The following is a 112,779-nucleotide window of genomic DNA, read 5'->3' as shown; positions in this document are numbered from 1 at the left end:
CGAGGGCTACATCCGCCGGCAGCCGCGCCCCTCGAACGGCAAGTACGGCATCGTCGAGGACTACGGCGGCCACGGCATCGGCTCGCAGATGCACATGGACCCGCACCTGCTGAACTACGTCGACCGCAAGCGCGGTCGCGGCCCGAAGCTGGTGCCCGGCTTCTGCATCGCGATCGAGCCGATGGTCAACCTCGGCACCGCCAAGACGCACGTGCTCGAGGACGACTGGACGGTCAAGTCGAACGACGGCGGCTGGTCCTCGCACTGGGAGCACTCGGTGGCGCTGACCGAAGAGGGCCCGCTGGTGCTGACCGCGGTGGACGGCGGCAAGGCGAAGCTGGCCGAGCTGGGCATCCAGGCCGCGCCCGACCCGCTCGCGGGCGCCTGATCCGGCGGCCTGGCCCGCCGTCCGGCCGCGGCGACGGGCCGATGGCGGCGCGGTGGCGTAAGGATCTCCCCGGGTGGGCAATAATCGTGGATTCGTCTTTTCGGTGACGCTGACGTAGACTGACGCGTCGGCTCTCGTGCATCCGTGTGCCCGCTTCTCGGAGTGGCCCACGCAGGAGAGTTGATCAAGGTAGCCGATTCGAAAGGCGAAGCGTGGCCAAGAAGCAAGGTGCCATCGAGATCGAGGGCACCGTGATCGAGTCTCTGCCGAACGCGATGTTCAAGGTGGAGCTCCAGAACGGTCACAAGGTCCTCGCGCACATCAGCGGCAAGATGCGGATGCACTACATCCGTATTCTCCCGGATGACCGGGTCGTGGTGGAGCTCTCTCCGTACGACCTGACGCGTGGCCGGATCGTCTACCGCTACAAGTAGATCTTGTCGCCGCCCCGCTCCCGTGGGGTGACGGCACTGACCCGGAGAACCTCACACCCATGAAGGTCAAGCCGAGCGTCAAGAAGATCTGCGACAAGTGCAAGGTGATCCGCCGTCACGGCCGGGTCATGGTCATCTGCGACAACCTGCGCCACAAGCAGCGCCAGGGCTGACGCACGCCGACCAACCTGCATTTCGCAGTTTTTCGCGCGACGCACGTAAAAACGTACATACGCAGACACCCGACCCCCGCATTTCTCGCGTGGGGACGACACCCCCGGCTCGGAGGCCGGGGCCCGGCTCGTAATTCAGCAGAGTCTTACGGGAACGGTGCTGCGGAAGACCTCCGAATAGCCATCAGGAGCCACATCAATGGCACGCCTCGCAGGCGTTGATCTCCCGCGTGAAAAGCGCGTGGAGGTCGCCCTCACCTACGTCTTCGGCATTGGGCGCACGCTGTCGCAGCAGACCCTCGCCGCCACCGGCGTGAACCCGGACACCCGGGTCCGCGACCTGGCCGAGGAAGACCTGATCAAGATCCGCGAGTACGTGGACAACAACCTCAAGACCGAGGGTGACCTCCGTCGCGAGATTCAGGCCGACATCCGCCGCAAGGTCGAGATCGGTTGCTACCAGGGTCTGCGTCACCGTCGTGGCCTTCCGGTCCACGGTCAGCGCACCAGCACGAACGCCCGTACCCGCAAGGGCCCGCGTCGCGCGATTGCCGGCAAGAAGAAGCCGGGCAAGAAGTAGTCCTCAGCAGGACGCACTGTGGCCTCCGGGGGACTTCCCCCTAGGCCCCCCAAGCGGTCTTCGCTGTAGGACCGACCACCTCCACGGGAGTTATGAATGCCTCCGAAGGGCCGTACGGCCGGCGCCAAGAAGGTGCGCCGCAAGGAGAAGAAGAACGTCGCCCACGGGCACGCTCACATCAAGAGCACGTTCAACAACACCATCGTGTCGATCACCGACCCGACCGGCAACGTGATTTCCTGGGCTTCGGCCGGTCACGTGGGCTTCAAGGGTTCGCGTAAGTCGACTCCGTTCGCCGCGCAGATGGCCGCCGAGTCGGCTGCCCGTCGCGCGCAGGAGCACGGCATGCGCAAGGTCGACGTTTTCGTCAAGGGCCCCGGCTCCGGCCGTGAGACCGCGATCCGCTCGCTCCAGGCCACCGGCCTGGAGGTGGGTTCGATCCAGGACGTCACCCCCACTCCGCACAACGGATGCCGGCCTCCCAAGCGTCGCCGCGTCTGACCCGCTGAAGTAGGAGACAAAACAATATGGCGCGTTACACCGGGGCCGACTGCAAGCGTTGCCGTCGGGAGAAGCAGAAGCTCTTCCTCAAGGGGAGCAAGTGCGAGAGCGCAAAGTGCCCGATCGAGATTCGTCCTTACCCCCCGGGTGAGCACGGTCGCGGGCGCACCAAGGACAGCGAATACCTGCTCCAGCTTCGTGAGAAGCAGAAGTGCAGCCGTATTTACGGTGTCCTTGAGAAGCAGTTCGTGAACTACTACAAGGAAGCGAACCAGAAGACCGGCAAGACCGGTGAGAACCTTCTGCGCATCCTTGAGACCCGCCTCGACAACGTGGTCTACCGGGCCGGCTTTGCCAAGTCCCGCGATCACGCCCGTCAGCTGGTGCGTCACGGACACATCACAGTGAACGGCCACAAGACCGACATTCCGTCGGCTCGGGTGTCCGCGAACGACATCATCGAGGTCCGTGAGGGCTCCCGGAACCTGACCCCGTTCGCGGTGGCGCAGGCCGAGGCCGGCGAGAGGACCGTTCCGGCGTGGCTGGAAGCGATCCCGTCGAACCTCCGGATCCTCGTGCACAGCATGCCCGAGCGCCAGGTGATCGACACCCAGGTGCAGGAGCAGCTGATCGTTGAGCTCTACTCCAAGTAAGTAGGGCGACGGGCTCGGGCGGTACAGGCTCTTCGGAGCGGTACCGCCCGTACCCTTGTGTACAGAGGGCGTCAAATAGCGGGCGCCCACGACTGAAGGATGCACACATGCTTATCGCTCAGCGTCCGTCGCTGACCGAAGAGGTCGTCGACGAGTACCGTTCGCGGTTCGTGATCGAGCCCCTGGAGCCGGGCTTCGGTTACACCCTCGGCAACTCCCTGCGTCGCACGCTCCTCTCCTCGATTCCGGGTGCGGCGGTCACGTCCATCCGCATCGACGGCGTCCTGCACGAGTTCACCACCGTGCCGGGTGTCAAGGAGGACGTCACCGACCTCATCCTCAACATCAAGCAGCTGGTCGTGTCCAGCGAGCACGACGAGCCCGTGGTCATGTACCTGCGCAAGCAGGGCCCCGGTCTGGTCACCGCCGCGGACATCGCCCCGCCGGCCGGTGTCGAGGTCCACAACCCCGACCTGGTCCTCGCCACGCTCAACGGCAAGGGCAAGCTGGAGATGGAGCTGACCGTCGAGCGCGGTCGCGGCTACGTCTCCGCCGTCCAGAACAAGCAGGTGGGCCAGGAGATCGGCCGCATTCCGGTCGACTCCATCTACTCGCCGGTGCTCAAGGTCACGTACAAGGTCGAGGCGACCCGTGTCGAGCAGCGCACCGACTTCGACAAGCTGATCGTCGACGTCGAGACCAAGCAGGCCATGCGTCCGCGTGACGCCATGGCGTCGGCAGGTAAGACCCTGGTCGAGCTGTTCGGCCTGGCGCGCGAGCTCAACATCGACGCCGAGGGCATCGACATGGGCCCGTCGCCGACGGACGCCGCGCTCGCGGCCGACCTGGCGCTGCCGATCGAGGAGCTGGAGCTGACGGTCCGCTCCTACAACTGCCTCAAGCGCGAGGGCATCCACTCGGTGGGCGAGCTGGTGGCCCGCTCCGAGGCGGACCTGCTCGACATCCGCAACTTCGGTGCGAAGTCGATCGACGAGGTCAAGGCGAAGCTGGCCGGCATGGGCCTGGCGCTCAAGGACAGCCCGCCCGGATTCGACCCGACCGCCGCCGCGGACGCCTTCGGCGCCGATGACGACGCGGACGCCGGTTTCGTGGAGACCGAGCAGTACTGAGTTTTGCGGCTGGGCCCGGGGTGCGTCCCCGGGCCCGGTCGTGTGAAATCTTCCGTGGGGCGCCCGCCTCGTGGGAACTGACACCGGTACCTGATACGGCCGGTGCAGCAATGAAGGAGAAACACCATGCCGAAGCCCGCCAAGGGTGCCCGTCTGGGCGGCAGCGCTGCGCACGAGCGTCTGATGCTGCGCAACCTGGCCACCGCGCTCTTCGAGCACGGCCGCATCACGACGACCGAGGCCAAGGCCCGTCGTCTGCGTCCGTACGCCGAGCGTCTGGTGACCAAGGCGAAGAAGGGCGACCTTCACAACCGCCGCCAGGTCATGCAGCTGATCTCGGACAAGAGCGTCGTGCACACGCTCTTCACCGAGGTTGCCCCGCGGTTCGAGAACCGCCCGGGTGGCTACACCCGCATCACCAAGATCGGTAACCGCCGTGGCGACAACGCTCCCATGGCCGTCATCGAGCTGGTGGAGGCCCTGACCGTGGCCCAGCAGGCCACCGGTGAGGCCGAGGCCGCCACCAAGCGTGCGGTCAAGGAAGACGCGCTGAAGAAGGACGAGGCCGCCGAGGCCAAGTCCGACGAGGCGCCGGCCGAGGAGTCCAAGGACGCCTGAGGCCGCTGAGTCTGCGGACGGGTCCGTTCCCTTCGGGGAGCGGGCCCGTTCCGTTTGCCCGCTCTGAGAGGATCGACGCGTGAGCGATGAGGTGGAGCCCGGGTACGTCCGGGTGCGGCTGGATCTTTCGTACGACGGAAAGGACTTCTCCGGCTGGGCGAAGCAGCGCGAAAGGCGCACCGTCCAGGGGGAGTTGGAGACCGCGCTGCGGACGGTGACCCGTTCGGACGAGACGTTCGAGCTGACCGTCGCCGGGCGGACCGACGCCGGGGTGCACGCGCGCGGGCAGGTGGCCCATGTGGATCTGCCGGATGCGGTCTGGGCCGAGCACGGCGAGCGGCTGCTGCGCCGGCTGGCCGGGCGGCTGCCGAAGGACATACGGGTGTGGCGGGCCGCCGAGGCGCCGTACGGCTTCAACGCGCGGTTCTCGGCGATCTGGCGGCGGTACGCGTACCGGGTGACCGATCACCCCGGGGGCGTCGATCCGCTGCTGCGCGGCCATGTGCTGTGGCACGACTGGGAGTTGGACGTCGAGGCGATGAACGCGGCCTCGCAGGCGCTGCTGGGCGAGCACGACTTCGCGGCGTACTGCAAGCGGCGGGAGGGCGCGACGACGATCCGTACGCTCCAGGAGCTGAGCTGGGTGCGGGACGCGGCCGGGGTGCTGACCGGGACGGTGCGGGCCGACGCGTTCTGCCACAACATGGTGCGTTCGCTGGTGGGCGCGCTGCTGTTCGTCGGGGACGGGCACCGGCCGGTGGAGTGGCCGGGGAAGGTGCTGGCCGCGGGGGTGCGGGACTCGGCGGTGCACGTGGTGCGGCCCCACGGGCTGACGCTGGAGGAGGTCGGCTATCCGGCCGACGAGCAGCTGATGGCCCGCAACCGCGAGGCGCGCAACAAGCGGACGCTGCCGGGGGCCGGCTGCTGCTGAGGCGGCCGGGGGCGGCGGGGGCCGCCGGTGCGGTGCCGCCCCCCGCCCGGCCGGCTCAGGACTGGCCGGCCTGCGCCTCCGCGGCCTTCTCCGCCTGGTCCTTGCCGCGCTGGATGATCCGGGCGAACGCGTAGGACTCGCCGTCCCTGCCGATCTTTATCACCGGGGCCGAGGCGTTCGTGACGCGCTTGCCGTCGAGGTAGCCGGCGATCGTGAAGTAGGCGTAGCGGCCGGTGGCGTTGGTCGTCATCCGGCAGGCCGTGCCGCGGCAGAAGGTCTCGTCGACGCTGCCGCCGGAGAGCGGGGCGAGGTTGTTGGGCGCCTTGTCCTTGACGTGGTCGGCGGCTGCGGCGGAGTCGAAGACGGCGACGCCGACGGTGACCGCGACACCGCTCTTGGCGTACGTGGCGCGCAGCAGCGAGGTGCAGCCGCTGTGCTTGAGCAGGGAGCCGAGGGCGCCCTGGGCCGCTTCGGTGCAGTCCTTGGACGCGGCGGTCGCGGTGCGCGGGTAGGTGTGCTCGCCGATCACCATCTTCTTGTCGGGGAAGAGGGTGGCGGGTGTGAAGGGCGCCTTGTCCTTCTGCGGGTCGGTGATGTAGTCCCGCGGGTTCGGCGGCGGCGGGACCGAGACGTCGGAGAAGGACGGGTGCGGCGCGTCCGGTTCGACGGCCGAGCCGGACGCGGAGCCGTGCGCCGTCGGTTTGCCGTCGGAGCCGCCGCTGTTGCTGCTGACCACCGCGGTGGCGACGATGCCCGCCACGACGACGGTGGCCAGGGCGCCGCCGCCGATCAGCAGCCAGCGCTTCCGCTTGGCGCCCGCTTCGCTCTCCTCGGCCAGCGCTTCCCAGTCCGGGGTGGAACCGGATCCCCCGGGGCCGTCGAACGGCCCCCCATGCCCAAAGCTCATGCCGCGCATCTTAGAGGAGCCGGTCCGGGGTGGCGCCTGCCCGGAGGGGCTCCCCGGGCCCGCTCGTACAAACCCGCTTGGGGAATCCGGTGGTGTCCGGTGACAATCCGCTTCATGGGACATGTGGAGGCCGGGCATCTGGAGTACTACCTGCCGGACGGGAGGGTCCTGCTGGGGGACGTCTCCTTCCGGGTGGGGGAAGGCGCATCGGTCGCGTTGGTGGGGGCCAACGGTGCGGGCAAGACGACGCTGCTGCGGCTGATCGCGGGGGAGCTGACGCCGCACGGCGGTGCGGTCACTGTCAGTGGCGGGCTCGGCGTGATGCCGCAGTTCGTCGGCTCGGTGCGGGACGAGCGCACGGTGCGTGACCTGCTGGTGTCGGTGGCCCAGCCACGGCTGCGCCGGGCGGCTGCCGCGGTGGACGAGGCCGAGCACGCGATCATGACGGTGGACGACGAGGCCGCGCAGATGCGGTACGCGCAGGCGCTCAGCGACTGGGCGGAGGCGCAGGGCTACGAGGCCGAGACGGCCTGGGACATCTGCACCATGGCGGCGCTGGGGATGCCGTACGAGAAGGCGCAGTGGCGGCTGGTGCGCACGCTCTCCGGTGGCGAGCAGAAGCGTCTGGTGCTGGAGTCGCTGCTGCGCGGCAACGACGAGGTGCTGCTGCTGGACGAGCCGGACAACTATCTGGACGTGCCGGGCAAGCGCTGGCTGGAGGAGCGGCTGCGCGAGACGAAGAAGACGGTGCTGTTCGTCAGCCACGACCGGGAGCTGCTGGCACGGGCCGCCGACAAGATCGTCAGCGTCGAGCCGGGGCCCGCGGGGTCGGACGTCTGGGTGCACGGCGGCGGCTTCGCCACGTACCACGAGGCGCGCAAGGAGCGGTTCGCGCGCTTCGAGGAGCTGCGGCGGCGCTGGGACGAGAAGCACGAGCAGCTCAAGAAGCTGGTGCGCAATCTGCGGCAGGCCGCGGAGAACAGCCACGAGCTGGCCTCGCGCTATCACGCGGCGCAGACCAGGCTGCGCAAGTTCGAGGAGCTGGGCCCGCCGCCGGAGCCGCCGCGTGAGCAGGACATCACGATGCGGCTGACGGGCGGCCGGACGGGTGTGCGCGCGATCACCTGCGAGGGCCTGGAGCTGACCGGCCTGATGCGCCCCTTCGACCTGGAGGTCTTCTACGGCGAGCGGGTCGCGGTGCTGGGGTCCAACGGCTCGGGCAAGTCGCACTTCCTGCGGCTGCTGGCCGGGGACGCGGAGAGTCCGGTCGCGCACACCGGCGCCTGGAAGCTGGGCGCGCGGGTGGTTCCCGGGCACTTCGCGCAGACGCACGCCCATCCGGAGCTGCAGGGCCGCACCCTGCTGGACATCCTGTGGACCGAGCACGCCAAGGACCGCGGCAAGGCGATGAGCGCGCTGCGCAGGTACGAGCTGGAGCGCCAGGCGGAGCAGCGCTTCGAGCGGCTCTCGGGCGGCCAGCAGGCCCGTTTCCAGATCCTGCTGCTGGCGCTTGCGGGCGCGACCGTGCTGCTGCTGGACGAGCCGACGGACAACCTCGACCTGGAGAGCGCGGAGGCGTTGCAGGAGGGTCTTGAGGCGTACGACGGGACGGTGCTCGCGGTGACGCACGACCGGTGGTTCGCGCGGTCCTTCGACCGGTATCTGGTCTTCGGGTCGGACGGCCTGGTGCGGGAGACGGCGGAGCCGGTGTGGGACGAGCGCCGGGTGGAGCGGGCGCGGTAGGGCGGGTCGGCGGAGCGCCGGTCCCGGCCCGGCGCTCCGGCGCGTTTTGACCCGGCTGGGTGCAGGCCGGTATTCTGCTGGTTCGTTATGCGTATTGGCTTGCTCTATCTCACGTGAGGGGCCCTTACGCCGGCCACCGGGCCGATGAACCAGCGGCGGACGATCGGGTTGCGTCACCCGTAGCGCTGCCAGTGCTGGTGCGATCGACCAGGTGTCCAGTACAGGACCCCGTCCTCCGGACCCTCGCGGGTACGGGGTGACCCCATCACTGAAGAAGCGAAGGCTACGACCGTGCGTACGTTCAGCCCCAAGCCCGGCGATGTCCAGCGCCAGTGGCACATCATTGACGCGCAGGACGTTGTCCTGGGCCGTCTGGCCACCCAGGCCGCGTCCCTCCTGAGGGGCAAGCACAAGCCGGTGTACGCGCCGCACGTTGACATGGGTGACTTCGTCATCATCGTCAACGCCGACAAGGTGCACCTGTCCGGTAACAAGCGGAGCCAGAAGATGGCCTACCGCCACTCGGGTTTCCCGGGTGGTCTGCGGTCCGTCCGCTACGACGAGCTGCTCGACAAGAACCCCGAGAAGGCCGTCGAGAAGGCCATCAAGGGCATGCTCCCCAAGAACACCCTCGGCCGTCAGATGCTCTCGAAGCTGAAGGTCTACGCGGGCGCCGAGCACCCGCACGCTGCGCAGCAGCCGGTCCCGTTCGAGATCACCCAGGTCGCGCAGTAAGTCCGGCCACCCCCTAAGACGAAAAGAATCTGAGGAGCATCGTGGCCGAGACCACTCCCGAGACCCCCGTCATCGAGAACGACGAGGCGGCCGTCGAGGAATACACCACCGAGACCGAGGTCGTGGAGGGCGAGTACACCTCCGAGTCCCTCGCCTCCCGCTTCGGCGACCCGCAGCCGGCTGCCGGCCTGGGCCGTCGCAAGAACGCCATCGCCCGCGTCCGGATCGTTCCGGGCACCGGCCAGTGGAAGATCAACGGTCGCACCCTTGAGGGTTACTTCCCCAACAAGGTGCACCAGCAGGAAGTCAACGAGCCCTTCAAGGTGCTCGAGCTGGACAACCGCTACGACGTGGTTGCCCGCATCTCCGGCGGCGGCATCTCCGGCCAGGCCGGTGCGCTGCGTCTGGGCGTCGCCCGTGCGCTGAACGAGGCGGACGTCGAGAACAACCGCGGCACGCTGAAGAAGGCCGGCTTCCTCAAGCGCGACGACCGTGCGGTCGAGCGCAAGAAGGCCGGTCTGAAGAAGGCTCGCAAGGCGCCGCAGTACAGCAAGCGCTAAGCGCGCTCGCTGCGACATGCAGCACTTGGCGAACGCCCCGGTGGCACTTTCCGTGCTGCCGGGGCGTTCGGCTATCCGGGGCCAGGGACGTATATCTGGACGCCGGGGGCGTATACCTGGATTCCACACGCTGGACCAAGCTCAGACACTCGGAGGACACCAGTGGGACGACTCTTCGGAACGGACGGGGTGCGCGGTGTCGCCAATGCGGATCTGACGGCGGAGCTGGCGCTCGGTCTGTCGGTCGCTGCGGCGCACGTACTCGCAGAGGCGGGCACTTTCGAGGGGCATCGGCCGGTGGCCGTGGTCGGGCGAGATCCGCGGGCGTCCGGTGAGTTCCTGGAGTCCGCCGTGGTGGCGGGCCTGGCCAGCGCGGGTGTGGACGTGCTGCGGGTGGGCGTGCTGCCGACCCCGGCGGTCGCGTATCTGACCGGGTCGCTCGGCGCGGACCTCGGTGTGATGCTCTCCGCCAGCCACAACCCGATGCCCGACAACGGCATCAAGTTCTTCGCCCGCGGCGGCCACAAGCTCGCCGACGAGCTGGAGGACCGCATCGAGCAGACCTACCGGGGCCACAGCGCGGGCGAGCCCTGGGAGCGTCCGACGGGAGCGGGTGTCGGCCGGGTCACCGTCTACGACGAGGGCTTCGACAACTACGTCGCCCATTTGGTGGGTGTCCTCCCCAACCGCCTTGACGGTCTGAAGATCGTCATCGACGGTGCGCACGGCGCGGCGGCGCGGGTCTCGCCCGAGGCGTTCGCGCGGGCCGGCGCGGACGTCGTCACCATCGGCACCGACCCGGACGGCCTGAACATCAACGACGGCTGCGGCTCCACCCATCTGGGTCTGCTGCGCGCCGCGGTCGTCGAGCACGGCGCCGACCTGGGTGTGGCGCACGACGGCGACGCGGACCGCTGTCTGGCCGTGGACCGGGCGGGCAACGAGATCGACGGCGACCAGATCCTGGCCGTTCTGGCGCTCGGCATGCGGGAGTCGGGTGCGCTGCGCAAGAACACCGTCGTCGCCACGGTCATGTCCAACCTGGGCTTCAAGCTGGCGATGGAGCGCGAGGGCATCGACTTCGTGGCGACCGCGGTCGGCGACCGGTACGTCCTGGAGGCGATGAAGGCGAACGGCTTCGCGCTGGGCGGCGAGCAGTCCGGGCACGTCATCGTGCTGGATCACGCCACCACCGGGGACGGCACGCTGACCGGTCTGATGCTGGCGGCCAGGGTCGCGGCGACCGGACGGCCGCTCGACGAGCTGGCCGGGGTCATGGAGCGGCTGCCGCAGGTGCTGATCAACGTCCCCGACGTCGACAAGTCCCGGGTCACCACCTCGCCCTCGCTGACCGCGGCGGTCGCCGAGGCGGAGCGTGAGCTGGGCGCGACCGGGCGGGTGCTGCTGCGGCCTTCCGGTACGGAGCCGCTGGTCCGGGTGATGGTCGAGGCCGCCGACATCGAGCAGGCCCGCGCGGTCGCCGAGCGGCTGGCGGACGCGGTGAAGTCGGCGCTGGGCTGACCGGACGCGAGGCGTGTGCCGAAGGGCCTTCCTTCCCCGGCCGGGGAAGGAAGGCCCTTTGCGCTGCCGCGAGTTGACTGCCTGTCAGGTCGCCGGGCCGTAGTTGGTGCAGGAGGGCTTGAAGCCGGGGTCGGCGGGGCCGAGCGCGTTCATGACGTTCTGGAGGGTGGGGCCGTCGAGGAAGAGGCCGACGTGGCCGACCTTGTCGTCGGGGCACTGGTCCTGGAGGAGGACGTTGGTCACGCCTTCGCCGTGCAGGAAGGCGTTGGTGTAGGGCGTGACGACCTTGTCGTGCCGGGTCTGGATGACGGTGTACCGGACACCCGGCACCGTGTCGCCGTCCTTCCACAGGGCGTTCTGGAAGTCCGATCCGGCTTCCTGCTGTTTGAGGGCGGTCAGCCCCGCGAGGTCGAGGAAGCTGTTGGCGAAGCCGAGGGCGTTCATCGAATTGCCGAGGTCGACCAGGCCGTCGAGGGTGGTGCCGTGGTTGCTCGGTGCGATGCCGACCAGGGCGTGGACCTTCCGGGCGCCGCCGAGACGCTTCAGGTACTGGTTCGGCATCATGCCGCCCTGGGAGTGGCCGACCAGGTCGACCTTCTCGGCGCCGGTGGCGGCGAGCACCTTGTCGACGAAGGTGCCGAGTGACGTGGCCGATGCGCCGATGTCCGTGAGCCCGCCGACCCGGCCCAACGACAGCTGGTTCATGCCGTAGTTGAGGGTGTAGACGCAGTAGCCCTCGTTGGCGAGCATCGGGGCGAGCGCGACCCAGTTGGCCCCGGAGTTGGCGAAGGTTCCGTGGGTGAGGACCACCGGCCGGGGGTGGCGCGCGGTGGGCTTGCACGTCCAGTTGTTGGCGCCGGCGACGGTGTCCGGGCTGGCGATGAAGTTGTGTACGGCGGTGCCGAGGTCGCCCACGGGGTACGGCGGCCCGTCAGCGGTGGCGGGCCGTGCCTGCGGGGCCGCGGGGGCGGGTGTGGCCTGGGCGGGTGCCGTGGCGGTGAGGGCGGCGGCGCCCAGGCACAGGGCGGTGCCGGCGGCGCAGAGCCATCGGCGCAGTGGCCGGCGGGGTGTGGGGGGACGTTTCATGGGGCCTCCAGGTGGGGGTGGGCAGGCCGGAACCTGACGCGTCGGGGAGCCCGACGGACTGCCAACGAGGGGACGCGCCGGAGGGCATGCCGGAGGGGGTGGGGGCAGGCCGGATGGCGGTAGGGGGTGCGAGGGGGCCGTGCGCGTGCGGTGCGGGCGGGCCGTCGGGCCCGCGTGGCTCACACGGTCGGGTGTGCGGGGCCCGGTGCGGTGGTCGCCGCCGGGTGCCGACGGCCCGTGGGATCGCCAACTGCCGGGCCGCCGAAGGGAGATGAACGCGCCATAAAACCTGCCTCGCCGTCGACGCGGTGCGATAAGGCTCGTGTTCCGACCGTGTTACCTGACGGTAAGGGCGGCCCGTACCGGTGACAAGACGCGTGCGTCAGGAGAATCACCGGGGGCGGGAGAGCCAACGGAGTGCCGTCAGGCGGCGCTGCGTTGGCGCTGCCTGCGCTGCTGCCGGGACCACAGCAGCTTCTGCGCGAGCAGTGTGACGACGCCGGCCAGCAGGATGCCGCCGAGGTTGAGCAGCAGCTGTTCGGTGGAGCCGCGGGCCTGGCCGAACCTGCCGTAGCTGAAGGCGACCGCGGCGTTGGCGGCGGCCGGGACGGTGGTCACCGAGATCGCCACGCCGACCAGCGCGCCGGACTTCGCCGAGGTCAGCGACAGCACCCCGGCGATACCTGCCAGCACGGCGACGACGAAGGAGAACCAGTCGGGCCGGTAGATGAAGGCGGTGTTCGGGCGCGCGGCGTCCAGCGCCCCGATGTCGAAGAGGTGCACCGCGTCCATGAAGAAGCTGAAGCCGATGGTCACCGCCATCGCCACCGCGAAGCCGACGAGCAGCGCCAGCAGGGAGCGCCAGGCCAGCCGCGGCGCCCGCCGGACCAGCGCGGTGCAGATCCCGGCCACCGGGCCGAACTCAGGGCCCACCGCCATCGCGCCGACGATGAGGATCGCGTTGTCCAGCACCACGCCGCAGGCCGCGATCATCGTGGCGAGGGTGAGGAAGGCGAGGTAGGTGACGGAGAGCGTGGACTCCTCGTGGGTGGCGTCGGTCAGCGACTCCCACAGCACCGCGTCGGCGCCCTCGCCCGGCGCCTCCCGCTCGGCACGGTCGGCGCGCGTGGACAGCGACAGGCCGATGTCCTCGACCGCGATCGAGCCGTCCTCGTCGATACGGAGGGCGCGCAGCTCCTCCAGCAGCGTGTCGGCGGCCTCCCTGGCCACGTCGCACAGCACCACATCGCCCCGCGGGTCGCGGGCGGCGCCGGGCAGCACGGCGAGATGGGCGGTGCCGACGGTCGCCTCCAGCAGCCGCAGGACGTCGTCGGTGCGGTCCGCTGGGACCATCAGGCGCAGGTGCAGCATGGGTTCTCCGGGGCCGGGCGGATCGGGCGGGCCGTTTCAGAGCTTGCGCAGCGAGAGCCGCTGCACCTTGTGGTCGGGGCCCTTGCGCAGCACGAGGTTGGCACGGCCGCGGGTGGGGGCGACATTCTGCTGGAGATTGGGCTTGTTGACGGTGCGCCAGATCATCCGGGCGTAGTCCAGGGCCTCGTCCTCGGAGACCTGGGTGTACTTGCGGAAGTACGAGAACGGGTTCTGGAAGGCGGTCTCGCGCAGCTTGCGGAACCGGCCGAGGTACCACTTCTCGATGTCCTCGGTCCGCGCGTCGACGTAGACGGAGAAGTCGAAGAAGTCGGCGAGCCCGAGGCGGGTGCGGCCGTCCTTGCCCGGCAGCGCGGGCTGGAGGACGTTGAGGCCCTCCACGATGAGGATGTCGGGGCGGTGCACGGTCAGCCGCTCGCCGGGCACGATGTCGTAGATCAGGTGCGAGTAGACGGGCGCGGTGACCTCGGACCTGCCGGACTTCACGTCGGCGACGAAGCGGGTCAGCGCCCTGCGGTCGTACGACTCGGGGAAGCCCTTACGGGACATCAGGCCGCGGCGGTGCAGCTCGGCGTTGGGGAAGAGGAACCCGTCGGTGGTGACCAGCTCGACGCGCGGGTGCTCGGGCCAGCGCGCCAGCAGCGCCTGGAGCAGCCGGGCGGTGGTCGACTTGCCGACCGCGACGCTGCCTGCCACCCCTATGACGAACGGGGTGCCCGGCTGCGCGCCGTGGCCGCCGCCGGCGTCGCCGAGGAAGGTGTTCAGCGCCCCGCGCAGATTGCTGGTGGCGCCGACGTAGAGGTTGAGGAGCCGGGAGAGCGGGAGATAGACGTCCCGTACCTCGTCCAGGTCGATCACATCGCCGAGGCCGCGCAACCGTTCGACCTCCTCGGCGGTCAAAGGCAGCGGGGTCTTCTCCCGCAGGGCGCTCCATTCCGTACGCGTCAGATCGACGTACGGGGAGCGCTCGGCGCGGCGTCGTTGCTGCGGATCGGTCGTCTCAGGCACGCGCCCATTGTGCGCAGCCGCGGCGGGCGGTTCACCTCGGGGTGGCACTGCGGGAGCGCGGCGCCGTTCGGAGGCGGGCGTACGTGCCGCACCAGGCGGGCGGAGCGGGGGAGGTGCCGGAAGGGTGTCTGTACCCGGCGGGTTTCCGCGGTTACGGTCAGTGGTGGATGAGGGTCGCGTGCGGCCCGAGGGAAGTACGGGGGTGGGCGTGCACACGCGCCTGTTCGGACGGCCGGGGTGGCGGTCCGTGAGGAAGGACCGGGGCCGAGGGGCCGCCGGGGGAGTGGGGGACGACATGGCGATGGACGGATTCGCGGCGCAGGTGCACGCCGAGCTGGCGGACGCCTACCCGGACATGGACCTGGCCGAGGACCTCGCCGAACTCGTCGAGAACGACGAGCGGGGCGGCGAGACGGACTCGGAGGAGGAGGCGGAGTTCCTGGACGCGGTGCAGGACGCGGTGGACCGGCTGGCCCGGGGCTGGTGAGGCGTACCCCGGGCCGGCGGCGCCCCGTTCCCCGCTGCGTCGCGGTCCGGGGGGCGCCGGGCGGGGGCGCGTAGGCTGCGGGCATGTGCGGAATCGTGGGTTATGTGGGCGGGCAGCCCGCTCTTGATGTCGTCCTCGCCGGGCTCAAGCGGCTGGAGTACCGCGGCTATGACTCGGCGGGTGTCGCCGTGCTGGCCGACGGGCAGCTCGCCGCGGCCAAGAAGGCGGGCAAACTCGCCAACCTGGAGAAGGAGTTGGCGAGCCGTCCGCTGCCGACGGGCACGACGGGCATCGGCCACACCCGGTGGGCGACGCACGGCGGTCCCACCGACGACAACGCCCATCCGCATCTGGACAACGCCGGGCGGGTGTCCGTCGTCCACAACGGCATCATCGAGAACTTCGCCGCGCTGCGCGCCGAACTGACCGGCCGCGGCCACGAGTTGACGTCCGAGACGGACACCGAAGCGGTCGCCCATCTGCTGGCCGAGGCGTACTCGTCCTGCGGCGACCTGCCCGAGGCGATGCGGCAGGTGTGCCGCCGCCTGGAGGGCGCGTTCACGCTGGTCGCGGTGCACGCGGACGCACCCGACCTGGTCGTCGGCGCGCGCCGCAACTCCCCGCTGGTGGTGGGCATCGGCGAGGACGAGGCGTTCCTGGCGTCGGACGTGGCGGCGTTCATCGCGCACACCCGCGAGGCCGTCGAGCTGGGCCAGGACCAGGTCGTGGAGCTGCGCAGGGACGGCGTGACGGTCACCGACTTCGACGGCGCGCCCGCGCAGGTGCGGGCGTACCACGTCGACTGGGACGCGTCGGCAGCCGAGAAGGACGGCTACGACTACTTCATGCTCAAGGAGATCGCCGAGCAGCCGAAGGCCGTCGCCGACACCCTGCTCGGCCGGATCGACGCCGCCGGTGTGCTCGCGCTCGACGAGGTGCGGATCCCGCCGGAGGTGCTGCGCGAGGTCGACAAGGTCGTCATCGTGGCCTGCGGTACGGCGTACCACGCGGGGATGATCGCCAAGTACGCGATCGAGCACTGGACGCGGATCCCCTGCGAGACCGAGCTGGCCAGCGAATTCCGCTACCGCGACCCGATCATGGACCCGCGGACCCTGGTCATCGCCATCAGCCAGTCCGGCGAGACGATGGACACCCTGATGGCGCTGCGGCACGCCCGTGAGCAGGGCGCCAAGGTCCTCGCCATCTGCAACACCAACGGATCCACGATTCCGCGCGAGTCGGACGCCGTCCTGTACACGCACGCCGGGCCCGAGGTGGCGGTGGCGTCGACGAAGGCGTTCCTGACGCAGCTGGTGGCCTGCTACCTGGTGGCGCTGTACCTGGGCCAGGTGCGCGGCACCAAGTGGGGCGACGAGATCCGGGCCGTGGTGCGCGAACTGGCCGAGATCGGCACCCAGGTCGAGCAGGTGCTGGGCACGATGGAGCCGGTGCGCGAACTGGCCCGCGGGCTCGCCGACAAGAACACCGTGCTCTTCCTGGGCCGGCACGTCGGCTACCCGGTCGCCCTGGAGGGCGCGCTCAAGCTCAAGGAACTCGCGTACATGCACGCGGAGGGCTTCGCGGCGGGCGAGCTGAAGCACGGGCCGATCGCGCTGATCGAGCAGGACGTGCCGGTCGTCGTCGTGGTCCCGTCGCCGCGCGGCCGTTCGGTGCTGCACGACAAGATCGTCTCCAACATCCAGGAGATCAGGGCCCGCGGGGCGCGCACCATCGTGATCGCCGAGGAGGGCGACGAGACGGTCGTGCCGTACGCCGACCACCTCGTGCGGATCCCGCAGACGCCGACGCTGCTCCAGCCGCTGGTGTCCGCCGTCCCGCTCCAGGTCTTCGCCTGCGAACTGGCCACCGCCCGGGGCAACGAGGTCGACCAGCCGCGCAACCTCGCCAAGTCGGTGACGGTGGAATGAGCGGCCTCACCCACCCCTCGACGGGACACGGAGCGGGCCGGTGATCATCGGAGTCGGCATCGACGTCGCCGAGATCGACCGGTTCGGCGCGGCACTGGAGCGCACGCCCGAGCTGGCACAGCGGCTCTTCATCGACGAGGAGCTGCTGCTGCCCAGCGGCGAACGCCGCGGCACCGCCTCGCTCGCCGCCCGCTTCGCCGCCAAGGAAGCCGTCGCCAAGGCACTCGGCGCCCCCGGCGGCCTCCACTGGACCGACGCCGAGGTGTACGTCGAGGACAGCGGCCAACCCCGGCTCCGCGTCCACGGCACGGTCGAGGCCCGCGCCACCGAACTCGGCGTCCGCTCCTGGCACATCTCACTCAGCCATGACGCGGGGGTTGCTTCGGCTGTGGTGGTTGCGGAGGGGTGAGGGACGGGCCGCGACGGCCTGCCGTGGCGCGGGGCCACGCCGCCCCCCCCCGATGTGACACTGACCCCATGAGGACTGCGTACAGCGTCGCGGACGTGCGGGCGGCGGAGCGGGAGTTGATGGCGCGGCTTCCTGAAGGGGCCTTGATGCGGCGGGCGGCGGCCGGGCTTGCCGTTGCCTGTGCGGAGTTGCTCGGGAAGGTGTACGGCGCCCGGGTGGTGCTGCTGGTGGGCAGTGGTGACAACGGTGGGGACGCGCTGTACGCGGGTGCCGGGCTGGCCCGTCGGGGGGCGGGGGTGACCGCCGTTCTGCTGTCGCCCGGCCGCGCGCATCCGGGGGGGCTGGCCGCGCTGCGGGCGGCCGGTGGCCGGGTCGCGGACGAGGCGCGGGCCGCTCTGGAGCGGGCCGATCTGGTGGTGGACGGCATCGTGGGGATCGGCGGTCGCGGCGGGCTGCGCCCGGAGGCCGACCGGCTGGTGCGGGCGGCTGCCGAGACGGCGACGGTGCTGGCGGTCGATCTGCCGAGCGGGGTGGACGCGGACACCGGTGAGGTGCCGGGCGACGCGGTGCGCGCCGACGCGACGGTGACGTTCGGGGCGTACAAGCCGGGGCTGCTGATCGACCCGGCGCGGGAGCGGGCCGGGGCGCTGCGGCTGGTGGACATCGGGCTCCGCCTGCCGGGGGAGCCGGTGGCCGAGGCGTTGCAGCACGCGGATGTCGCGGAGCTGCTGCCGCGGCCCGCGGCGGAGAGCGACAAGTACCGGCGCGGCGTGGTCGGTGTGGTGGCCGGTTCCGCGCGGTATCCGGGTGCCGCGGTGCTGGCGGTGGCGGGTGCGCTGCGCGGCGGCGCGGGGGCCGTGCGGTACGTCGGTCCGGCGGCCGACGCGGTGCTCGCGCACTTCCCTGAGACGCTGGTGCACGCGGGCCCGCCGCACCGGGCGGGCCGGGTGCAGTCGTGGGTGATCGGGCCCGGCATCGGCGAGGAGGCCGAGGCCCTGGACGACGTCCTGGCGGCGGACGTGCCGGTACTGGTGGACGCCGACGGGCTGCGCTTCCTGACGCCGGAGCGGGTGCGCGCCAGGACGGCCGGCACCCTGCTGACCCCGCACGCCGGTGAGGCCGCCGCGTTGCTCGGCAGGGACCGCGCGGAGATCGAGGCGGGCCGGCTGCGCGCGGTGCGCGAACTGGCGGCGGGATACGGGGCGACGGTGCTGCTCAAGGGCTCGACGACGCTGGTCGCCGACGCCACCGGGCCGGTGCGGGTCAATCCGACGGGGACCGGGTGGCTGGCGACGGCCGGGAGCGGCGACGTGCTGTCCGGGCTGTCCGGATCGCTGCTGGCCGCCGGTCTTCCGGCCCGGGACGCGGCGTCCGCCGGCGCCTATCTGCACGGTCTGGCGGCCCGGCGGGCGGCCGGAGTGCGGGGTGCCCCGGTCACGGCCTCCCAGGTGGCCGACCACTTGGGCGTGGCCTGGCGCGACGTGCAGGAGTGACCGCGACGTGCAGGAGTGACGGGGAAGGGCTGGACAAGAAAGGGCCGGTACGGCGGGTGTGGCGTACCGGCCGGGCACGTCTGTTGGCCGTGTGAAGGGCGGGGTGGATGCGGCGCGCGTGGCTGGGTTCACCGCCCGTACCCGGGGTCTGCGGGGCATCGCCTGAGACACTGAGGGGGATGAACGAGACAGCAATGCGGGCCAGCGCCGCCATCGACCTCGCCGCCGTGCGGTCGAATGTGCGCGCGCTGCGGGGCCGCGCACCCGGGGCAGAGCTGATGGCCGTGGTCAAGGCCGACGGTTACGGACACGGCGCGGTGCCCTGTGCGCGCGCCGCCCGCGCGGCCGGCGCGAGCTGGCTGGGCACCGCGCTGCCCGAGGAGGCGTTCGCGCTGCGCGCTGCGGGCGACACCGGGCGGCTGCTGTGCTGGCTGTGGACACCGGGCGGCCCGTGGCGCACGGCCGTCGAGCAGGACATCGACGTCTCCGTCAGCGCGCTGTGGGCGCTGCGCGAGGTGACGGTGGCGGCCCGGGACGCGGGCCGCAGAGCCCGGGTGCAGCTCAAGGCCGACACCGGCCTGGGCCGCAACGGCTGCCAGCCGGACGACTGGCCGGAGCTGACCGCAGCCGCCCGCGACGCGGAGAGCGCCGGGCTGATCTCCGTGACCGGCGTCTGGTCCCACTTCGCCTGCGCGGACGAGCCGGGCCACCCGTCCATCGCCGCCCAACTCACCGCCTTCCACGCGGCGTTGGCGGTCGCCGAAGCCGCCGGGCTGCGCCCCGAGGTCCGGCACATCGCCAACACCCCCGCGCTGCTCACCCTCCCCGAGGCGCACTTCGACCTGGTGCGTACCGGCATCGGCGTCTACGGCATCTCGCCGGCCCCCGAGATCGGCACCGCGCGGGATCTCGGGCTGCGGCCCGCGATGACGCTGGAGGCGTCCCTGGCGTCGGTCAAGCGCGTCCCGCAAGGCCACGGCGTCTCGTACGGCCACCACTACACGACGTCGGGTGAGACCACCCTCGCGCTGGTGCCGCTCGGCTACGCCGACGGCATCCCGCGGCACGCGTCGGGCAGCGGCCCGGTGCTGGTCGCCGGGGCCTGGCGGCGGGTCGCCGGACGGATCGCCATGGACCAGTTCGTGGTCGATCTGGGCGAGGACACCGCCCTGCCGGGGGACCGCGCGGTGCTGTTCGGCCCTGGGGACGGCGGCGAGCCGACCGCGGAGGACTGGGCGCAGGCGACCGGAACCATCGGCTACGAAATCGTCACGCGGATCGGAAACCGGGTGCCGCGCGTCCATCGGGACAGTGCGCCGGAGGCCGGTGTACCCGCGGCGGCCGGCAGCCGGGACATGGGGGGCACGGGATGAGCGAGGGCACCGACGCGGCGGCGCAGGCGATCGAGGCGGCATCCGAGACCGCGGGCAACTGGGCGAAGGCCGGGCGGCACGCGGGCATCGCGGGCGCGGCGATCGGCGTGGTCGCCGCGGGCGCGGCGGCCGGTGTGGCGATCGAGCGGATGACGGTGGGCCGGGGGATGCGCCGCCGGGCCCGGCTGGCGCTGGACTCCGCGGGCCCGTACGGCACCCTGCGCGGCACTCCCGGCACGGCGTACGCCGAGGACGGCACCGAGCTGGCCTACGAGGTCGACGAGGTGGACGACGCACCGGCGGCGAAGCCGGGCCGGGGCGCGAAGGGCAAGGGCGCGGCGGGCAAGGACGGCGCCGCCGGTCGTGGGCCCGGCGCCGCCGCCGCGGCGCAGACGGCGGCGCAGGCCGCGCTCCGCAAGCGGCTCGGCGCGGCACTGCGGCGCCGCTCGCCCGCCCCCACGGTCGTTTTCAGCCATGGTTACTGCCTGAGCCAGGACTCCTGGCACTTCCAGCGGGCCGCGCTGCGCGGCGCCGTCCGCACCGTGCACTGGGACCAGCGCAGCCACGGCCGCTCGGCCCGCGGCAGGGCGCAGGCCGACGGCAGCGAGCCGGTCACCATCGACCTGCTGGGCCGCGACCTCAAGGCGGTCCTGGACGCGACGGTGCCCGAGGGGCCGATCGTGCTGGTCGGGCACTCCATGGGCGGGATGACGGTGATGGCGCTGGCCGACCAGTTCCCGGAGTTCGTGGCCGAGCGGGTGGTCGCGGTGGCCCTGATCGGTACGTCGGCGGGCAAGCTCAGCGAGGTCGCCTTCGGGCTGCCGTCGCTCGGCGTCAAGGCGTTCCACCGGCTCGCACCGGGTCTTCTGAAGGTGCTGGGCGCGCAGAGCGACATGGTCGAGCGGGGGCGGCGGGCCACCGCCGACCTGTTCGCCGGGATCGTCAAGCGCTACTCGTTCGGGACGCCGCAGGACGTCGACCCGGGGGTCGCGCGCTTCGCCGAGCGGCTGATCGAGGCGACCCCGATCGACGTGGTCGCCGAGTTCTTCCCGGCCTTCGCGACGCACGACAAGGCCGCCTCGCTGGTGGCGTACGACACCGTGCCCGCGCTGGTGCTCGCCGGTGAGCAGGACCTGATCACCCCCGCCGACCACAGCGAGGCCATCGCCGAGCTGCTGCCCGCCGCCGAGCTGGTACGGGTGTCGGGCGCCGGGCACCTGGTGATGCTGGAGCGGCCCGAGCTGGTCACCGAACAGCTGGTGTCCCTCGTCGAACGGGCGGCGGCGGCCCCACGGCGTTCCCGCTCGGCGCGGGCCTGACACCCGAGGCCGTCCGTCCGGGGTGACGACCTGGGGAGTAAACCCCGCACCCCGCCCTGCCCGTACCATTTCCGGCATGAGCACCACCGCCATCCAGACCCACGTCACCGTCAAGTCCCCCGACCAGATGCAGGAGTTGGGCCGCAGGCTGGCCGCCCTGCTGCGCCCCGGCGACCTGGTGCTGCTCACCGGAGAGCTGGGCGCGGGCAAGACGACGCTGACCCGCGGCCTGGGCGAGGGCCTGGGCGTACGCGGCGCCGTCACCTCGCCGACCTTCGTCATCGCCCGTGTGCACCCCCCGCTGTCCGGCGGCCCCGCGCTGGTGCACGTCGACGCCTACCGCCTCGGCGGCGGTCTCGACGAGATGGAGGACCTGGACCTCGATGTGTCGCTGCCGGATTCGGTGGTGGTCGTGGAGTGGGGCGACGGCAAGGTCGAGGAGCTGTCCGACGACCGGCTGCACGTCGTGATCGAGCGCGCGGTCGGTACGGACGCCCCCGACCCCCTGGACACGGCCCTGGGGAGCGACGTGGACGACGTGCGCGAGGTGACCGTCACCGGCATCGGCGCGCGCTGGGCGGACGCCGGTGTGCCGGAGCTGACCGCGGGCTGACCGGCCCTACCTCCGCTTTTCCTCTGGTTTGCCAGGCCCCGAGTGCCCGGGGCCCGGTCCCGTGCACCCGTAGTTTCCGACAAGCCGTCGGTAACATGTTGCGCGTGCGGCACCGGGCGTGGTGACATGGTGGCAGAGGAAGTTAGGTCTGCCTAACTTCGGACCTCGTTCTGTCGCTTGCCCCAGGAGCCCGGGAGGCGTCCATGTCTGCCCACCAGCCCTCACCCACGCCTGACGGGCGCGGGGGCACCCCCCTCGCGGCGGCCAGGCGCGATGAGCGCGACGCACGTGAACAGCCGCCCACCATGCACCAGCTGCTCGCCGCCTGCGCCGCGGCCAGCGCCGTATCCACACCGCCCGAAGCCCCGGACGAGGCACGCGCCGCCGGAGCGGCCCGTGCGGCGAAGGGGGAGGACGGCGCCGCGGACCCCGCGTCCACCGAGCGCCGCGACGCGGCGTAACCCGAAAGGGGCGTACGCGGGGGAGGGGCGGCCCGGTGGCGGGAAAGCGACCTGGCGACCCCGGTGACGCCGCCGCGCGCGTCAGGCGACGACGACGACCTTCGTGCCGGTCAGCCCGAACTTCCACAGCGCGGCACCGTCGTCGCGCGCCTCCCGGATCCCGCCGGTCTTCTGCGAGGCACCCGGGTCAGGCGTCGAGCCGTCGACGGCCGCACTGAAGCCGATCACCACGCCGTTGACGCTGGTGAACAGCACCACGTGCTCGATCGCGATGCCGTCCGAGCCCGTGACGCTCACCGAACGCGAGGTGACGGCGTACGTCCCCATCGGCGGGCTGACGCTGCTCGGCGCGACCTTGTACGTGCGGGTGGCCTTGCCGTCCGCGCCGACCAGCCAGACCCGCTTGTCGCCGAGCGAGTAGACGACCCGGCGGCCCTTGCCCGACGCCGCGGGGACGGCGGCAGGTGCCGGATGCGTTTCCTTCTTGCCGTGCCCGTCCTGCCCTGAGGGCTTCTTGGCGGCGGAGTGCCCGCCGTCCTTGCGGGCCTGCGTCAGGTCGTCAGGCGCGGACGCCGACGCCTGGTAGCCGAGTACGCCGACCGCGACCAGGGCCGCCGCGGTGAGAGCGGTGACGATCGTGCTGCTCTTAGCGGGCACCGCTGTGCCACCTTTCCGTACACTCCCCGACGGCGGGGAAGCCCCGATTCCGGCGGCCCGAACGCCGCTGCTACGGGCCGACCGTAGCACCGGAACGGGCACCGCCCGCCGCGCCGTAGTCTTGAGGGCGTGCTGCTGCTAGCTCTTGACACCGCCACCCCCGCCGTCACCGTCGCGCTGCACGACGGATCCCGGGTCATCGCCGAGTCCCGCCAGGTGGACGCCCGACGCCACGGCGAGCTGCTGCTGCCCGCCGTCGACCGGGTACTGGCCGAGGCCGGCACGAAGCTCGACGCGGTCACCGGCCTCGTGGTCGGCGTCGGCCCCGGCCCCTACACCGGCCTGCGGGTCGGCCTGGTCACCGCCGCGACCTTCGGCGCCGCGCTGGACATCCCCGTGCACGGCCTGTGCTCGCTGGACGGCCTCGCCTACGCCGCCGGCCTCGACGAGCCCTTCGTGGTGGCGACCGACGCCCGCCGCAAGGAGGTCTACTGGGCCCGCTACGCCGACGCCAGAACCCGGCTGACCGAACCCGCAGTGGACCGCCCGGCCGACCTCGCCGAGCAGATGGCCGGCGTCCCGGCCGTCGGCGCCGGCGCGCTGCTCTACGACACGGTGTTCACCGGCGTACGGCGCGAGGGGCCCGAGCACCAGTCCGCCGCCGCGCTCGCCGCGCTGGCGGCCGAGAAGCTGGCGGCGGGCGCGGAGTTCCTGCCGGACCGGCCGCTCTACCTGCGCCGCCCCGACGCCCAGGTGCCGGCCAACTACAAGGTGGTCACCCCCCAGTGACCCGCACCGCCTCCGGAGCGCCGGCCGGCGCACCCGCAGCGAACGCCCCGGTGCTGCGCGAGATGCGCTGGTGGGACCTGGACGCGGTGCTCGCGCTGGAACACGAGCTGTTCCCCGAGGACGCCTGGTCGGCCGGGATGTTCTGGTCCGAGCTGGCACGCGCGCGCGGCGCCGGAGCCAACCGCCGCTACCTGGTCGCCGAGGCCGGCGGCCGGCTGGTCGGCTACGGCGGTCTCGCCGCCGTGGACGGCACCGGCGACATCCAGACCATCGCCACCGCACGCGACCAGTGGGGCAGCGGACTCGGCGCCCGGCTGCTGACCGCGCTGCTGTCGGCCGCCACCGCCTTCGAGTGCCACGAGGTGCTGCTGGAGGTCCGCGTCGACAACGTCCGCGCGCAGCGCCTCTACGAACGCTTCGGCTTCGCGCCGATCGGCTTCCGGCGCGGCTACTACCAGCCGGGCAACATCGACGCCCTGGTCATGCGCAGGACCGCGACCGACCCGGACACCGAGGACCCCGAAACCGGCCCCGGCGCCGCGTCCGCCCCCGACACCCCCCCGTCACAAGGAAACTGAACGATCATGGCTGACTCACGCGGCGGACCGCTGGTCCTCGGCATCGAGACCTCCTGCGACGAGACCGGTGTCGGCATCGTCCGCGGGCACACCCTGCTCGCCGACGCCGTCGCCTCCAGCGTCGACGAGCACGCCCGCTTCGGCGGCGTGGTGCCCGAAGTCGCCTCCCGCGCCCACCTGGAGGCGATGGTCCCCACCATCCAGCGCGCCCTGAAGGACGCCGGGGTCACCGCGAGCGACCTCGACGGCATCGCGGTCACCGCGGGCCCGGGGCTGGCCGGCGCGCTGCTGGTCGGCGTCTCGGCGGCCAAGGCGTACGCCTACGCGCTCGGCAAGCCGCTCTACGGCGTCAACCACCTCGCCTCGCACATCTGCGTCGACCAGCTGGAGCACGGCGCGCTGCCGGAGCCGACGATGGCGCTGCTGGTCAGCGGCGGCCACTCGTCCCTCCTGCTGGCGCCCGACATCACCGCCGACGTCAGGCCGCTGGGCGCGACCATCGATGACGCGGCGGGCGAGGCGTTCGACAAGGTGGCGCGGGTGCTGAACCTCGGCTTCCCGGGCGGCCCGGTCATCGACCGCTACGCACGCGAGGGCGACCCCGAGGCGATCCGCTTCCCGCGCGGGCTGACCGGACCCCGCGACCCGCTCTACGACTTCTCCTTCTCCGGCCTCAAGACGGCGGTCGCCCGCTGGATCGAGGCCAAGCGGGCGGCCGGCGAGCAGGTCCCGGTCGCGGACGTCTCGGCGTCCTTCCAGGAAGCCGTGGTGGACGTACTGACCCGCAAGGCCGTACGCGCCTGCAAGGACAACGGCGTCGACCACCTGATGATCGGCGGCGGGGTCGCGGCCAACTCCCGGCTGCGGGCGATGGCCGCGCGCCGCTGCGAGGACGCGGGCATCACCCTGCGGGTGCCGCGGCCGAAGCTGTGCACCGACAACGGCGCGATGGTCGCCGCCCTGGGCGCCGAGATGGTGGCCCGCAACCGCGCGGCATCGGACTGGGACCTGTCCGCCGACTCGTCCCTCCCGGTGACCGAACCGCACGTCCCCGGCGAGGACGGCCCGCACACCCACGGTCACTCCCACGACCACGATCACGTCCACGAGATCAGCAAGGACAACCTCTACTCCTGACGGACCGCCGGCAGCGGGGACGTCATACCCTGGCAACGGCAGCACAGGGGCGGGGAGCGGGAGGGGACGAACTGTGGACTGGTTCTGGTGGGTGTTCATCTTCTTCATGGCGGGCGGCTTCGCGAAGGTCGCCGACGCCGCCCGTACGGCGCTGCGCACCCGCCACGAGCGCAAGATGGAGCGCCTGGAGACGGTGCGTCAGGAGCGCCAGGAACTGGCCGCAGCCCAGGAGCCGCCCAAGCCGGTGTGCGGCTGCACCCACCACCTCGCCAAGCACGACAAGCAGGGCAAGTGCCACGAGGTGGTGGAGGTGCCGATCGCCTGGGACGCCGACCGCAAGCCGGTCAGGTACGAAGCGGGCCAGTGCACCTGCCAGCAGTACGTCGGCCCGCAGCCGCTCGCCCGGATCTACGCCGAGGACCTCACCGACCTCACGTGACCGCGTCCCCGGCCGGCCGGCCGAGCAGCATCGACGGTGCCCCGGCGACCCGGGTCAGGAAGATCGTGGCGGAGTTGCCGCCGCCGGGCAGCTTCAGCTTCTTGCGCAGCTCCTCCGGCTCGACCGCGGAGCCCCGCTTCTTGATCACCGCGATGCCCACGCCGCGCTCCCGCAGCAGCGCCCTGAGCCGCTTGACGTGGAACGGCAGGACGTCGGTGATCTCGTAGGCGGTCGCGTACGAGGTCGGGCGCAGCGCGTCGGCGGTGACGTACGCGATGGTCGGGTCGATCAGCCGGCCGTCGACCTGCCGGGCGACGTCCGCGACGAGGTGGGCGCGGATCACGGCGCCGTCCGGCTCGTACAGGTAGCGGCCCACGGGTCCTGGCTCCGGGTCGGGCAGACCGGCGCCGAGCAGCGAGTGGCCGGCCGGCAGCAGCGTGGCGCGGCGGGCGCCCGGCTCCGTGCCGAACCACACCACCGCCTCCTTCACGTCGCCCCCGTCGGAGATCCACTCCGTCTCGGCGTCATCGGGCAGCGCGTCGTGCGGCACCCCCGGCGCGATCTTCAGCGCGGCGAACGGGGCGGTACGGGCCGCCGCGACGGCCCAGGACAGCGGCGGCGAGTACGCCTCGGGGTCGAAGATCCGGCCGCCCCGCACCTTTTGACGCCGCGCCGGGTCGACGAACACCGCGTCGTACCCGGCGGTTTCCACCTCCGTGACGTCCGCGCAGCGCACCTCGATCAGCTCGGCGAGGCCCAGCGCGTCGGCGTTGGCGCGGGCCGCCGCGCAGGCCAGCGGGTCGCGGTCGACGGCCAGCACGCGGATCCCGGCCCGCGCCAGTGCGATGGCGTCGCCGCCGATCCCGGAGCACAGGTCGGCCAGTGTGCGCACGCCCAGCGCGGCGAGGCGGGCGGCGCGGTGGGCGGCGACGGTGGCGCGGGTGGACTGCTCGACGCCGTTCTGCGTGAAGTACATCCGGCTCGCGTCCGCCCCGAACTTGGCGGCGGCGCGCTGCCGCAGCCGGGCCTGCCCCAGGGCGGCGGACACCAGGTCCGCGGGGTGGTCGCGGCGCAGCCGGGTCGCGGTGGCCAGTTCGTCGGCCGGGTCGTGGTCGTGCAGTGCGGCCAGCAGCGCCTGTCCCTCGGGGGTGAGCAGCGCGGAGAAGGAGTCGAGGTCGGTCACCCGCCCATCATCGCGTGCCGGTGCGGGGGCCGGTGTCACGGCCCGGTGGGGGTGCCGTCCCGGCTCCGGGGGCGGTGGGCCGGTCGGTGGACCTTGCCGCGTGGCGGGCGGCGTGGCGGCGGGCGGCGCTGCCAGTATCCGGCGTTATGCATCTTGTCAGATTTTTCCAGCACAAAAGCGGGCACAGACCCGCCCGGAGCGGGACGGCATCCCGCGGGGCGCGCGGCCTGGCGGCGCTGAGCGTCCTCGGACTGCTGGCCGCCGGCTGCGGCACGGAGCGCTCCGGTGACCAGCAGGACAACGAACCCGCCGCACGCCGGGCCGCCCTGGCCCCGGAGGCCCGCGCGCTGCTGACCCAAGCGCGGCACGCGGAGCGGGCACAGGCCCGCAAGGTGGCGGCGGCCAAACGCTGGGGGCTGGACGCGGTGCCGCTGGAGCCCCCCGAACCGCCGGCCGTCAAACCGGAGCTGACCACCGAGCCGTGGTTCTCACAGGGCGGCGGCAAGGAACTGCCGCAGGCCGTCTCCCGGGTGCCCACCGACCAGAAGGTCGTCTTCCTCACCCTCGACGACGGCTACGAGAAGGATCCGGACTTCCTCCGGATGATGGACGAGCTGAAGGTCCCCTACAGCGCGTTCCTCAGCGACTACCTCGCCAAGGACGGGGCCGGCTACGCCTACTTCCGCACGGCGCAGCAGCTGGGCAACGGCGTGCACAACCACACGCTGCACCACCGCTACCTGCCCGGCCTGAGCGCCGATGACCAGCGCACCGAGATCTGCGGCCAGCAGGACAACCTCACCCGCGAACTCGGCCACACGCCCCGGCTGTTCCGCCCGCCGTACGGCGACTTCACGCTCGACACCCTCAAGGCCGCGGCCTCCTGCGGCGTGCAGGCGTTCCCGCTGTGGGCCACGGAGGCGTTCCCCGACCACTTCGACTACAGCGGCGACGACCGGAAACTCCACCCGGGCGACATCATCCTGAGCCACTTCCGGGGCCGCGAGGACTGGTCGGCGACCATGCCCGACCTGGTCCGCGAGGTGCTGAACACGGCGACCCGGCAGGGGTACGCGGTGGCGCGTCTTGAGGACTACATGTAGCCCCGGCGCGGGGGCGGCCGGCGCGGGCCGCCCCCAGGCCGTTACTCGTCGCCCGGCGGACCCGCCGCGCGCCGCCCCCTGCCGCGGCGCCGTGAGCCCCGGGCGAAGGCGCCCACCGGTTCGCGGCGCTTCTGCGCGCTGTCGCTGATCCGGATCAGCAGCGCCACCATCACCCAGTTCGCGACCAGCGACGAGCCGCCCTTGGCGAGGAACGGCAGGGCCTTGCCGGTGAGCGGGATCAGCCCGGTGACGCCGCCGCAGACGACGAAGACCTGGAGCAGCAGCGCGCCGGAGAGGCCGACGGCGAGCAGTTTGCCGAAGGGGTCGCGGGCGGTCAGACCCACCCGCATCCCGCGCTGGGCGAGCAGCGTGTAGAGCAGCAGGACGACCATCACCCCGGCCAGGCCCAGTTCCTCGCCGACGGTGGTGAGGATGAAGTCGCTGTTGCCCGCGAAGCCGATCAGCTCCGGGTGCCCCTGGCCCAGGCCGCTGCCGCCGATGCCGCCGCTGCCGAAGCTGAACAGCGCCTGCGCCGACTGGTCGGAGATCAGCCCCGGCGGTCGCTTGCCCTCGGGGAGGAAGATGTCCATGGGGTGCAGCCAGGCCATCACACGGCCCTTGACGTGCGGTTCGGCCGAGCCGACGACGGCGGCGCCGACGACGGCCATCAGCAGGCCGCACACCACCCAGCCGGTCCGCTGGGTGGCCATGTACAGCATGATCACGAAGACGCCGAAGAAGATCAGCGAGGTGCCCAGGTCCCGTTCGAAGACCAGCACCAGCAGGCTGACGACCCAGATCGTGAAGATCGGCCCGAGCTGCCTGCCGGGCGGCAGCTGGACACCCATCACCCGGCGTCCGGTCAGGGCGAGCGCGTCGCGGTTGACCGTCAGATAGCCCGCGAAGAACACCGCGATCATCAGCTTCACGAACTCGCCCGGCTGGAGCGACAGCGGCCCGAGCAGGATCCAGCGCTTGGCGCCGAACTGGTCGGCGCCGAAGAAGGCCGGCGCCATCAGCAGCACGAGTCCGACGGCCATCGTCAGGTAGACGTAGCGCTGGAGGAAGCGGTGATCGCGCAGCACTATCAGGATGCCGACGCAGACCGCCGTCCCTATCAGGGTCCACACCAGCTGGCCGCTGCCCGCCGGCTGCATGTGCAGCGAGGGCCTGGCCTCGTAGGTGAGGTCGAGACGGTGCAGCAGGACCAGGCCGAGGCCGGTCAGCAGGGTGGCCAGCGGCAGGATCAGCGGGTCGGCGCGGGCCGCGAAGCGCCGTACGACCAGGTGCGGCACCAGGGCGACGCCGATCATGGCGGCGGCGAAGCCGGCCAGCCCGTCGGGCAGTTCCCCCTTGATCGACAGACCGGCGTACGCATAGCCGAAGACGGTGATCGCCACGGCGAACGCGAGCAGCCCGGCCTCCGTCCTGCGGCGGTCGGGTGCCTGGGCGAGCGCGGCGAAGGTCATGGTGCGCTCGGCCTCGTTCTCCTCTCCGCCCGTCGCCCGGGGCACACTCGTGGGTTCTCGCACCTGTTTCCTCCGCCATGGTTCGTCGGAGCCGCGGTCCCCGGACGGGACGGGCCTGGCTGTCGGCTCGGCAGTCGAAGAGGTAGACGAGACGGACCTGGGCAGGGTTGCGGTGTCCGGTCCAGGTGTGTCCGGTTCGGCACCGGAACCGCCTGGTGGGCGGCGACCCGCGCAAAGGCTCGACTGGCACTCCGCTTGACCGAGTGCTAACTGCGTCATAGTGTCGGCGTTGGCACTCTCCGCAGGGGAGTGCTAAACACGGCGATGGGCTGGTCCGGCACCCGCGACGACGGATCCTCCTGGTCGCCACCTCAGACAGTTAACCCCGTGAGATCTCCGAAGGGGGAGGTCGGATCGTGACGACCGCCAGCACCAAGGTTGCCATCAAGCCGCTCGAGGACCGCATTGTGGTCCAGCCGCTCGACGCCGAGCAGACCACGGCCTCTGGCCTGGTCATTCCGGACACTGCCAAGGAGAAGCCCCAGGAGGGCGTCGTCCTGGCCGTCGGTCCGGGCCGCTTCGAGGACGGCAACCGTCTTCCGCTCGACGTTTCCGTCGGCGACGTCGTGCTCTACAGCAAGTACGGCGGCACCGAGGTGAAGTACAACAACGAGGACTACCTCGTCCTCTCGGCTCGCGACGTTCTCGCGATCGTCGAGAAGTAAGTCACCCAGCATTGCTGTGATCTGCGCCCCTGGTTCCCGTGTCTAAACAACCGGGGCAGGGGCGCAGTTCGTTGAGAGTACGACTAAGGACACGTAACTCATGGCGAAGATTCTGAAGTTCGACGAGGACGCCCGTCGCGCCCTCGAGCGCGGCGTCAACAAGCTTGCCGACACGGTGAAGGTGACGATCGGCCCCAAGGGCCGCAACGTCGTCATCGACAAGAAGTTCGGCGCGCCGACCATCACCAACGACGGCGTCACCATCGCCCGTGAGGTGGAGGTCGACGACCCCTACGAGAACCTGGGCGCCCAGCTCGTGAAGGAGGTGGCGACCAAGACCAACGACATCGCGGGTGACGGCACCACCACCGCCACCGTGCTGGCCCAGGCGCTGGTCCGCGAGGGCCTGCGCAACGTCGCCGCTGGCGCCTCCCCCGCCGCGCTGAAGAAGGGCATCGACGCCGCGGTCAAGGCCGTGTCCGACGACCTTCTCGCGACCGCAAGCCCGATCGAGGACAAGGCCGACATCGCGGCCGTCGCCGGTCTGTCCGCCCAGGACAAGCAGGTCGGCGAGCTGATCGCCGAGGCGATGGACAAGGTCGGCAAGGACGGTGTCATCACCGTCGAGGAGTCCAACACCTTCGGTCTGGAGCTGGACTTCACCGAGGGCATGGCCTTCGACAAGGGTTACCTCTCGCCCTACATGGTCACCGACCAGGAGCGTATGGAGGCCGTCCTTGAGGACCCGTACATCCTGATCCACCAGGGCAAGATCGGCTCGATCCAGGACCTGCTGCCGCTGCTGGAGAAGGTCATCCAGGCCGGCTCGTCCAAGCCGCTGCTGATCATCGCCGAGGACGTCGAGGGCGAGGCGCTCTCCACCCTCGTCGTCAACAAGATCCGCGGCACCTTCAACGCCGTGGCCGTCAAGGCCCCGGGCTTCGGCGACCGCCGCAAGGCGATGCTCGGCGACATGGCCACCCTCACCGGTGCCACCGTCATCGCCGAAGAGGTCGGCCTCAAGCTCGACCAGGCCGGTCTCGACGTGCTGGGCACCGCCCGTCGCGTGACCGTCACCAAGGACGACACCACCATCGTCGACGGTGGCGGCAACTCCGACGACGTCGCGGGCCGCGTCAACCAGATCAAGGCCGAGATCGAGTCCACCGACTCGGACTGGGACCGCGAGAAGCTCCAGGAGCGCCTCGCCAAGCTCGCCGGTGGCGTCTGCGTCATCCGCGTGGGTGCGGCCACCGAGGTCGAGCTCAAGGAGAAGAAGCACCGTCTGGAGGACGCCATCTCCGCGACCCGCGCCGCGGTCGAGGAGGGCATCGTCTCCGGTGGTGGCTCCGCCCTGGTGCACGCCGCCAAGGTGCTGGACGACTCCCTCGGCAAGGAGGGCGACGAGGCCACCGGTGTCGCCGTCGTCCGTCGCGCCGTCGTCGAGCCGCTGCGCTGGATCGCGGAGAACGCGGGCCTCGAGGGCTACGTCATCACCGCGAAGGTCGCCGAGCAGGACAAGGGCCAGGGCTTCAACGCCGCCACCGGCGAGTACGGCGACCTGGTCAAGGCCGGCGTCATCGACCCGGTGAAGGTCACCCGCTCCGCGCTGGAGAACGCCGCTTCGATCGCTTCGCTGCTGCTCACGACCGAGACCCTGGTCGTCGAGAAGCCCGCGGAGGAAGAGGCCGAGGCCGGTCACAGCCACGGCCACGGTCACTCCCACTAGTCGGCAGCGCCGATCCGGTAGTGCCTGACCGAGGCCCGGTCCCCTTCGCGGGGGCCGGGCCTCGTCGTGTGCGGCCCCCGGCTCAGGCGGAATGGCCGAGATCCGCCGCCCGTACGGGGTCGGCGAACGGCAGTCCCCTGGTGTAGCGCTCCAGCTCGTCCAGCGCGTGGTCGGCCAGCCGGTGCAGTTCACCGCCGAGCGACCCGGCGACGTGCGGGGTCAGCAGCACGTTCGGCAGGTCGTACAACGGCGATGCGGGGTGCGGGAGTTCGGGTTCGGTGACGTCCAGGACCGCGCTGATCCGGCCGCCGCGCAGCTCGGCGACGAGCGCGTCCTCGTCGACGAGGGAGCCGCGCGCGGTGTTGACCAGCGTCGCGCCGTCCGGCAGCAGGGCGAGTTGCGCGGCGCCGAGCAGATGCCGGGTGGCGGGCAGCGCGGGCGCGTGCACGGAGACGACGCCGCTGGCCGCGCACAGCTCGTCGAGCGGCACCGCGCGGGCCCCGAGCCGCTCCGCGTCCGCCGCGTCCACGTACGGATCGTGCAGCAGAACCCGCAGGTCGAACGGGCGCAGCAGCTCGATGACCCGGCGTCCCGTGCGGGAGGCGCCGATGACGCCGACGGTGCGGCGGTAGTTGCCTGCGGCGGCCAGCTCGCGGTGCCAGTCGTGCGCGGTGCGCAGGCTCCGGTAGCGCCGCGCCGCGTGCAGCACCCGCTTGTTGGCGAGGAGGATCGCGGCGAGGGTGTACTCCGCGACCGGCAGCGCGTTGGCCCCGGCCGCCGACGAGACGGCGATGCCGCGCTCCCAACAGGCCGGTGTGATGTGCTCCTTGACGGAACCCGCGGCGTGCACGACGGCCCGCAGCCGGGGCGCGCGCTCCAGTACCCGCCTGGTCAGCGGCGGCGCGTCCCAGCAGGTCAGCAGCACCTCGGCGGTGGCCAGCGCGGCGGCGACCGCGGGCCCGGGAGCGGTCAGATCGTGCGCGACGAGCCGGGGATCGGTACGGGCGAGCGCCGCCAGCCGAGTGTGGTGACGGGGTGCCAGCAGCCGTTCGGCCATGCCGGGGCCCATGGACAGCAGCAGCGCGGGCCGGGTGCCGGGCGTGGCCGCCTGACCCGGGCCGTGGCCGGGGGTGGGAGACATGGCAGGGACGCTCCTTCACGGTGGCCCGGCGGCGCGGTCCGCGCGAACGCGGGCCCCTTCGCGGGCACTTGACGGCATGATCCTTCGTTCGTACGGGGAAGGAGTCAAGCACCGGCCCGCGCTCCGGCGTGCGCCCCCCACCCCGTTCGTGAGAGAGGTCGCCATGGCTTCGCTGCCCTTCCCGCTACCCGCCGATGACCGCGGGCTCAGCCCGTACACCGGCTGGACCCGCGCCCACTGGGAAGCGACCGCCGACGGTCTGCTCCGGGCGGCGCTCGCCCATGCCACACCACGCCACGGGCTGCTGCTCCTGCCCGGCGGCCGGCCCAGCTTCTCCGGCACCCGCTCGGACGGGCTCGAAGGGTTCGCCCGCACCTTCCTGCTCGCCGCCCTGCGGGTGGCAGGCGCGAACGGCGACGATCCGCACGGCTTCCTCGACCGCTACGCACAGGGCCTGGCCGCCGGCACCGAATCCCCGGTCCCCGACGGGCAGTTGACGGACGAGCACCCCGAATCCTGGCCGAGCCTCGACGCCGTGAACCAGGCCCACGTCGAGGCCGCCTCCATCGCCCTGGGGCTTCGGCTGACCCGCCGCTGGCTGTGGGACGGGCTCGACGAGAAGGTGCGCGAGCGGGTCGCCGACTGGCTGCGGCCCGCGCTCGGCCCCTCGCCGATGGACAACAACTGGTGGCTCTTCGGCCTGACCGTCGGCGGCTTCCTGGCCGATGCCGGCATCGAGACCGACCGCTCCCGCACCGCCATCGACCGGGCACTGGCCAGGATCGACGAGTGGTACGTCGGCGACGGCTGGTACAGCGACGGCCCCAACCGCTCCTTCGACCACTACAACGGCTGGGCCCTGCACTTCTACCCCATGCTGCACGCCCACCTCGCCGGCGACCGCGCCCTGCTCGCCTCGCACGGCGCGCGGCTGCACGACCATCTCGCGCACGCCGCCCGCCTCTTCGACGCCAACGGCGCGCCCCTGCCCTTCGGACGCTCCCTCACCTACCGGTTCGCCGCGACCGCCGCCCCCTGGATCGGCGCGCTCACCGGCCACACGCCCCTCACCCCCGGCACCACCCGCCGCCTCGCCTCCGGAGCGCTGCGCCACTTCGTCGACCGGGGCGCCGTCGGCGACGAAGGGCTGCTGCCGCTCGGCTGGTACGGCCCGTACCCGCCGCTCATCCAGATGTACTCGGGCCCCGCATCGCCGTACTGGGCGTCCAAGGGCTTCGTCGGCCTGCTGCTGCCGTCCGACCACCCGGCCTGGACCGCGCCCGAGGAGGCGCTGCCCGCCGAGACCTCCGACGTCGCACTGCCGCTCGGCCCGACCGGCCTGCTCGTCCACTCCACCGCGGCGGACGGCCTGGTGCGTCTGCACAACCACGGCAGCAGCGCCCTGCACCCCAGCTTCGCCCCGTACTACGCGCGCTTCGCCTACTCCACCCGCACCGGCCCCGCGCACCCCGGATCCACCGACGGCACGGACCTCGACGGCACGTCAGGCGGCGACCCGGCGCAGCTCACCGACAACCACTTCGCGCTGCTCGCCGACGGCCTGCCCACCCAGCGCGGCCCGGTGACCCCGTCAGGGCAAGGACCCGGCTGGGCCGCCTCCGCGCACACCCCGCACGGAGCCGACGGCGAACCGCTGCCCGGCGTCCGGATCCACTCCGCCACCCTCGTGCACGACCGCGCCGAACTCCGCGCCCATCTGGTGACCGGCGCCGCGCCCGGCACCCGGGTCTGCCAGACCGGCTGGGCCGTCACCGCCGAAGGCCCGGCCGCCCAGCTCCACCCCGTCCGCGGCTACGAAGGACCGCCCCGGGAGATCCCCGCGGGCAGCACCCTCATCGGCCCCGCCGCCCGCACCACCGTCCTGGAAGGCACCGTCACCGACGACCCCCAGGGCACCCTCTTCCTCGCCCTGGCCTCCCTGACGGACGTCCCCGACCCGGCACCCGCCGACACCCTGGCCACCGTCCGCGTCACCCCCGGCCTGCTGCACGTGACCTGGGCGGACGGGGAGGTCACCGAGATGCCGTTCCCCACCAGCTGAGCGATGGCGGCGGGGGGGGGGGGGGGGGGGCCCCCCCCCCCCCCCCCCCCCCCCCAACCGGGGCCCCCCCCGCCCCCCCCCCCCCCCCCCCCCCCCCCCCCCCCCCCCCGCCGGCCCCCCCCGGCCGGGGCCACGGTACGTGGGGGGCGGGGTGGTTCCCCTCTTGCCGGTCCCCCCCCCCCTCCGGGGGGGGGGGGGGGGGGGGGTCGGCCCCCCCCCCCGCCGCCCCCAACTGCCCTAACGGGGCCCGTACTTCCGCCCCGTACGCGACGTGACGCCGCCCAGCAGCCCGCGCGGCGCCAGCTTCACCGCACCCATCAGCGCCTTGTACCGCGGGTCGGGGATGGACAGCGACTTGCCGCGGGTGAGGTCCTTCATCGCCGCGTCCACCAGCTTGTCCGCGTCCAGCCACAGCCAGCCGGGGATGTTGTCCGTGCCCATCCCCGCCCGCTGGTGGAACTCGGTCCGTACGAACCCCGGGCACAGCGCCATCAGACGCACCCCGCTCCCGGCCAGATCGCGCGCCGCGCCCTGCGTGAACTGCACGACCCACGCCTTGCTCGCCCCGTACGTCCCGCGCGGCACGAACGCCGCGACCGAGGCGACGTTGACGACCGCGCCGCGCCGCCGGTCGCGCATGCCGCGCACCGCGGCGGTGGTCAGCCGCAGCACCGCCTCGCAGTGCACCTTCAGCATCGTCAGCTCGTCGGCCATCGGCACTTCCAGGTACTCGCCCTTGTTGCCGAAGCCCGCGTTGTTGACCAGCAGGTCCACCGGGTGCTGACGGTCGTCCAGCCGGGCCTCGACGGCGGCGATGCCTTCCTCGGTGGCCAGATCGGCGCTGAGCACCTTCGCCTCGATGCCGTGCAGGTCGTGCAGCTCGGTCGCCTGCTCGTGCAGCCGCTTCTCGTCGCGCGCCACCAGGACGAGGTTGTGGCCGTTGCCCGCGAGCCGCCGGGCGAACGCCGCCCCGATGCCCGCGGTCGCTCCCGTGATCAATGCAGTCGTCATACGGGCACGCTATCCGCCGCGGGCCTGACATGAACCCACCCATCCCCGCCGCCCGGTCACCCGAGGACGCCGCACCCGCCCCTCAACTCGCCTTCCGCTGCCGCTCGATGTACGCCAGCGCCCGCCCCCGTGCCTCCGGATGCAGCGCGTCCCCGGCGGCCAGCAGCCGCGGCAGCAGCTCCCGGCGTGTGGTCACCGCCCGGAACACCAGCCCCACGGTGATGTCGTGATCCGGCCGGAACACCAGCCCGACACCGTCGCCCGCCTGGATCTCACCCGGCTCGATCACCCGCAGATACGCGCCGGGCAGCCCCGCCTGCGTGAACCGCTTGATCCAGCCACTGCGGCCCATCCGCCCCTGGAACGTCCGGCACGGAACGCGCGGCGACGTCACCTCCAGCAGCACCCGCCGGCCGATCCGCCAGCGCTCGCCGATCCGGGCGCCGGTGACCTCCACACCCGAGGTGGTGAGGTTCTCGCCGAAGGCGCCGTTGGCCAGCTCCCGGTCGAGTTCGCGCTGCCAGACGTCCAGATCTTCGCGGGCGTAGGCGTACACGGCCTGGTCGTCGCCGCCGTGATGGCGGATGTCGACCACCGAGTCGCCCGTGAGCCCGCTGCCGGCCAGGCCCTTGGGTCCGGGCGCGGCCACCGTCACCGGGCCGTCCACCGGCCTCTTGTCGAAGCCGGTGCGCCCGCCGTCGGCGTCGGTGTGCGCGGAAGGGGCCGGGCGCCCCACGTTCACGGTCAACAGCTGCCTACGGTGCTGAGGCTCCATACCGCCAACGTAAGCGAGCGGGCCGGAAGTCTCTCGCGGTGAAGAGACCGACGGCGGCTCTCCTCAAAGCCGTGTCCGGAATTTATAGTTCCCCTCCAAGTCGTGCTTATGCTTGAAGAATGATCGAGGCTCGTCATCTCCGTGTGCTCCGCGCGGTCGCCCACACCGGCTCCTTCTCCGCCGCCGCCCGCGAACTCGGCTGCACCCAGCCGGCCGTCAGCCAGCAGATGAAGGCCCTGGAACAGTCCGCGGGCACCCCGCTGCTGGTCCGCGCGGGCCGCGAGATGCGGCTGACCCAAGCGGGCGAGGCGCTGGTACGGCACGCCGTCGGCATCCTGGCCGGGCTCACCGCCGCCGAGGAGGAGATCGCCGCCATCGCCGGGCTGCGGGCCGGCCGGGTGCGGCTGGTGTCGTTCCCGTCGGGCAGTTCGACGCTGGTGCCCGCCGCGCTGGGGGCGATGCGCGCGGCCCATCCCCGTACCCGCGTCTCCCTGGTGGAGGCCGAACCGCCGCGCTCCATCGAGATGCTCCGCAACGGCGACTGCGAAATCGCGCTGGCCTTCCGCTATCCGGAGGTACGCGGCGCCGACCCCGAGGCCGGGGCGGAGTGGGACGACCTGGTGGTCAGGCCGATCCTCGCCGACCGGCTGATCGGACTGGTACCGACGGGCCACCGGCTGGCTGCGGCAGGTGCGGCGAGCTTCGCCGACCTGGCCGACGAACCGTGGATCGCGGGCTGCCCCCGGTGCCGCAGGCACCTGGTGGAGGTCTGCGAGAGCGCCGGCTTCACCCCGCGCATCGATTTCGCCACCGACGACTACCCCGCCGTGATCGGCCTGGTCGGCGCGGGCCTCGGGGTGGCGGCGCTGCCCGAACTCGCCGTGGAGTCGGTACGCCCCAAGGGGGCCAGAGCGGTGCGCCTGGAGCCTCCCGTGCACCGCGAGATCGTCGCGCTCACGCTGCCCGACCTGGCCAGGGTGCCCGCGGTCGACGCCATGCTCGACCAACTGGTGCGCGCCGCCGGACGGTGACCCGGACGTCGTCCGCCCGCCCGCGAAGGCCGCAGCCACACTCCGCCCGTGCGTGCGGGACAGGTGCGCGGGCCGAGGTGCAGGAACGTTTCTCCTGAGTGGTTGCGCTCCCTGGGTGTCAGTCGACGCCGGGACCTGCGGGGCCGGCCAGTGTGGTCGCGGGGATCAGCCGGTGGCGGGCCCGGCCCATCAGCTCCTCGCGCTCGTCCTCGGTCAGGCCGCCCCAGACCCCGTAGGGCTCGCGGACGGCCAGGGCATGCGCCGCACATTCGGCCCGCACGGGGCAGCGCATGCAGACCTCCTTCGCCGATGTCTCACGCGCGCTGCGGGCCGCTCCGCGCTCGCCCTCGGGGTGGAAGAACAGTGAACTGTCCACGCCGCGGCAGGCGGCCAGCAGTTGCCAGTCCCAGAGGTCTGCGTTCGGGCCCGGGAGGCGGGAGAAATCTGCCATTGCTTGTCCCCTCGAAGCGATGCTGTATCGGGCTCGGTGCTCAAGAACGTACATCTACTGTGTAAGTAGATGTAAATATGACTCATTGCGAATCTAGCCTCACCTGGCAGGAAAATGGAAGAAAGAGAGCCAAATAGGGCATAGGGTGCGCGCGAGGTGGCGGCCGTCCGCTGTTCCGTCTGCGTATCCGGGTCCTTACGCAGCGTGCCGAAGTCGGTCGTCGAACCCGTAACTCTTTCGAGTGACCGTCGTTGAGTGTGCGGAGGCGGTTGACAGAGGTAGACCTCGGGCAGGTGTCCGAGGCCGTCAATCGCACAGGTGACGATACGTACCAGCCTGGAGGCTCAAGGTGACGCGCATCAGCTGCGGAGGACGGTCATGACTTCCGTCCTCGTCTGCGACGACTCCCCGCTTGCCCGAGAAGCGCTCCGCCGGGCGGTTGCGACCGTCCCCGGCGTCGAGCGTGTGACGACGGCTGCCAACGGCGAGGAAGTCCTCCGCCGCTGGGGTGCCGATCGCTCGGATCTGATTTTGATGGATGTACGGATGCCCGGACTCGGCGGCGTCGAGACCGTGCGGCGGCTGCTGTCCGCCGACCCCGGCGCCCGGATCATCATGCTCACGGTGGCCGAGGATCTGGACGGCGTCGCGCTCGCGGTCGCCGCCGGTGCCCGTGGCTATCTGCACAAGGACGCCTCGCGCGCCGAGCTGCGGGCGACGGTGACCCAGGCGCTCGCCGATCCGACGTGGCGGCTCGCCCCGCGCCGGCTGCGGTCCGCCGAGATGGGCGCCGCACCGACGCTCACCGCCCGCGAGATCCAGGTGCTGGAGGGGATGAGCCACGGCCGCTCGAACGCCGAGATCGGCCGCGAACTGTTTCTGTCCGAGGACACGGTCAAGACGCACGCCAGGCGTCTCTTCAAGAAACTCGGCGCATCCGACCGGGCGCACGCGGTGGCGTTGGGCTTCCGCTGGGGGCTCGTCCGCTGACCTGCTGGGCGACGGGGTTATGGCGGGCGCCGCTGGTTCGGGTGGCGGCCGTCGTAGCCCCGTTGTACGACGCTCGGCGCCGAAACGTCACGGGATGCCGCATCCTTGACGTGTGACTCCTCCCCGGCGGAGGCCGGGGCTTCTCACTCGGCCAGAAGAGACCTCATGACGGACAAGCCCTACCCGGTGCCTCACGGCACGGATACACGCTACCGGCGAGGACTCGGGGTCGGCATGGGCACAACCCGATCGGGGGAGGCGTGGGACGTGCGTGCTAACGCAGCGGCTCGTAACGGTTCAGTGCACAACGACGAGGGCGGTGCCGAACCCGGTGCCGCACCAAGGCACCATGGACCGATGCGCGATGACGGCAAGCAGGAGATCGGCGATCTCGTCGCACGCGCAGTCGAGGGCGATCAGCGGGCCACACACGACCTGCTGGCCCATGTGCACCCCCTCGCGCTGCGGTACTGCCGCACCCGGCTCTCCCGGCTTCCCGGTGACGCCCGGCACTTCGTGGAGGACCTGGCGCAGGAGGTCTGCGTCGCGGTGCTCTGCGCGCTGCCGCGCTACCGCGACACCGGAAAGCCCTTCGAGGCGTTCGTCTTCGCGATCGCCGGGCACAAGGTCGCCGACCTCCAGCGGGCGGCGATGCGCGGGCCCGGCAGCACGGCCGTGCCGTCCGACGAGATGCCCGAGCAGCCCGACGATTCGCTCGGCCCCGAGGAGCGGGCGCTGCTGAGCAGCGACGCCGCGTGGGCGAAGAAGCTGCTGGCCAACCTTCCGGAGAATCAGCGCGAGCTGGTGCTGCTGCGGGTCGCCGTCGGGCTGACGGCCGAGGAGACCGGGCAGATGCTCGGGATGTCACCGGGTGCGGTGCGGGTCGCCCAGCACCGTGCGCTGAGTCGGTTGCGGGCGCTCGCCGAGCAGTAGCCCGGCGACGGGAAACCCCCTGTGAACTGGCTGGATATGGCCGTAGGAAGCTACGGGTGATGAGCCCCTCATCGCTCGTGGAATGAGACACCTCCGCGGGCCGTTAGCATGGAGATCCGCGCTGAGGCAAGAGCATTGGGGAAGGTGTCATGAGTGACAACGTCGACGGTATGCCCGCCAAATTCGCCATGCTTGGGCTGACATACGACGACGTTCTGCTGCTGCCCGGCGCTTCGGAGGTGCTGCCGAACGCGGTCAGCACCGCCTCCCGGGTATCGCGGAACGTACGGGTGAACATCCCGCTGCTCTCGGCGGCGATGGACAAGGTCACCGAGGCGCGGATGGCGATCGCCATGGCGCGTCAGGGTGGTGCGGGTGTGCTGCACCGCAACCTCTCCATCGAGGACCAGGCCAACCAGGTCGACCTGGTCAAGCGCTCCGAGTCCGGCATGGTCACCGACCCGATCACGGTCCGTCCCGACGCCACCCTCGCCGAGGCCGACGCGCTCTGTGCGAAGTTCCGTATCTCCGGTGTGCCGGTCACCGACGCCGCGGGCAAGCTGCTCGGCATCGTGACCAACCGCGACATGGCCTTCGAGATGGACCGCAGCCGTCAGGTCCGCGAGGTCATGACGCCGATGCCGCTGGTCACGGGCAAGGTCGGGATCTCCGGCGAGGACGCCATCGAGCTGCTGCGCCGCCACAAGATCGAGAAGCTGCCGCTGGTCGACGACTCCGGTGTGCTCAAGGGTCTGATCACCGTCAAGGACTTCGTCAAGGCCGAGAAGTACCCGAACGCGGCCAAGGACGCCGAGGGCCGGCTGGTCGTCGGTGCCGCGGTGGGTGTCGGCGACGCGGCGTACGACCGGGCGCAGGCGCTGGTCGAGGCCGGTGCGGACTTCCTCGTCGTGGACAGCGCGCACGGCCACAGCCGCGGCATCCTCGACATGATCGCCAAGGTCAAGTCCAACATCGGCGTGGACGTCGTCGGCGGCAACGTCGCCACCCGTGACGGCGCCCAGGCCATGATCGACGCGGGTGTCGACGGCATCAAGGTCGGCGTCGGGCCCGGCTCGATCTGCACCACCCGCGTCGTCGCCGGTGTCGGCGTGCCGCAGGTCACCGCGATCTACGAGGCCGCACAGGCCGCGCACGCGGCGGGGGTGCCGCTGATCGGCGACGGTGGCCTGCAGTTCTCCGGCGACATCGCCAAGGCCATCGCGGCCGGTGCGGACACCGTCATGCTGGGCTCGCTGCTGGCCGGCTGCGAGGAGTCGCCCGGCGAGATGGTCTTCATCAACGGCAAGCAGTTCAAGTCGTACCGCGGCATGGGCTCGCTGGGCGCGATGCAGTCCCGTGGACAGGGCAAGTCCTTCTCCAAGGACCGCTACTTCCAGGACAACGTCCTCTCCGAGGACAAGCTGGTGCCCGAGGGCATCGAGGGCCAGGTGCCCTACCGCGGCCCGCTCTCCTCGGTCGCCCACCAGCTCGTCGGCGGCCTGCGCGCCTCCATGGGCTACGTCGGCTCCGCCGACATCCCGGAGCTGAAGGACAAGGGCCGGTTCGTCCGGATCACGTCCGCGGGCCTCAAGGAGAGCCACCCGCACGACATCCAGATGACGACCGAAGCGCCGAACTACTCCCGGCGCTAGCACGCGCGACGGAGCCCGCGGCCGGACCCCGGCCGCGGGTTCCGTCGTGTCGGGGATACTGGAACGGCAGACGTAGAGGGAAAGGCCACACCAACGTGACTGAGATCGAGATCGGGCGCGGCAAGCGCGGCCGTAGGGCATACGCCTTCGACGACATCGCCGTCGTACCGAGTCGCCGTACGCGCGACCCGAAGGAGGTCTCGATCGCCTGGCAGATCGATGCCTACCGCTTCGACCTGCCGTTCCTGGCGGCACCGATGGACTCGGTGGTCTCCCCGCAGACCGCCATCCGCATCGGCGAGCTGGGCGGCCTCGGCGTCCTGAACCTGGAAGGGCTCTGGACGCGCTACGAGGACCCCGAGCCGCTGCTCGCCGAGATCGCCGAGCTGGACAGCGACGCGGCCACCAAGCGGCTCCAGGAGATCTACGCGGCGCCGATCAAGGAAGAGCTGATCGGCCAGCGGATCAAGGAGGTGCGCGACTCGGGTGTCGTCACCGCCGCCGCGCTCTCGCCGCAGCGCACCGCGCAGTTCTCCAAGGCCGTGGTGGACGCCGGCGTGGACATCTTCGTGATCCGCGGGACGACGGTCTCGGCCGAGCACGTGTCGTCCGCCGCCGAGCCGCTGAACCTCAAGCAGTTCATCTACGAGCTGGACGTCCCGGTCATCGTCGGCGGCTGCGCCACGTACACCGCCGCGCTGCACCTGATGCGGACCGGTGCTGCCGGTGTGCTGGTCGGCTTCGGCGGCGGCGCCGCGCACACCACCCGTAACGTCCTGGGCATCCAGGTCCCGATGGCGACGGCGGTGGCCGATGTCGCGGCTGCGCGCCGGGACTACATGGACGAGTCCGGCGGTCGTTACGTCCACGTCATCGCCGACGGCGGCGTGGGCTGGTCCGGCGACCTGCCGAAGGCCATCGCCTGCGGTGCGGACGCCGTGATGATGGGCTCCCCGCTGGCCCGCGCGACCGATGCGCCCGGCCGCGGTCACCACTGGGGTATGGAGGCCGTGCACGAGGACGTGCCGCGCGGCAAGCGGATGGACCTCGGTGCGGTCGGCACGACGGAGGAGGTGCTGCTCGGCCCGTCGAACACCCCGGACGGTTCGATGAACTTCTTCGGTGCGCTGCGCCGGGCGATGGCCACCACCGGCTACTCCGAGCTGAAGGAGTTCCAGCGGGTCGAGGTGACGGTGGCGCCGACGGCGCGGCGCTAGCGTCTCCCACGTTGCCGTCCGTCCCGGCGTGCCTCGTCTGTTGTGCTGAACCCGCCTGCGGCGGGAGCGGGGTGGGTGGTGGGGCGGGCGCCCGGTGGGGATTTCGGGTGCGGTGCCGGGCCTCCGGGACTGCGTCCCTGCGGCCCGGCCCCTCCCGGGGAGTGGGCGTCCGTCCCTGAGTGGGGGTGGAGACAAGCAGAGACCGGTCCGCCGACGTGTGTCGGCGGGCCGGTCTTTTTGCGTGTGGTTATCGCCGGGGTGTGGTTACAGGCGGTGTGCGGTGCCGGTGGGGGTGGCGCCGCGGGTGTCCAGGAGGAGTTGGGCCTTGACCGAGAGGCCCTGGAGGTCGTAGGTGCGGTGGGGCTGGAGGAGGACCGTGAGGTCGGCGCCGGTGGCGGCTTCGTAGAGGGAGTCGGCGCGGGGGACGGGGCGGTCGAGGACCGTCCAGTGGGGGACGTAGGGGTCGTGGTACGTGATGTGGGCGCCGAGTTCCATGAGGCGGGCGGCGATTTCGCGGGCGGGGGAGCCCTCCTGGTCGCCGATGTCCGGCTTGTAGGTGACGCCGAGCAGCAGGACCCGGGCGCCGCGGGCGGACTTGCCGTGCTCGTTGAGGAGCGTGGCGCAGCGCTGGATGATGTAGCGCGGCATGCGGGTGTTGACCTCTTGGGCGAGTTCGACCATGCGGAGCGGGTAGCCGAGCGAACGCCCTTTGTAGGCGAGGTAGTTGGGGTCGACGGGGGCCGCGTGGCCGCCGACTCCGGGCCCTGGGCGGAAGGACTGGAAGCCGAACGGTTTGGTCTCGGCGCAGCGGATGACGTCCCAGAGGTCGACGCCGATGTCGTGGCAGAAGACCGCCATCTCGTTCATCAGGGCGATGTTGATGTGGCGGTAGTTGGTCTCCAGGAGCTTGGCGGTCTCCGCCTCGCGGGGGCCGCGGGCGCGTACGACCTTGTCGGTGAGGCGGCCGTAGAAGGCGGCGGCGGCTTCCGTGCAGGCGGGGGTGAGGCCGCCGATGACCTTGGGGGTGTTGCCGTAGCGGTGGCCGCGGTTGCCCGGGTCGTGCCTGCTGGGGGAGCAGGCGAGGTGGAAGTCGCGGCCCGCGGTGAGTCCTGAGCCCTCTTCGAGGAGCGGGCGCAGGAATTCTTCGGTGGTGCCGGGGTACCCGGCGGATTCGAGGACGACCGTGGTGTGCGGGCGCAGTTGGGCGGCGAGCGCGCGGGCCGCGTCGGCGATGCCGGTCAGGTCCAGTGCGCGGTCCTCGCCGAGCGGGGTGGGCGCGCAGATGACGGCGGTGCGGACCTTGCCGAGCGCGGCGGGGTCGGTGGTGGTGCGGAAGCCCGCCGCGAGGAGCCGGCGCATCTCGGTCGCCGAGAGCGGCCCGTCGGCGCCTGAGGGCGCGGCGGCGTGTGGTGCGGGGTCGTAGCCGACGGTTTTGATGCCGGCCGCGGTGGCGGCCTGGGCGAGGGGGAGGCCGAGGTGACCTAGTCCGATGACGGCGAGGTCTGCGGGCATGCTGCGGCCGTCCTTCCCGGGTTTCTGATTGACGCATAAGTAGACTAAGCCGACATTTCCCGCAGAATGGGAATTGGTCGATCAAGGTCGCGGGGTGTTGCCGCATCGGGCAGAGGGGGTGGATACGGCCACGTAGCGCGGACAGACTCGACAGACGGGGGTGTGGCCCCGATCACAGCGGGAGGCAGTGGTGAAGACAGCGACACTGGGACCGGCGCAGCGTGCCGAGGCGCTCGCCCGAATGGCGGAGCGGGAGCTGGACATTCTGGTGGTCGGCGGCGGCGTCGTCGGCGCCGGTACCGCACTGGACGCGGCGACCCGCGGACTGAGCACCGGACTCGTCGAGGCCCGCGACTGGGCATCGGGCACGTCGAGCCGGTCGAGCAAGCTCATCCACGGCGGGCTGCGGTATCTGGAGATGCTGGACTTCGCGCTGGTGCGGGAGGCGCTCAAGGAGCGCGGGCTGCTGCTGGAGCGGCTCGCGCCGCATCTCGTGAAGCCGGTGCCCTTCCTCTACCCGTTGCAGCACAAGGGCTGGGAGCGCTGGTACGCCGGTTCGGGTGTCGCGCTCTACGACGGCATGTCGATCTCGTCGGGGCACGGCCGAGGGCTGCCCGTCCACCGGCATCTGTCGCACAAGCGGGCACTGCGGGTGGCGCCCTGCCTGAAGAAGGACGCGCTGGTCGGGGCGTTGCAGTACTACGACGCGCAGATGGACGACGCGCGCTACGTCGCGACGATGGTGCGGACCGCCGCCGCGTACGGCGCGCAGGTCGCCAACCGGGCGCGGGTGGTGGGCTTTCTGCGCGAGGGCGAGCGGGTGGTCGGCGCGCGGGTGGAGGACGTCGAGGCGGGCGGGACGTACGAGGTGCGGGCCCGGCAGATCGTCAACGCGACCGGGGTGTGGACCGATGACACCCAGGCGCTGATCGGTGAGCGCGGGCAGTTCCACGTCCGTGCGTCGAAGGGGATCCACCTCGTCGTCCCCAAGGACCGGATCCATTCGACGACCGGGCTGATCCTGCGGACCGAGAAGAGCGTGCTGTTCGTCATCCCCTGGGGGCGGCACTGGATCATCGGCACCACGGACACCGACTGGGATCTGGACAAGACCCATCCGGCGGCGTCCAGCGCCGACATCGACTACCTGCTTGAGCACGTGAACTCGGTGCTCGCGACCCCGCTGACCAGGGACGACGTGGAGGGTGTCTACGCCGGGCTGCGGCCGTTGCTGGCGGGCGAGTCGGATGCCACGAGCAAGCTGTCGCGGGAGCACACGGTGGCGCACCCGGTGCCGGGTCTCGTGGTCGTCGCGGGCGGCAAGTACACGACGTACCGGGTGATGGCCAAGGACGCGGTGGACGAGGCGGTGCACGGTCTGGACCAGCGGGTCGCGGAGTGCGTGACGGAGGACGTGCCGCTGGTCGGTGCCGAGGGCTACAAGGCGCTGTGGAACGCGCGGGCCAGGATCGCGGCCCGCACCGGGCTGCACGTCGCCCGCATCGAGCATCTGCTGAACCGTTACGGCTCCCTCGCCGACGAGCTGCTGGAGCTGGTGGTGGCCGATCCCTCGCTGGGCGAGCCGCTGACCGGCGCCGACGACTACCTGCGGGCCGAGGCGGTGTACGCGTGCACGCACGAGGGCGCCCGGCACCTGGACGACGTGCTGACCCGGCGCACCCGCATCTCGATCGAGACCTTCGACCGCGGCACCCGCTGCGCCCGTGAGGTGGCCGAACTGATGGCGCCCGCGCTGGGCTGGGACGCGGCGCAGATCGACAAGGAGGTCGCGCACTATCAGAAGAGGGTCGAGGCGGAGCGCGAATCGCAGCGGCAGCCGGACGACTTGACGGCGGACGCGGCCCGGCTGGGCGCGCCCGACATCGTGCCGCTGTAGTCCGCGGTCAGGATCAGGGGCGACCGTCGCCTGCCGCGGCGGTCGCCCTTGCCGTGCCCCGCGCCGCGCCCTGCGTCCCAGGGCGGAACGATCCGCTCGTGTGGTCGAGGAGCCGGCGGGCGGTCACCCGTGCGAGCGGTGTCAGGGCGCCGCGCGGCCGTCGCGTCGTCATCGGGACTCCCGTTCGCCGGGGCCATGATGACGGGCGTACGGGGCGCGGCACGTCACAGCCCCGGGCCTTCCGCACGGCCGCGGATGAGGGAGAATGAAGGCTCTGCCAGGGTGGGTTGTCCGAGTTGGGTCAGTTTGGCGATCGATGCCATATCGAAGCCGCCAACTCGGCTGGATTGCAGAGGGGATTCAGTGGGCGACGAGGTCGAGATGGACGGCAAGGAGGGCAGGCTGCTCGCCGGCCGTTACCGGCTCGCCGGAGTCCTCGGCCGCGGTGGCATGGGCACGGTCTGGCGGGCGCGCGACGAGGTGCTGGGCCGGACGGTCGCGGTCAAGGAGCTGCGTTTCCCCGGCGGCGTGGAAGAGGACGAGAAGCGCCGGCTGATCACCCGCACCCTGCGCGAGGCCAAGGCGATCGCCCGGATCCGCAACAACGGCGCGGTGACGGTGTACGACGTGGTCGACGAGGACGACCGGCCGTGGATCGTGATGGAGCTGGTCGAGGGGCGTTCGCTGGCCGAACTGGTGCGCGACGACGGGCCGCTCACCCCGCGTCGGGCCGCCGAGGTCGGCCTGGCCGTCCTGGACGTGCTGCGCGCCGCCCACCGCGAGGGCATCCTGCATCGCGACGTGAAGCCCTCCAACGTCCTGATGTCCGACGACGGGCGGGTCGTGCTGACCGACTTCGGCATCGCCCAGGTCGAGGGCGACCCGTCGGTGACCTCCACCGGCATGCTCGTCGGCGCGCCCTCCTACATCTCCCCCGAGCGCGCCCGCGGCCAGAAGCCGGGCCCGCCCGCCGACCTGTGGTCCCTGGGCGGCCTGCTGTACGCCTGCGTCGAGGGTGTGCCCCCGTACGACAAGGGGTCGGCGATCGCCACCCTGACCGCGGTGATGACCGAGCCGGTCGAGAAGCCGAAGAGCGCCGGCGCCCTGGAAGAGGTCATCTACGGCCTGCTGGTCAAGGACCCGGCGGGGCGGCTGGACGACGCCGGGGCGCGTGCCCTGCTGACGGACGTCATCCACGCGCCGGATGAAGCCGAGGCGCAGGCGCCGATGGACGCGACCCGGGCGATGGCGCTGCCGACGGTCCCCGAGGAGCGGACGCCGCCTCGGCCCGCGGCGAAGCCCAAGCCGAAGGCCGTGCCCAAGCGCCCGCAGCGCAAGCCGAAGCCGGCCGGGCCTGCGGCGGGCGGTGGCGCGTCCGGCGGTGCGCCGGGGGACAAGGCCGAGGCGCCGCCGAAGCCCGGTGGTGCGCCGGTGGCCGGTGTGCCCGCGAAGGCGTCGTCCGGCGGCCGTCCTGGGTTCGACTCGGACGCGGCCAAGGAGCGGATGCGCGGGGCGCTCCAGTCGGTGCGCAACGCCGCCGCCACGGCAGCCGCCGCGGCCCGCCCGGAGTCCAGACCCGGCGAGGGCGACCGTCCGTCGCCGCCCCGGGCCTCGGTCACCGACGTCGTACCGCGCCGCACCCTGATCACGCTGGCCGTCGTGGTGGTCGTCGTCGTGGTGGCCTGCGTGCTGGCCTTCGCGCTCAGCGGTGATGACGGCGACAACGGCGCCGCCGCGGGCAAGGACATCAAGGCGACCGCCGACCAGAGCCGTCCCGCCAAGGGCGCGGACAAGGGCGAGGGCGACGACAAGGACGAGAACGGCGAGGACGGTGACGCGCCCCCGCCCTCGGACAAGCCGGCGCACAAGCCGTCCAAGAAGCCCGACGAAGGCACCTCGTACACGCACGACCAGGGGTTCTCGCTGCGGCTTCCGGAGGGCTGGAAGTACCGCTCGACGGACAAGGCGGGCGCCCGCTTCACGGGTCCTGACGATCAGAAGCTGCTCGTGGGGTGGACGACGTCGCCGAAGGACGACCCGGTCGCCGACTGGAAGAAGCAGGAGGGCGGCATGCGCCGCCCGCACTACCACCGGATCGCCATCAAGTCCGTGAAGTTCCATGACTGGCCCACCGCCGACTGGGAGTTCACCTACGAGGACGGCGGCAAGAAGTTCCGTTCCGTGGACCGCGGCACCGTCGTCGACGACGACCTCGGGTACGGCCTGATGTACACCGCGCCGGCCGACAAGTGGAGCGGTGAGGGCAGCCGCTCGGCGTGGAAGCTGCTCACCGAGAGCTTCCGGCCGGAGGAGCCCTGATCCACCGGGATTTCGGCTGAGGTGAGGGGCCGGCCGTCCCGGCCGGTCCCGGGTTCGGGTCGAAAGCGCACTCGGCTCCGTGTCCTGGCGCCCGGCCGCGTATCGTGAGAGTTCCGCAGGCGCGGGCCGCCGCAAGTGTGCACAGGCGGGCCGGAGATGGCCGCGGTCGGCAGATGCTGCGGGGTGGGGAGGCGTCGTGGACGCGTACGCGGGGAGAGTGCTCGCCGAGCGGTACCGTCTTCCGCTGCGGCCCGCGGGGGACGAGGACTTCGCCGAGACCCGGGCCTTCGACACGTACAGCGCGCAGGAAGTGCTGCTCCGTCAGGTGCCGTTGCCCGAGGTGGTGGAGGCGGAGTTCGCCGACGCGGAGCCGGGCGCGGGTGGCCGGCCGCCGGGTGGCGCAGGGGCGCGGCCGGGCCGGCGGCCGGGGACGGCCGACCGCAGTCCGCACGATCCGGTGGCGCGGCGCGCGCTGGAGGCCGCAGCCGCCGCGGCGCAGCTGCCCGACCATCCGCTGCTCGACCAGGTCTTCGACGTGTTCGTCCAGGACGGCAGCCTGTGGATCGCGGGTGAACTGGTCGCCGCACGCCCGCTGTCCGCGCTGCTCGCCGAAGGGCCGCTGACCGTGCAGCGCGCCGCGGAGATCGCCGCCGATGTGCTCACCGCGCTCCGCGCCCTGCACGCGCACGGCTGGACCCACCGCAATCTCACCGCGCGTACGGTCCTGGTCTGCCACGACGGCCGCGCGATGCTGACCGGCCTGGCGGTGGGCGCGGCCCAGGAGGCGCTGTGCGGGAGCGATCCGGTGCCGCGGGACGGGGCCGGGCCTGCGCAGGCCGAGCCCCGGGTGCAGATGCGGAAGCAGGCGGCGACGGCCCACGGCGCCGTGGAAGGGGCGCGGGCGGTACCTGCCGGGGTGCTGGCCGCCGGGGCGGGCGAGGGGCCGGGCACCGGCGCGTACCCCGCCCGGGTGGGAGGGGACGGCGCGGGTGCGGCGCCCGGTGCGGGGGCTTCGGGCGGGCTGCCCGCACCCCGCAGCGCCGAGCCCCATGGCGTACCGGACCCGTCCATACCCCGGGTGCCCGCCCCCGCGGGCCCGCCGCAGGACGCGGCCCCGGGCGGGCGTCCCGGTGCGGCGCTCGCCGCCGAACGGGCCCGGCAGGCGCGGCTCCAGGTCATCGGCCCGGTCACCGAGCGCTGGGCGCCGGAGCTGGCGGACCCGCAGGTGTCGCCGCGTGCCGCCGCCGATCTCTGGGCGGTCGGCGCGCTGCTGTTCCGCTGTGTGCAGGGCCGGCCGCCGTTCCCCGAGGAGAGCAGCGTCGAGCTGGCGCGGCTGGTCCGTGCGCAGCTTCCGGCGGCGGCCGACGGGTGCGGGCGGCTGCGGCCGGTCGTCGAGGCGCTGCTGAGCCGGGATCCGGCGGCCAGGCCCGGCTTCGACGAGCTGCGGGTCCTGCTGTGGTCGGTGATCCGTACGGCGCCCGAGCCGGATCTGGGCGGTGTGCTGGTGACGGTGCCGGCGCCGGGCGCGGGCGGTGATCCGCGGCGGCTGCCGATCGTGCGGCGGCGCGGTGAACTGGTCCGCACCGGGCGGTCCCGGCGCGGCGCGGTACGCCGTGCGCGCGCCGATCGGGCCGCCGCCGGTACGGCGCGGCGGTCGCCCGATGCCGTCGCGCCCCGGCCCGCGAAGCGCCCGAAGCGGCAGCGGGCGGCGCCCGTCGCGGGTGCGGCAGCCCCGGGCCGGCCGGGCAAGCCGCCGAAGCCGCAGCGGCGCAGCCCGCGGCATCTCGGCAGGCTGCTGCTCGCGCTGATCCTGCTGCTGGTGGTGGGTGCCGTCGTCTACGCGATGGTGTTCCTGCCGAAGGCCGGCTCGCGGGCTTCGGGTCCTGGTGGCGCCATGCAGGCGACGGCCGCGTCCGGTACGCCGTCCGGTGGTCCCGCGCCGTCGCAGGACGGGCAGCACGGCGGCGGCGCGTCGGGTACCGGCAGCCCGCAGACCACGGCGCCCGCCGGGCTCGCCGACGGGTTCGAGGTGCGCAAGGACCCCGAGGGCTTCCAGGTCGGCGTCCGCGACGGCTGGCAGCGCAGGGCGGCGAACGACCGGGGCCAGGTCCGCTACGTCGGCGGCGGCTACGAGCTGGTGATCGTGCCTGGCCGGGACACGACGGCGAAGTTCGGCGCCGACCCGATGGCGTACCAGCAGGACAAGGAGCCGGAGCTGGCGCCGTACCGCGGGTCCGGCTGGGCGACGGCGTCCGGTCTGCGGCGGACGGACGTGGGGCGGACGGCGATGGCCGAGGGCACCTTCACCTGGAAGGACAGCAGCGGCCGTGAGGTGTACGTGCGCAACCTCGCGATGATCCATGACGGCCGCTACCACCTCGTCCAGGTCATCGGCCCGCACGACGACCGCCGCGAGGTGGACCGCTACTACGACCAGGCGACCGGCAGCTACCGTCCGGCCTGATCGCTCAACTCCCGGTCCGCGGGCGGGGGAAGGCGTCCGAAGGCCCGTCCGCGAACCGTTCGCGCAGCTCCTGTTTGAGCACCTTGCGCAGGGTCGCGCCGCGCGGCAGGGCGGGCAGCACCTCCAGCTGTTCGGGCAGCTTGTGCGGCGCCAGGCCGGTGCCCCGCAGGTACGCGGTGACCTCGGCGAGCGTCAACTCCCTTGCTTCCGGCGGTTGTTCGACGACCGCGCAGACCCGTTCGCCGCGCGCCCGGTCCGGCAGTCCGATGACGGCGGCTTCGGCGACGTCCGGGTGCAGGTGGAGCAGGTCCTCGATCTCGCGGGCCGAGATGTTCTCGCCCTTGCGGATGATGATGTCCTTGAGGCGGCCGGTGACGACGAGGTGGCCGGTGGGGGTGAGGTGGCCGAGGTCGCCGGTGGGGAGGAAGCCGTCGGTGTCGAAGGGCGGCGGTTCGTCCAGGTAGCCGCGGCAGACGGCCGGGCCGCGCAGCAGGATCTCGCCGCTGTCCGGGGCGATGCGGATCTCCATCCCCGGGGGCGGGCGCCCTTCGGTGGTCGCGAGGTGTTCCGGGTGCTCCAGCGGGTCGCCCATGGTGACCATCGGTGCCTCGGTCATCGCGTAGCCGTGGGCGAGCCGGCAGCCGAGTTCGGTGACCACGTCGTGGTGGAGTCCCGGCGGTCGGGGCGCGCCGCCGCCCGCCATCAACCGCAGGGACGGCAACAGGCGGCGGCCGGGCGGCAGTTGGCGCTGTTCGGCGAGGAAGAGGGTGTAGAAGGCGGTGGAGCCGCCGGCGACGGTGACGCGGTGGCGCCGGTAGGCGGCGAGCGAGCCGGGCAGCGCGAAGTGCTCCAGGAGGACGGCGGGGATGCCGTGCAGCAGGAGCATGACGGTGTAGTCGGGCCCGGCGACATGGGCGTAGGGGAAGGCCATCGAGCCGGTGTCGGACGGGCCGATGCGCAGCGCCGTGGCCAGGCAGCGGCCCGCGGTGCGCAGGCTGTGGTCGGTGTGCAGGACGCCTTTGGGTGCGGCGGTGGTGCCGGATGTCCAGTAGATCCAGCGGACCGCGTGGGCGTCTTGGGGCGGCGGGGGCAGCACGGCGGGGTCGGCGTCGGGCAGCGTGTCGTAGGTCTCGATGACGGTGAGCGGGTCCGGCAGCCCCGCGGCCAGGCGGCGGGCCATCGCGGTGTGGTCGAAGCCGCGCCAGGTGCCGGGGCTCAGGTAGAACGGGGCCCGGGTGCGGCGCAGTACGTGTCCGGTCTCGTGGTCGCGGTAGAGCGGTACGACGGGGCTCTGGACCGCGCCGATCCGGGCCAGTGCCAGGCTGACCAGCACGGTTTCGATGCGCGTCGGCAGTTGCCAGACGACCCGGGTGCCGGGGCGTACACCCCGTTCGTACAGTCCGGCGGCGAGGCGTTCAGCGCGCCGGTGCAGGGCCCCGAAGGTGATCCGGCGCTCGTGCCGCGCCCTCTCGTGGCCCTGGATGAGCGCGGGGGCGTCCGGGGTGCGCGCGGCGCGCCAGGCGGCCAGGTCCCACAGGGTGCTGCCGGTCATGGAGGCCCCTCCCGGTGACTGACGGCTCGTCAGATCTGGCCCGAGGGTAGGGGCCTGCGCCTTGTCGGTCCAGAGGGTGCGGGGCTAGCCTCTTTCTGACGGGTCATCAGATAACGGTGAGGGGAATCCGGTGGAGCTACCGCGCATCATCAGCGTCGACGACCATGTGATCGAGCCCGCGCACCTCTTCGAGACCTGGCTTCCGGCGAAGTACCGCGACCGGGGGCCGAAGCCGCTGACGGCCGGGATCGGTGAACTGGCCTACGTCGGTGGCAAGTACAAGTTCACCACCGACCCGGAAGGCCAGCTGACGGACTGGTGGAGTTACGAGGGCGACGTCTTCCCGTACAAGCGCATCATCGCCGCCGTCGGCTTCTCGCGGGACGAGATGACGCTGGACGGGATCACCCGCGAGCAGATGCGGCGCGGCTGCTGGGATCCTCAGGCGCGCCTTGCCGACATGGACCTCAACCACGTCGAGGCGTCACTGTGCTTCCCGACCTTCCCGCGGTTCTGCGGCCAGACCTTCGCCGAGGCGCAGGACAAGGAAGTCGGCCTCGCGTGCGTGCGGGCGTACAACGACTGGATGGTGGAGGAGTGGTGCGGGGACAGCGGCGGGCGGCTGATCCCGCTCTGCCTCATCCCGCTGTGGGACGTGGACCTGGCCGTCGCGGAGATCCGCCGCAACGCCGCCCGCGGCGTGCGCGCCGTCACCTTCTCCGAGATCCCCACCTACCTCGGACTGCCGTCCATCCACAGCGGCTACTGGGATCCGTTCTTCGCGGCCTGCGAGGAGACCGGCACCGTCGTCAACATGCACATCGGGTCCAGCTCGCAGATGCCGGCCGCGTCGCCGGACGCGCCGCCCGCCGTGCAGGCCTCGCTCAGCTTCAACAACGCGATGGCCTCGATGATGGACTTCCTCTTCAGCGGCGTCCTGGTGAAGTTCCCCCGCCTCAAACTCGCCTACAGCGAGGGCCAGATGGGCTGGATCCCGTACGCCCTGGAGCGCGCCGACGACGTCTGGGAGGAGCACCGCGCCTGGGGCGGCGTCCGTGACCTCATCCCCGAGCCGCCGTCGGTGTACTACTACCGGCAGATCTTCTGCTGCTTCTTCCGCGACAAGCACGGCATCGACTCGCTGGACGTCGTCGGCCGGGACAACGCCACCTTCGAGACCGACTACCCGCACGTCGACTCCACCTGGCCGCGCACCAAGGAAGTCGCGCTCGACCACGTCAAGGGCCTGGACGACGAGACCGTGTACAAGCTGATGCGCGGCAACGCCATCCGGATGCTCGACCTCGACCTGGACCGGTAGTGGACCTCTCCTACACGCCGGACGAGGAGGACTTCCGCGCCCGGCTGCGCCGCTGGCTCGGCGAGGCGCTGCCCACGCTGCCGCCCCGCCCCGCAGCCGACGACTGGCCGGGCCGCCGGGCCTACGACACCGCCTGGCAGCGGATGCTGTACGACGCCGGATACGCCGGGCTGCACTGGCCGCGGGACGCCGGCGGGCAGGGCGCGACGCCGACCCAGCACCTGATCTTCCTGGAGGAGACGGAGCGGGCCGGCGCGCCCTACGTCGGCGCGAACTTCGTCGGACTGCTGCACGCCGGGCCGACCGTCGCCGCCGAAGGCACCGCGGGCCAGCGCGCCCGCTGGCTCCCGCCGATCCTGCGCGGGGACGAGATCTGGTGCCAGGGCTTCAGCGAGCCGGACGCCGGATCCGACCTCGCGGCGCTGCGCACCAGAGCGGTCCGCGACGGCGACGACTACGTCGTGACCGGCGCCAAGATCTGGACCTCGCACGCCGAGGTCGCCGACTGGTGCGAACTCCTGGTCCGCACCGACCCCGACGCGCCCAAGCACCGCGGCATCAGCTGGCTCGCCCTTCCCATGGACGCACCGGGTGTCACCGTACGGCCGCTGCGCACCCTCGCCGGCACCGCCGAGTTCGCCGAGATGTTCCTCGACGAGGTGCGGGTGCCGGTGGGCAACCGGATCGGGGCGGAGAACGACGGCTGGCGGGTCACCATGGTCACGCTGTCCTTCGAGCGCGGCACCGCCTTCGTCGGCGAGGTGGTGGCCTGCCGGCGGGTGCTGGCCGCGCTGGCCCGTACCGCCAGGGACAACGGACGCTGGGACGACGCGGTGCTGCGGCGCAGGCTCGGCCGGCTCGCCGCCGAGTTCACCGCGCTGTGGCGGCTCACGCAGTGGAACGTCAGCGAGGCACAGCGCACCGGAGGCGTGCCGGGCACCGGCGGCTCGGTCTTCAAGCTCCGCTACTCGCACGCCCGGCAGGAGCTGTACGACGCGGCGGCAGAGGTGCTGGGCGCCGGCGCGCTGGACGCGGACCACGAGTGGGTCGCGGCCCGGCTCTCCTCGCTCTCGTACACGATCGCGGCCGGCACCTCGCAGATCCAGCGGAACATCGTCGCCGAGCGGATACTCGGCTTGCCGAAGGGGCGGTGACGTGGACTTCCAACTCACCGATGATCAACGTGTGTTGCGGGCCGCCGCGCGGGAGCTGCTGGCCGGACGGTTCGGCGGGGAGCGGCTGCGGGCAGCAGTCGGCGACCCGGCGCTCGACCGCGCGCTCTGGCGCGAACTGGGCGCGGCCGGCTTCTTCGCGCTGCGGCTGCCGGAGGCCGCGGGCGGGGTGGGCCTGGGGCTGCCCGAAGCGGTCCTGGTCTGCGAGGAGGCCGGCCGGGCGCTGCTCCCGGGGCCGCTGGTGGCCTGCCATCTGCTGGCCGGCGTGGTGGACGGGGTGGCGGACGGCGAGCGGATCGTCGCACTGGCCGACGCCGCGCAGGGCCCCGGCTGGTGGGAACACCCGGCCGACTGCGACGAGTTGATCCTGCTGGACGAGCCGCCGGGACAGCCCGGCGGCGCCTACCGCATCCCGGCGCCGGAGGCCCGCGCGGCAGCGCAGCGGCCACCGTCATCCGTCGACCCGCTCACCCCGCTCGCCCGGATCCCCGGCCCGTCGGACGCCTCGCGCACCCCCCTGGGCACGGCCGTCGACGTACCGCGGCTGCGCAGGGAAGCCACCCTGCTGACCGCCGCGCAGCAGCTCGGCAGCGCGGCCCGCACGGTCGACGACGCGGTGGCCCACGCCCGTACCCGCGAGCAGTTCGGCGCGCCCATCGGCTCGTTCCAGGCGGTCAAGCACCTCTGCGCCGGGATGCTGGTACGGGCCGAGATCGCACGGAGCGCGGTGTACGCGGCGGCGGTCACCCAGAGCGAGCAGGAGGTGGCCGGTGCGAAGCTGCTCGCCGACGAGGCAGCGGTGCGTAACGCCCGCGACTGCGTGCAAGTGCACGGCGGCATGGGATTCACCTGGGAAGCGGACGTGCACCTGCACCTCAAGCGCGGGTGGCTGCGCGCGGAGACCTGGGGGCCGGCGCACGTGATGGAGGAACGCCTGGCCGCTTCGCTGTCGGCCGGATGAACTGCGCCTGACGCGGCCGACGATGTCAGGTTCTTGCAGTCGATGCGCGAAATGTCGGGACCGGGCAGCCAGATTCGGTCACGGAGCGTCGATATCGGTGGGTGACCAGCGTGTGACTCGTCACGCGCGGGAGTCGACGGCCCGCTCGGGTACGCTCACTTGGATGCGAGTGGTTCTGTGGCGCAACGATCACGGTGCCGTCGGAAAGGCGGCTCCGGGGTACGGACTGCGCACCCCTCGCCCCGGTCGGGGGCCGCGGATTCCCCCGTGTTCGACTCCCCGCAAAGTGCGTCGCACAGTATGCAACACGCATACTCCCTTGCGCTGGAATATGCCCGAAGCGCTTGTTGGGGTGACAGAACGTCAACCATGCTGTGCCTTGACGGGGTCACGCACCGTGACTTCGTGGAGGCGCAAGGCGAAGTTTCCGCCGGTTCGGATGGTGTGAGCGGTGCAGGTGCTTCAGGTGCAGTTGGACGTACGGCCGGACCCCGCGGAGGTGGGGCGGGCCAGGCGGTGGGCCAGGTCGCGGCTGGCCGGGTCGGGGATAGGTGTCGACGAGCCGTTGACCGAGACCCTGATCCTGCTGATCTCGGAACTGGTGACCAACGCCGTGGTCCATACCGGCACCGCGGCCGAGCTGCGGATGTGCTTCTCCGGCTCGGGCGCCGTGGTGGGAACGGTACGGGTGGAGGTGGTCGACTCCAGCGCCCGCCCGCCCTCACCGCGCCATGCCGACGGCGACGACACCCACGGCCGCGGCCTGGAGCTCGTCGACGGCCTGGCCGACCGCTGGGGCTGGCAGCCGGAGGGCACCGGGAAACGGATCTGGTGCGAGGTGGACCGCGGCCAGTCCCTGATGGTCACCACGGGCGGCGAACGGGGCGCGTACGAACAGCGCGGCCCGCGGCCGGCACGGCTGGCGAACTAGGCGGCACCCGGGGCACCGGGGAAACGGTCACTCCCGCCCACCGCGGCCGGTCCTGCCTCCCTGGCCGCACCTCCATCTCTCGCCCCGACCGCGTGACAGTTCCTGCACCACCGACGACGCACGTCTGTTCACCGGACCAACATCGGTGAAAGGGCGTGCCTTTGTCGTTCGACCTGGGGCGTGGCACGAGGTCAGCCGAGATAGGGCCGCTCACGATGTTCCAGAAAGTGGCGGAGCCGGAGCCGCTGCGTGTGGTGCATCGGCAGGTGGCCGATCTCCTCGGTCCGGACGAACCGCAGCTCCGTGGACTCGTCCGAGATCGTCAGTCGGCCGCCGACGACGCGGGCCGTGAAGCAGACGTTGAACTGCCTGCGCACCTCGCCGTCCGAGTACGCGATGACGTGGCGAGGGTCGGTGTACGTGCCCACGAGCCCGGTGATCTCGACGTCCAGGCCCGTTTCCTCCTTCACCTCACGGACCGCGGTCCCCGGGAGTGAATCCGTCATCTCCATGCCGCCGCCGGGCAGTGCCCAGAGGCTGTTGTCCCGTCGGCGCTGAAGGAGGATGCGGCCCGCCTCGTCGGTGATCACGGCGGACGCGGCGACGACCAGGCTGTTCGGGGCGGGTGCCGCTGGGTCGTCGTAGTACTCGGTCCGTGTCATGAGCACCCTTCTCGTACCGGCTTTTCCGTGCCACAGAACGAGACCATTCCAGCTCAAGATCCACTTGCTGCCAGGGGAGTTGGTGCCGTGTTCCGTGCGCGCTCGTACAGATCCCGAGCGGCGTGATTCTTGAGGTGCGGGCGGATCCGTTTGAACATGCTCGAAATTCTTTGGTCGGCCCGTCCTGACTGGACCATGGGGTAGTCATCCAGCGCGAGATGCCACGTTCGGCAGGCTTCCTCCAAGTGGCCGATTTCGAGCTGCCGTTCAGCGAGTGTGGCCCGGTGCCGGACGCGAGCGCGTCGGTAGACGTCGTACCTCAATTGGTCGGATTGCTCCATCGCGGAAATGGACCCGGTGACGTCTCCGAGTTCGTAACGAACCTGGCTCACATGGTAGTTGAGGGAAGACGGGTCGTAAGAGCCGAACGGTTTTGAACGTGACTCGGCTTTTTCCATGGCCGCTTCGGCTTCTCGCAGATATGTCAGTGCGCCGCTGCGGTCGCCGAGTTGAGCCGAGGCGTGGGCTTGTTGACCGGCGAGGAATGCCCGCATGCGGGGCCCGGCGGCGGGAGATGCGGCGGCAGCGGCGTCAGCGAGCCGCTTGGACTCTCTCCCGTGCCCCAGGTCGACTGCCTGCACGCTCATGCCCCGCAGGGTTGTGCAATAGGTCAGATGGTCCTCGGAGGCTCCTGCCAATTGCAGGGCCTTGACGTAATACTGCTGTGCGACGCCGTGCAGCCCTTCATCCACTGCCATGTATCCAGTGAGGTAACAGAGGTCGGATGCGGCTGACATCATGTTTTTCCGCACCGACTCAGACGCTTCGGACCGCAGGTACGGGGCGACCGTGTTGACCAAGAACGCGGCTGCCATGGGGCGTGCATGCCGGCCACCGAATTGGTCGTCCAGGTCTGAGATGCGCTCAGTCATGGCGACGACCATATTGACTTCAGCGGCACCGATTCGGCCGGTCGTTCCACCTTGCGCGGCTTCCATCCGGCCGATGACGTCAGGCCATCCGGGAACTGTCAGGGCGACAGAGAACAGAGCGGCGTTTACGACGCTTCGACGCGAGGGATCCATGTCGATCCTGCCGAGGTCGAGCAATCCCTCCACGGTACTCGGTTGAGCGCTTGATTCTTTGTGCGGCGGGAACCCGGTCTCGCAAAGCGTGACCGGCCGATGCAGTCGGCGCGAGAGTGCTTCGGTGATCACCGGCCGGGCTTCTTCTTTGGGCAGGTGGCCCTTGAGCCATTGATGCACCGAGGGCTCTCGGTACCGCAGGGGTGTGCCGCGTTCGGTGCCGATGCGGTTGATCTCTTGTGCGAACTGTCGCAGCGTCCAGCCGGTTTCACGGTAAAGCCGTTCCAAACCCGTGTTCGGCTCAGGCATCCTCACGTGCCCTCAACTCCTTGATCAGGGACTGCACTTAAAGGTCTTAAGTCCCACTGCGCAGGCAACGGTACCGCCGCCTGCGCCTTCAGAGTTGTCTGGAGCGGGACGAACCATCCCCGCCGACTACCTGTCGGACGGGCGACGTTGCACTGCCCAACTGCGGTGCAGGCGAGCGGTCGAACGGCTGGAGGGACACGGTGAAGACGCAAGATCTGGATTCAGCGAGTGAGGCAACCGCAGCGGAGCTTGCCGGGCACGAATCTCCCCTCGACTTCGACGGAGTGCGGTACTCGATCAGCCGTGCACGGGGGCAGAGCAGCGTGCCCTTCAACCATGGAGCGTTGATCACACTCGAATCCGAACTCTGCGGCTACATCGGTCGCTTGCTGCCGGCCGCGAGGGAGGCTGCTGGCAAGCTCCCCCGTGACAGCGCTGAATGGCACCGGCGGATTTCCCGACTGAACGGCATCGAGCTTCAGGTCGAACAAGGGTTGGGCGAGGGCGTGCTCTCTGCGCACGTACAGGTGCAGCAGCTCGCACGCGATTGCCGATGGCTCATCGACCACCAGGAGTGACAGCAATGACGTGTCGAGGCAAGGCAGTTCGTTTCCTCTCGTCGAAACCCGGCACGCCGCCCACCCCCACTCGGACACGCCTCACCGCCCGCATCGCCGCGTAACCCCTACCAACAGAGGAGCACAACACATGGAATTCGACACGATCGGACACGATTACTGGGCTACCAGCGAAAGGGAAGAAGCCGAAGAGAAGGCCACAGATTTCGTTAACGCGTTCCGGCGGCTGGGGATTGATTTCGATGGAATCGAGATCAAGGAGCCGTGCGGCGGCTGTCGGCGTCGTGAGCACAAGATCTTCATCGGGTCGATTTCCGTGGCCGAGGCGGGTGACTTCGCCGGGAAGGTCAATCGGGCGCTGGACCTGATCGACGGGCATCGCGCGCAACGGCCGGGCCCGGACTAGAGCGGTTTGCGGGCGTGGCTGTATTTCGTCGGCGGGGCGATTCGCCCGCGGCTACCCGATATATGAGGTGTCTGTGGTCTCTGCTGCCCCAAAGAATCTTGAGGCAGGAAAGGCGCTGGCCAGGGCCGCTATTCGTGTCGGCTCCGTCGATGTATACGAAATTTTGGTGCATGGGGCCCCGCGGTCCTGGACAGCGATGCGATTGGACCGCGCGGCCCTCAGGTCTGGAGCCTGTGCCGTCCTGGGCCGCCGCGCCAGGGCACCATTCGCCATAACTGAAGGGTTCCTCATCATCGTGCAACCGGCTCAAGAGTTCGGCGACAACCCTGTCGAAGTACGCGAAACCGGGCATTACACGGAGGAGTACGTCCCCAGCTTTGTCGAGAAATGGGATTCGCTCATAGATTGGGAGAAGAGGGCGGAGAGCGAAGGGAATTTCTTCATCGACCTGCTGCGCAAGTGGGGGGTGAGAAGTGTGCTCGATGTCGCGACGGGTACCGGATTTCACTCCGTACGGCTGCTGTCCGCCGGTTTTGAAACCGTCAGTGCGGACGGCAGTGCGGACATGCTGGCGAGGGCGTTCGAGAACGGAACGAAGCAGGGAGGGCACATCCTGCGCGTCGTGCAGGCGGACTGGCGGTGGCTCAACAGGGACGTCCACGGGGAATACGATGCCATCGTCTGCCTCGGCAACTCCTTCACGCATCTCTTCTCGGAACGTGACCGGCGCAAGGCGCTGGCCGAGTTCTACGCGATGCTCAAGCACGACGGAATTCTCGTACTGGATCAGCGTAATTACGATGCGATCCTGGACGACGGGTTCACGAGCAAGCACAGGTACTACTACTGCGGTGAGGATGTCATCGTGGAGCCGGAGTATGTCGACGAGGGCCTGTGCCGTATGCGGTACAGCTTCCCGGACAACTCCACGTACCACCTCAACATGTTCCCGCTGCGGAAGGACTACACCCGGCGGCTGATGTCCGACGTGGGTTTCCAACGCGTCGAGACCTATGGCGACTTCCAGCACACCTACCGGGGTGAGCAGCCGGACTTCTTCGTGCACGTGGCGGAGAAGGAGTACCGGATGGAGGGCGGGGGGCAGTACGAAGGCGCGGTCGGCACCGCCCGCAGTTACTACAACTCGCCCGACGCCGACACCTTCTATGCCGCGGTGTGGGGCGGCGAGGACATTCATATCGGCCTCTACGAAAGCCCCGTGGAGCCCATCGTGGACGCCAGCCGGCGCACCGTCGAGCGGATGGCGTCGAAGCTGGAGCTGACCCGGGATTCCGTGGTGCTCGATCTCGGTTCCGGGTTCGGCGGCTCGGCGCGGTACCTGGCGGAGACGTACGGCTGCCGGGTGCTCGCACTCAATCTCAGCGAGGTGGAGAACCAGCGCCACAAGGAGCTGAACTCGGCCCGCGCGCTCACCGACAGGATCGAGGTCGTGGACGGGTCCTTCGAGGACATCCCGTACCCGGACGACCACGTCGATGTCATCTGGTCCCAGGACGCCTTCCTGCACAGCGGGAACCGGGTCCGGGTCCTCGAGGAGATCGCGCGGGTGCTGCGGCCCGGCGGCCATCTCCTCTTCACCGACCCGATGGCGGCGGCGGACGGCGGCTCAACCGACATGTTGCAGCCGATCCTCGACCGCATCCATCTGGACGACATGGGCTCGCCCGGCTTCTACACACGCGAGCTGAACCGGCTCGGATTCACCGCCGTCGACGAGGGCTTCGAAGAGCACCGCGAGCAGCTGGTGAACCACTACACGCGGGTTCTTGAGGAGACCAGGCGCCAAGAGGCCGAAGGGCTGGCGAGAAGGATCAGCCACGACTACCTCGCCCAGATGAAGAAGGGGCTCGGCCACTGGATCGACGGTGGCCGCGGGAGTCACCTCACCTGGGGCATCTTCCACTTCAGGCGCGACGCCGACGGCTGAGCGGCCTTCCACCGGCCACCAGGCCATCGCCGACGCCGGGAACGGTGTCGGCGACGGGCCGCCGGTGAGGTCGCGCCGATCATGTACGGGGCACCCCGTCAGAGCACCGCCACCGGCGCCACCGGCGCCCCCGTGCCGCCCGTGAACGGCTCGGCGACCGCTGACAGGAAGAACGTGGCGCGGCCCAGTTCCGCGCAGGCGGTCGACAGGTCCTCCAGGTTCCAGTTCTGGCCCTGGAGCATGCCCATTTCGACCAGGTGCAGTGCGTGTACCGGCATCCACAGGCCCTCGATCTCCGGGGGGAAGATCTCGAAGGTCAGGGTGTCGTTGGCGACGGCCGCCACGTCGCGGGTGTGGAACCACTGCGGGGTGCGGACGGAGAGGCCGGGTGAGGGGAACGCGTATGCCTGGCGGTCGCCGGCGAGGTAGTGGCGCAGCTGGCCGGTGCGGATCAGGACGATGTCGCCGGGCCCGACCGTGGCGCCCGCCAACTCCTCGGCCATGTCGAGGTCTTCGGGGGTGACGGCGTAGCCGCCGGGCAGCTGGTCGGTGCCGTGGGCGCGGGCGACGTCCAGCAGGACTCCGCGGGAGGTGAGGGGGGTGGCCTTCTCGATGCCGAGGCGGGTGGCGCCGCCGTGTGCGGTGACGGTGTCGGTGGGGCGGTTGTTGTAGAGCCGGCCGGAGTGCGAGACGTGCGCGAGGCCGTCCCAGTGGGTGGCGGCCTGGAGGCTCATGGTGACCGCGTCGTCCGATGTGGCGACCGTGCCGGGGCCGAACAGCTGCTGGTTGATCGCGGTCATGGTGTGCAGCGGGTTGATCCTGCCGGGGATCGCGCCGGTCTGCACGCCGTCCTGCCGCAGCGGGAGGGCGAGCGGGATGCGCAGGCCGCGGCGGACGCAGCGGGCGGCGGTCCGTACCACCTCGTCGGTGATCAGGTTCAGGGTGCCGATCTCGTCGTCGGGCCCCCAGCGTCCCCAGTTGTTCACGCGTTCGGCGAGGTCGTGGAACTCCTGCGGCAGCGGCACGGGCCCTCCTCGGGGCGGGTTCGGCTCGGGGTCTTGTGTTCGGACCTGGACTGCTCAAAAATCTAACGGTCCGTCAGAAACTGCGGGAAGGGGCGCGGCATGGGGAACTTCTTGACCGGCAAGGTGATCGCCGTAACGGGCGCGGGGCGCGGCATCGGCCGGGCGGTCGCCCTCGCCTGCGCCGCGCACGGCGCGAAGGTGATCGTCAACGACTACGGGGTCTCCATCGAGGGCGGCGAACCGAGCAGCGAGGTCGCCGCGTCCGTGGTGAAGGAGATCGAGGCGGCAGGCGGCGAGGGGGTCGCGGTCGCCGACGACGTCTCCACGATGGCGGGCGGTCAGCGCATCGTGGACACCGCGCTCGCCCGCTACGGACGGATCGACGGGGTGGTGTGCGTGGCGGGCATCCTGCGCGAACGGATGCTCTTCAACATGTCGGAGGAGGAGTGGGATCCGGTCGTCGCCACCCACCTCAAGGGCACCTTCACGGTCTTCAAGGCGGCGAGCGCGGTGATGCGCAAGCAGGGCTCGGGCACCCTCATCGGCTTCACCAGCGGCAACCACCAGGGCAGCGTCGCGCAGGCCAACTACGCGTCGGCCAAGGGCGGCATCATCTCGCTGGTGCGCAGCGCGGCGCTCGGCCTGCACAAGTACGGGGTGACCGCCAACGCCGTCGCGCCGGTCGCGCGGACCCGGATGTCGGCGAACGTTCCGATGGAGCTGACGGAGATCGGCGAGCCCGAGGACGTCGCGGCGCTGGTCGTCTACCTGCTGAGCGAGAAGGCCCGCGAGGAGAAGATCACCGGGCAGGTCTACACGATCGCGGGCCCGAAGGTCGCGGTCTGGGCCCAGCCGCGCGAGCTGCGCGCCGCCTACAGCGAGGAGGGGTGGACGCCGGAGCGGATCGCCGCGTTCCTGCCGGGGACGGTCGGGACGGACCCGATGCCGATGCTGGCGCAGCTGGAGGCGATGGCCGCGGCAGCCGCGGCGGGCACGCGTCCCAACCGGTAGGAGCTGTCCGGTACGGCCGAATGTGGGGAGGCTGGGATGGACTTCGGGTTCGGGAGCGCGGACGACGGGTTCCGCGGTGAGGCCAGGCAGTGGCTCCAGGAGCGCCTGGCGGGCCCGTTCGCCGCGCTCGCCGGCCGCGGCGGGCCCGGCAGTGAGCACGAGGACGCCGCGGAACGCCGGGTGTGGGAGCGCGAGTTGGGCGCAGGCGGCTGGATCGGCATCGGCTGGGACCGTGCGCACGGCGGGTACGGGAACCGCGCGGCGAGCCTGACCCAGCAGGTGGTCTGGGCCGAGGAGTACGCCCGCGCCAGGGCGCCGGGCCGGGTCGGGCACATCGGTGAGAACCTGCTCGCGCCGACGCTGCTGGCCTTCGGGGACGCGGCGCAGCGGGACCGTTTCCTGCCCGCCGTCGCCCGCGGTGAGGAGCTGTGGTGCCAGGGCTACTCCGAGCCGGACGCCGGATCCGACCTGGCCGGGCTGCGTACGGCGGCGGTGCGGGACGGGGCGGCGTACCGGATCACCGGGCAGAAGATCTGGACGTCGCTGGCCGCCGACGCCGACTGGTGCTTCGTCCTCGCCCGCACCGACCCGCGCGAGCGCCGCCGCCGCGGGCTCTCCTTCCTGCTGGTGCCGATGGACCAGCCGGGACGGATCGAGGTGCGGCCGATCCGCCAGATGTCGGGCACGGCCGAGTTCAACGAGGTGTTCTTCGACGGTGCGGTCGCCGATGCCGGGCACGTGGTGGGCGGCGAGGGCGCCGGCTGGCGGGTCGCGACGGGCCTGCTGGCCCTGGAGCGCGGGGTGTCCACCCTCGTCCAGCAGATCGGTTTCGCCGCCGAGCTGGACGAGGTGATCGGCGAAGCGGTCCGCTGCGGCGCACTCGGCGATCCCGTCCTGCACGGGCAACTGGTACGCCAGTGGGCCGAGTTGCGGGTGATGCGGTGGAACGCGCTGCGGACCCTGGGCGCGGCGGGCGGCCCCGGGGCGCCCAGCGTGGCGAAGCTGCTGTGGGGCGGCTGGCACCAGCGGCTCGGCGAACTGGCCATGCGGGTACGCGGCGCCGCCGCGACGCTCGGCCCGGCCGACTGGAGCCCCGCCGCCCCCTACGCACTCGACCCGCTGCAACGGCTGTTCCTGTTCACCCGGGCCGACACCGTCTACGGCGGCTCGGACGAGATCCAGCGCAACATCATCGCCGGGCGCGTGCTCGGCCTCCCCCGACTGGAGAACTGATGAGAGGCGTCATCTTCGACGGCGAGAAGCCCCGGGTCGTGGACGACCTGGAGGTGCGCGACCCCGGTCCTGGCGAGGTGCTGGTCGCGATCGAGGCGGCCGGGCTGTGCCACAGCGACCTCTCGGTGGTGGACGGCACCATTCCGTTCCCGGTGCCCGTGGTGCTCGGGCACGAGGGCGCCGGGGTGGTGGAGGCGGTGGGCGCGGGGGTCGGCCACGTCGTGCCCGGTGACCGGGTGGCCCTGTCGACGCTGGCGAACTGCGGGACCTGCGCGGAGTGCGACCGGGGCAGGCCGACGATGTGCCGCAAGGCGATCGGGATGCCGGGTACGCCGTTTTGGCGGGGCGGTGAGGCGCTGTACCAGTTCGCCTCCAACTCGGCCTTCGCCGAGCGCACCGTCGTCAAGGCCGTGCAGGCGGTGAAGATCGACCCGGCCGTCCCCGCGGCTTCGGCCGCGCTCATCGGCTGCGGGGTGCTGACCGGCGTCGGGGCGGTGCTCAACCGCGCGAAGGTGGACCGCGGGGACTCGGTGGTGGTCATCGGGACCGGCGGCATCGGCCTGAACGTCCTCCAGGGGGCGCGGATCGCCGGGGCCTCGGTGATCGTCGCGGTGGACGCCAACCCGGCGAAGGAGGCGGCGGCACGGCAGTTCGGCGCGACGCACTTCATCGACGCGTCCGCCGTGCCGGACACGGTCAAGGCGGTGAAGGCGGTGCTGCCGACCGGCGCCGACCACGCCTTCGAGTGCGTGGGCAGCACCCGGCTGATCCGGCAGGCGGTGGACGTGCTGGACCGGCACGGCCAGGCGGTGCTGCTGGGCGTACCGCCGGCCACCGCCGAGGCGTCGTTCCTGGTGTCGTCGATGTATCTCGACAAGTCGATACTCGGCTGCCGCTACGGTTCCTCGCGGCCACAGCGTGACATCGCGCTCTACGCCCGGATGTACCGCGAAGGACGGCTGCTGCTCGACGAGTTGGTGACCTGCACCTACCCGGTGGAGGACTTCGCGAAGGCGGCGGACGACGCCCACCACGGACGGGTGGCGCGGGGCGTACTGGTCTTCTGAACGGCCTGCCCCCGGGTGGCCGCCCGGGGGCTCTCCGCTACCGGGCGCCGAAGCCGCCGAAGGCGCCGCGGTGGAAGAGGAGCGGTCCCGCGCCGGCCGCTGCGGGGTCCGTGCCGAGCGCGTCGACCCGGCCGACGACGATGAGGTGGTCGCCGCCGGTGTGCACCGCCTGGATGGTGCAGTCGATCCAGGCCGGTGTCTCGGCGAGACGCGGCGAGCCGGTCGCGGGGGCCGGTGTATGCCGGACACCGGCGAACTTGTCGGCGCCGCTGACCGCGAACTGCCTGCACAGCGGCCCCTGTTCCGCCCCCAGGATGTTGACGCAGAACACCCCGGCGCGGGCGATCCGCGGCCAGGTCGTGGACGTGCGGGCGACCATGAAGGTCACCAGCGGGGGATCGAGGGAGAGCGAGGCGAAGGACTGGCAGGCGAACCCGGCCGGTCCCGCGGCGCCCTCTGCGCTCTCCGTGCTTTCCGGTTCCGGCGCCGTGATGACCGTGACGCCGCTGGCGAAGTGCCCCAGGACGTCCCGGAATTCGGCCGGGTCCAGAGGGGCGCGTTCGTCGTCGCGTACCGCGCGCAGGGCGGGGCGCTGTGGTGCGGTGGCGGGTGCGGCGGCCGAGGTCGGCGCACCCGCCGAGCGCAGATACCGCACGGCCGTGGCCGCCATTCCTGCATGTCCCATCATGCCCTCATTGAAGCTGATGGTGCGTCAGATAGGAAGCGTCCGGAGTGCCCAACAGGCAAGAGAGAAGCCAGGGTTGACCCTCAAGGGTGGTTTGGGGGGACCTCAGGGGTGAGGCAGGGGCGGATTCGGGGCGATCGGTGCCGTACCCCTGGTTGGCTGCACTGCCGTACGGGTAGCCTCCACCCCGGCCGCGCCCGTAGCCGAGCAACGGGGGAGAGTTCCGGTTCATGGCCGATGTGACGCCGTCGTCATCCTCGTCTGCCGCGTCACCGACCTTCGACGAGGTCTTCTGCGGGCTGTTGCCCCGGCTCTACCGGCGGGCGGTGATGCTGGCCGGATCGCGACAGTCCGCGGAGGATGTGGTGCATGAGGCCTACCTCAAACTCGCCGTACGTCCGCAGCGCTTCCTCGCCCACCCGGAGCCGTACGCGTACGCCTTCACCGCCGTACTCAACGTCGCCAGGGACGCCTACCGCAAGGACAGCAGGCAGGTGCTGGTCGACGCGGTCGAGGGGTTCGACGACGCCGCGCCCGGTGACGGGGAGTCCGGCGGCGACTGGGACGGAGGTCTCGGCCGCCGGCACGCCGAGCTGGAAGCGGTGCGGATGCTGGGCACCCTCTCGCACCGGCAGGCGGGCATCGTCATCCTCGTCGACCTCGACGGCTACACCATCGACCAGGCCGCCAAGATCATGAAGGTGCACCGCGGCACCGCGGCCCGGCATCGCGCCCGCGCACTGGACAGGCTCCGCGCGCACCTCGTTGAATCGGAGCAGGGACGGGCGGGGAGGTGAACGGCACGGTGGGCACGGGCCGGCGGTACGGCGGTGACGCCGAGGACGGCGCCGGTCCTGACGTGGGCGCCGGGCGGGACGGCGGGGGTGCGGGCGGTGTCGGCGCCGCTGCTTCCGGAGGCGGCGGGGACGACATCGAAGCGCTGCTCAGGGAGCGGCTGCGGCAGGCCGACGAGCGGATCGAGATGCCGCCGGGACTGTGGTCCCGGATCCAGGAGACGACGCCCGAACAGCGGCGCCCCGAAGCCGTCGCGCTGCCGCGCCGCAGGCCGTACGCCGTCGCCTTCGCGGTCGCCGCCACGGTCGCCGCCGTGGCGCTCGGGGCGTGGTGGATGGTGCGCCCCGGTGGCGGCGCGCTTCCGCCGCCCGCGAAGAGCCCGTCCGTGCCGGTCACCGTCCACAACACCGAGACCGCGTGCCGCGAGACCCGCACCCTGGAGTGCGCCCTGCGGCTGGCGAAGGACCCGCACCGGCGCTACGCGGCGCGGGACAACTCCGCGGGCCGGGTCTGGCACGGCGACGTCCTGAAGGCCCACTGCGTGGTCACCGACGGCCGGCTGGTCCGCGACGAACAGGGCCTGACCTCCACCCGCTGGTACCTGGTCACGACCGGGGAAGGCGTGCGCGGCTGGCTGCCGGGGGTGCGGACGCGCAATACGCGAGAGGTGCCGGTGTGCCCGGCGGGAGAGGCGTGACCGGGGCGCACGCGGGCCCGAGCGCGGCCCGGGACGGCGGCGCACGGTGTGACGCGGGTCACTCTCGGTGAGGTCATACGGGGCAGATGGTTCAACCGTGTACAGAGTGCTGCAAGCGCACTACGCGGGGAGTTGATTGATGAACGTACGCGGCAGGTTCCCCTTCGCCGTCGGTGCCGGAATCCTCACGGCCGGCCTTCTGGGGGTCGCGGGCGCCGCCACCGCGGGCCCGTCCGGAGCGGACGGCCCGGTGGCGCGGGCGGCCGAGGAGGCACAGGCCGAGCCAGGGGCCGTCACCGGGCACGCGGTCGCCCCGGCCCGTTCGGCCGTACCGGCGTCGCCTCCCTGAGGGCGGGGCGGAAGCCGGGCGGTCCGAGAGACGCGAAGCGCCCTGTGGTGGCAGGGCGGTACGCCCCGCCACCGGCGGACCGCGGCGCGCTCACCGCCCCCGGTACACCGGGCTGCGGCGCGCCACGAAGGAGGCGACACCCTCCTGGGCGTCCGCCGTCGTCATGTTGAGTTCCTGGGCGGTGGCCTCGGCGGCGAACGCGGTGCTTCTATCGGCGTCGAGCGAGGCGTTGACCAGCTGTTTGGTGAGCGCGATGGCGCGGGTGGGGCCGGCCGCGAGGCGCTCGGCCCACTCCCGCGCGGTCTTCTCCAGCGCGTCGTCCGGTACGACCCGGTTGACCAGCCCCAGCCGTTCGGCGTCGGCGGCCGGCAGCGCGTCGCCGAAGAACATCAGCTCCTTGGCGCGCTGCGGCCCGACCAGCCTCGGCAGCAGGTAGGCGCCGCCGCCGTCCGGCACCAGGCCGCGGCGGACGAACACCTCGATGAACCGCGCCGATTCGGCGGCCAGCACCAGGTCGCAGGCGAACGCCAGATGCGCGCCGAGACCGGCCGCCGTGCCGTTCACCGCGGCGATCACCGGCTTCTCGCAGTCCAGTACCGCGCCGATGAAGCGCTGCGCGCCGCCCCGGATCAGCCGCGCCACATCGCCTGCCACCCGCTCACCGGGACGGGCGGCCGGCGCGCCCCGCAGGTCGGCGCCCGCGCAGAAGCCCCTGCCGGTCGCGGTGATCACCACGGCCCTCACGTCCGGGTCGGCCGAGGCGTCGGCGAGCCGGCCGATGAGGTGTTCGCGCTGGTCGTGGGTGAGGGCGTTCATGGCGTCCGGCCGGTTGAGGGTGAGCCACGAGACGCCGTTGTCAGTGGTGTGCAGTATCAAGGAATCAGCGGGTGCCGCGGCGGGAGTGTCCGGCGTGCGGGTGTCCGTGGCGCCCGGGGTGTCCGGGGGCTCGGGGGAAGCGGGGGTGTGGGTCATGGGGGTACGGCTCCAAAGGGCGGGTCCGGGGCGGTCAGTGGCAGACGGCCAGCGCGTCGAGCGCCACGGCGCCCTGGCCGCTCGGCAGCAGCACCAGCGGATTGATGTCCAACTCCGCGAGCCGCCCGTCCAGTTCGAGCGCCATCCGCTGCACCCGCAGCACGACCTCGATCAGGGCGTCGACATCCGAGGGCGGGGCTCCCCGTACGCCGTCCAGCAGGGCACGGCCGCGCAGTTCGCCGAGCATGGCGCGGGCCTGGTGCTCCCCGAAGGGCGGCACACCCACCGCGACGTCCCGGAGCACCTCCACGAGGACGCCGCCGAGCCCGACGGTCACGGTCGGCCCGAAGAGGCTGTCGTGCGTGACGCCGACGACCATCTCGACCCCGCGCTCGATCATCTGGCAGACCAGTACGCCGTCGAGGGGGACGTCTTCGTAGCGCGCGATGTCGGCCAGCTCGCGGTAGGCGTCGCGGACCTGGCTCGCGGAGGTCAGACCGACCTTGACGAGACCCAGCTCGGTCTTGTGCGCGAGCTGCGGCCCGGACGCCTTCATGACGACCGGGTAGCCGACCTGGCTCGCCGCGCGGACGGCCGCCGCGGCGCTGGTGACGAGCTGTTCGCGCGGGACGCGAATGCCGTAGGCGCGCAGCAGTTGCTTCGCCGCGTGCTCGCTGAGCTGCTCTCCCGGGCGCATCAGTGCCTGCGCCTTGCGCGCCGAAGGCGAGAGCGTGCGCGGGGCGTCGTCGAAGGGGGAGCGGTAGCCGGCCGTGAAGCGGTGGTGGTCGAGGTAGGCGCGGACGGCCGTGATGCAGTTGGCGAAGGTGCGGAAGGTCGCCACCCGCGAGGAGCCGAGCAGAGTGCTGCGGTAGGCGTCCTCGGTGCCGACCGGCGAGCCCCACACCACACACACCAGCTTGTCGGTCTCTTCCGCCGCGTCGACGAGATCCTGCGCGAGCTTGTCGCTCATCGGCGGGAAGGGCCCGGTGATCGGGCAGATCAGGACGCCGACGGACGGGTCGGCGAGGATCGCGTCGATGATCTTGCGGCCTCGCCAGTCGCCGACCGGGTGCCCGCCGTTGTCGATCGGGTTGGCGACGTGGAGGTACTCCGGTATCCACTGGTGCAGCTCGGCCTGCTTCGCGTCCGTCAGGGTGGGCAGCCGCAGCCCCGCGGCGGTCGCCAGGTCCGAGAAGTGGGCGCCGGTGCCCCCGGAGATCGAATAGACGGCGACCCCCTCCGCGGCCGGTGGCTTGGCGCGGGCCAACAGGGCGGCGGTGTCCTGGAGTTCGTCGAGACCGTCCACCCTGATGACGCCGAACTGCCGCATCGCGGCGTCCACCACCCCGTCCGCGCCGGTGAGTTTGCCGGTGTGCGAGGCGGCCGTGCGGGCGCCGGTCTCGGTGCGGCCGACCTTCACCGCGACGACGGGCACCTTCTGCCGGGCCGCGTGATCGGCGGCGAGCAGGAAGCTGCGGCCGTCCTTGAGCCCTTCCACATACGCGGCGATGGCGCCGACCTCGGGACGGGAGGCGAAGTAGGAGAGGAAGTCGGCGGTTTCCAGATCGGCCTCGTTGCCGGTCGGGGCCCAGTGGGAGAGGCGGATGCCGAGTTCCTGGAGGGTGAAGACGGGACGGCCCTGGTGGCCTGACTGGGTGATCAGGGCGATGGCGGGCCCTTCGAGGTCCTCGCGGAACTTCTCGAAGGCGTTGAGGTTGGTGTTCGGGCCGAGCAGCCGCAGGCCGGAGCGCCGCACGGCCTCGGCCAGCCGGTCCTGCGCGGCGGCGCCCTCCTCGCCGGTCTCGGCGAAGCCGGAGGCGAAGGCGACCGCGAACTTCACCTTCGCGTCCGCCAGTTGCTCGATGACCGGCACCGGATCGCCGACCAGCAGTACGGCGAGATCGACCGGCTCGGGGAGGTCGGCGACGGCCGCGTGGCAGGGCAGCCCGAAGACGCTCCGCCGCCCCGGGTTGACCGGGTGCAGCCGGGCGCCGACCCGCTCGGACCAGGCGATCAGCTGCCGGGTGATGCCGGTGTTGGGGCGGCCTTCGGTGTCGGACGCGCCGATGACGGCCACCGAAGCGGGCCGGAAGAAACGGTCGAGGTCCGGCACCGGGGCGTGCAGCGGGCGCCCGCTGACGTCCACGTCCGCCGTGCCGTCGGCGCGCTGCCCGCCGCCGTCGGCCGGATCGGCCACGCCGTGGACGGTGTGAGGTGGTTGCTCCCCGCAGGCCACGACGCGGGCCGGCCGGGAGTGAGTGCTGAGGGTGCCGTGAGTCGATCCAAGCATCGCAGAGGCCCGCTCCTGTGTGACGGCTCTCATTACCTGACGCACAGTCAGATTACTGAACTGACGTCATGTCAGGAATGGGGCTGCACGGTAAAGCTTCGCGGCGCGCACGGGGTCGCCTCCCTGGCACCCCGCCTCTTGCGTACCCCGCCGGGCATCCGCTGAACTGACCTGACGGAAAACTGATGAAGCGTCAGGAATGTTGGGGGCGCGGGCCCGGTGCGCAGGAAGGGGGGGCGGGCCCGGCCGTGCGCAACGGTTCCTGGCGCGGCGAGGGCGGACGGCGGGAGGGCATACGTGAGGCGGACCGGCGAGGCGGAAGACGCAGGGAAGCGGGGCGGCGAGGTGGAAGGTGCGGGGAAGCGGGGTGGCGAGGTGGAAGGCGTAGGGAAGCGGGGCGCGCCCCGGGGCGGTGGGGCGGTGGCGCGGTTCGACCTGCCGGAGGCCGACGCGTTCACCCGCACGTACTGGGACGCGGCCGGCGAGGGGCGGCTGCTGCTGCGCCGCTGCCGGGCCGATGGGTGCGGGGCGGCGCACCACTACCCGCGGGAGTTCTGCCCGTACTGCTGGAGCGAGGACGTCGCGTGGCAGCCGGCCTGCGGTCGCGCCACCCTCTACACCTGGTCCGTCGTCCACCGGAACGACCTGCCGCCGTTCGGCGGCCGGACCCCGTACGTCGCCGCGGTGGTCGACCTCGCCGAGGGCCCCAGGATGATGACCGAGGTCGTCGACTGCGCGGCGGACGACCTGCGGATCGGCATGCCGCTGACGGTCCACTTCCGCACGGAGGACGGGGGCGGGGACGGCCCAGCCACCGACCCCGGTGCGGAAGCCGGGGGCGGCGGCTGGGCCGTCCCGGTGTTCCGGCCCGCGGAGGGGGCGTAGGGCTGAGGGGGAGAGGGGGCGTAGGGAGAGGAGGCCGTCGTCCCGCTCCGGCCTGTGGATATCCGGTGGCAGGTGCCCGGATCATCGCGGATGCTGTGGCGATGCTGATCCGAGAAGCGACCGCGGCCGACTGGCCCGCCATCTGGGAGTTCTTCCGTACGATCGTCGCGGCCGGCGAGACCTACACCTATCCGCGCGACCTCGACGAGGAGGGTGGCCGCGAGATCTGGATGCTCCGCCCGCCGGGCCGTACGTTCGTCGCGGTGGACGAGGACGGGACGGTGCTCGGCTCGGCCAAGATGAACCCCAACCAACTGGGCGCCGGCTCGCACATCGCGGGCGCCAGTTTCATGGTGGACCCCCGCAGGGCGGGCCGCGGCGTCGGGCGGGCGCTGGGCGAACACGTCCTGGAGCGGGCCCGCGCCGAGGGGTACCGCGCGATGCAGTTCAACGCCGTCGTGGAGGTCAACACCGGAGCCGTGGCCCTCTGGAGGTCCCTGGGCTTCACGATCCTGGCCACCGTCCCGGAGGCGTTCCGGCACCCGGACAAGGGATTCGTGGGGCTGCACATCATGTACCGGGAGCTGTGACGTGGTGGCGGGGCGGGAGGGGCGGGAGGCGCTCGGCTTCCTCCCGCCGTCCCGCCCCGCTTCACGGTCCCGGCCACCCCGCCTCACGTCCCGGCCGCGCCCCCGTCACGGCCACAACAGCTCCTGCCGCCAACCCCCGCCCTCCCGCAGGTAGTTGAGCCGTACATGCCGCCGTCGCGCGTCGCCCTGGAAGAACTCGACCTCGTCGGGGCGCAGCAGGTACTCCGTCCACCCCGGTGCGGCGGCGTCCGGCTCGCGGTGCGCCCGTTCCCAGGCGGCGTCCGATGCGCGGGCCAGTTCCTCCGTCGAGCCGAGCGCCTCGCTCTGCCGTCCGACCAGCGCCGCGGCCAGCGCGCCAGGGGAACGCCGGTGCAGCGCCGCCTGACTCTCCTCGGCACCTGCCTCGCTCACCGTCCCGTGCACGCGCACCTGCCGCCCGACCGCCGGCCAGTAGAAGCCGAGGGCGGCCCTGGGGCGGACGGCCAGTTCGCGGCCCTTGCGGCTGCCGCGGTGCGAGCCGAAGTGCCAGCCGCGCTCGTCGGCGTCGTGCAGCATCACGGTGCGTACGGACGGGTTTCCGGCCGCGTCGGCGGTGGCCAGCGCCATGGTGTGCGGCTCGGGCTGGCCGGCTTCCGCGGCCTCCCGGAGCCACTGCCGGAAGAGCGGCAGCGGCGCGTCCGGCGCCCGGGACACGTCGAAAGCGGGCAGCTCGTGGTCCCAGACCCGCAGCCCCCGCAGCAGTGCGCGGAAGGCGTGGGACTCGGCGGTTTCCTGGTCATCTGCACGGTGATCGGCCATGCCGGGCAGCGTACGGCGGGTGCCCCGGGCCGCCGGTGCATGGGCAAGAGGACATCCCCCTGTCCGCATTCCTGGGCATCGTCGGGCAGCGGGGCCGCGTTCGAGGTCCGCGTTCCGAGGTCGCGTCCAGGTCCCGGCCCGGAAAATCACTGGCCCGCTGTCGGACGGCGGCGCTACTGTCCTGGCATGCACCTCTTCCAGATCTACGGCTGACACCGCAGCGGGCGCAACGTCCCGCCCCCGCCCGCACCCTGGCGCGCAGCGCGCCCGTGGCCGGCTTCGCCGTGCCCGCGCCGCCGCTGCCCGGGGCCGTCGGTCTGCCGTGTCCCCCTGCCGTATTTCTGACCCGAAGGAAGTCCCGTGCCTGAGCGCACCCCGCACCACCCCCGTACGTCTGCCGTCGGCCGCCCCGCTCACATCGCGATGGTCGGTACGCCGATGGTCAGCCACGTGCTGCCCAGCCTGGAGATCATCCGCGAGCTGGTGGCCCGCGGCCACCGCGTGACGTACGCCAACACCGACCACGCGGCCGAGCTGATCACGCCCACCGGCGCCGAGTTCGTCCGCTACACCTCCACCCTCCCGGTGATCGACAATTCCTGGCCGCAGGACCCGGTGGCGGCTGCCTCGCTCTTCCTCGACGACGCCATCGCGGTGCTCCCGCAACTGCACCGGGCGTACGACGAGGACCCGGCCGACCTCTACCTCTACGACATCGGCGCCTACGCGGCCCGCGCGCTGGCCGAGGCGCAGGGCCGAGACCTCGTCCAGCTCTCCCCGACCTTCGTGGGCTGGGAGGGAATGCAGGAGGAGGCCGGCGCGGCGTTCGCCGGGCTTCCGGGGGCCGATGTCTACCTGCGGCGGTTCGCCGAGTGGCTGGCCGGCTGCGGCGCGGCCACCACGGACGTGGGCACGTTCGCCGGCCGGCCCCGGCGGGCCCTGGCGATGATCCCGCGCGCCATGCAGCCGCACGCCGACCGGGTCGACGCGGACGTCGTGACCTTCGTCGGACCCTGCTTCGGCGACCGCACGGACCAGGGCGGCTGGACGCGTCCGGCCGGCGCGGAGAAGGTCCTGCTGATCTCGCTGGGCTCGGCCTACACCCGGCAGCCCGGGTTCTACCGGCAGTGCCTGGCGGCCTTCGGCGGTCTGCCCGGGTGGCATGTGGTGCTGCAGATCGGCACGTACACCGACCCGGCGGAGCTGGGCGCGATTCCCGGGAACGTCGAAGTGCGGTCCTGGGTACCGCAGGTGGCGATCCTGGAGCAGGCCGACGCCTTCGTGACGCATGCGGGGATGGGCAGTTGCAACGAGGGGCTGGCGAGCGGGGTGCCGATGATCGCGGTCCCGCAGGGCGCCGAGCAGTTCGTGAACGCCGACCGGCTCGTCGAGCTGGGAGTCGCCCGCCGCATCGACACCGCCGACGCGACGGGGGACGCGCTGCGTACGGGCCTGCTGGAGCTGCTGGCCGACCCGGACGTGGCCGCACGCTCGGCCCACCTGCGCGCGGATGCCCGCGCGGAGGGCGGCGCCCGGCGCGCGGCCGACCTCATCGAGGAGCGGCTGGGCTGAGGGCGGGCGACCCGTAAGGGGCCGCGGGACGACCCGCGGCCTCTGGGACACGGCGCTGGGACGGCCCTTACGGGATGCGGCCCTAGCCCGCCCCCAACACCACCGTCCCCGATGAGCAGAACCAGCCGCCGGTGCCCGACGCGACGGCGAGTTGCGGCAGCCGGCCGCCGGGTTTGTGCACCTGGCGGCCGGGTCCGGCCTCGCCGCGGAGCTGGCGCACGGCTTCGACCAGCAGGAACAGGCCGCGCATGCCGGGGTGGCAGGCGGCCAGGCCCCCGCCGTCGGTGTTGACGGGCAGCTCGCCGTCCCGCAGCAGCCGGCCCGTCCCGACGAACGCGCCGCCCTCGCCCTTGGCGCAGAAGCCCAGGTCCTCCAGGGTCACCAACGTCATGTAGGTGAAGGCGTCGTACAGTTCGGCGATGTCGATCTCCGACGGGCTGACCCCGGCGCGCGCGAAGGCGAGGCGTCCGGACTCCGCGGCCGGTGAGACGGTGAAGTCCGGCCACTCCGACATGGTGGTGTGCGAGAGGGCGGTGCCGGATCCGAGCACCCATACCGGGGGTTTGGCGAGGTCGGGCACCAGATCGTCGGCGACGAGCAGGACCGCGCAGCCGCCGTCGGACCGTATGCAGCAGTGCAGTTTGGTGAACGGGTCGGCGATCATCGGCCCGGAGAGCACCTCGTCGACGGTGACCGGGTCGCGGTACATCGCGTCCGGATTGCCGGCCGCGTTGGCCCGCGCCTGGACCGCGACCTGCGCCAACTGCTCCAGCGTGGTGCCGTATTGGTGCATGTGGCGGCGGGCGGCCATCGCGTATTTGGCGATCAGGGTGTGCCCGTAGGGGACTTCGAACTGGAGGGGGCCGCGGGAGCCGAAGGAGAGGTTGGCGGTGCGGCGCTTGGCCTTGAGGTCGGCGCGGGCGGTGGACCCGTAGACGAGGAGGACGGCGCGGGCGTGCCCGGCGGCGATCGCGTCGGCGGCGTGCGCGGCCATCACTTCCCAGGTGGCGCCGCCGACCGAGGTCGAGTCCACCCAGGTGGGGCGCAGGCCGAGGTAGTCGGCCACCTCGACGGGGGCGAGCGTGCCGAGGCCGGCCGAGGCGAAGCCGTCGATCACCGACCGGTCGAGTCCCGAATCCGCCAGTGCCCGGCGGGCGGCCTGGGCGTGCAGCGCGTACGGGGTGGCCTCGTTCACGCGCCCGCAGTCGGACAGGGCGACTCCGGCGACGGCGACCCTGCGCTTCCCGTAGGGGATCCCTGACGTCATGAATCTGACGGTACATCAGATATCGGGGTCGGGGCAGGGGGTCGGCGAGCGCCTCGGGGGAGGTGGCGTGATGAGCGGGCGAACCCTAGGAAAGTCGGGCCCGCATCTCTACTATGACGGCCCGTCAGTTCCGTGGACGGTTCCCGTCGGACCGGACGGGAGCGGTCCGCGGACGGGAGGAGTCCGCCGATGGATGCCGCGTTCACCGATGAGCAGGAAGCGATCCGCCGCACCCTGCGCGCACTGCTGGCCGCGCACTGCGGCCCTGACGAGGTCAAGGCCGCGGTCCGTACCCCGCACGGCTACGACGAGGAGCTGTGGCGGCGGCTCGCCGGACAGCTCGGACTCCCGGGCCTCGCGCTGCCCGCCGCGTACGGCGGAGCGGACTGCGGGCCCACCGAACTCGCCCTGGCCTGCGAGGAAACCGGCCGGGCGCTGCTGCCTTCGCCGCTGGTCGCGACCGCCGTGCTGGCCGCGCCGCTGATCCTCGCGCTGGGCAGCGAACGGCAGCGGGCCGATTTGCTGCCCAGGCTCGCCGCCGGTGAGCTGACCGGGACGCTGGCCGTACCGGACGGACGGCTGGCCACCGCGCTGGCGCTGACCGGCCCCAACGACGGCGGCTGGGCGGGCGGCGGCCGGGCGGGCGGCATCCAGGCGCGGCGGCGCGACGGGTGGTGGGTGCTGTACGGCGAGGCGGGGCAGGTCCTGGACGGCCACACGGCCGACGTCCTGCTGGTGGCCGCGCACACCGGCGGCTTCGCGCGCAGCCGCACCCGGCTCTTCCTCGTACGGGGTGACGCGGCGGGACTTTCGCGCACCCGGCAGACCGTGCTGGACGAGACCAGACCGCAAGCCCGGATCGAACTGCGCGAGGTGCAGGGGGAGTTGCTGGGGGAGGACGCGGAGCGCGGTCCTGGGGACGGGCTCGCGGCCGTGGGCAGGACCGCCGCCGCCGCGCTGGCGGCCGAGGCGGTGGGCGCGGCCGACGCGGCACTCACCCGCACCCTCGCCCACGTCCAGGACCGGGAGCAGTTCGGGCGGCCCATCGGCGCCTTCCAGGCGGTCCAGCACCGGCTCGCCGACCTGTACGTGGCGGTGCAGGCGGCGCGCTCGGCGGCCTACTACGCGGCCTGGGCTGCGGGCGCCGCCGGGGGCGCCGTCGAACCGGGCGCCGGGGCGCTGGCGCTGGCGCAGGCGCTGGAGGCGCTGCGGGCAGTGGCGGCCGACGCGGTGCAGCTGCACGGCGGCATCGGCTTCACCTGGGAGCACGAGGCGCATCTCTACTTCAAGCGCGCGGCCTGCGACGAACTGCTGCTGGGACCGGTGCACCGGCTGCGCGCGCGGGCCGCGGACGAGGCCGGGCTGTTCGTCACCGGAGCCCGCGACGGGGCACCGGGTGCGCGCGGCGGCGCCGGGGCGCGAGCGGCGGCCGGCGCGTGAGGGCGCGCGGCGCGCGGCTGGTGCAGTCGGTGTCGTCGACGCGTGCCTTCGCGCGGATCGCCCCGCACGTCGTCCCCGCGCTCGACCGCGCGGTCCACCGGCTGACCCGCGGCAAGGTCCTGCTCAGCGCGCGGATGCTGCCCGGGGCGATCCTGACCGCGACCGGTGCGCGCAGCGGCCTGCCCCGGCGCACGCCGCTGGCCTGCCTGCCCCAGGAGGACGGCGGCTGGCTGCTGATCGGCAGCAACTTCGGCAGGTCAGGGCACCCGGCGTGGACCGGGAACCTCATCAAGCACCCGGAGGCGGAGGTGAATTGGCGCGGGCGCGACATTCCGGTACGGGCCCGGCTGCTGGCGGGCGAGGAACGGGAGCGCGCCTGGTCCGCCGCGCTCGCGTGCTGGCCGCCGTACGCCGCGTACCAGTCGCGGGTGGACCGGGAGATCCGGCTCTTCCGGCTGGACCTGCGGTGACGCTGACAGGGGGCGACGCGGGGCCGGGAAGGGCGCGGAAGGGCCGGTGAAGCGGTGGCGTGGGCGGTGGCGGGCCCGCCGGGTCCTGAGCCGCGGAACGCGGCCGTCGTCGGGCGGGACGGACGCCTGCGGTGCCGGCCTGCCAAGGGCCGGGCGCCCGCGGCCGTCCGGCTGAGGGCGGCAGGCGGCCACCCTGGCGGGACGGTGGGGAACTCCCGCGGCACGGCCGGGGAGTGAGCGCCGCCGTGACTGCACGGCAGTGCGCTCGGCCGGGGGCCGCGCTCCCGGCGGCTGCGCCGGCGCCGGGGAGCGACGCCGCGTGCGGCAGCGGTGCGCGAGGGCCCGTCGGCGGGGGACGAACGGGGCCCGCGGCTACTTCGTCGGCTTCTTGCCGGTGATGCCGAGGTGCACGAGCAGCGCCAGATTCGGCTTCAGTTCGGCCTGCTTGACGCCCCAGCTCTGGAAGCCCTTCTGGTGCCCGGCGACCGCTGCCAGCATGGCGACGAGCGAACCGGCCATGGCTGCCGCGCTCACCTCCTTGTCGACCTTGTTCTTGGCCTGGAGCTCCTGGATGGACTCCGTGAGCGAGTTGGTGACGGCGTTCAGGATCTTCATGCGGATCTTGTAGAACCGCTTGTCGCCCTCGGCCGCTCCCAGGTCGATGACGCGGAGGATCGCGTCGTTCTTGCGCCAGAAAGAGAGGAATCCGTCGACGAGTTCCTCGGCCGCCTGCCAGCCGGATTTGCCCACCCAGGAGCGCCCGGCGACAAGGTCGGTGAGTTGTGCGCCTTCTTTGGCCATCTCCTCGGCGATTTCGAGGACGGCGCCCTCCACGTCGGGGAAGTACTGATAGAACGTAGCGGGTGAAGTACCCGCTTTTCGGGCCACGTCGATGACCTTGACGTCCCGGTACGGGGATGAACTGAGCATGTCGCTGAGGCAGTCGAGAAGCTTCTGCCGCGTGGCCTGCCCGCGGCGGCCGGCAACTCTGCCGTCGACGGTTCGCACTTGTCCTGTCATGCCGTCAGCTTACCGAGGGGTGATCGGAGCGCGATTTGGCTGCCTGCAAATGGGGACGGGGGAGTTCGCGCGCATCGGTCCCGGTTCCTTCGGACGTGGCGGCGGCGCGCAAGGTATCCAAGACGGCGCTTTCCGGGCGCATCCGGGGCGAGCGGGACGGGCGTCGCCGAGGTGGCGGGGGCTTCGCCGCGGTGAATGGCGCGGTATCGGTACGGGAAAAGGCCGATTGGTCCGAACCGGTGAATCGTCTTATCAACAGCCTGTGGAAAACTTCGGTGGACAACGCGGCGCAAGTGTCCGTCGGCGGCGGCCCGTTGAGCCGTACTGCGGCCCGCTGATACGTGCCGGATTTCACATTGATCCACCCGTTCGATTTCCTGCCGGGCGCGCTCGCGGATTCGCCACTAGCGTGGCCGCATGACTGCATTCGCGGACGGCGCACCCTGCTGGGTCGACGTACTGCTGCCCGATCTCGACGCGGGAAAGCGTTTCTACGGCGACCTCTTCGGCTGGACCTTCGACGAAGGCGCCGCCGAATTCGGCGGGTACACCCAGGCGTTCCGCGACGGCAGGAAAGCGGCCGGGCTGATGCCCCGCAGCGACGAGACGATGCCCACCGCATGGGGCATTTTCTTCGCGACCTCCGATATCGGGCGCACCGAAACCGCGGTCAGGGAAGCCGGCGGCCGGGTACTCCACGAGGCGGTGCCGGTCGGCGACCTGGGCTCGATGCTGATCGCCGCCGACCCCGCAGGGGCGGTCTTCGGCGCCTGGCAGGCCGGCGCGCACACGGGATTCGAGATCGCAGGGCAGCCCGGCAGTTACGTCTGGATGGGGCTGAACACCCGTGACCCGGCGGCCGCCGACGCCTTCTACGCGGAGGTCTTCGGCTTCGCCGGGGCCCGGGATGCCCCGATGGCCAGGCCGGGCTTCCTGCCGTGGCGACTGCCGGGCCAGGAACGGGAGATCGGCTGCCGGATCGCGATGGACGCGTCGGTGCCCGCCGACCTGCCGCCGCACTTCACGGTCTGCTTCCTCGTCGACGACATGGCCGAGGCGATCCGCACCGCGACGGGGCACGGCGGCGAGGTGGTGGCGCGGCCCGAGCGGTCTCCCGGCGGCCCGTTCGCGGTGTTCCGCGACAATCAAGGCGCCACCTTCGGTGTCATGGCCCCGAAATAGCCGTGGACACCGCAGAATTGGGGGAACGGCACGGGCGACGGCGGGGAGTGCATGACCAGCAGGCAACGGGGGCGCGTCGGCGCCGTACGGACAACGGGACGGCCGAAGGCGCGGGACGCGGCGCCCGGATCCGCGGCATCGCGCCGGAATCCCGGGGGCGCGCGGGAGCGGAGACCCGCCCCCCAGGATCCTGAGGGGCGCAGACGGGTGGGGCCGAGACGGGCGGGGCTGCCGATAGGGAGCGCCGGATCCTGGCCCGTACGGTAGCGGTGCCGTCCCGGCCCACGCGCGGGGCCGCCGGGCGGGCGGCGGGCGCACGGGCCGTGCAGGGGTGCGGCGGGTTCTTGCGCACGTCCCGCAACCGATCGGTAACCCCCGGGCAATCACCCGCCGATGGACGTATCCGCGCACGTCAGGCGAGGGTTGATAACCCCGGGTAACGGTTTCGCTGCGTACTGCTGAAGGCGGGCCGGGGTGCGGCGGCCGGGCCCCGGGTTCGCCACCGTCGGCTCGGCCAGGAAGAATCAGCTCGCGTACGGCCGTTTCGGCCAGATGAGACGCTGCTCGGGGCAGTGGCTCTCGGCGGCTCGGTGCTTTGGAGAGTCTCTTTTACGCCCCACGGGGAGGTGGCAGGCAAATGGTGGAGCAGCTGACGCAGCTGACGCAGCACGATCCCCGGCGGATCGGCCCGTTCGAGGTGCTCGGCCGTCTCGGGGCCGGCGGCATGGGACTGGTCTATCTGGCGCGCTCGGCGTCCGGCCGGCGCGTGGCGATCAAGACGGTGCGTACGGAACTCGCCGAGGACCAGCTGTTCCGGGTCCGTTTCACCCGCGAGGTCGAGGCGGCCCGCGCGGTGAGCGGCTTCTACACCGCGGCGGTGGTCGACGCCGACCCGCGTGCCGCGGTGCCCTGGCTCGCGACCGCCTATGTGCCGGCCCCCTCGCTGGAAGAAATAGTCAATGAATGCGGGCCGCTGCCGGCCCAGGCGGTGCGGTGGCTGGCGGCCGGGATCGCCGAGGCGCTGCAGTCCATCCACGGCGCGGGTCTGGTGCACCGTGACCTGAAGCCGTCGAACGTCCTGGTGGTCGAGGACGGCCCCCGGGTGATCGACTTCGGTATCGCGTCCGGGGTGTCCAACACCCGTCTGACGATGACCAATGTGGCCGTCGGCACGCCCGCGTACATGTCGCCCGAGCAGGCCCGTGACTCCCGCAGTGTCACGGGCGCAAGCGACGTCTTCTCGCTCGGCTCGACGCTGGTGTTCGCCGCCACCGGACACGCGCCCTTCCACGGCGCCAACCCCGTCGAGACGGTCTTCATGCTGCTGCGCGAGGGCCCCGACCTCGCCGGGCTGCCGGACGAGCTGCGGCCGTTGCTGGAGTCCTGCATGCAGATGGAGGCGGCCCACCGGCCGTCGCCCGCCGACCTCCAGTCGCAGCTCGCACCGCACCTCTTCGGCTCCGGCAGCGACGACAGCGGCACGGCGTCGGCCTGGCTGCCCTGCGGCGCCGTGGCGCTCATCGAGGGGCGGCGCGGCGGCCGTTCGTCCGTCCCCAGGAACAGCCAGCGCGCGGGCGCTGGCCGTTCCGCGGCGCGCCCCGCCGAGCCCAGGGCGGTGCCGCCGCGCCCCGCCAACGCGCCGCAGGCACAGCCCGGCTGGCCGGGACAGGTCGCCGCGGGCCCCGGTGCGCACCGCGGCGCCGACCCGCGCGGCGCCCCGCTGCCGCAGGGCTCGCTCGGACCGGAGGCGTCGGCCCGTGCGACGCCGGTCTCCGTCGCGCCGCCCGTGGGCGCACAGGCACCGGCCGCCGCGCTCTCCGCGCCGCCCGAGGCGGAGGGGGCCGGCGGCCCGGTACGGCTCGGCGGTTCGCCCGCTCCGATAGGGCCGGGCCCGCGGGCCGCCGACGGCCGCGACCCGCAGCCGCGCGGGCAGGCAGGCGCGGCGACGAACTGGGTACGACCACCCGGCGCCGCCGCGCCCGGTGTGCCGGGCCAGGGCGGCGAGCCCCAGGGCGCGGCCCGGCAGGACGCGCCGCCCGCGCCGAGTGAGCCGCCCGGCGCGGAGCCGGGGCGCTGGCGCCCGTGGCGGTTCCGGATGTCGAACGACGTGTGGGGCACCCCCGCCGTCGCAGGTGACCTGCTCTACGTCACCTCGTTCGAGGTGCACGCGCTCGATGTGGCAAGCGGGCGGCGGAAGTTCAAGACCCGCGACGTGGCGTGGGCACTGGCGGTGGCCGACGGCCGTATCCACGCGTCGGACGGGCCGAGCCTGTACGCGCTGGACGCGGACGACGGCACCGAACGCTGGCGGCTGCACACCGAGGGCTGGGTCTACGCCCTGTCGGCCGACCGCGGCACCGTCGTCACCAGCACCCGCGGCGGCACCGTCCAGGCGTGGGAGGCGGGCACCGGCGAACTGCTGTGGGAGACCGGCGGCGTCCAGACGGACTTCGAGACGGCCGACGCCGCCCCGGTGGTGCACGGCGGCACGGTGTACGTCTGGGCCGACGCCAGGCTCAAGGCCCTGGAGGCGCGGACCGGCGCCGAGCGCTGGTCGTACCCGGTGGGTGACGCGGCGGCCTGCGGCGGCGTCCCGATGCGGCTGACGGCGGCGCCGGACGGCACCGTCTACGTCGTCGCGGGGGCCAGGGTGCTGGCCATCGACGGCGCGCGCGGCGACGTGCGCTGGCACTTCGAGGCGCCCGCGGTCTTCCTGAGCCCGCCCGCCTTCGCGCCGGGGCCCGCCGTCACCGGAGGCGGCGTCTATCTGGCGGACTACCTCGGCACGGTCTACGCGCTGGACGCCGCCGACGGCCGCGACCGCTGGCGGATCGCCACCGAGGCGCGGCAGTCAGCCGAACCGGTGCTGGTCGCGCACGGCGCCGTCCACCTGGGCAGCGGCAAGGCGCTCTACACCCTGGACGCCGTGACCGGCACGCCGCGTTGGCGGTTCCAGGCGGGCGCCGAGGTGATCGGTTCGCCGGTCGTCGCCGAGGGCCGGGTGCACTTCGGCTCCGCCGACCACTGCCTGTACACGCTGGACGCGATGGGCGGTCAGCTGCGCTGGAAGCTGGCCACCGGCGGCGAGATCACCGGTTCTCCGGTGGCGGTGGGCGGCGTGGTGTACGCGTGCAGCAAGGACCGCTGCGTGTACGCGCTGGACGCGGCGCGGGGGACGGGCCTGGCGCGACGGACATGAGGCCCGGGGGACACCGTCCGCCGGGCTATTCCCGTTCGTCGCGGGGGTGTTGGGGCCCGGATCCGGATCCGTCGTCCGGCGGGGAGGCGGGGTGCTGCACGGTGTCGTCGAGCGCCCGGTCGTCACCGGCGCCGGCGGCGGGGTGCGCCCGTGGGTGCTGCACGGTGTCGTCGCTGTCCACCTGCGGTTGCTGAAGCGTCGGGTCGGGTTCCGCTCCGCCGTCTCCTTCGGGGGAGCGGTGTGCGCCGCTGTGGCGGGGCGGCGGGCCCTCGGGGCGCTGCCGCAGGTCCTTGGCCCACTGCACCGGTGGCGTGGGGTGCTGCTGCGCGGCCCGGACGTCCGGCTGTTTCTCCGGGGGCTGCCGGGTGTCCTGGGGCGGCGGTGCCGGGCCGGGCCAGGGGGCGGCCGACGCGCCCTGCCCCGCGGGGGCGCCGGGCGGTCCCGGCGCCCACTGCTGGGCCGGTGGCCGCCCCGGATCCCATGGCTCGGGCGGGTAGGGCTCCCGCATCCCCTGCCGCCCGTCGTCGTACCGGCCCTGGTCGTACCGCCCCGCGTCGTGCCCGTCGGCGTACCGTCCGCCGCGGTGCCGTCCACGGCCGTGGCGTGGTGCATCGCCGCGGTACCGCGGTGGTCGGCCGCGCATCACCAGCGCGCCGATCAGCAGCAGCGCGCCGCCGCCCAGCGCGTAGGCCACGCCGGTGCCCAGGCCGTTGTGGCCCGCGGTGAGACTGCCGGCCGCCTGTCCCTGGCGGATCATCCACAAGATGGTGAAGCCGCACACCACCACCGCCGCCGCGGCGACCACGGCCCGTGCGCGCAGTGCCACCCCGATCAGGGTCAGCAGGGCGGCGAATGCCATGGGGAGCAGCAGCGAGGCCGGCAGTGGCGCGGAGGCGGTGGTGAGGCCGCCGAAGAGGTCCTCGATGCGGACATCGCGTCCGAGACGGCCGTCGTACCAGGGACGGAAGGGGCTCCAGACGGCGGCCGTCGCTCCTACGAGGGCTATCAGGGATCCGATGACGTTGCGCACCACGGGCGTCGCCTCGCTTCGGGTGGTCCTGATGTCCTCCGTCACCGACGCTACGCCTGCCCGTCGGCGCCCGCGAGACATGTCCGCCACGGACGGTCAAGCCCTGTGGACGGGTGTCGTGGCCGGGTGCGCGGAGCCGTCCGAGGCGGTGTCGGTGGCCGCCACTTGCTAGGCTGCCGTGCACGCGTCAAGCCTGCTGGGCGGGCGCGGTAGGTCGTTTTCACGGGGGTCTGACACGTCATGCAACAACGCACGCGCACGCGCGCACACATCCGCACCCGCATCCGGGCGGCGGTGGCGGCGGGACTCGTGCTCGCCACGGCCGTCACCGTCGGCGGCTGCGGACGGAGCCACGGCAGGGGCGGATTCATCGGGGGCATCGGCGGCGGCCCCGACCACGTGGTGTCCGCGCCGTCCTATTCGCCCGCGGCCGACCCGTACGCCACCTCGACGCCCGACCCCTACGGCACCCCGGCGGACGGCGCGAGCGACGACCCGTACGCGCCGTCCTCGTCGCCGACCCAGGAGTACTTCGACCCGGACGGCCGCTCCGACGTCGACGGCAGCGGCTGCGACTTCTCCGAATCGCTGCACCAGTTCTCGTACACCGTCTCCGTCACCAACCCGTCCTCGTCCGACAGCTTCTCCTACGACATGGAGGTCAACTGGATGAAGTCGAAGCCGGCGGACGGCCACACGTACGGGCGGCACCAGCGGAGCATCGTGGTGGGGCCGGGCGACACCGAGACGTACACCGCCCGCTACACCGTCAACCAGTCGTCCTTCGCGCGGTTCTGGTTCACCTGCGAGATCACCAAGGCGGACAAGTCCCGGATGTGAGCGGGGCGGTGGCCCAAGGGCTGCCCTCCGGGTCAGGCCGGGTCGTCCCGCTCTCTGGCGGCGAACAGGGCGGCCTGGCGGTCCGGCGGCAGGTTGCCCAGGGCGATCAGCTGCGGGGCCAGGGACAGCGCCCGTTCCCTGGTCGCCTCGTGGGCGGCCCAGAGGGCCCGCACGGTGCCCTGGACGGCGTCGGTCGGCAGGGCGGCCAGGACGGCGGCGCGGCGGAGCGCCGTCGCGACGGCGTCGCCGGGCGCGGTCACCTCGCTGACCAGGCCGATGGCGTGCGCGCGCGCCGCGCTCAGCCGCTCGGCCGTGCCCATCAGCGCCATCCGGGCCGCTTCCCCGTAGGGCATCCGCTGCGCCATGAGGATCGCCTCGTAGGCGCTGACCATCCCGTAGGTGGTGTGCGGGTCGAAGAACGTGGACGTCTCGGAGGCGATGATGAATTCCGCCTCGCCCAGGAGGTAGCAGGCGCCGCCGCAGGCCATACCGTCGACCGCGGCGATCACCGGCTTCCACAGGTCGTTGGACTTGGGCCCGATCCGCAGCAGCGGGTCGTCGAGGGAGAACGGTGAGGACGGCTGCGGCACGTCAACGGAGCGGTCGATGCCGGTGCAGAAGGCCCGGCCGCCCGCCCCGGTGACCACGGCCGCGCGTACGGAGTCGTCGAAGCGGAACGACCGCCAGACGGCGGCGAGTTCGGCCGCCGTCGCGAGGTCGATGGCGTTGAGCCGCTCGGGCCGGTCCAGGGTGACCTGCGCGACCCCGTCCGCGATCTCGGTCCGGATGCTCACGGCCGCTCCAGGAGCCAGCGGGGCACGGTGGTACCTCCCGGCAGGGTGTGGAAGGCGACCTTCACCGGGGCGCCGATCCGCAGCCGCGCCGGGTCGACGGAGTTGAGGGCCGCGTCGGCCGAGGCGACGAGGTTGCCGACGAGCCGGATGCGCGGCGCGTCCGCCAGTTCCACGACGATCGCGTTGTACGGCGCCTGCGCGGCGTAGGCGGGCAGCAGCGGCGGGTGCGGCAGGACGTAGGACCAGATGCGGCCCCGGCCGCTCATCGGCCGCCAATGGCTGTCGAACGACTGGCAGTGCGGGCAGCAGGGGCGGGGCGGGAAGCGCAGCTCGTCGCAGGACGTGCAGACCTGGATGCGCAGTTCGCCGTTGGCCGCGTACTCCCAGAACGGCGCGCCGTCCTCGTCGGGGACGGGAACCAGCAGGTCAGCGGCGGTCTCGGGGGGATTGTCAGTGGGGAGTGTCACGATGGGTGACATGGAATCGCTGACAGTGTTCGCGGTGGCTTCCCGGCCCGTTGTGCCGGCGGTGTCACGAGCGCTCATCGGGTATCAACTCCTCAGCAGCAGGGCCGATGTGGGGACTCCCTCGCCCGCGGTGACCAGGCAGGTGGCGGCGTCCTTGACCTGCGCCGTGCTGGTGCCGCGCAGCTGTTTGACTCCTTCGGTGATGAGGTTGAAGCCGTGGACGTACGCCTCGGAGAGGCCGCCGCCACCGGTGTTGATCGGCAGCCGGCCACCGGTCTCCAGGGCGCCGCCCTCGGTGAAGGCCGCGCCCTCGCCGCGTCCGCAGAATCCGTAGCCCTCCAGGGAGAGGGGAATCAGGGGGGTGAACGCGTCATAGATCTGTGCCACGTCGACGTCCTGCGGGCCGAGGTCGGCACCCTTCCACAGGTGGCGGGCGGCGGTCCAGGCGGGTCCGGTGAGCGGGTCGTCGTTCCAGTAGTTGACCATGCCGTGGTGCTGGGCGGGCAGGCCCTGGGCGGCGGAGTGGACGTAGACGGGCTTGCGGCGGCAGTCGCGGGCGCGCTCGGCGGAGACCACCACGCAGGCCAGCGCCCCGTCCGTCTCCAGGCAGTTGTCGAAGAGGCAGAGGGGTTCGCTGATCCAGCGTGCGGTCATGTACATCTCCCGGGTCAGCGGGCGTTCGTACATGACGGCGGCCGGGTTCTGGTTGGCGCGGTTGCGGCAGGCGAGGGCGACGTTGAAGAGGTGGTCGCGGGTGGCGCCGTACTCGTGCATGTAGCGGCGGGCGAGCATGCCGATCTCGTCGGCGGGGCGCAGCAGCCCGAAGGGCCGGGTCCACTGTCCCGGGGTGGGCAGCTGGACCGCGGTGTTCTTCCAGGGCCTGGGGCCCGAGCCGCGTTTGCGGGACCGCCAGGCGACGCCGACGCTCGCCTGCCCGGTGGCGATGGCGGCGGCCAGGTGGGCCACGGTCGCGCAGGAACCGCCGCCTCCGTAGCCGACCTTGGAGAAGTGGGTGACGTCGCCGGCGCCGATGGCCTTGGCGATCTCGACCTCGTCGGTCTCCTCCATGGTGTAGGAGGCGAAGGCGTCCACCTCGGATGCGGCGATGCCGGCGTCGTCCAGTGCGGCGACGATCGCGCGGCAGGCCAACTCCTTCTCGGAGGCGGGCAGTTGTTTGGCAAAGGGAGTCTGCCCGATGCCGGCTATCGCCGTAGCGTCCTTGAGGGTTGCCCCCATCGCCACCTCCGTGGTCGGTCGCCAGTGCTGACAGCGGAGGAGGCTACCGTTAATCTGACGGGTAGTCAGCTATCGGGCGGGCAGCACTTTCCCGGGAGGTCGGACGATGCGCGGTGACCTGGAACTGCGGGCGGACCTGAAGTACGGCTCCATCCCCCGCCTGGTGCGCGCGGCCGTGGAACGGCACGGCCCCCGGGAGGCCGTCGTCGACGGCAGAATCCGCCTCTCCTACACGGAGTTGGGCGCCCGGGTGGAGCGCGCGGCAGCCGCCTGCATCGCCTCCGGCGTCGCGGCGGGCGACCGGGTCGCCGTCTGGGCGCCCAACACCGCCGACTGGATCGTCTCCGCGCTCGGCGCCGTCACCGCCGGCGCCGTCCTCGTCCCCGTCAACACCCGCTTCAAGGGCGCCGAGGCCGCCTACGTCCTGCGCCGCACCCGCGCCAAGATCCTCTTCATCACCGGCACCTTCCTCGGCACGTCCTACGTCGCCTCGCTGCGCCGCGCGGCCCATGAGGGCGAAGGCCACGGCCCGCTGCCCGGCCTCGATCACCTCCAGCGGGTGGTGGTGCTCTCCGACGACGCGCCCGCCGACTTCACCACCTGGAAGGAGTTCCTGGCCGAAGGCGCCGATGTGCCCGCGGACGCGGTCCGCGCACGGGCCGATGCGCTGCCCCCGGACGCGCCGTCCGACATCCTCTTCACCTCCGGGACCACCGGCCACCCCAAGGGCGCCGTGATCACCCACGCCCAGACCCTGCGCGCCTACGGCGTGTGGAGCGAACTGGCCGGTCTGCGCGCGAGCGACCGGTACCTCATCATCAACCCCTTCTTCCACACCTTCGGCTACAAGGCGGGCATCATCGCCTGCCTGCTGCGCGGCGCGACGATGGTCCCGCAGTCCGTCTTCAGCGTCCCGGCGGCGCTCGCCCGCATCGCGGCCGAACGGATCTCGGTACTCCCCGGGCCGCCCACCCTCCACCAGCAGCTCCTCGACCACCCCGCCCGCGACCGGCACGACCTGTCGGCGCTGCGGCTGGTCGTCACCGGCGCCGCCGTCGTCCCTCTGGAGCTGGTCGAGCGGCTGCGCGGCGAACTGAAGGTCTCCACCGTGCTGACCGCGTACGGCCTGTCGGAGAGCTCCGGCATCGTCACGATGTGCCGCCGCGGCGATCCGCCCGAGTCCGTCGCCGCCACCTCGGGACGCGCCCTGCCCGGCACCGAGGTCCGCGTCGTCGGCCCCGATGGCCGCCCGGCGGCGCCCGGCACCCCGGGGGAGGTGCTGGTCCGCGGCTATCACGTCATGTCCGGCTACTTCGAGGACCCGGCGGCCACCGCCTGCGCCGTCACCCCCGACGGCTGGCTGCACACCGGCGACGTCGGGGTGCTCGACGCGGACGGCAACCTCCGTATCACCGACCGCATCAAGGACATGTTCATCGTCGGCGGCTTCAACGCCTACCCCGCCGAGATAGAGCAACTGCTCGGCCGCCACCCGGAGATCGCCGATGTCGCCGTCGTCGGCATACCCGACCCCCGCCTGGGCGAGGTCGGCAAGGCGTACGCCGTCCGCCGCCCCCGCTCGTCCCTCTCCGCCGACGACCTCATCGCCTGGTCGCGCCGCGAGATGGCCAACTACAAGGTCCCCCGGGAGGTCGAGTTCGTCGCCGAACTGCCGCGCAACGCCGCAGGCAAGGTCCTCAAGGGGCGGCTGCGGGAAGGCGGTTCGCGCTCTGGGGCACAGTCGGGCGGTTCGCGCTCCGGGGTGCAGCCGTGAGGCGGCGGGGCCCGGCCGCCGGCCCGGCCACCGGGGCGGGTGCGCGCCCGCCGCCTACCGTCCCTGCGGCGGTGCCCAGGACGGACTGCGCCCGCTCAGCGCCACGACCCGGTCCAGCAGCGGCGCGTCGTCCGGCACGGAAACTGCGGGCCCGAAGATGCTGCGCTCCGGATCGCCGGCCGACGGTGCGAGCAGCGCGTACGAGACCCCGAGCGCGGCGGTGTCCGGCGCGTACGCCTGCCCCGTGGCGCGGGCCAGGTCCCAGCCGTGCAGCACCAGTTCGTTGAGCGCGACCCGCCCGGCGATCGCGGCGGGCAGCGTGACACCGCCCGCCTGGGTCTCGCCCTCCCACGCCTCCGGCCGGTGCCAGGCGTCCGCCATCTCGGCCAGGTTCCGCTCCAGTTGGGCGCGCCAGCCGGCCTGCACGTCCGGCCTGCCGGTGCCGGGCGGGGTGGCGGTCGAAGGCCCCAGATCCTTGTCCGCCGCGTTCCGGAAGGCGCCGGTCAGGCCGACGAGGTGGCCCAGCAGGTGGCGCACGGCGTAGTCCGCGCACGGCGTGGGAGCGTCGAGCTGGTCCTCGCGGGTGTCCGCGGCGAGCTGTGCGACCAGGCGTGTCTGCGCCGTGAAGTCGATCGTCTCGGTCATGTCCGGGCTTCCTTCCGTCGTTACCGGTGCCCGGGTGGGTGCGCCGCGGCCGTGCCCGTCCCGCGCATCCGAGGCCGGTGCCACCCGCCCGGCCTCCAGTGAAGACGTCAGGGCCGCCCCCGCACCCGCGCCACACCGCCGTACGCCCGACCGCCGCCCGCTGCGGGCGCGCCCGCACCGCCCTGCCCGGTCCGGACGAGCCGCCCTGTCCGGTCCGGACGAGCCGCCCTACCCGGGCGCGTACCGCTCCCGCAGCGCCGTCTTCAGCACCTTGCCCAGCGGGCCGCCGCGGGGGAGTCCGGCCGTGATCTCCAGTTGCTCGGGCAGCTTCTGCGGCATGAGTCCGGCGGCCCGCAGGTGGGCGGTCAGTTCCGCCAGCGTCGGCGGCGGCGCGGCCGGTTCGGCGGGGGTGACCACCGCGCAGACCCGCTCGCCGCGCGCCCGGTCCGGCAGCCCGATCACCGCCGCCTCGGCGACCGCCGGATGCGTCAGCAGAAGATCCTCGATCTCCTGCGCCGAGATGTTCTCGCCCTTGCGGATGATGATGTCCTTGCTGCGCCCGGTCAGCACGAGGTGGCCGTCGGGCCGCAGATGCCCCAGGTCGCCGGTGCGGAAGTAGCCGTCGGCGTCGAACGCGTCGGCGGTCAGCGCCGGATCGGTGTACCGCCGGAAGACCATCGGCCCCTTGACCCGCACCTCGCCGGTCTCCCCGGCAGCCGCCGCGCTCCCGTCCGGCCGGGCGATCCGCACCCGCGCGCCCGCGACCGGCCGCCCCACGGTGTGCGCCAGCTGCTCGTCCCGGTCGTACGGCGTGCCCATCGCGATCATCGGGGACTCCGTCATCCCGTACCCGTGCACGAGCGCGCAGCCCAGCTCCCGCCGGGCCTCGGCGTACAGCTCGGGCGGCAGCGGCGCCCCGCCGCCGGACAGCAGCCGCAGCGTGGGGATCAGCCGCCCGGCCCGCGGCGACTCCTGCCGGTAGCGCCGCGACTCGTCCAGGAACGCCTGGTAGAAGGCGGTGCTGCCGCCCGCCATGGTCACACCGTGACGCCGGTAGACGGCCGCCGCTTCGCCGGGCCTGAACACGTCGATGACGACCGCGGGAAAGCCGCTGACCAGCATCGCGATGAGGTAGTCGGGCCCCGCGATGTGCGCGTAGGGGAACGCGATCGAGCCGACGTCGTCCGCCGACATCCCCAGCGCGGTGGCCAGCCCCACCCCGCCGGCGATCAGCGAGGCGTCCGTGTGCTCGACGCCCTTCGGGGACGAGGTGGTGCCCGAGGTGTAGTAGATCCACCGGGTGTCTCCGGTGGTGTGGCCGTCCGGCGCCGCGAGGGCGCGCGGGTCACCGGACGGCAGACCGTATCCGCCGCCCCCGGCGCCCTCCTCCCCGACGGTGAGCACCCGCACCCCGTCCCCGGCGAGCTTCCGCGCCATCGCCGTGAAGTCGAAGCCCCGCCACACCCCCGGTACGAGCACGAACTCGGCCGCCGACTCGGCCAGGATGAAGCCGACTTCACGTTCCCGGTGGAGGTGGATGACCGGCGTCTGCACGGCCCCGAGCCGGGCCAGGGCGATCGACGCGATCACCGTCCCGATCCGCGTCGGCAGCTGCCAGACCACCCGCGTTCCGGCCCCGATCCCCAGCTCCCGGAACCCGGCCGCCACCCGGACGGCCTGGTCACGGACCTCGCCGAAGGTGACGGTCCGCCCCTCCCCGTCGAAGAACATCGGTGCGTCGGGGGAGGCGTCGGCCCGGTACTCGACCAATTCCCAGAGCGTCTGTATGTGAGCGGACTCAAACACGGCGCGCCTCCTGGCTGCGAGGGGAGCGGGCGGAACCGGGGCGCCCAGCCTAGAGCTGACGGTGTGTCAGGTCCAGATGCGGGGCGGTCGCCGGTCCGCGGCACGCCTCAGTGGCGCACGTCCGCAAGGCAGAGCGTGACCGTCTTGATGTGGCCCTGGTGCTCGGTGTACCGGGTGGTCCCGGCGGGGCACTCGTCGATGCGGGAGCTGTCCGCCCCGATCTTGTACTTGGCCTTCGCGTCGCCGCAGTCGATGACGAAGAGTGCCGGATCCGCGGTCGTTCCCCGGTTCTCCAGGCACTCGCCGACGTGCGCCTGCTTCGCGGTGCGTGCCGGCGTGCTGTTGCCGGTCAGCGCCCAGAGGCCGCCGCCCGCGAGGGCGAGCAGCGCCACGGCGATGAGGCTGAACCTGACCGGATTGCCGCGCTTCCCGCCCGGAGGCGGCGGGAAGCCGGGTGTCCCCGTGAACCCGCCCTGCTGCGGCCCGGCCTGCCCGTACGGGGCCTGCGGCGGCTGCCCGTAGGGAGTCGGGCCGTGCCCCTGCGGCCCGTACGGGGGTGTGCCCTGCGGTCCGTGCGGGGCCTGCGGCGGCGGCCCGTACGGGGGCGGGGGCGGCGGCCCGTAAGGCGCCTGGCCCGGCTGTCCGTAGGGGGTGTGGCCGTCCGGCGGCGGTGGATACGCGGGCACGGTGATCTTCCTTTGCGGCAGCGGTGGCGTCGCGCGGATGGCGAAATCGCACATCGGAACGGGGCGGACCACCGTATCCCGGCCCGCTGCCGGGGGCGCGTGGCGCGGGCCCCTCGCACACGGTCGCCCCGGTGACGGCCGTGCCGCGGCGTCCTGAGGGGCCGCAACGGCCGCTCGCACCCGGCCCCGTCCCGGGGTGCGTGAACCACCGGAGTTTGCTGACGGGGAACGGGTGCGAGGCGAGGCGTTCGCGGGTTACGGGGCCGCGGGTATGTGGCTGTCCTGGGTGGTGACGTCGCCGGGCGCCACGGGGAAGTGGCTGTCCTGGGCGGTGACACCCGGGCCGGGGCTGGGGAAGTGGCTGTCGGCCAGGGCCGGAGTCGCCGCGGCGCCGGCGGCGGCGACGGCGAGGGCGATGGTGACGAGCGTGCGTCGGGTACGACTCATGTCAACTCCTCCGTGAGGAACGCGTCTTGGAATAGAGCGTTCCCGTGTGTAAACATCTCTTGCCGAATGACGGTAGCCCTTCGCCAGGCAGATGTTCGACCGGAAACGGATAACTTCCGTAAAAATCCCGGGAGTTGACGTCGGCCGCGAGGGCCGGGGCGCGGTGTGGCCGCGGACGTGCCGCAGGGGCCGGTTTCCGCGGTCGGCCTTTGCCGCCGCGGAATCCGGCCCCTGCGATCCCCCGGTCCCGGCAGCACGGCTGCCGGGACGCCCGGAACGACCGGTCCCTCCCCAGAGCTCCGGTCGTTCCGGTTGCCGGTCCCCCCTTACGAGCGCCGGTGTCCAGGACCCGTGTCCCCCCACGGATCCCGACGTTCCGGCCCTCCCCCCTGCGGATCCCCTGCCACCGGCACGGCACGGCGGGATCCGCTGCGAAAGGACTGCGGCGCGCATGGGCGATGCGCGACGGTCCGATGCGCGATCCGGTTACTTCGGGTCGGCGATCGGGCGGTTGCTGTCCTTGGTGTGGATGGCGTCCTCGCCTGCGGCCTTGCGCACGGTGTCGTCAGCAGGAGCCGGCCCGTCGGTGATCGGACGGTTGCTGTCCGCCGGACGGATCGGGCGGTTGCTGTCCATGGGCTGGATCGGACGGTTGCTGTCCATCGGTTGGATGGGACGGTTGCTGTCCGCCGGGCGGATCGGGCGGTTGCTGTCCATCGGTTGGATGGGACGGTTGCTGTCCATCGGCCGGATGGGACGGTTGCTGTCCATCGGGCGGATCGGGCGGTTGCTGTCCATGGGCTGGATGGGACGGTTGCTGTCCATCGGCCGGACGATGTCCTTGTCGTCGCCTGGCCGTGCCTGATTCTGAGTGCTCACGGTGGCTCAACTCCTGTGTGTGGGCGCTGATGATGCCACCCGCCCGGCAACTCCCCCGTGGGTTGCCGGACGAGTGAACCAGGGCCTGACACCTTGGCGGTGGGGCCCCGACACCGAGCCGCTTGCCCCCCGAGGCGGCGGTTCGATGTGTAAGAGGTTGTCGCGTGTCGATGAACGATCGATAAACGCCCGCGACGTGGGCCCTGACCTGGAGTTATGCGACGGCGGCCGGGGAGATGAGGTGGTGCACGCCGGTGTCGGCGGGCAGGCCGAGCTGCTCGCGGAGCGACATGACTTCCTGCCAGCAGACCTTGGCGCGGCCCGTGTGCCCGATCTGGCTGAGGGCGTGCCCCAGGGTGGTCAGGGCGTCGGCGCGCCAGCGCCCGCCGCCGATGCCGCGGAGCGCGGTGAGCGCCTGCTCGGCGTAGTTGGCGGCGCTGGTGGGACGCCCGGCGGCGAGATCGACCTCGGCCATCCTCAGGTACGTCATCCCCTCCCAGAACCGCTGCCTGCTGTCCTGGAAGATGGCGAGCGCGGCGGCGAGCTGGTCCGTGGCCTCGTCGAGACGCCCGGCCAGGGTGAGGGCCATCCCCAGGGCGTACATGCCGTTGCCCAGCCTGCGGGAGGCGCCGGCCTCGCGGTAGCAGGCGATGCCCTGCTCGGCGAGGTGGATCGCGCTGTCGATGCGCCCGGTGTCCAGGTGGACGCGGGAGAGGTTGCACAGCGCGCTGGCCTCGGACTGCTTGCTGCGGTTGTCGCGGAAGGCGACCAGCGCCTGGTTGAGGTACGCCTCCGCCTCGTCGTGGTGGTGCCGGATACCGGCGATGATGCCGCGGTCGTTGGGCCCGTTGGACGAGCTGAACGGGTCGCCGGCCGCGAGCCCGAGGAGGGTCGCCAGCTTCGCGTGCTCGTCGGCGTCGCTGAGCCTGCCGAACTGGGTGCAGATCGGCGACAGCGCCCAGTGCGCCCGCCCGGCCGCGTGCTGGTCGTCGGCCTCCAGGGCGGCGGCGAGCAGGGTGAGATTGGCCTGTTCGTACTGGCGGTTGTTGGCGCCGGACTCGGCCATGTCCCGGGTGAGCAGCAGCAGATCGACGGCGCGCCGCAGCCCGGTGGGCCCGGTGTTCTGGAGGGCGCACGCGATCAGGCACCGGGTTTCGCCGAACAGCCAGGTCAGCGCCTCCGAGCGGTTGGCGAAGACCAGGCCCGGGTAGTGCGGCGTCTCCATCTGGTCGAGCAGGCTGTCGCCCGGCCGCTCCATCATGTACATCTGCGCGGCGGACGCCAGGTAGAAGTCGAGCAGCCGCGACAGGGCCGCGTCCCTTTCCTCCGGCGGCTGCTCGTCGCGTTCGGCGCAGGAACGCGCGTAGAGGCGTACGAGGTCGTGGAAGCGGTAGCGGCCCGGGGCCGCGGACTCCAGCAGGGAGGTGTCCACGAGCGATTCGAGGAGGCTCTCGGCGGCGTCGGTGTCCATGTCGAGCAGGGCAGCGGCGGCGGCCAGGGACAGGTCGGGTCCGTCGGCGAGGCCGAGCAGCCGGAAGGCGCGGGCCTGCTGGGGCTCCAGCTGGCCGTAGCCGAGTTCGAAGGTGGCCTTCACGGCGAGGTCGCCGGCCCGGAGTTCGTCGAGGCGGCGGCGTTCGTCGGCGAGCTTGCGGGCGAGGAAGGAGACGGTCCAGGTGCGGCGGGCCGCCAGCCGGGACGCGGCGATGCGGATGGCGAGCGGCAGGAAGCCGCAGGCGCCGACGACGTCCATGGACGCCTCGCGTTCGGCGTTCACGCGCTCCTCGCCCACGATGCGGGTGAAGAGGGTGAAGGCTTCCTCAGGGCTCATCACGTCGAGGTCGATGAGGTGGGCGCCGGCCAGGTCGATCATCCGGGCGCGGCTGGTGATCAGCGCGGCGCAGCCTTCGGTGCCCGGCAGCAGCGGGCGGATCTGGGCGGCGTCGCGGGCGTTGTCGAGCAGCGTGAGCACCCGGCGTCCGGCGAGCGAGGAACGGTAGAGGGCGGCGCGTTCGTCGAGCCCGTCGGGGATGGAGGCTTCGGGCACTCCCAGGGCGCGCAGGAACGCGCCCAGGACGGTGTCGGGCTCCGACGGGCTGTGGCCCGCGCCCTGGAGGTCGACGTACAGCTGGCCGTCGGGGAAGTGCCGGTTCGCGGCGTGCGCGACGTGGACGGCGAGGGTGGTCTTGCCGACGCCGCCGATGCCGGTCAGCGCCGAGACCGCCATGACGTGGCCCTCGGCGGTGGCGAGCTGCTCGCTCAGCTCGGCGACGAAGGCGGCCCTGCCGGTGAAGTCCGAGACGGTGGCGGGGAGTTGCTGGGGGCGCGGAATGACCGGTTCGGCCGGGTTCCGGCTGGACGCGGGCGCGGTCGGCGGGTCGAGGTCCGGGTCGGCCCGCAGGATGCGCTGCTGGAGTTCGGAGAGCGAGGCGCGGGGGTCGACACCCAGTTCGTCGGCGAGGAGCTTGCGGGTGTCGGCGTAGACGGCGAGGGCCTCGGCCTGCCGGCCGCTGCGGTAGAGGGCCAGCATCAGCAGCTCCCGCAGGCGTTCGCGCAGCGGGTGGGCGGCGGTGAGCGAGGTCAGCTCGGACACCGCTTCGGTGTGGCAGCCGAGTTCAAGCTCCAGTTCGAGGCGGCCCTCGGTCAGGGAGCGGCGCCACTCGTCGATGCGGGTGCGCTGGTTGTCGGCGTACGGGCCGCCGAGGCCGGCGAGCGGTTCGCCGTCCCACTGGGCCAGGGCGGCTTCGAGCAGGTCGCGTGCGCGGCAGCGGTCGCCGGCCGCCTTGGCCTTCTCGGCTTCGACGGCGTACTGCTCGGCGCGGTCGATGTCCAGGTCGAGCGGGCGGCCGTCGGCCGACCTGATCGCGTAGCCGCCGGACTCGCTGACCAGCATGTCGGCGTCGTCGCCGAGCGCCTTGCGGATGCGGGACGCGTAGGTGCGCAGGGCGGCGAGCGCGGCGTGCGGCGGTGCGTCGCCCCAGAGGGCGTCGACGAGTTCGGCGGCGGTGGCGGTGCGCCCGCCGCGCAGCAGGAGTGCGGAGAGGAGTGCGCGCTGCTGCGGTGATCCCGCCGCCAGCTCCCTCTCACCGCGCCACGCCCGTACGGGACCGAGCACGGTGAAGCGCAGTCGCTCCCGCCTCTGTCCCGGACCGTCGTCCATGGTGACCCCCTGCCCTGTCCCAATTGTGCGCGGTGTGTGCCGTGTTCCGCCGTGCGCAACGGCCAGTCTGCCTTGTCAGGGCCCCCTCCGTCAGTAGGAGGCCGGAGCGTGCACAAAGCCTCCCCGCCCGACCGGTGTCCGCCCGGGGTGGTGAGGCCATGACAAAGGGATACGGTACGCGGGAGCGCGCTCCGTGGTGTGCGCCCGTCCTGATTCGGACGCCTTCGTGCCCGTTCGGACATGCCGGGCCGCCCCGTCGTCCCGCCCGCGCCGCACCGGGGATGCCGCCCCGTCGTCCAGCCCGCACCTCACCGAGGGTGCCGCCCCGGACCCGGGCCCGCGATCTCCCCCCGGATTCTTCACCGTTCGTTCGCACACCGTCCTCCTCGGCGCCCGCGTTCCGTCCGCGTCATCCTTGTCCGCATTGCTGACGGGTCGTCAGATCGCGGTTACCGTACCTCTCATGGAGACCATGGAGACCTTCCCCAAGATCATCTCGGTGGACGACCACACGGTGGAGCCGCCGCGCGTGTGGCAGGACCGGCTCCCGTCGAAGTACCGGGGAGACGGCCCGCGGATCGTCCGTGCGCCGGTGAAGGAAATGACGTTCGTGGGCGGCAAATTCGCCCCGAAGATGGGTGCGCCGGGCGAGGAGGGACCGCTGGCCGACTGGTGGGTCTACGAGGACCTGCACCGGCCGCTGACCCGCCTCGACACCGCCGTCGGATACTCCCGCGACGACATCAGGCTGGAGGGCATCACCTACGAGCAGATGCGGCCCGGCTCCTTCTCCGTGCCCGACCGGCTCGCCGACATGGACGTCAACCACGTCCAGTCCGCGCTCTGCTTCCCCACCTTCCCGCGCTTCTGCGGCCAGACCTTCACCGAGGCCAAGGATCGTGATCTCGGCCTGCTCGGCGTACGCGCCTACAACGACTGGATGGTGGAGGAGTGGTGCGGCCCCGAGGCGCAGGGCCGGCTGATCCCGCTCGCCCTCATCCCGCTGTGGGACGCCCACCTCGCCGCCGACGAGGTGCGGCGCAACGCGGCCCGCGGCGTACGGGCGGTGTGCTTCAGCGAGATACCCCCGCACCTCGGCCTGCCCAGCATCCACACCGACCACTGGGATCCGTTCCTGCGTGCCTGCGACGAGACCGGCACGGTCGTGGCCATGCACATCGGCTCGTCCAGCCGGATGCCGTCCACGTCGGCGGACGCGCCGCCCGCCGTCGGCTCCACGATCACCTTCGCCAACTGCTGCTTCTCGATGACCGACTGGCTGATGAGCGGCAAGTTCGACCGCTTCCCGAACCTGAAGATCATGTACGCCGAGGGCCAGATCGGCTGGATCCCGTACATCCTGGAGCGCGCCGACGTCGTCTGGGAGGAGAACCGCGGCTGGGGCGGCGTCGCCGACAAGGTGCTCCGCCCGCCGTCCGAACTCTTCACCGAGCACGTCTACGGCTGCTTCTTCGACGACGCCTTCGGCCTCAAGAGCCTCGACGCGATCGGCGTCGGCAACGTCCTCTACGAGACCGACTACCCGCACTCGGACTCCACCTGGCCCAAGTCCCGCCAGGTCGGCGAGGAACAGATGGGACACCTGTCCCCTGACGTCGTCGAACGCATCGTGCGCGGCAACGCGATCGAACTGCTGGGGCTGACGGGGGAGGGGTTGTGGGGGGGCTGGAAGCCGTGAGCCGGGCCGGTCGGGACGCCACGGAGGGGCACATGGTGCAAGTGCTGCCCAAGGGACGGCTGTCCTACGGTATGCAGCTGCCGGTGCAGGCGCAGAGTGTGTTGTTCGCCGAGGAGTGGGAGGCGGACGCGGGGCCCGGTGATCTGGTGGAGGTTGCGCGGGCCGCTGACCGGTACGGCTTTGCTTATGTGGCCTGTTGTGAGCATGTGGCGGTGCCGCGGCGGCTGGCGGGGGCGATGGGGACGGTCTGGTATGACCCGGTCGCCACGCTGGCGCATCTGGCCGCGGTCACCGAGCGGGTCCGGCTGCTGAGCCACGTCGCCGTGGTGGGGCTGAAGCATCCGCTGGTCAGCGCGAAGCAGTACGCCACGCTCGACCGGCTCTCGGGCGGCCGGCTGATCCTCGGGGTCGGCGCGGGGCACGTCCAGGAGGAGTTCGCGGCGCTCGGGGTGGACTTCGCGCGGCGCGGCGCGGTGCTGGACGAGACCGTGGACGCGCTGAAGGCGGCGCTGGGGCCCGGGGAGTTCGCCGAGTTCGCGGGGGAGCGGTTCGCGTTCTCGGATCTCGGGCAGGCGCCGCGCCCGGTGCAGGTGCCGCGGCCCCCGGTGTGGGTGGGCGGCTCCTCGCCCGCCGCGGTGCGCCGGGCGGCCGAGCGCGGCGACGGCTGGCTGCCGCAGGGCGACCGGCGCGAGCAGCTGCCGGCGAAGATCGCCCGGCTGCGGGAGCTGCGGGAGGCGGCCGGGATCGCGGAGCCCGCGGAGATCGGCACCATCGCCGAGCCGCTGTACGTCGGCGAACCGTCCTGGGCGGTCGGCAAGCGGACGCTGTCCGGGCCGCCGGAGCGGATCGCCGCCTCGCTGCGGGAGTACCGGGAGCTGGGGGTCGACCAGATCCAGGTGCGGTTCCGCAGCCGCGACCGCGGTGAACTCATCGACCAGATGGCCGCGTTCGGGGAGCGGGTCGCGGTGCACCTGGACGCGTAGGCGGGGCCCGCCGGTGCGGGCGGTCTCCGGTACGGACGGCGGGCGCCGGGCGCGCCCGCATCACGCGACGCTGGGAGAGCGGCATGGGCAAGCTGGACGGGCGGGTCGTCGTCATCACGGGCGCGGCGCGCGGGCAGGGCGAGCAGGAGGCGCGGCTGTTCGCCGCGGAGGGCGCCCGGGTGGTGCTCGGGGACGTGCTGGACGAGCAGGGGGCGGCACTGGCCGATGAGTTGGGCGCGGACGTGGCGCGGTATGTCCGGCTGGACGTGACGCGGGAGGAGGACTGGCGGGCGGCGGTCGGCGCGGCCAAGGACGCCTTCGGGAAGATCGACGGGCTGGTCGCCAACGCCGGGATCCTGCGCTTCAACGCGCTGGTGTCCACGCCGCTGGAGGAGTTCCAGCAGGTCGTCCAGGTCAATCAGACCGGCTGCTTCCTGGGCATCCGCACGGTGGCGCCCGAGATCGCGGCGGCCGGCGGCGGCACCATCGTCAACACCTCCTCGTACACGGGTCTGACGGGCATGGCGGGGGTCGGCGCCTACGCGGCGAGCAAGCACGCCGTCCTGGGGCTGACCAGGGTCGCGGCGATGGAGCTCGCCGCGAAGAAGATCCGGGTGAACGCGGTGTGCCCCGGGGCGGTGGACACGCCGATGACGAATCCGGCCGGTCTCGCCCCGGGGGCCGACCCGGAGGAATCCCGGCGGGCGGTGGACGGCCTGTACCGGAAGCTGGTGCCGATGGGGCGGATCGGCCGTCCTGACGAGATCGCCAGGCTCGCCCTCTTCCTGTCCTGCGAGGACTCGTCGTACATCACGGGTCAGCCGTTCGTGATCGACGGGGGGTGGCTGGCCGGCGTCGGCCTTTCCTGATGCATCGTCAGGTATTGACGGCCCCGGGCGCCGGTGGAACAGTCGACCACATTCGAATCTGACGATGCGTCAGAAAACACTGGGACGGTGAACCCCCTTGGAATTCGGGCTCTTTGTGCAGGGATACGTGCCCGCGTCGCGGGCGAGGACGGACCCCGAGGCCGAGCACCACGCGCTGATGGAGGAGACCGAGTACGTCATCCAGGCGGACAGGTCCGGCTTCAAGTACGCCTGGGCCTCCGAGCACCACTTCCTGGAGGAGTACTCGCACATCTCCGCCAACGACGTCTTCCTCGGCTACCTCGCCCACGCCACCGAGCGCATCCACCTCGGCTCCGGCATCTTCAACCCGCTCGCGCCGGTCAACCACCCGGTGAAGGTCGCCGAGAAGGTCGCCATGCTCGACCACCTCTCCGGCGGACGCTTCGAGTTCGGCTCCGGGCGGGGTGCGGGCAGCCACGAGATCCTCGGCTTCATGCCGGGGGTCACCGACATGAACCACACCAAGGAACTCTGGGAAGAGACCATCGCGGAGTTCCCCAAGATGTGGCTCCAGGACGAGTACGTCGGCTTCAAGGGCAAGCACTGGGAGCTGCCGCCCCGCAAGGTCCTGCCCAAGCCGTACGGGGCCTCGCACCCGGCCATGTGGTACGCGGCGGGCTCGCCGTCCTCGTACGCGATGGCCGGGCGCAAGGGCCTGGGGGTGCTGGGCTTCAGTGTGCAGAAGGTCGCCGACATGGAGTGGGTCGTCGAGTCGTACAAGACCGCCGTCAAGGAGGCCGAGGCGGTCGGCGACTTCGTCAACGACAACGTGATGGTGACCTCCACCGCCATCTGCGCCGAGACCCACGAGAAGGCCGTCGAGATCGCGGTCGGCGGCGGGCTCAACTACCTCCAGTCGCTGCTGTTCCGCTACCACGACACCTTCCCGCGGCCCGACGGCGTCCCCGAGTGGCCCGAGCTGCTGCCCGATTACACCGAGGAACTGGTCGAGCTGCTGATCGCCGAGGAGCTGATGATCTGCGGCGACCCGGACGAGGTGCTCGGCCAGTGCAGGCGCTGGGAGGCGGCGGGCGCCGACCAGCTCTCCTTCGGCCTGCCCATCGGCATCGGATACGAGGACACGCTCACCTCGATCAAGCTGATCGGCGAGCACGTCATCCCGAAGATCGACACCGACCCGGTGCACCGCACGACGCGCTTCCGGCAGGCGGCGGGCGGCAACTGAGCCCGCAGGCCCGTTCCGCACGGGCGGCGCCCCGCACGCGGCACGGCGCCGCCCGCCCCGCACGCACCCACCGAGAAAGGGATCCACGCCATGCTCGACCACCTGATCAAGGGCGCGACCGTCGTGGACGGGACGGGTGCGCCCCGCCGCGCGGCCGACGTGGGCATCCGGGACGGGCGCATCGCCGTCGTCGCGGACCGGGGCAAGGTCACCGAACCCGCCCTGACCAGCGAGGACGCCACCGGCCTCATCCTCGCGCCGGGGTTCGTCGACCCGCACACGCACTACGACGCGCAGCTGTTCTGGGATCCGTACGCCACCCCCTCGCTCAACCACGGCGTGACCACCGTCGCCGGCGGCAACTGCGGCTTCACGCTCGCCCCGCTGCACCCCGACCGGCCCGACGACGCCGACTACACCCGGCGGATGATGAGCAAGGTCGAGGGCATGTCGCTGGTGGCGCTCGAAGAAGGCGCGCCCTGGACCTGGCGCGGCTTCGGCGAATACCTGGACGCCCTGGAGGGCCGGATCGCGGTCAACGCCGGCTTCATGGTGGGGCACTGCGCGCTGCGCCGGCACGTCATGGGGGCCGACGCGGTCGGCGGGCAGCCCACCGATGCGCAGCTCGCGGCGATGGTCGCGCTGTTCCACGACGCGATGGACGCCGGCGCCTGGGGCCTGTCCACGACGCAGTCGTCCACCCACTCCGACGGCGACGGCGCGCCCGTCGCCTCCCGGCACGCGTCCCCCGCCGAACTCCTGGCGCTCTCCCGCGCGGTGGCCGAACACGAGGGCACCCAGCTGGAGGCCATCGTCTCCGGCTGCCTCGACCGGTTCGACGACGAGGAGATCGACCTGCTGGTGGCGATGACCGCCGCCGCCGGGCGCCCGCTGAACTGGAACGTGCTGACCATCGACGCGGCGGTGCCCGAACGCGTACCGCGCCAGCTGATACCCAGCGCCCGCGCCCGTGAGGCGGGCGGCCGGATCGTGGCGCTGACCATGCCCATCCTCACCCCGATGAACATGTCGCTCGGCACCTTCTGCGCGCTCAACCTCATCCCCGGCTGGGGCGACATCCTCGGCCTGCCGGTGCCCGAACGCATCGCCCGGCTGCGCGACGCGGACGTACGGGCCGAGATGCTGCGCCGCGCGGGCAGCGAGGAAGCCGGGATCTTCCGCCGGCTGGCCCGCTTCGACCGCTACGTCATCGGCGACACCTACTCCGCGGCCAACGAAGGGCTCAGCGGCCGGGTGGTGGGCGACATCGCCGCCGAACGCGGCCAGGAGCCGTTCCACTGCCTGGTGGAGATCTGCGCCGAGGACGAACTGCGCACGGTGCTGTGGCCGATGCCCACCGACAACGACCCGGACAGCTGGGCGCTGCGCCGCGAGACCTGGCAGCACGAGGACGTCATGCTGGGCGGCTCGGACGCCGGCGCGCACCTGGACCGCATGTGCGGCGCGCCCTACACCACCCGCTTCCTGGGCGACTGCCTGCGCGGGCGCAAGCTCGTCGGTCTGGAGGACGCGGTGCGGATGCTGACCGACGATCCGGCGCGGCTGTTCGGGCTGCGCGGGCGCGGCAGGATCGCCGAGGGGTACCACGCCGACCTGGTGCTCTTCGACCCGGAGCGGATCGACGCCGGGCCCGCCACGCTGGTGCACGACCTGCCGGGGGACAGCCCACGGCTCGACTCCAAGGCGCTGGGCATCGTGAGCGTACGGGTCAACGGCGTGGAGACGATCCGGCACGACGTGGTGACCGGCGCGGTGCCGGGGACGGTGCTGCGCTCGGGGCGTGACACGGAGACGGTGAGCACCAAGTGAGCGGCACGGGCGGGGAGTTCACGGAGCGGCTGTTCATCGGCGGCGAGTGGACCGAGCCGGAGCGCGGCCACTACGACGTGCGGGATCCGGCGACCGAAGAGGTCGTGGGGCGGGCGCCGGAGGCGAGCGGTGCGCAGGTGCAGGCGGCGGCCGAGGCGGCCCGCGCGGCCTTCGGCCCGTGGTCGCGCACCGCGCCGGAGACCCGCGCCCGGGTCCTGGACCGCACGGCGGAGATCATCCGGCGCAACTTCGGCCGGTACGCGGAACTGGCGCAGGCGGAGAGCGGCGCGACGACGGCCACCGCGCGCGGCATGCAGGTGGGGGTGTCGGTGGCGCGCTTCCAGCGGTACGCGCGCGGCGCCCTGGAGCCCGTCGAGACCCCGCTGCCGCCGCAGATCAACGAGGCCGGGCCGATGGGGCGGGCGGGGGTGTTCGGGGCGTTCGCTGCCCGCCGCCCGGTCGGCGTGGTCACCTGCATCACCTCGTACAACAACCCGTGGGCCAACCCCGCGGGCAAGGTCGCCCCGGCGCTGGCGATGGGCAACACGGTCGTGGTCAAACCGGCGCCGCAGGACCCGCTGTCGGTGTACCGGATGGCAGAGGCGCTCCAGGAGGCGCTGGCGGAGGCCGGGGCGCCGCCCGGGGTGGTGAACGTGGTCTCCGGCGAGCGGGCGGCGGTCGGCGCGGCTGCGGTCGAGTCGCCGGACGTGGACATGGTGAGCTTCACCGGTTCCACGGCCGTCGGGCAGCGGATCGCGGAGGTGTGCGGGCGCGGGATGAAACGCCAGCTGATGGAGCTGGGCGGGAAGGGCGCCGCGCTGGTCTTCGACGACCTCGACGCGGCGGGCCTGGACGCGGCGGTGGCCGGCATCGGCACCACCTTCGCCTTCTACAGCGGGCAGATCTGCACCGCGCCGACCCGGGTGCTCGCCCAGCGCGGGATCCACGACCGGCTGGTGGAGCGCCTCGCCCGCTACGCCGGGCAGCTCACGGTCGGCGATCCGCGGGCGCGGGGCACCGTCGTCGGCCCGGTGATCTCCGCGGCGCACCGCGAGCGGGTCGAGTCGTACATCGCGCTGGGGCGCAAGGAGGGGGCCACGGTGGTCGCCGGCGGGGAGCGCCCGGACGGCCAGGGCACGGCGCGCGGCTTCTACGTCGCGCCGACGCTGTTCGCGGACTGCACCCCCGCGATGCGGGTGGTGCGCGAGGAGATCTTCGGCCCGGTGGTCGTGGTGGTCCCCTTCGACGACGAGGAGGAGGGCATCGCGCTGGCCAACGACAGCGACTACGGCCTGCTGGACTACGTCTGGTCGGGCGATGTGGCGCGGGCCTTCCGGGTGGCCGGGCGGCTGCGGGCGGGCGGGGTCGGCGTGAACACCGTCGGGCGGAACATGGAGGCGCCGTTCGGCGGCTTCAAACACAGCGGGGTGGGCCGGGACGTGGGCTCGTACGCGCTGCACGCGTACAGCGAACTCCAGTCGGTGGTCTGGCCGGGCTGAGGGCGGGATCCGCCGGGACCGGGAGAGGGGCGGGCCGGGACGGAGGGAGGGAGGGACGGGCCGGGGCCGAGAGCGGGGGCGGGCCGGGATCGACAGGGGGGACGGGCCGTCAGAAAAACGGACGGGAAATTTTCGGAACGGGCAAATCGGGCAGGGCTGCGGTTCCCGCAATGCGGAAGAGTGGCCGGGGGTCCGTGAAGTCGAAGGTGGGTTGAGTTGAGTTCATTGTGTTCATCGAGTGATGTTGCCGATTCGCATTCATAGCGAAGGTATCTGCGCCGGAGTTCGATCCTCCGGATGCGGAAACAGCAGCACTTAACGTCCTGTTCATGGTTCAGGTAGACCCCCGGCCCCAGACCGGAGACACGGTAACGAGCGTCGGCGCCACCGGTGGTGACACCCGCAGCAAGGGCCTGAGCGGCAACTCCGTCGGCCTGCTCGGCAGCGCGGTCATCGGCGTCTCGACGGTCGCGCCGGTCTACTGCCTCACCTCGACCCTCGGCCCGACCGTCGGCGAGGTCGGCCTGCAGATGCCGGCCGTCTTCCTCGCCGGATTCCTGCCGATGCTGCTGGTCGCCTTCGCCTACCGCGAGCTGAACAAGGCGGTCCCGGACTGCGGCACGTCCTTCACCTGGACGGTCAAGGCGTTCGGCCCGCGCATCGGCTGGATGTGCGGCTGGGGCCTGGTGATCGCGACGATCATCGTGCTCTCCAACCTCGCCGGCGTCGCCACCTCCTTCTTCTACCTCCTGCTCGGCGAACTCACCGGCAGCCAGGCCGTCGCCGACCTGGACGGCAACAAGGCCGCGCACGTCCTGACCTGCCTGGTCCTCATCGCCGCCGCCACGGCCATCAGCTACCGCGGGATGACCGCCACCAAAGGCGTCCAGTACGCCCTGGTCGGGCTCCAGTTGGCGGTGCTCGCCGTCTTCGTCGTGATGGCCGTCGTCAAGGCACGCTCCGGCGCCTTCGCGGGCTCCATCGACTTCTCCTGGACCTGGCTCGACCCGTTCGCCGTGCAGTCCTTCTCCGCCTTCACCGCCGGGCTGTCGCTCTCGATCTTCATGTTCTGGGGCTGGGACGCCTGCCTGACGGTCAACGAGGAGACCGCGGGCAGCGCGAAGACCCCGGGCCGCGCGGCCCTCCTGGCCATGCTGGTGCTCATCGGCTCCTACCTGCTCACCGCCGTCGCCTCCCAGATGTTCTCCGGCGTCGGCGACAAGGGCCCGGGGCTCGGCAACCCGGACACCGCCGACAACGTCTTCGCCGCGCTCGCCGACCCGGTCATGGGCACCGTGCTCGGCGTGCTGCTGTTCGTCGCGGTCCTCGCCTCCGCAGCCGCCAGCCTCCAGACCACCTTCATCCCGGTGGCCCGCACCGTCCTGGCGATGAGCGCCTACGAAGCGCTGCCCGCGTCCTTCGCGAAGATCCACCCGCGGTTCCGCTCCCCGGGCCGGGCCACCCTCGCGGCCGGCGCCGCCACCGGCGTCTTCTACGCCGTGATGAGCTTCCTCAGCCAGAACGTCCTGATCGACACGATCTACGCGCTGGGCCTCATGATCTGCTTCTACTACGCGATCACGGCCTTCGCCTGTGCCTGGTTCTTCCGCCGCGAGCTGCGTAACTCCGCCCGCGACCTGCTCTTCAAGGGCGTCTTCCCGGTACTCGGCGGCGCGTTGCTGACGGCGGTCTTCGGCAAGACGCTGATCGACATGTGGAACCCCGCCTACGGCTCGGGCAGTTCCGTACTCGGCGTCGGCTCGGTCTTCGTCATCGGCGTCGGACTGCTGCTCATCGGCCTCGTCATCATGCTGGTGATGCAGCGCCGCAGCCCCGCCTTCTTCCGCGGCGAGGTCCTGACGCGGTCCACTCCGGCGCTGGTGGTGGCCGAGTAGCGGAGCGTGGCGGCGGGCGGCCTGGTGGGGGCCGGGGTGGCTCTGCCGTCCGGCAGCCCGGTCGTCCGGCAGCCCGGCCGCCTGGTCGTCCGGCAGCCCGGCTGCCCGCCGGCCCGGTGAACGAGGCGGCGGGCAGCGGGCTTACGAGCCGGTGGGCCGGCGGGCCGGTGGTCAGCCGAGCGTGAGTACCGCCTTGCCGCGCACCTCGCGGTTCACCAGGGCGGTGGCCAGCTCGCCCGCTTCGGACCAGTCGGCGACCCGGTCCACGCTCGCGTCGAGACGGCCGTCCGCGACCAGCTGCACGAGGTGGGCGAGGTCGTGACCGATGCCCTCGCCGAGCTTGACGCCGCGCAACGTCAGCCTGTTGGGGACCAGTTGGTAGGGGTGGATCGGGGTCGGCTGCCCGGAGGTGGTGCCGACGGACGCGACGACACCCTCCGGGGCGAGGTGCCCCAGCAGCTCCGAGAGCAGCGGCCCGCCGACGTTGTCCAGCACCGCGTCCACCGGCCCCTCGATCTCCGCGGCGCCGGTCAGGACGTGGTGGGCGCCCAGGGCCGCCAGGCCCTCGCCGCGGGCCGCGCTGCCGACCAGCGCGTAGACCTCGGCGCCCGCGAGACGGGCCAGCTGCACGGCGAACCTGCCGACGCCGCCGGACGCGCCGGTGACGACCACCCGCAGACCGGGCCGCACCCCCACCGCCCGCAGCGCCTGCAGCGCGGTCACGCCGGCCACCGGGAGGGCGGCGGCCGTGGTGAAGCCGACGGCGTCGGGGAGCACGGCGAGTTCATCGACGTGGACGGCGCGCAGCTCGGCCCAGCCGCCGCTGCGCCCGCGGGTGACGACCCGGTCGCCGGGCTGCGGGCCGCGCCCGCCGGACGCCGCCCGCTCGACCACACCTGCGGCGTCCCAGCCGGGCACCACGCCCTCGGCGGCGCCGGTGTTCGTGGGGAGTTCGCCGTAGTTGAGCGAGATCGCGGTGGTACGCACCAGGACCTCGTCGGGGCCGGGCACCGGGTCGGCGACGGTACCCAGGGCGAGCCGTCCGGGTGCGGCGTGGTCGACAACAAGAGCGCGCATCGGCAATCTCCTCGGTAGGGCGGACGTGATGAGGCGTAACCGGCGGCCACCTGCGGATATTCCGGCGCGGGCCCGCGATGGGCGGCGCGGCACGGCGACGGTCGTCAACCCCGGCCCAGGAACACCGGGTTGGTCAGCGCCGCCGGCCGTCCCGGCAGCCCGTCAGTGGTCGCCGGGTGGCGTATCTCGGCCCGTACGTAGGCGGCGCGGTCGGGTGCGGTGGACCAGTCGACCGTGCCGGAACCGGACGGCGGCAGCGGGGCGGTGTGCAGCACTCCCTGGTCGGTGTGGAGGGTGACCGTGCAGCCCGGAGCGCCGGACACCGTAAGACGGACGGCGACGGGCGTCGTACCGGGGAGGGCCAGCCGTTCGCCGATCCCGGCGTGTTCACCGCGTGGCCCGCTGACGGAGAACGACAGATCGACGGCGGCGGACTCGGCTATCCAGACCCGGCCCGCCCGTATGCCGTCCTGGAGCGCACGCCGGGACAGGTCGTCGGCCAGCACGACGGTCTGCGGCAGGCCGACGACATCGGGATCGCGGTGCGCGTCGCTGTGCCCCACCGCGGGCAGCCAGCCGGCGCGCTCGCCGCGGGTGTGCGCGGCCAGCATGCCGTCCCACTCCGCGAGGGCGATGTCGTCATCGGGGGTGTGCGGGCCGTTCCACACCTCCACCGCGTCGGCGTCGGCCAGCCCGAACTGCCAGCCGCAGCCGATGCAGGTCGCGTGCGGATGCGCCGGTATGACCAGGCCGCCGGCCCGGCGGATGGCCCGCGCGTAGCGCCCGAAGGTGTGGTCGCGCGCGCGGTAGCGCCAGTCGATGAACGCGCCGGGGTCGGTGCCCATGGCCACGACGTGGCCGGTGCGGGTGGTGATCTCTTCGCCGGTGAGGATCAGCAGGTCGTCGCCCCACAGACCGTCCCAGGCGCGGTGCGACGACGTGGTGTTGTGCTCCGAGGTGTTGACGAAGTCGAGACCGGCGGCGCGGGCCAGCGCGGCGATCTCGGCCGGGGTGCGCCCGCCGTCGGAATGCACCGAGTGCAGGTGGCTGTCGCCCCGGTACCAGGCACGGCCACGGCCCCGGGCACGCTCGGGCGGATACACCAGCGCGGTGGTCTGCCCCGGAGGGCCGTACCGCAGCGTGACCGTGATCTCGTACGCCAGGCCCTGCGGGGCGAGGGTGTAAGGGCCGAGGGCGATGTGCCAGCGGCCGGGGCGCACCGGGCCCGGCAGATAGCCGGGGGTGGCGTCGTCGGCGCGCAGGAAGAACTCCGTGCGTGCCCCGCCGGACCAGCCCCGGAACCCGGCGCCGCCCGGAGCCGTACCGCGCTCGTCGAAGATGCCGATGTCGCAGGCGTTGCCGACCGTGCCGTCCGGGACCGCGGGTCTGTCGTAGGTGTAGGAGACGGCGATCTCCCGTACGCCGGGCGGCACTTCGACGGGAACGTAGACGTAGTCGGGCGCGCCCGGAGGCAGCCGCCCGCTGACCTTGCGGGTCCGGCTGTCACCCGCCCCGCGCCCGGCGTCCGCCGCCGCGTCGGCGAAGCTCACAGGACCGAGCGCAAGCGCGCCCGCCGCCCCCGCAACCGCCGGCCATTTCAGTACCTCGCGCCGTTCCATTTCCGCCCCCGCACCTCGCCGTGTGTCCCCACGTGAAAACTGTTGTACGCGGGTGTGACACGGAGGGAAAGGGCTGTGGATAACCCGTGGACGGTAGGGCAACATGCGGTCACCCACACCCTTCACGCGGAGGTGCGCGCGGCATGCGGATCGCGACCACGATCTTCCTGACCGACGAGACGATCCGGCCCGTACGGCTCGCCCAGGAGCTGGAACAGCGCGGCTTCGACGGCCTCTATCTCCCCGAGCACACCCACATCCCGGTGAGCCGGGACACCCCCGCGCCCATGGGCGAGCCGCTGCCGCGGGAGTACGGGCGCACCCTCGACCCGTTCGTCGCGCTCGGCCAGGCAGCCGCCGTCACCGAACGGCTGCGCCTGGGCACCGGCATCACCCTCGTCGCCCAGCACGACCCGGTCGACCTCGCCAAGCGGATCGCCACCCTCGACTTCCTCTCGGGCGGTCGCTTCACCCTGGGTGTCGGCTTCGGCTGGAACGTCGAGGAAGCCGCCGACCACGGGGTGACCTGGTCGACCCGGCGGGAGCTGACGCGCGACCGGATGGCGCTGATGCGGGCCCTGTGGGCCGAGGAACCCACCGCCCACGAGGGCGCGTTCGGCTCCGTACGGGCGTCGTACGCGCATCCCAAGCCGGGCGGCGGTGCGCCCCGCATCCTGGTCGGCGGCGCCGCGGGCCCCAAGCTCTTCTCGCACGTCACCGCCTACGCCGACGGCTGGCTGCCGATCGGCGGGCGCGGCCTGACCGGGACGCTGCCCGCGCTGCGCGCCGCCTGGACGGACGCCGGGCGGCCGGGCGAGCCGGTCGTGGTGCCGTTCGCGGTCCTCCCGACGCCCGGGAAGCTCTCCTACTACCGGGAGTTGGGCATCGACGAGGTGGTGCTGCAACTGCCCCCGGCAGGCGAGGCCGAGGTGCTGCGCACGCTGGACGACTACGCGCAGTATCTGTGACACGTCACTCGGCGAGTAGGCGGCGGAGCGGGGCGGCGCCCTAAGACCAACGGCGTACGGCGCCTCGCACGAGGTGGGGACCGCAGACCGATCCGCGGCGGCGCCCGCTCGCCGTACCGTCGTTACCGCGGGCCGTCGCAGCGCGCAGGGGCCGGTACGGGCCGGCCGGCGC

General features: G+C 72.2%; 101 protein-coding genes (1 of these 101 cut by a window edge). 67 read left to right on the top strand and 34 right to left on the bottom strand.

The window, feature by feature from the left end; translation table 11 throughout:
- The 9 genes from map to truA form a co-directional block, all read left to right on the top strand.
- A protein-coding gene (gene map, locus ACIBK8_RS11505) for a type I methionyl aminopeptidase (protein ID WP_399041524.1) crosses the window boundary here: on the top strand, positions 1–388 show its end. 455 nt of this gene lie to the left of the window's left edge; only the last 388 of its 843 coding nucleotides appear in the window; its start codon lies off the left edge, out of view; the stop codon is at positions 386–388.
- A gap of 212 nt (positions 389–600) precedes the next feature.
- Positions 601–822 carry a translation initiation factor IF-1 gene (infA, locus tag ACIBK8_RS11500; protein ID WP_003956442.1) on the top strand — a complete coding sequence of 74 codons (222 nt, stop codon included), beginning with the start codon at positions 601–603 and terminating at the stop codon, positions 820–822.
- Between the two features lie 59 nt (positions 823–881).
- Entirely contained in the window at positions 882–995 is a 114-nt protein-coding gene (gene rpmJ, locus ACIBK8_RS11495; RefSeq protein ID WP_003956441.1) for a 50S ribosomal protein L36, read from the top strand.
- 199 nt (positions 996–1,194) lie between these two features.
- Positions 1,195–1,575 (top strand): 30S ribosomal protein S13, encoded by a 381-nt coding sequence (gene rpsM / locus ACIBK8_RS11490; protein WP_384594962.1) that lies wholly within the window; start codon positions 1,195–1,197, stop codon positions 1,573–1,575.
- Between the two features lie 96 nt (positions 1,576–1,671).
- Complete coding sequence (gene rpsK / locus ACIBK8_RS11485; protein WP_004571845.1) at positions 1,672–2,076, top strand: 30S ribosomal protein S11; 405 nt, start codon at positions 1,672–1,674, stop codon at positions 2,074–2,076.
- Positions 2,077–2,102: 26 nt separating this feature from the next.
- Positions 2,103–2,729 (top strand): 30S ribosomal protein S4, encoded by a 627-nt coding sequence (gene rpsD, locus ACIBK8_RS11480; RefSeq protein WP_393683597.1) that lies wholly within the window; start codon positions 2,103–2,105, stop codon positions 2,727–2,729.
- A 107-nt stretch (positions 2,730–2,836) separates the two neighbouring features.
- Positions 2,837–3,859 (top strand): DNA-directed RNA polymerase subunit alpha, encoded by a 1,023-nt coding sequence (locus ACIBK8_RS11475; protein ID WP_003956430.1) that lies wholly within the window; start codon positions 2,837–2,839, stop codon positions 3,857–3,859.
- Between the two features lie 126 nt (positions 3,860–3,985).
- Positions 3,986–4,477, top strand: a complete 492-nt coding sequence (gene rplQ, locus ACIBK8_RS11470; RefSeq protein ID WP_399041522.1) for a 50S ribosomal protein L17 — start codon at positions 3,986–3,988, stop codon at positions 4,475–4,477.
- 79 nt (positions 4,478–4,556) lie between these two features.
- Positions 4,557–5,408, top strand: coding sequence for a tRNA pseudouridine(38-40) synthase TruA (truA, locus tag ACIBK8_RS11465; RefSeq protein ID WP_399041521.1), 852 nt, complete (start codon positions 4,557–4,559; stop codon positions 5,406–5,408).
- A 55-nt stretch (positions 5,409–5,463) separates the two neighbouring features.
- Here the strand turns inward: truA and ACIBK8_RS11460 are convergent, their stop codons facing one another.
- Positions 5,464–6,315: a hypothetical protein gene (locus ACIBK8_RS11460; RefSeq protein ID WP_393683591.1), complete on the bottom strand. Its 852-nt coding sequence runs from the start codon at positions 6,313–6,315 to the stop codon at positions 5,464–5,466.
- A 114-nt stretch (positions 6,316–6,429) separates the two neighbouring features.
- Here ACIBK8_RS11460 and ACIBK8_RS11455 point away from each other — a divergent pair, with 114 nt between their 5' ends.
- The 4 genes from ACIBK8_RS11455 (at position 6,430) to glmM (ending at position 10,874) form a co-directional block, all read left to right on the top strand.
- Positions 6,430–8,058: an ABC-F family ATP-binding cassette domain-containing protein gene (locus tag ACIBK8_RS11455; protein WP_399041518.1), complete on the top strand. Its 1,629-nt coding sequence runs from the start codon at positions 6,430–6,432 to the stop codon at positions 8,056–8,058.
- A gap of 291 nt (positions 8,059–8,349) precedes the next feature.
- Complete coding sequence (gene rplM / locus ACIBK8_RS11450) at positions 8,350–8,793, top strand: 50S ribosomal protein L13 (protein WP_227046502.1); 444 nt, start codon at positions 8,350–8,352, stop codon at positions 8,791–8,793.
- A 41-nt stretch (positions 8,794–8,834) separates the two neighbouring features.
- Complete coding sequence (gene rpsI, locus ACIBK8_RS11445) at positions 8,835–9,353, top strand: 30S ribosomal protein S9 (protein ID WP_227046503.1); 519 nt, start codon at positions 8,835–8,837, stop codon at positions 9,351–9,353.
- Between the two features lie 162 nt (positions 9,354–9,515).
- Positions 9,516–10,874 (top strand): phosphoglucosamine mutase, encoded by a 1,359-nt coding sequence (gene glmM / locus ACIBK8_RS11440; RefSeq protein ID WP_399041517.1) that lies wholly within the window; start codon positions 9,516–9,518, stop codon positions 10,872–10,874.
- A gap of 84 nt (positions 10,875–10,958) precedes the next feature.
- Here the strand turns inward: glmM and ACIBK8_RS11435 are convergent, their stop codons facing one another.
- From ACIBK8_RS11435 to coaA, 3 genes are all read right to left on the bottom strand, one after another.
- Positions 10,959–11,960, bottom strand: coding sequence for an esterase/lipase family protein (locus ACIBK8_RS11435; RefSeq protein WP_399041516.1), 1,002 nt, complete (start codon positions 11,958–11,960; stop codon positions 10,959–10,961).
- Positions 11,961–12,383: 423 nt separating this feature from the next.
- The gene (locus ACIBK8_RS11430) at positions 12,384–13,331 is read right to left on the bottom strand and encodes a DUF389 domain-containing protein (protein WP_399041515.1); all 948 of its coding nucleotides are present in this window, start codon (positions 13,329–13,331) and stop codon (positions 12,384–12,386) included.
- Between the two features lie 36 nt (positions 13,332–13,367).
- Positions 13,368–14,357: a type I pantothenate kinase gene (coaA, locus tag ACIBK8_RS11425; protein WP_399041513.1), complete on the bottom strand. Its 990-nt coding sequence runs from the start codon at positions 14,355–14,357 to the stop codon at positions 13,368–13,370.
- 295 nt (positions 14,358–14,652) lie between these two features.
- Between coaA and ACIBK8_RS11420 the strand changes: the two genes are divergently transcribed.
- The 8 genes from ACIBK8_RS11420 (at position 14,653) to ACIBK8_RS11385 (ending at position 22,443) form a co-directional block, all read left to right on the top strand.
- Complete coding sequence (locus tag ACIBK8_RS11420) at positions 14,653–14,844, top strand: hypothetical protein (protein WP_393683581.1); 192 nt, start codon at positions 14,653–14,655, stop codon at positions 14,842–14,844.
- 83 nt (positions 14,845–14,927) lie between these two features.
- Positions 14,928–16,775 carry a glutamine--fructose-6-phosphate transaminase (isomerizing) gene (gene glmS / locus ACIBK8_RS11415; RefSeq protein WP_399041512.1) on the top strand — a complete coding sequence of 616 codons (1,848 nt, stop codon included), beginning with the start codon at positions 14,928–14,930 and terminating at the stop codon, positions 16,773–16,775.
- 40 nt (positions 16,776–16,815) lie between these two features.
- A complete protein-coding gene (locus ACIBK8_RS11410) occupies positions 16,816–17,184 on the top strand; it encodes a holo-ACP synthase (RefSeq protein WP_399041511.1) in 369 nt (122 codons plus the stop codon).
- A gap of 68 nt (positions 17,185–17,252) precedes the next feature.
- Positions 17,253–18,677: an NAD(P)H-hydrate dehydratase gene (locus tag ACIBK8_RS11405; RefSeq protein WP_399041510.1), complete on the top strand. Its 1,425-nt coding sequence runs from the start codon at positions 17,253–17,255 to the stop codon at positions 18,675–18,677.
- A 179-nt stretch (positions 18,678–18,856) separates the two neighbouring features.
- On the top strand, positions 18,857–20,050 hold the full coding sequence (gene alr, locus ACIBK8_RS11400) for an alanine racemase (protein ID WP_399041509.1): 1,194 nt from the start codon (positions 18,857–18,859) through the stop codon (positions 20,048–20,050).
- Positions 20,047–21,369, top strand: coding sequence for an alpha/beta fold hydrolase (locus ACIBK8_RS11395; protein WP_399041508.1), 1,323 nt, complete (start codon positions 20,047–20,049; stop codon positions 21,367–21,369). Before alr ends, ACIBK8_RS11395 begins: the two co-directional genes overlap by 4 nt.
- Positions 21,370–21,445: 76 nt before the next feature.
- Positions 21,446–21,982 carry a tRNA (adenosine(37)-N6)-threonylcarbamoyltransferase complex ATPase subunit type 1 TsaE gene (gene tsaE, locus ACIBK8_RS11390; protein WP_399041507.1) on the top strand — a complete coding sequence of 179 codons (537 nt, stop codon included), beginning with the start codon at positions 21,446–21,448 and terminating at the stop codon, positions 21,980–21,982.
- A 203-nt stretch (positions 21,983–22,185) separates the two neighbouring features.
- Positions 22,186–22,443 (top strand): hypothetical protein, encoded by a 258-nt coding sequence (locus ACIBK8_RS11385; RefSeq protein WP_399041506.1) that lies wholly within the window; start codon positions 22,186–22,188, stop codon positions 22,441–22,443.
- Positions 22,444–22,524: 81 nt separating this feature from the next.
- On the opposite strand, the gene ACIBK8_RS11380 is transcribed toward ACIBK8_RS11385, so the two are convergent.
- On the bottom strand, positions 22,525–23,100 hold the full coding sequence (locus ACIBK8_RS11380; protein WP_399041504.1) for a hypothetical protein: 576 nt from the start codon (positions 23,098–23,100) through the stop codon (positions 22,525–22,527).
- Between the two features lie 129 nt (positions 23,101–23,229).
- Between ACIBK8_RS11380 and tsaB the strand changes: the two genes are divergently transcribed.
- The 4 genes from tsaB (at position 23,230) to ACIBK8_RS11360 (ending at position 26,043) form a co-directional block, all read left to right on the top strand.
- Positions 23,230–23,889, top strand: a complete 660-nt coding sequence (tsaB, locus tag ACIBK8_RS11375) for a tRNA (adenosine(37)-N6)-threonylcarbamoyltransferase complex dimerization subunit type 1 TsaB (protein ID WP_399041503.1) — start codon at positions 23,230–23,232, stop codon at positions 23,887–23,889.
- Between the two features lie 62 nt (positions 23,890–23,951).
- Complete coding sequence (rimI, locus tag ACIBK8_RS11370) at positions 23,952–24,467, top strand: ribosomal protein S18-alanine N-acetyltransferase (protein ID WP_399041666.1); 516 nt, start codon at positions 23,952–23,954, stop codon at positions 24,465–24,467.
- A 6-nt stretch (positions 24,468–24,473) separates the two neighbouring features.
- Positions 24,474–25,604 carry a tRNA (adenosine(37)-N6)-threonylcarbamoyltransferase complex transferase subunit TsaD gene (gene tsaD / locus ACIBK8_RS11365; protein ID WP_399041502.1) on the top strand — a complete coding sequence of 377 codons (1,131 nt, stop codon included), beginning with the start codon at positions 24,474–24,476 and terminating at the stop codon, positions 25,602–25,604.
- A 73-nt stretch (positions 25,605–25,677) separates the two neighbouring features.
- Complete coding sequence (locus ACIBK8_RS11360) at positions 25,678–26,043, top strand: hypothetical protein (protein ID WP_399041501.1); 366 nt, start codon at positions 25,678–25,680, stop codon at positions 26,041–26,043.
- Here the strand turns inward: ACIBK8_RS11360 and ACIBK8_RS11355 are convergent.
- Positions 26,036–27,226, bottom strand: a complete 1,191-nt coding sequence (locus tag ACIBK8_RS11355) for an SAM-dependent methyltransferase (protein ID WP_399041500.1) — start codon at positions 27,224–27,226, stop codon at positions 26,036–26,038. The two genes, ACIBK8_RS11360 and ACIBK8_RS11355, sit on opposite strands and share 8 nt — an antisense overlap.
- Positions 27,227–27,372: 146 nt before the next feature.
- Between ACIBK8_RS11355 and ACIBK8_RS11350 the strand changes: the two genes are divergently transcribed.
- Positions 27,373–28,329: a polysaccharide deacetylase family protein gene (locus ACIBK8_RS11350; RefSeq protein WP_399041499.1), complete on the top strand. Its 957-nt coding sequence runs from the start codon at positions 27,373–27,375 to the stop codon at positions 28,327–28,329.
- Between the two features lie 41 nt (positions 28,330–28,370).
- Here the strand turns inward: ACIBK8_RS11350 and ACIBK8_RS11345 are convergent, their stop codons facing one another.
- Entirely contained in the window at positions 28,371–29,798 is a 1,428-nt protein-coding gene (locus ACIBK8_RS11345; RefSeq protein WP_399041665.1) for an FtsW/RodA/SpoVE family cell cycle protein, read from the bottom strand.
- A 416-nt stretch (positions 29,799–30,214) separates the two neighbouring features.
- Here ACIBK8_RS11345 and groES point away from each other — a divergent pair, with 416 nt between their 5' ends.
- Positions 30,215–30,523: a co-chaperone GroES gene (gene groES / locus ACIBK8_RS11340; RefSeq protein ID WP_227050159.1), complete on the top strand. Its 309-nt coding sequence runs from the start codon at positions 30,215–30,217 to the stop codon at positions 30,521–30,523.
- Positions 30,524–30,623: 100 nt separating this feature from the next.
- Positions 30,624–32,252, top strand: coding sequence for a chaperonin GroEL (gene groL / locus ACIBK8_RS11335; RefSeq protein WP_393683559.1), 1,629 nt, complete (start codon positions 30,624–30,626; stop codon positions 32,250–32,252).
- An 82-nt stretch (positions 32,253–32,334) separates the two neighbouring features.
- On the opposite strand, the gene ACIBK8_RS11330 is transcribed toward groL, so the two are convergent.
- Entirely contained in the window at positions 32,335–33,393 is a 1,059-nt protein-coding gene (locus ACIBK8_RS11330; RefSeq protein WP_399041497.1) for a hydroxyacid dehydrogenase, read from the bottom strand.
- 163 nt (positions 33,394–33,556) lie between these two features.
- Here ACIBK8_RS11330 and ACIBK8_RS11325 point away from each other — a divergent pair, with 163 nt between their 5' ends.
- A complete protein-coding gene (locus tag ACIBK8_RS11325; protein ID WP_399041496.1) occupies positions 33,557–35,455 on the top strand; it encodes a DUF2264 domain-containing protein in 1,899 nt (632 codons plus the stop codon).
- 237 nt (positions 35,456–35,692) lie between these two features.
- Here ACIBK8_RS11325 and ACIBK8_RS11320 read toward each other — a convergent pair whose 3' ends face one another.
- Together ACIBK8_RS11320 and ACIBK8_RS11315 are read right to left on the bottom strand one after the other, a co-directional pair.
- Positions 35,693–36,466 carry an SDR family NAD(P)-dependent oxidoreductase gene (locus tag ACIBK8_RS11320; protein ID WP_399041494.1) on the bottom strand — a complete coding sequence of 258 codons (774 nt, stop codon included), beginning with the start codon at positions 36,464–36,466 and terminating at the stop codon, positions 35,693–35,695.
- An 82-nt stretch (positions 36,467–36,548) separates the two neighbouring features.
- On the bottom strand, positions 36,549–37,241 hold the full coding sequence (locus ACIBK8_RS11315) for an MOSC domain-containing protein (protein ID WP_399041492.1): 693 nt from the start codon (positions 37,239–37,241) through the stop codon (positions 36,549–36,551).
- Between the two features lie 119 nt (positions 37,242–37,360).
- Between ACIBK8_RS11315 and ACIBK8_RS11310 the strand changes: the two genes are divergently transcribed.
- Positions 37,361–38,272, top strand: a complete 912-nt coding sequence (locus ACIBK8_RS11310; protein ID WP_393683550.1) for a LysR family transcriptional regulator — start codon at positions 37,361–37,363, stop codon at positions 38,270–38,272.
- Between the two features lie 118 nt (positions 38,273–38,390).
- On the opposite strand, the gene ACIBK8_RS11305 is transcribed toward ACIBK8_RS11310, so the two are convergent.
- Positions 38,391–38,723 carry a WhiB family transcriptional regulator gene (locus ACIBK8_RS11305; RefSeq protein ID WP_393683548.1) on the bottom strand — a complete coding sequence of 111 codons (333 nt, stop codon included), beginning with the start codon at positions 38,721–38,723 and terminating at the stop codon, positions 38,391–38,393.
- A gap of 378 nt (positions 38,724–39,101) precedes the next feature.
- Between ACIBK8_RS11305 and ACIBK8_RS11300 the strand changes: the two genes are divergently transcribed.
- The 4 genes from ACIBK8_RS11300 to ACIBK8_RS11285 all read left to right on the top strand — a co-directional run bounded on the left by ACIBK8_RS11300 (position 39,102) and on the right by ACIBK8_RS11285 (position 43,515).
- Positions 39,102–39,713: a response regulator transcription factor gene (locus tag ACIBK8_RS11300; protein WP_003948568.1), complete on the top strand. Its 612-nt coding sequence runs from the start codon at positions 39,102–39,104 to the stop codon at positions 39,711–39,713.
- A 357-nt stretch (positions 39,714–40,070) separates the two neighbouring features.
- Complete coding sequence (locus ACIBK8_RS11295) at positions 40,071–40,646, top strand: sigma-70 family RNA polymerase sigma factor (RefSeq protein WP_285229389.1); 576 nt, start codon at positions 40,071–40,073, stop codon at positions 40,644–40,646.
- Between the two features lie 149 nt (positions 40,647–40,795).
- Positions 40,796–42,298 (top strand): IMP dehydrogenase, encoded by a 1,503-nt coding sequence (guaB, locus tag ACIBK8_RS11290; RefSeq protein WP_399041491.1) that lies wholly within the window; start codon positions 40,796–40,798, stop codon positions 42,296–42,298.
- 95 nt (positions 42,299–42,393) lie between these two features.
- Positions 42,394–43,515: a GuaB3 family IMP dehydrogenase-related protein gene (locus ACIBK8_RS11285; protein WP_399041490.1), complete on the top strand. Its 1,122-nt coding sequence runs from the start codon at positions 42,394–42,396 to the stop codon at positions 43,513–43,515.
- A gap of 264 nt (positions 43,516–43,779) precedes the next feature.
- On the opposite strand, the gene ACIBK8_RS11280 is transcribed toward ACIBK8_RS11285, so the two are convergent.
- Positions 43,780–45,027, bottom strand: coding sequence for a nucleotide sugar dehydrogenase (locus tag ACIBK8_RS11280; RefSeq protein ID WP_393683544.1), 1,248 nt, complete (start codon positions 45,025–45,027; stop codon positions 43,780–43,782).
- A 190-nt stretch (positions 45,028–45,217) separates the two neighbouring features.
- Between ACIBK8_RS11280 and ACIBK8_RS11275 the strand changes: the two genes are divergently transcribed.
- The 3 genes from ACIBK8_RS11275 to ACIBK8_RS11265 all read left to right on the top strand — a co-directional run bounded on the left by ACIBK8_RS11275 (position 45,218) and on the right by ACIBK8_RS11265 (position 51,707).
- The gene (locus tag ACIBK8_RS11275) at positions 45,218–46,924 is read left to right on the top strand and encodes a glycerol-3-phosphate dehydrogenase/oxidase (protein ID WP_399041489.1); all 1,707 of its coding nucleotides are present in this window, start codon (positions 45,218–45,220) and stop codon (positions 46,922–46,924) included.
- Between the two features lie 381 nt (positions 46,925–47,305).
- Positions 47,306–49,243, top strand: coding sequence for a protein kinase (locus ACIBK8_RS11270; RefSeq protein WP_399041664.1), 1,938 nt, complete (start codon positions 47,306–47,308; stop codon positions 49,241–49,243).
- A 196-nt stretch (positions 49,244–49,439) separates the two neighbouring features.
- Positions 49,440–51,707: a protein kinase gene (locus ACIBK8_RS11265; protein ID WP_399041488.1), complete on the top strand. Its 2,268-nt coding sequence runs from the start codon at positions 49,440–49,442 to the stop codon at positions 51,705–51,707.
- A 4-nt stretch (positions 51,708–51,711) separates the two neighbouring features.
- Here ACIBK8_RS11265 and ACIBK8_RS11260 read toward each other — a convergent pair whose 3' ends face one another.
- On the bottom strand, positions 51,712–53,259 hold the full coding sequence (locus ACIBK8_RS11260) for a class I adenylate-forming enzyme family protein (RefSeq protein ID WP_399041487.1): 1,548 nt from the start codon (positions 53,257–53,259) through the stop codon (positions 51,712–51,714).
- Positions 53,260–53,389: 130 nt separating this feature from the next.
- Between ACIBK8_RS11260 and ACIBK8_RS11255 the strand changes: the two genes are divergently transcribed.
- The 4 genes from ACIBK8_RS11255 (at position 53,390) to ACIBK8_RS11240 (ending at position 57,644) form a co-directional block, all read left to right on the top strand.
- Positions 53,390–54,580: an amidohydrolase family protein gene (locus ACIBK8_RS11255; RefSeq protein ID WP_399041486.1), complete on the top strand. Its 1,191-nt coding sequence runs from the start codon at positions 53,390–53,392 to the stop codon at positions 54,578–54,580.
- The gene (locus ACIBK8_RS11250) at positions 54,580–55,734 is read left to right on the top strand and encodes an acyl-CoA dehydrogenase (protein WP_393683531.1); all 1,155 of its coding nucleotides are present in this window, start codon (positions 54,580–54,582) and stop codon (positions 55,732–55,734) included. The genes ACIBK8_RS11255 and ACIBK8_RS11250 overlap by 1 nt, the downstream gene beginning before the upstream one ends.
- Position 55,735: 1 nt before the next feature.
- A complete protein-coding gene (locus ACIBK8_RS11245) occupies positions 55,736–56,713 on the top strand; it encodes an acyl-CoA dehydrogenase family protein (RefSeq protein WP_399041485.1) in 978 nt (325 codons plus the stop codon).
- Between the two features lie 451 nt (positions 56,714–57,164).
- The gene (locus ACIBK8_RS11240) at positions 57,165–57,644 is read left to right on the top strand and encodes an ATP-binding protein (RefSeq protein ID WP_399041484.1); all 480 of its coding nucleotides are present in this window, start codon (positions 57,165–57,167) and stop codon (positions 57,642–57,644) included.
- Positions 57,645–57,835: 191 nt separating this feature from the next.
- Here ACIBK8_RS11240 and ACIBK8_RS11235 read toward each other — a convergent pair whose 3' ends face one another.
- Positions 57,836–58,306, bottom strand: coding sequence for an NUDIX domain-containing protein (locus ACIBK8_RS11235; RefSeq protein WP_399041483.1), 471 nt, complete (start codon positions 58,304–58,306; stop codon positions 57,836–57,838).
- 53 nt (positions 58,307–58,359) lie between these two features.
- A complete protein-coding gene (locus tag ACIBK8_RS11230; protein ID WP_399041663.1) occupies positions 58,360–59,700 on the bottom strand; it encodes a tetratricopeptide repeat protein in 1,341 nt (446 codons plus the stop codon).
- Between the two features lie 200 nt (positions 59,701–59,900).
- Between ACIBK8_RS11230 and ACIBK8_RS11225 the strand changes: the two genes are divergently transcribed.
- From ACIBK8_RS11225 to ACIBK8_RS11215, 3 genes are all read left to right on the top strand, one after another.
- Entirely contained in the window at positions 59,901–60,278 is a 378-nt protein-coding gene (locus ACIBK8_RS11225; protein WP_399041482.1) for a DUF6415 family natural product biosynthesis protein, read from the top strand.
- 130 nt (positions 60,279–60,408) lie between these two features.
- A complete protein-coding gene (locus tag ACIBK8_RS11220) occupies positions 60,409–60,684 on the top strand; it encodes a hypothetical protein (RefSeq protein WP_399041481.1) in 276 nt (91 codons plus the stop codon).
- Positions 60,685–60,979: 295 nt separating this feature from the next.
- A complete protein-coding gene (locus tag ACIBK8_RS11215; protein WP_399041480.1) occupies positions 60,980–62,632 on the top strand; it encodes a methyltransferase domain-containing protein in 1,653 nt (550 codons plus the stop codon).
- A gap of 98 nt (positions 62,633–62,730) precedes the next feature.
- Here the strand turns inward: ACIBK8_RS11215 and ACIBK8_RS11210 are convergent, their stop codons facing one another.
- Complete coding sequence (locus ACIBK8_RS11210; protein ID WP_399041479.1) at positions 62,731–63,657, bottom strand: cyclase family protein; 927 nt, start codon at positions 63,655–63,657, stop codon at positions 62,731–62,733.
- A 99-nt stretch (positions 63,658–63,756) separates the two neighbouring features.
- Here ACIBK8_RS11210 and ACIBK8_RS11205 point away from each other — a divergent pair, with 99 nt between their 5' ends.
- The 3 genes from ACIBK8_RS11205 to ACIBK8_RS11195 are packed head-to-tail and all read left to right on the top strand — an operon-like array spanning position 63,757 to position 66,968.
- Positions 63,757–64,668: an SDR family oxidoreductase gene (locus tag ACIBK8_RS11205; protein WP_393683517.1), complete on the top strand. Its 912-nt coding sequence runs from the start codon at positions 63,757–63,759 to the stop codon at positions 64,666–64,668.
- A 36-nt stretch (positions 64,669–64,704) separates the two neighbouring features.
- Entirely contained in the window at positions 64,705–65,901 is a 1,197-nt protein-coding gene (locus tag ACIBK8_RS11200) for an acyl-CoA dehydrogenase family protein (RefSeq protein WP_399041478.1), read from the top strand.
- The gene (locus tag ACIBK8_RS11195; protein WP_399041477.1) at positions 65,901–66,968 is read left to right on the top strand and encodes a Zn-dependent alcohol dehydrogenase; all 1,068 of its coding nucleotides are present in this window, start codon (positions 65,901–65,903) and stop codon (positions 66,966–66,968) included. Before ACIBK8_RS11200 ends, ACIBK8_RS11195 begins: the two co-directional genes overlap by 1 nt.
- Positions 66,969–67,005: 37 nt before the next feature.
- Here the strand turns inward: ACIBK8_RS11195 and ACIBK8_RS11190 are convergent, their stop codons facing one another.
- A complete protein-coding gene (locus ACIBK8_RS11190) occupies positions 67,006–67,638 on the bottom strand; it encodes a flavin reductase family protein (protein WP_399041662.1) in 633 nt (210 codons plus the stop codon).
- A 245-nt stretch (positions 67,639–67,883) separates the two neighbouring features.
- Here ACIBK8_RS11190 and ACIBK8_RS11185 point away from each other — a divergent pair, with 245 nt between their 5' ends.
- The 3 genes from ACIBK8_RS11185 to ACIBK8_RS11175 all read left to right on the top strand — a co-directional run bounded on the left by ACIBK8_RS11185 (position 67,884) and on the right by ACIBK8_RS11175 (position 69,494).
- Positions 67,884–68,450, top strand: a complete 567-nt coding sequence (locus ACIBK8_RS11185; RefSeq protein ID WP_399041476.1) for an RNA polymerase sigma factor — start codon at positions 67,884–67,886, stop codon at positions 68,448–68,450.
- The gene (locus tag ACIBK8_RS11180; RefSeq protein ID WP_399041474.1) at positions 68,447–69,145 is read left to right on the top strand and encodes a hypothetical protein; all 699 of its coding nucleotides are present in this window, start codon (positions 68,447–68,449) and stop codon (positions 69,143–69,145) included. Before ACIBK8_RS11185 ends, ACIBK8_RS11180 begins: the two co-directional genes overlap by 4 nt.
- A 139-nt stretch (positions 69,146–69,284) precedes the next feature.
- On the top strand, positions 69,285–69,494 hold the full coding sequence (locus ACIBK8_RS11175) for a hypothetical protein (protein ID WP_399041473.1): 210 nt from the start codon (positions 69,285–69,287) through the stop codon (positions 69,492–69,494).
- Positions 69,495–69,584: 90 nt separating this feature from the next.
- On the opposite strand, the gene ACIBK8_RS11170 is transcribed toward ACIBK8_RS11175, so the two are convergent.
- Positions 69,585–70,466: an enoyl-CoA hydratase/isomerase family protein gene (locus ACIBK8_RS11170; RefSeq protein WP_399041472.1), complete on the bottom strand. Its 882-nt coding sequence runs from the start codon at positions 70,464–70,466 to the stop codon at positions 69,585–69,587.
- A gap of 34 nt (positions 70,467–70,500) precedes the next feature.
- Positions 70,501–72,756, bottom strand: a complete 2,256-nt coding sequence (locus ACIBK8_RS11165) for an acetate--CoA ligase family protein (RefSeq protein ID WP_399041471.1) — start codon at positions 72,754–72,756, stop codon at positions 70,501–70,503.
- A 420-nt stretch (positions 72,757–73,176) separates the two neighbouring features.
- Between ACIBK8_RS11165 and ACIBK8_RS11160 the strand changes: the two genes are divergently transcribed.
- Both ACIBK8_RS11160 and ACIBK8_RS11155 read left to right on the top strand, forming a co-directional pair.
- A complete protein-coding gene (locus ACIBK8_RS11160; protein ID WP_399041470.1) occupies positions 73,177–73,641 on the top strand; it encodes a Zn-ribbon domain-containing OB-fold protein in 465 nt (154 codons plus the stop codon).
- A 101-nt stretch (positions 73,642–73,742) separates the two neighbouring features.
- On the top strand, positions 73,743–74,231 hold the full coding sequence (locus ACIBK8_RS11155) for a GNAT family N-acetyltransferase (protein WP_399041469.1): 489 nt from the start codon (positions 73,743–73,745) through the stop codon (positions 74,229–74,231).
- A 105-nt stretch (positions 74,232–74,336) separates the two neighbouring features.
- On the opposite strand, the gene ACIBK8_RS11150 is transcribed toward ACIBK8_RS11155, so the two are convergent.
- A complete protein-coding gene (locus tag ACIBK8_RS11150; RefSeq protein ID WP_399041468.1) occupies positions 74,337–75,029 on the bottom strand; it encodes a pyridoxal 5'-phosphate synthase in 693 nt (230 codons plus the stop codon).
- A 423-nt stretch (positions 75,030–75,452) separates the two neighbouring features.
- Here ACIBK8_RS11150 and ACIBK8_RS11145 point away from each other — a divergent pair, with 423 nt between their 5' ends.
- Positions 75,453–76,601 carry a macrolide family glycosyltransferase gene (locus ACIBK8_RS11145; protein WP_399041661.1) on the top strand — a complete coding sequence of 383 codons (1,149 nt, stop codon included), beginning with the start codon at positions 75,453–75,455 and terminating at the stop codon, positions 76,599–76,601.
- An 82-nt stretch (positions 76,602–76,683) separates the two neighbouring features.
- Here ACIBK8_RS11145 and ACIBK8_RS11140 read toward each other — a convergent pair whose 3' ends face one another.
- On the bottom strand, positions 76,684–77,868 hold the full coding sequence (locus ACIBK8_RS11140; RefSeq protein ID WP_399041466.1) for a thiolase C-terminal domain-containing protein: 1,185 nt from the start codon (positions 77,866–77,868) through the stop codon (positions 76,684–76,686).
- 189 nt (positions 77,869–78,057) lie between these two features.
- On the opposite strand from ACIBK8_RS11140, the gene ACIBK8_RS11135 reads away from it, so the two are divergent.
- On the top strand, positions 78,058–79,308 hold the full coding sequence (locus ACIBK8_RS11135; protein WP_399041465.1) for an acyl-CoA dehydrogenase family protein: 1,251 nt from the start codon (positions 78,058–78,060) through the stop codon (positions 79,306–79,308).
- The gene (locus tag ACIBK8_RS11130; RefSeq protein ID WP_399041463.1) at positions 79,305–79,778 is read left to right on the top strand and encodes a nitroreductase family deazaflavin-dependent oxidoreductase; all 474 of its coding nucleotides are present in this window, start codon (positions 79,305–79,307) and stop codon (positions 79,776–79,778) included. Before ACIBK8_RS11135 ends, ACIBK8_RS11130 begins: the two co-directional genes overlap by 4 nt.
- A 372-nt stretch (positions 79,779–80,150) precedes the next feature.
- Here ACIBK8_RS11130 and ACIBK8_RS11125 read toward each other — a convergent pair whose 3' ends face one another.
- Positions 80,151–80,798 carry a TetR family transcriptional regulator gene (locus tag ACIBK8_RS11125; RefSeq protein WP_399041462.1) on the bottom strand — a complete coding sequence of 216 codons (648 nt, stop codon included), beginning with the start codon at positions 80,796–80,798 and terminating at the stop codon, positions 80,151–80,153.
- Between the two features lie 417 nt (positions 80,799–81,215).
- On the opposite strand from ACIBK8_RS11125, the gene ACIBK8_RS11120 reads away from it, so the two are divergent.
- Both ACIBK8_RS11120 and ACIBK8_RS11115 read left to right on the top strand, forming a co-directional pair.
- Positions 81,216–81,980, top strand: coding sequence for a VOC family protein (locus ACIBK8_RS11120; RefSeq protein ID WP_399041460.1), 765 nt, complete (start codon positions 81,216–81,218; stop codon positions 81,978–81,980).
- 637 nt (positions 81,981–82,617) lie between these two features.
- Positions 82,618–85,179: a PQQ-binding-like beta-propeller repeat protein gene (locus tag ACIBK8_RS11115; protein WP_399041459.1), complete on the top strand. Its 2,562-nt coding sequence runs from the start codon at positions 82,618–82,620 to the stop codon at positions 85,177–85,179.
- 25 nt (positions 85,180–85,204) lie between these two features.
- Here ACIBK8_RS11115 and ACIBK8_RS11110 read toward each other — a convergent pair whose 3' ends face one another.
- Positions 85,205–86,254: a hypothetical protein gene (locus ACIBK8_RS11110; protein ID WP_399041457.1), complete on the bottom strand. Its 1,050-nt coding sequence runs from the start codon at positions 86,252–86,254 to the stop codon at positions 85,205–85,207.
- A gap of 195 nt (positions 86,255–86,449) precedes the next feature.
- On the opposite strand from ACIBK8_RS11110, the gene ACIBK8_RS11105 reads away from it, so the two are divergent.
- Positions 86,450–87,049, top strand: a complete 600-nt coding sequence (locus ACIBK8_RS11105) for a hypothetical protein (RefSeq protein WP_399041455.1) — start codon at positions 86,450–86,452, stop codon at positions 87,047–87,049.
- Between the two features lie 32 nt (positions 87,050–87,081).
- Here the strand turns inward: ACIBK8_RS11105 and ACIBK8_RS11100 are convergent, their stop codons facing one another.
- From ACIBK8_RS11100 to ACIBK8_RS11090, 3 genes are all read right to left on the bottom strand, one after another.
- Positions 87,082–87,843, bottom strand: coding sequence for an enoyl-CoA hydratase/isomerase family protein (locus tag ACIBK8_RS11100; RefSeq protein ID WP_399041454.1), 762 nt, complete (start codon positions 87,841–87,843; stop codon positions 87,082–87,084).
- Entirely contained in the window at positions 87,840–88,322 is a 483-nt protein-coding gene (locus ACIBK8_RS11095) for a Zn-ribbon domain-containing OB-fold protein (protein ID WP_399041660.1), read from the bottom strand. The genes ACIBK8_RS11100 and ACIBK8_RS11095 overlap by 4 nt, the downstream gene beginning before the upstream one ends.
- A 72-nt stretch (positions 88,323–88,394) precedes the next feature.
- Positions 88,395–89,546, bottom strand: a complete 1,152-nt coding sequence (locus ACIBK8_RS11090; RefSeq protein ID WP_399041452.1) for a lipid-transfer protein — start codon at positions 89,544–89,546, stop codon at positions 88,395–88,397.
- A 106-nt stretch (positions 89,547–89,652) separates the two neighbouring features.
- Here ACIBK8_RS11090 and ACIBK8_RS11085 point away from each other — a divergent pair, with 106 nt between their 5' ends.
- On the top strand, positions 89,653–91,320 hold the full coding sequence (locus ACIBK8_RS11085) for a FadD3 family acyl-CoA ligase (RefSeq protein ID WP_399041451.1): 1,668 nt from the start codon (positions 89,653–89,655) through the stop codon (positions 91,318–91,320).
- Between the two features lie 54 nt (positions 91,321–91,374).
- On the opposite strand, the gene ACIBK8_RS11080 is transcribed toward ACIBK8_RS11085, so the two are convergent.
- The 6 genes from ACIBK8_RS11080 to ACIBK8_RS11055 all read right to left on the bottom strand — a co-directional run bounded on the left by ACIBK8_RS11080 (position 91,375) and on the right by ACIBK8_RS11055 (position 98,940).
- Positions 91,375–91,965, bottom strand: a complete 591-nt coding sequence (locus ACIBK8_RS11080) for a TIGR03086 family metal-binding protein (protein WP_399041450.1) — start codon at positions 91,963–91,965, stop codon at positions 91,375–91,377.
- A 228-nt stretch (positions 91,966–92,193) separates the two neighbouring features.
- On the bottom strand, positions 92,194–93,771 hold the full coding sequence (locus ACIBK8_RS11075; protein ID WP_399041449.1) for a class I adenylate-forming enzyme family protein: 1,578 nt from the start codon (positions 93,769–93,771) through the stop codon (positions 92,194–92,196).
- A 107-nt stretch (positions 93,772–93,878) separates the two neighbouring features.
- Positions 93,879–94,457, bottom strand: a complete 579-nt coding sequence (locus ACIBK8_RS11070; protein WP_399041448.1) for a hypothetical protein — start codon at positions 94,455–94,457, stop codon at positions 93,879–93,881.
- A gap of 255 nt (positions 94,458–94,712) precedes the next feature.
- A complete protein-coding gene (locus tag ACIBK8_RS11065) occupies positions 94,713–94,904 on the bottom strand; it encodes a hypothetical protein (RefSeq protein WP_399041447.1) in 192 nt (63 codons plus the stop codon).
- Between the two features lie 486 nt (positions 94,905–95,390).
- Complete coding sequence (locus ACIBK8_RS11060) at positions 95,391–95,783, bottom strand: laminin G (protein WP_399041445.1); 393 nt, start codon at positions 95,781–95,783, stop codon at positions 95,391–95,393.
- A gap of 214 nt (positions 95,784–95,997) precedes the next feature.
- Positions 95,998–98,940, bottom strand: a complete 2,943-nt coding sequence (locus ACIBK8_RS11055; protein ID WP_399041444.1) for a BTAD domain-containing putative transcriptional regulator — start codon at positions 98,938–98,940, stop codon at positions 95,998–96,000.
- 472 nt (positions 98,941–99,412) lie between these two features.
- Between ACIBK8_RS11055 and ACIBK8_RS11050 the strand changes: the two genes are divergently transcribed.
- From ACIBK8_RS11050 to ACIBK8_RS11020, 7 genes are all read left to right on the top strand, one after another.
- Positions 99,413–100,639 (top strand): amidohydrolase family protein, encoded by a 1,227-nt coding sequence (locus ACIBK8_RS11050; protein ID WP_399041659.1) that lies wholly within the window; start codon positions 99,413–99,415, stop codon positions 100,637–100,639.
- Between the two features lie 32 nt (positions 100,640–100,671).
- On the top strand, positions 100,672–101,622 hold the full coding sequence (locus ACIBK8_RS11045; RefSeq protein WP_399041443.1) for a TIGR03619 family F420-dependent LLM class oxidoreductase: 951 nt from the start codon (positions 100,672–100,674) through the stop codon (positions 101,620–101,622).
- A gap of 83 nt (positions 101,623–101,705) precedes the next feature.
- Entirely contained in the window at positions 101,706–102,491 is a 786-nt protein-coding gene (locus ACIBK8_RS11040) for an SDR family NAD(P)-dependent oxidoreductase (RefSeq protein ID WP_399041442.1), read from the top strand.
- A 97-nt stretch (positions 102,492–102,588) separates the two neighbouring features.
- A complete protein-coding gene (locus tag ACIBK8_RS11035) occupies positions 102,589–103,719 on the top strand; it encodes an LLM class flavin-dependent oxidoreductase (RefSeq protein ID WP_399041441.1) in 1,131 nt (376 codons plus the stop codon).
- Positions 103,720–103,809: 90 nt separating this feature from the next.
- A complete protein-coding gene (locus ACIBK8_RS11030; RefSeq protein WP_399041440.1) occupies positions 103,810–105,549 on the top strand; it encodes an amidohydrolase family protein in 1,740 nt (579 codons plus the stop codon).
- Entirely contained in the window at positions 105,546–107,048 is a 1,503-nt protein-coding gene (locus ACIBK8_RS11025; protein WP_399041439.1) for an aldehyde dehydrogenase family protein, read from the top strand. The genes ACIBK8_RS11030 and ACIBK8_RS11025 overlap by 4 nt, the downstream gene beginning before the upstream one ends.
- Positions 107,049–107,377: 329 nt before the next feature.
- On the top strand, positions 107,378–108,943 hold the full coding sequence (locus ACIBK8_RS11020; RefSeq protein WP_399041437.1) for an APC family permease: 1,566 nt from the start codon (positions 107,378–107,380) through the stop codon (positions 108,941–108,943).
- A gap of 171 nt (positions 108,944–109,114) precedes the next feature.
- Here the strand turns inward: ACIBK8_RS11020 and ACIBK8_RS11015 are convergent, their stop codons facing one another.
- Together ACIBK8_RS11015 and ACIBK8_RS11010 are read right to left on the bottom strand one after the other, a co-directional pair.
- Entirely contained in the window at positions 109,115–110,020 is a 906-nt protein-coding gene (locus tag ACIBK8_RS11015; protein ID WP_399041436.1) for a zinc-binding dehydrogenase, read from the bottom strand.
- A 104-nt stretch (positions 110,021–110,124) separates the two neighbouring features.
- Complete coding sequence (locus tag ACIBK8_RS11010; protein WP_399041434.1) at positions 110,125–111,639, bottom strand: CehA/McbA family metallohydrolase; 1,515 nt, start codon at positions 111,637–111,639, stop codon at positions 110,125–110,127.
- 143 nt (positions 111,640–111,782) lie between these two features.
- Here ACIBK8_RS11010 and ACIBK8_RS11005 point away from each other — a divergent pair, with 143 nt between their 5' ends.
- Positions 111,783–112,607, top strand: coding sequence for a TIGR03619 family F420-dependent LLM class oxidoreductase (locus ACIBK8_RS11005; protein ID WP_399041433.1), 825 nt, complete (start codon positions 111,783–111,785; stop codon positions 112,605–112,607).
- The last annotated feature ends 172 nt before the right edge of the window (positions 112,608–112,779 follow it).

The sequence above is a fragment of the Streptomyces sp. NPDC050161 genome (assembly GCF_044460025.1).
In the GTDB taxonomy this organism is placed as follows: Bacteria; Actinomycetota; Actinomycetes; order Streptomycetales; family Streptomycetaceae; genus Streptomyces.
Note: the sequence above shows the minus strand (reverse complement) of the source record. Positions and strands in the feature narration are given on the sequence as shown.

Excerpts from the sequence above, each read along its gene's own strand:
- ACIBK8_RS11150 (WP_399041468.1), bottom strand. The coding sequence starts at position 75,029 with ATGGCCGATCACCGTGCAGATGACCAGGAAACCGCCGAGTCCCACGCC.
- glmS (WP_399041512.1), top strand. The coding sequence starts at position 14,928 with ATGTGCGGAATCGTGGGTTATGTGGGCGGGCAGCCCGCTCTTGATGTC.
- ACIBK8_RS11475 (WP_003956430.1), top strand. The coding sequence starts at position 2,837 with ATGCTTATCGCTCAGCGTCCGTCGCTGACCGAAGAGGTCGTCGACGAG.
- ACIBK8_RS11175 (WP_399041473.1), top strand. The coding sequence starts at position 69,285 with ATGAACGTACGCGGCAGGTTCCCCTTCGCCGTCGGTGCCGGAATCCTC.
- ACIBK8_RS11205 (WP_393683517.1), top strand. The coding sequence starts at position 63,757 with ATGGGGAACTTCTTGACCGGCAAGGTGATCGCCGTAACGGGCGCGGGG.
- ACIBK8_RS11260 (WP_399041487.1), bottom strand. The coding sequence starts at position 53,259 with ATGACCGGCAGCACCCTGTGGGACCTGGCCGCCTGGCGCGCCGCGCGC.
- rimI (WP_399041666.1), top strand. The coding sequence starts at position 23,952 with ATGCGCTGGTGGGACCTGGACGCGGTGCTCGCGCTGGAACACGAGCTG.
- alr (WP_399041509.1), top strand. The coding sequence starts at position 18,857 with ATGAACGAGACAGCAATGCGGGCCAGCGCCGCCATCGACCTCGCCGCC.
- ACIBK8_RS11155 (WP_399041469.1), top strand. The coding sequence starts at position 73,743 with ATGCTGATCCGAGAAGCGACCGCGGCCGACTGGCCCGCCATCTGGGAG.
- ACIBK8_RS11305 (WP_393683548.1), bottom strand. The coding sequence starts at position 38,723 with ATGGCAGATTTCTCCCGCCTCCCGGGCCCGAACGCAGACCTCTGGGAC.
- ACIBK8_RS11080 (WP_399041450.1), bottom strand. The coding sequence starts at position 91,965 with ATGACCGAGACGATCGACTTCACGGCGCAGACACGCCTGGTCGCACAG.
- rpsM (WP_384594962.1), top strand. The coding sequence starts at position 1,195 with ATGGCACGCCTCGCAGGCGTTGATCTCCCGCGTGAAAAGCGCGTGGAG.
- ACIBK8_RS11310 (WP_393683550.1), top strand. The coding sequence starts at position 37,361 with ATGATCGAGGCTCGTCATCTCCGTGTGCTCCGCGCGGTCGCCCACACC.
- ACIBK8_RS11270 (WP_399041664.1), top strand. The coding sequence starts at position 47,306 with ATGGACGGCAAGGAGGGCAGGCTGCTCGCCGGCCGTTACCGGCTCGCC.
- ACIBK8_RS11190 (WP_399041662.1), bottom strand. The coding sequence starts at position 67,638 with ATGGCGGCCACGGCCGTGCGGTATCTGCGCTCGGCGGGTGCGCCGACC.
- ACIBK8_RS11420 (WP_393683581.1), top strand. The coding sequence starts at position 14,653 with ATGGCGATGGACGGATTCGCGGCGCAGGTGCACGCCGAGCTGGCGGAC.
- ACIBK8_RS11345 (WP_399041665.1), bottom strand. The coding sequence starts at position 29,798 with ATGACCTTCGCCGCGCTCGCCCAGGCACCCGACCGCCGCAGGACGGAG.
- ACIBK8_RS11430 (WP_399041515.1), bottom strand. The coding sequence starts at position 13,331 with ATGCTGCACCTGCGCCTGATGGTCCCAGCGGACCGCACCGACGACGTC.
- ACIBK8_RS11030 (WP_399041440.1), top strand. The coding sequence starts at position 103,810 with ATGCTCGACCACCTGATCAAGGGCGCGACCGTCGTGGACGGGACGGGT.
- ACIBK8_RS11455 (WP_399041518.1), top strand. The coding sequence starts at position 6,430 with ATGGGACATGTGGAGGCCGGGCATCTGGAGTACTACCTGCCGGACGGG.
- rpsK (WP_004571845.1), top strand. The coding sequence starts at position 1,672 with ATGCCTCCGAAGGGCCGTACGGCCGGCGCCAAGAAGGTGCGCCGCAAG.
- ACIBK8_RS11120 (WP_399041460.1), top strand. The coding sequence starts at position 81,216 with ATGACTGCATTCGCGGACGGCGCACCCTGCTGGGTCGACGTACTGCTG.
- ACIBK8_RS11315 (WP_399041492.1), bottom strand. The coding sequence starts at position 37,241 with ATGGAGCCTCAGCACCGTAGGCAGCTGTTGACCGTGAACGTGGGGCGC.
- ACIBK8_RS11235 (WP_399041483.1), bottom strand. The coding sequence starts at position 58,306 with ATGACACGGACCGAGTACTACGACGACCCAGCGGCACCCGCCCCGAAC.
- ACIBK8_RS11135 (WP_399041465.1), top strand. The coding sequence starts at position 78,058 with ATGGATGCCGCGTTCACCGATGAGCAGGAAGCGATCCGCCGCACCCTG.
- ACIBK8_RS11325 (WP_399041496.1), top strand. The coding sequence starts at position 33,557 with ATGGCTTCGCTGCCCTTCCCGCTACCCGCCGATGACCGCGGGCTCAGC.
- tsaE (WP_399041507.1), top strand. The coding sequence starts at position 21,446 with ATGAGCACCACCGCCATCCAGACCCACGTCACCGTCAAGTCCCCCGAC.
- ACIBK8_RS11185 (WP_399041476.1), top strand. The coding sequence starts at position 67,884 with ATGGCCGATGTGACGCCGTCGTCATCCTCGTCTGCCGCGTCACCGACC.
- ACIBK8_RS11300 (WP_003948568.1), top strand. The coding sequence starts at position 39,102 with ATGACTTCCGTCCTCGTCTGCGACGACTCCCCGCTTGCCCGAGAAGCG.
- ACIBK8_RS11140 (WP_399041466.1), bottom strand. The coding sequence starts at position 77,868 with ATGACGTCAGGGATCCCCTACGGGAAGCGCAGGGTCGCCGTCGCCGGA.
- ACIBK8_RS11105 (WP_399041455.1), top strand. The coding sequence starts at position 86,450 with ATGCAACAACGCACGCGCACGCGCGCACACATCCGCACCCGCATCCGG.
- ACIBK8_RS11395 (WP_399041508.1), top strand. The coding sequence starts at position 20,047 with ATGAGCGAGGGCACCGACGCGGCGGCGCAGGCGATCGAGGCGGCATCC.
- ACIBK8_RS11015 (WP_399041436.1), bottom strand. The coding sequence starts at position 110,020 with ATGCGCGCTCTTGTTGTCGACCACGCCGCACCCGGACGGCTCGCCCTG.
- rplQ (WP_399041522.1), top strand. The coding sequence starts at position 3,986 with ATGCCGAAGCCCGCCAAGGGTGCCCGTCTGGGCGGCAGCGCTGCGCAC.
- ACIBK8_RS11220 (WP_399041481.1), top strand. The coding sequence starts at position 60,409 with ATGGAATTCGACACGATCGGACACGATTACTGGGCTACCAGCGAAAGG.
- tsaD (WP_399041502.1), top strand. The coding sequence starts at position 24,474 with ATGGCTGACTCACGCGGCGGACCGCTGGTCCTCGGCATCGAGACCTCC.
- ACIBK8_RS11200 (WP_399041478.1), top strand. The coding sequence starts at position 64,705 with ATGGACTTCGGGTTCGGGAGCGCGGACGACGGGTTCCGCGGTGAGGCC.
- ACIBK8_RS11010 (WP_399041434.1), bottom strand. The coding sequence starts at position 111,639 with ATGGAACGGCGCGAGGTACTGAAATGGCCGGCGGTTGCGGGGGCGGCG.
- ACIBK8_RS11280 (WP_393683544.1), bottom strand. The coding sequence starts at position 45,027 with ATGCCCGCAGACCTCGCCGTCATCGGACTAGGTCACCTCGGCCTCCCC.
- ACIBK8_RS11195 (WP_399041477.1), top strand. The coding sequence starts at position 65,901 with ATGAGAGGCGTCATCTTCGACGGCGAGAAGCCCCGGGTCGTGGACGAC.
- ACIBK8_RS11460 (WP_393683591.1), bottom strand. The coding sequence starts at position 6,315 with ATGAGCTTTGGGCATGGGGGGCCGTTCGACGGCCCCGGGGGATCCGGT.
- ACIBK8_RS11435 (WP_399041516.1), bottom strand. The coding sequence starts at position 11,960 with ATGAAACGTCCCCCCACACCCCGCCGGCCACTGCGCCGATGGCTCTGC.
- ACIBK8_RS11115 (WP_399041459.1), top strand. The coding sequence starts at position 82,618 with ATGGTGGAGCAGCTGACGCAGCTGACGCAGCACGATCCCCGGCGGATC.
- ACIBK8_RS11090 (WP_399041452.1), bottom strand. The coding sequence starts at position 89,546 with ATGGGGGCAACCCTCAAGGACGCTACGGCGATAGCCGGCATCGGGCAG.
- ACIBK8_RS11050 (WP_399041659.1), top strand. The coding sequence starts at position 99,413 with ATGGAGACCTTCCCCAAGATCATCTCGGTGGACGACCACACGGTGGAG.
- ACIBK8_RS11125 (WP_399041462.1), bottom strand. The coding sequence starts at position 80,798 with ATGACAGGACAAGTGCGAACCGTCGACGGCAGAGTTGCCGGCCGCCGC.
- ACIBK8_RS11085 (WP_399041451.1), top strand. The coding sequence starts at position 89,653 with ATGCGCGGTGACCTGGAACTGCGGGCGGACCTGAAGTACGGCTCCATC.
- ACIBK8_RS11055 (WP_399041444.1), bottom strand. The coding sequence starts at position 98,940 with ATGGACGACGGTCCGGGACAGAGGCGGGAGCGACTGCGCTTCACCGTG.
- ACIBK8_RS11145 (WP_399041661.1), top strand. The coding sequence starts at position 75,453 with ATGGTCGGTACGCCGATGGTCAGCCACGTGCTGCCCAGCCTGGAGATC.
- ACIBK8_RS11065 (WP_399041447.1), bottom strand. The coding sequence starts at position 94,904 with ATGAGTCGTACCCGACGCACGCTCGTCACCATCGCCCTCGCCGTCGCC.
- ACIBK8_RS11165 (WP_399041471.1), bottom strand. The coding sequence starts at position 72,756 with ATGCTTGGATCGACTCACGGCACCCTCAGCACTCACTCCCGGCCGGCC.
- ACIBK8_RS11405 (WP_399041510.1), top strand. The coding sequence starts at position 17,253 with ATGAGGACTGCGTACAGCGTCGCGGACGTGCGGGCGGCGGAGCGGGAG.
- ACIBK8_RS11320 (WP_399041494.1), bottom strand. The coding sequence starts at position 36,466 with ATGACGACTGCATTGATCACGGGAGCGACCGCGGGCATCGGGGCGGCG.
- ACIBK8_RS11095 (WP_399041660.1), bottom strand. The coding sequence starts at position 88,322 with ATGTCACCCATCGTGACACTCCCCACTGACAATCCCCCCGAGACCGCC.
- ACIBK8_RS11040 (WP_399041442.1), top strand. The coding sequence starts at position 101,706 with ATGGGCAAGCTGGACGGGCGGGTCGTCGTCATCACGGGCGCGGCGCGC.
- ACIBK8_RS11295 (WP_285229389.1), top strand. The coding sequence starts at position 40,071 with ATGCGCGATGACGGCAAGCAGGAGATCGGCGATCTCGTCGCACGCGCA.
- ACIBK8_RS11020 (WP_399041437.1), top strand. The coding sequence starts at position 107,378 with ATGGTTCAGGTAGACCCCCGGCCCCAGACCGGAGACACGGTAACGAGC.
- ACIBK8_RS11230 (WP_399041663.1), bottom strand. The coding sequence starts at position 59,700 with ATGCCTGAGCCGAACACGGGTTTGGAACGGCTTTACCGTGAAACCGGC.
- ACIBK8_RS11385 (WP_399041506.1), top strand. The coding sequence starts at position 22,186 with ATGTCTGCCCACCAGCCCTCACCCACGCCTGACGGGCGCGGGGGCACC.
- ACIBK8_RS11005 (WP_399041433.1), top strand. The coding sequence starts at position 111,783 with ATGCGGATCGCGACCACGATCTTCCTGACCGACGAGACGATCCGGCCC.
- ACIBK8_RS11350 (WP_399041499.1), top strand. The coding sequence starts at position 27,373 with ATGCATCTTGTCAGATTTTTCCAGCACAAAAGCGGGCACAGACCCGCC.
- rpsD (WP_393683597.1), top strand. The coding sequence starts at position 2,103 with ATGGCGCGTTACACCGGGGCCGACTGCAAGCGTTGCCGTCGGGAGAAG.
- guaB (WP_399041491.1), top strand. The coding sequence starts at position 40,796 with ATGAGTGACAACGTCGACGGTATGCCCGCCAAATTCGCCATGCTTGGG.
- ACIBK8_RS11045 (WP_399041443.1), top strand. The coding sequence starts at position 100,672 with ATGGTGCAAGTGCTGCCCAAGGGACGGCTGTCCTACGGTATGCAGCTG.
- ACIBK8_RS11330 (WP_399041497.1), bottom strand. The coding sequence starts at position 33,393 with ATGTCTCCCACCCCCGGCCACGGCCCGGGTCAGGCGGCCACGCCCGGC.
- groL (WP_393683559.1), top strand. The coding sequence starts at position 30,624 with ATGGCGAAGATTCTGAAGTTCGACGAGGACGCCCGTCGCGCCCTCGAG.
- ACIBK8_RS11170 (WP_399041472.1), bottom strand. The coding sequence starts at position 70,466 with ATGACCCACACCCCCGCTTCCCCCGAGCCCCCGGACACCCCGGGCGCC.
- rpmJ (WP_003956441.1), top strand. The coding sequence starts at position 882 with ATGAAGGTCAAGCCGAGCGTCAAGAAGATCTGCGACAAGTGCAAGGTG.